Source organism: Peribacillus sp. AS_2 (assembly GCF_026891895.1).
GTDB lineage: Bacteria > Bacillota > Bacilli > Bacillales > DSM-1321 > Peribacillus > Peribacillus frigoritolerans.
Genome location: NZ_JAPTGA010000002.1, coordinates 461372 through 557894, shown reverse-complemented (window position 1 = coordinate 557894; position 96523 = coordinate 461372). Strand labels below are relative to the sequence as shown.

100 protein-coding genes and 1 riboswitch (1 of these 101 only partly in view) are annotated in these 96523 nt (G+C 40.9%); of the genes, 92 read left to right on the top strand and 8 right to left on the bottom strand.

The features are described 5' to 3' along the window. Nucleotides 1-25 precede the first annotated feature (25 nt). On the bottom strand, nt 26-589 hold the full coding sequence (locus OTG27_RS05500) for a GNAT family N-acetyltransferase (RefSeq protein ID WP_268936422.1): 564 nt from the start codon (nt 587-589) through the stop codon (nt 26-28). Nucleotides 590-728: 139 nt separating this feature from the next. On the opposite strand from OTG27_RS05500, the gene spoIIM reads away from it, so the two are divergent. The 17 genes from spoIIM (at nt 729) to lysA (ending at nt 16458) form a co-directional block, all read left to right on the top strand. Beyond that, nucleotides 729-1376 carry a stage II sporulation protein M gene (gene spoIIM / locus OTG27_RS05495; protein WP_057278761.1) on the top strand — a complete coding sequence of 216 codons (648 nt, stop codon included), beginning with the start codon at nt 729-731 and terminating at the stop codon, nt 1374-1376. A 119-nt stretch (nt 1377-1495) separates the two neighbouring features. Then, nucleotides 1496-1945 carry a ferric iron uptake transcriptional regulator gene (gene fur, locus OTG27_RS05490; RefSeq protein ID WP_034311309.1) on the top strand — a complete coding sequence of 150 codons (450 nt, stop codon included), beginning with the start codon at nt 1496-1498 and terminating at the stop codon, nt 1943-1945. A 166-nt stretch (nt 1946-2111) separates the two neighbouring features. Then, nucleotides 2112-2339 (top strand): YqzK family protein, encoded by a 228-nt coding sequence (locus OTG27_RS05485; protein WP_034308153.1) that lies wholly within the window; start codon nt 2112-2114, stop codon nt 2337-2339. Between the two features lie 5 nt (nt 2340-2344). Next, the gene (xerD, locus tag OTG27_RS05480; RefSeq protein ID WP_268936421.1) at nt 2345-3238 is read left to right on the top strand and encodes a site-specific tyrosine recombinase XerD; all 894 of its coding nucleotides are present in this window, start codon (nt 2345-2347) and stop codon (nt 3236-3238) included. A 296-nt stretch (nt 3239-3534) separates the two neighbouring features. Next, entirely contained in the window at nt 3535-4737 is a 1203-nt protein-coding gene (gene deoB, locus OTG27_RS05475; protein ID WP_063575716.1) for a phosphopentomutase, read from the top strand. Then, the gene (locus OTG27_RS05470; RefSeq protein WP_268936420.1) at nt 4738-5550 is read left to right on the top strand and encodes a purine-nucleoside phosphorylase; all 813 of its coding nucleotides are present in this window, start codon (nt 4738-4740) and stop codon (nt 5548-5550) included. 66 nt (nt 5551-5616) lie between these two features. After that, on the top strand, nt 5617-6921 hold the full coding sequence (locus tag OTG27_RS05465) for a pyrimidine-nucleoside phosphorylase (RefSeq protein WP_057278759.1): 1305 nt from the start codon (nt 5617-5619) through the stop codon (nt 6919-6921). A gap of 206 nt (nt 6922-7127) precedes the next feature. Then, nucleotides 7128-8294: a D-alanyl-D-alanine carboxypeptidase family protein gene (locus tag OTG27_RS05460; RefSeq protein ID WP_063575718.1), complete on the top strand. Its 1167-nt coding sequence runs from the start codon at nt 7128-7130 to the stop codon at nt 8292-8294. Nucleotides 8295-8425: 131 nt separating this feature from the next. Then, nucleotides 8426-8776 (top strand): anti-sigma F factor antagonist, encoded by a 351-nt coding sequence (spoIIAA, locus tag OTG27_RS05455; protein WP_034308142.1) that lies wholly within the window; start codon nt 8426-8428, stop codon nt 8774-8776. Nucleotide 8777: 1 nt separating this feature from the next. Further along, nucleotides 8778-9218 carry an anti-sigma F factor gene (gene spoIIAB, locus OTG27_RS05450; RefSeq protein ID WP_098370829.1) on the top strand — a complete coding sequence of 147 codons (441 nt, stop codon included), beginning with the start codon at nt 8778-8780 and terminating at the stop codon, nt 9216-9218. A 13-nt stretch (nt 9219-9231) separates the two neighbouring features. Next, nucleotides 9232-9999: an RNA polymerase sporulation sigma factor SigF gene (gene sigF, locus OTG27_RS05445; protein WP_034308137.1), complete on the top strand. Its 768-nt coding sequence runs from the start codon at nt 9232-9234 to the stop codon at nt 9997-9999. 283 nt (nt 10000-10282) lie between these two features. Further along, nucleotides 10283-11572: an NCS2 family permease gene (locus OTG27_RS05440; protein ID WP_098866121.1), complete on the top strand. Its 1290-nt coding sequence runs from the start codon at nt 10283-10285 to the stop codon at nt 11570-11572. A gap of 158 nt (nt 11573-11730) precedes the next feature. Further along, the gene (locus tag OTG27_RS05435) at nt 11731-12348 is read left to right on the top strand and encodes a stage V sporulation protein AA (RefSeq protein ID WP_063590672.1); all 618 of its coding nucleotides are present in this window, start codon (nt 11731-11733) and stop codon (nt 12346-12348) included. Beyond that, nucleotides 12338-12760, top strand: coding sequence for a stage V sporulation protein AB (locus OTG27_RS05430; protein WP_057278874.1), 423 nt, complete (start codon nt 12338-12340; stop codon nt 12758-12760). The genes OTG27_RS05435 and OTG27_RS05430 overlap by 11 nt, the downstream gene beginning before the upstream one ends. A gap of 43 nt (nt 12761-12803) precedes the next feature. Further along, a complete protein-coding gene (gene spoVAEA, locus OTG27_RS05425; protein WP_063577676.1) occupies nt 12804-13409 on the top strand; it encodes a stage V sporulation protein SpoVABEA in 606 nt (201 codons plus the stop codon). After that, the gene (locus OTG27_RS05420) at nt 13390-14856 is read left to right on the top strand and encodes a spore germination protein (RefSeq protein ID WP_268936439.1); all 1467 of its coding nucleotides are present in this window, start codon (nt 13390-13392) and stop codon (nt 14854-14856) included. The genes spoVAEA and OTG27_RS05420 overlap by 20 nt, the downstream gene beginning before the upstream one ends. Before the next feature lie 273 nt (nt 14857-15129). Beyond that, nucleotides 15130-16458 (top strand): diaminopimelate decarboxylase, encoded by a 1329-nt coding sequence (gene lysA / locus OTG27_RS05415; RefSeq protein ID WP_268936419.1) that lies wholly within the window; start codon nt 15130-15132, stop codon nt 16456-16458. Nucleotides 16459-16807: 349 nt separating this feature from the next. Here the strand turns inward: lysA and OTG27_RS05410 are convergent, their stop codons facing one another. Beyond that, complete coding sequence (locus OTG27_RS05410; protein WP_374941241.1) at nt 16808-17668, bottom strand: DUF1002 domain-containing protein; 861 nt, start codon at nt 17666-17668, stop codon at nt 16808-16810. 586 nt (nt 17669-18254) lie between these two features. Here OTG27_RS05410 and OTG27_RS05405 point away from each other — a divergent pair. Further along, nucleotides 18255-18599: a GNAT family N-acetyltransferase gene (locus OTG27_RS05405; RefSeq protein WP_034308124.1), complete on the top strand. Its 345-nt coding sequence runs from the start codon at nt 18255-18257 to the stop codon at nt 18597-18599. 28 nt (nt 18600-18627) lie between these two features. Here the strand turns inward: OTG27_RS05405 and OTG27_RS05400 are convergent, their stop codons facing one another. Both OTG27_RS05400 and OTG27_RS05395 read right to left on the bottom strand, forming a co-directional pair. Continuing rightward, a complete protein-coding gene (locus tag OTG27_RS05400) occupies nt 18628-19164 on the bottom strand; it encodes a DUF309 domain-containing protein (protein WP_268936417.1) in 537 nt (178 codons plus the stop codon). Nucleotides 19165-19329: 165 nt separating this feature from the next. Then, nucleotides 19330-19422 carry a YjcZ family sporulation protein gene (locus tag OTG27_RS05395; RefSeq protein WP_072273196.1) on the bottom strand — a complete coding sequence of 31 codons (93 nt, stop codon included), beginning with the start codon at nt 19420-19422 and terminating at the stop codon, nt 19330-19332. A 215-nt stretch (nt 19423-19637) separates the two neighbouring features. Here OTG27_RS05395 and OTG27_RS05390 point away from each other — a divergent pair, with 215 nt between their 5' ends. The 18 genes from OTG27_RS05390 (at nt 19638) to OTG27_RS05305 (ending at nt 37616) form a co-directional block, all read left to right on the top strand. After that, the gene (locus OTG27_RS05390) at nt 19638-20405 is read left to right on the top strand and encodes a segregation/condensation protein A (RefSeq protein WP_268936416.1); all 768 of its coding nucleotides are present in this window, start codon (nt 19638-19640) and stop codon (nt 20403-20405) included. Beyond that, complete coding sequence (scpB, locus tag OTG27_RS05385) at nt 20392-20973, top strand: SMC-Scp complex subunit ScpB (RefSeq protein WP_034308120.1); 582 nt, start codon at nt 20392-20394, stop codon at nt 20971-20973. The genes OTG27_RS05390 and scpB overlap by 14 nt, the downstream gene beginning before the upstream one ends. Nucleotides 20974-21028: 55 nt before the next feature. Next, nucleotides 21029-21445 (top strand): hypothetical protein, encoded by a 417-nt coding sequence (locus OTG27_RS05380; RefSeq protein ID WP_034308118.1) that lies wholly within the window; start codon nt 21029-21031, stop codon nt 21443-21445. Between the two features lie 22 nt (nt 21446-21467). After that, the gene (locus OTG27_RS05375; RefSeq protein WP_034308117.1) at nt 21468-21956 is read left to right on the top strand and encodes a YpuI family protein; all 489 of its coding nucleotides are present in this window, start codon (nt 21468-21470) and stop codon (nt 21954-21956) included. 120 nt (nt 21957-22076) lie between these two features. Next, nucleotides 22077-22952: a superoxide dismutase gene (locus OTG27_RS05370; RefSeq protein WP_268936415.1), complete on the top strand. Its 876-nt coding sequence runs from the start codon at nt 22077-22079 to the stop codon at nt 22950-22952. A 433-nt stretch (nt 22953-23385) separates the two neighbouring features. Then, nucleotides 23386-23949, top strand: coding sequence for an alkyl hydroperoxide reductase subunit C (ahpC, locus tag OTG27_RS05365; protein WP_034308115.1), 564 nt, complete (start codon nt 23386-23388; stop codon nt 23947-23949). 178 nt (nt 23950-24127) lie between these two features. Beyond that, nucleotides 24128-25774, top strand: a complete 1647-nt coding sequence (locus OTG27_RS05360) for an FAD-dependent oxidoreductase (protein ID WP_106026853.1) — start codon at nt 24128-24130, stop codon at nt 25772-25774. A 157-nt stretch (nt 25775-25931) separates the two neighbouring features. Next, on the top strand, nt 25932-27092 hold the full coding sequence (locus OTG27_RS05355; RefSeq protein ID WP_268936414.1) for a D-alanyl-D-alanine carboxypeptidase family protein: 1161 nt from the start codon (nt 25932-25934) through the stop codon (nt 27090-27092). Beyond that, nucleotides 27085-27678 (top strand): nucleoside recognition domain-containing protein, encoded by a 594-nt coding sequence (locus OTG27_RS05350; protein WP_063575727.1) that lies wholly within the window; start codon nt 27085-27087, stop codon nt 27676-27678. The genes OTG27_RS05355 and OTG27_RS05350 overlap by 8 nt, the downstream gene beginning before the upstream one ends. A 14-nt stretch (nt 27679-27692) precedes the next feature. Then, complete coding sequence (locus OTG27_RS05345) at nt 27693-28220, top strand: spore maturation protein (protein ID WP_307730013.1); 528 nt, start codon at nt 27693-27695, stop codon at nt 28218-28220. A 302-nt stretch (nt 28221-28522) separates the two neighbouring features. Next, nucleotides 28523-29263, top strand: a complete 741-nt coding sequence (rluB, locus tag OTG27_RS05340; RefSeq protein WP_034308106.1) for a 23S rRNA pseudouridine(2605) synthase RluB — start codon at nt 28523-28525, stop codon at nt 29261-29263. 210 nt (nt 29264-29473) lie between these two features. Then, nucleotides 29474-30004, top strand: a complete 531-nt coding sequence (gene resA / locus OTG27_RS05335; RefSeq protein WP_034308103.1) for a thiol-disulfide oxidoreductase ResA — start codon at nt 29474-29476, stop codon at nt 30002-30004. A gap of 18 nt (nt 30005-30022) precedes the next feature. After that, nucleotides 30023-31672 carry a cytochrome c biogenesis protein ResB gene (gene resB / locus OTG27_RS05330; RefSeq protein ID WP_268936413.1) on the top strand — a complete coding sequence of 550 codons (1650 nt, stop codon included), beginning with the start codon at nt 30023-30025 and terminating at the stop codon, nt 31670-31672. Then, nucleotides 31665-32843: a c-type cytochrome biogenesis protein CcsB gene (gene ccsB, locus OTG27_RS05325; protein ID WP_034308099.1), complete on the top strand. Its 1179-nt coding sequence runs from the start codon at nt 31665-31667 to the stop codon at nt 32841-32843. Before resB ends, ccsB begins: the two co-directional genes overlap by 8 nt. Before the next feature lie 294 nt (nt 32844-33137). Continuing rightward, nucleotides 33138-33854, top strand: a complete 717-nt coding sequence (locus OTG27_RS05320) for a response regulator (protein WP_034308096.1) — start codon at nt 33138-33140, stop codon at nt 33852-33854. Then, the gene (locus OTG27_RS05315; protein ID WP_034308094.1) at nt 33851-35644 is read left to right on the top strand and encodes an ATP-binding protein; all 1794 of its coding nucleotides are present in this window, start codon (nt 33851-33853) and stop codon (nt 35642-35644) included. The genes OTG27_RS05320 and OTG27_RS05315 overlap by 4 nt, the downstream gene beginning before the upstream one ends. Before the next feature lie 216 nt (nt 35645-35860). Continuing rightward, on the top strand, nt 35861-36421 hold the full coding sequence (sigX, locus tag OTG27_RS05310) for an RNA polymerase sigma factor SigX (RefSeq protein ID WP_268936438.1): 561 nt from the start codon (nt 35861-35863) through the stop codon (nt 36419-36421). After that, nucleotides 36387-37616: a hypothetical protein gene (locus OTG27_RS05305; protein WP_268936412.1), complete on the top strand. Its 1230-nt coding sequence runs from the start codon at nt 36387-36389 to the stop codon at nt 37614-37616. The genes sigX and OTG27_RS05305 overlap by 35 nt, the downstream gene beginning before the upstream one ends. 47 nt (nt 37617-37663) lie before the next feature. Here OTG27_RS05305 and serA read toward each other — a convergent pair whose 3' ends face one another. Then, complete coding sequence (gene serA / locus OTG27_RS05300; protein ID WP_063575733.1) at nt 37664-39238, bottom strand: phosphoglycerate dehydrogenase; 1575 nt, start codon at nt 39236-39238, stop codon at nt 37664-37666. Between the two features lie 320 nt (nt 39239-39558). Further along, a riboswitch (FMN riboswitch) is annotated at nt 39559-39695 on the top strand. Nucleotides 39696-39859: 164 nt separating this feature from the next. On the opposite strand from serA, the gene OTG27_RS05295 reads away from it, so the two are divergent. Beyond that, entirely contained in the window at nt 39860-40441 is a 582-nt protein-coding gene (locus tag OTG27_RS05295) for an ECF transporter S component (protein ID WP_034308089.1), read from the top strand. A gap of 114 nt (nt 40442-40555) precedes the next feature. Here OTG27_RS05295 and OTG27_RS05290 read toward each other — a convergent pair whose 3' ends face one another. After that, nucleotides 40556-40804, bottom strand: coding sequence for a ferredoxin (locus OTG27_RS05290; RefSeq protein ID WP_034308087.1), 249 nt, complete (start codon nt 40802-40804; stop codon nt 40556-40558). 290 nt (nt 40805-41094) lie between these two features. Between OTG27_RS05290 and OTG27_RS05285 the strand changes: the two genes are divergently transcribed. The 20 genes from OTG27_RS05285 to fni all read left to right on the top strand — a co-directional run bounded on the left by OTG27_RS05285 (nt 41095) and on the right by fni (nt 60160). Then, nucleotides 41095-42159 carry a YpbB family protein gene (locus OTG27_RS05285; RefSeq protein WP_063575734.1) on the top strand — a complete coding sequence of 355 codons (1065 nt, stop codon included), beginning with the start codon at nt 41095-41097 and terminating at the stop codon, nt 42157-42159. Continuing rightward, nucleotides 42159-43664: a RecQ family ATP-dependent DNA helicase gene (locus OTG27_RS05280; protein WP_268936411.1), complete on the top strand. Its 1506-nt coding sequence runs from the start codon at nt 42159-42161 to the stop codon at nt 43662-43664. The genes OTG27_RS05285 and OTG27_RS05280 overlap by 1 nt, the downstream gene beginning before the upstream one ends. After that, the gene (locus OTG27_RS05275; protein WP_057276274.1) at nt 43654-44280 is read left to right on the top strand and encodes a CPBP family intramembrane glutamic endopeptidase; all 627 of its coding nucleotides are present in this window, start codon (nt 43654-43656) and stop codon (nt 44278-44280) included. Before OTG27_RS05280 ends, OTG27_RS05275 begins: the two co-directional genes overlap by 11 nt. Further along, on the top strand, nt 44258-45022 hold the full coding sequence (locus OTG27_RS05270) for a LysM peptidoglycan-binding domain-containing protein (RefSeq protein WP_268936410.1): 765 nt from the start codon (nt 44258-44260) through the stop codon (nt 45020-45022). The genes OTG27_RS05275 and OTG27_RS05270 overlap by 23 nt, the downstream gene beginning before the upstream one ends. 397 nt (nt 45023-45419) lie before the next feature. Then, entirely contained in the window at nt 45420-45878 is a 459-nt protein-coding gene (locus OTG27_RS05265) for a YpbF family protein (protein WP_268936409.1), read from the top strand. Nucleotides 45879-45972: 94 nt separating this feature from the next. Continuing rightward, entirely contained in the window at nt 45973-46788 is an 816-nt protein-coding gene (locus tag OTG27_RS05260; protein ID WP_268936437.1) for a metallophosphoesterase, read from the top strand. Between the two features lie 98 nt (nt 46789-46886). Continuing rightward, entirely contained in the window at nt 46887-47780 is an 894-nt protein-coding gene (locus OTG27_RS05255; RefSeq protein WP_268936408.1) for a MerR family transcriptional regulator, read from the top strand. Between the two features lie 91 nt (nt 47781-47871). Continuing rightward, nucleotides 47872-48447, top strand: a complete 576-nt coding sequence (locus tag OTG27_RS05250) for a genetic competence negative regulator (RefSeq protein WP_034308068.1) — start codon at nt 47872-47874, stop codon at nt 48445-48447. Nucleotides 48448-48716: 269 nt separating this feature from the next. After that, nucleotides 48717-49994 (top strand): Glu/Leu/Phe/Val family dehydrogenase, encoded by a 1278-nt coding sequence (locus OTG27_RS05245; RefSeq protein WP_034308065.1) that lies wholly within the window; start codon nt 48717-48719, stop codon nt 49992-49994. A 154-nt stretch (nt 49995-50148) separates the two neighbouring features. Next, a complete protein-coding gene (locus OTG27_RS05240; protein WP_057276277.1) occupies nt 50149-51117 on the top strand; it encodes a YpdA family putative bacillithiol disulfide reductase in 969 nt (322 codons plus the stop codon). A gap of 27 nt (nt 51118-51144) precedes the next feature. Then, entirely contained in the window at nt 51145-52110 is a 966-nt protein-coding gene (locus OTG27_RS05235) for an asparaginase (protein WP_106026843.1), read from the top strand. Between the two features lie 97 nt (nt 52111-52207). Then, a complete protein-coding gene (prsW, locus tag OTG27_RS05230; protein WP_268936407.1) occupies nt 52208-52894 on the top strand; it encodes a glutamic-type intramembrane protease PrsW in 687 nt (228 codons plus the stop codon). Between the two features lie 136 nt (nt 52895-53030). Then, a complete protein-coding gene (sleB, locus tag OTG27_RS05225; RefSeq protein ID WP_374941240.1) occupies nt 53031-53855 on the top strand; it encodes a spore cortex-lytic enzyme in 825 nt (274 codons plus the stop codon). Nucleotides 53856-53869: 14 nt separating this feature from the next. After that, nucleotides 53870-55225 (top strand): germination protein YpeB, encoded by a 1356-nt coding sequence (gene ypeB / locus OTG27_RS05220; protein ID WP_034308052.1) that lies wholly within the window; start codon nt 53870-53872, stop codon nt 55223-55225. Between the two features lie 213 nt (nt 55226-55438). Next, nucleotides 55439-55858: a flagellar brake protein gene (locus OTG27_RS05215; RefSeq protein WP_268936406.1), complete on the top strand. Its 420-nt coding sequence runs from the start codon at nt 55439-55441 to the stop codon at nt 55856-55858. A gap of 241 nt (nt 55859-56099) precedes the next feature. Continuing rightward, nucleotides 56100-56285, top strand: a complete 186-nt coding sequence (locus OTG27_RS05210; RefSeq protein ID WP_098865327.1) for a YpfB family protein — start codon at nt 56100-56102, stop codon at nt 56283-56285. Nucleotides 56286-56480: 195 nt separating this feature from the next. Next, nucleotides 56481-57155 carry a (d)CMP kinase gene (gene cmk, locus OTG27_RS05205; RefSeq protein ID WP_057276282.1) on the top strand — a complete coding sequence of 225 codons (675 nt, stop codon included), beginning with the start codon at nt 56481-56483 and terminating at the stop codon, nt 57153-57155. Continuing rightward, on the top strand, nt 57152-57739 hold the full coding sequence (locus OTG27_RS05200; protein WP_268936405.1) for a lysophospholipid acyltransferase family protein: 588 nt from the start codon (nt 57152-57154) through the stop codon (nt 57737-57739). The genes cmk and OTG27_RS05200 overlap by 4 nt, the downstream gene beginning before the upstream one ends. A 215-nt stretch (nt 57740-57954) precedes the next feature. Next, nucleotides 57955-59094, top strand: a complete 1140-nt coding sequence (rpsA, locus tag OTG27_RS05195) for a 30S ribosomal protein S1 (RefSeq protein ID WP_034308045.1) — start codon at nt 57955-57957, stop codon at nt 59092-59094. A gap of 19 nt (nt 59095-59113) precedes the next feature. Further along, entirely contained in the window at nt 59114-60160 is a 1047-nt protein-coding gene (fni, locus tag OTG27_RS05190) for a type 2 isopentenyl-diphosphate Delta-isomerase (protein ID WP_268936404.1), read from the top strand. A gap of 67 nt (nt 60161-60227) precedes the next feature. Here the strand turns inward: fni and OTG27_RS05185 are convergent, their stop codons facing one another. Then, on the bottom strand, nt 60228-60359 hold the full coding sequence (locus OTG27_RS05185) for a YpzI family protein (protein ID WP_065311210.1): 132 nt from the start codon (nt 60357-60359) through the stop codon (nt 60228-60230). Nucleotides 60360-60471: 112 nt separating this feature from the next. Here OTG27_RS05185 and OTG27_RS05180 point away from each other — a divergent pair, with 112 nt between their 5' ends. From OTG27_RS05180 to OTG27_RS05025, 32 genes are all read left to right on the top strand, one after another. Continuing rightward, nucleotides 60472-61092 (top strand): YphA family membrane protein, encoded by a 621-nt coding sequence (locus tag OTG27_RS05180; protein ID WP_063575741.1) that lies wholly within the window; start codon nt 60472-60474, stop codon nt 61090-61092. Nucleotides 61093-61589: 497 nt separating this feature from the next. Continuing rightward, nucleotides 61590-62900 carry a ribosome biogenesis GTPase Der gene (gene der, locus OTG27_RS05175; protein WP_034308039.1) on the top strand — a complete coding sequence of 437 codons (1311 nt, stop codon included), beginning with the start codon at nt 61590-61592 and terminating at the stop codon, nt 62898-62900. Nucleotides 62901-62916: 16 nt separating this feature from the next. Continuing rightward, entirely contained in the window at nt 62917-63969 is a 1053-nt protein-coding gene (locus OTG27_RS05170; protein WP_034308035.1) for an NAD(P)H-dependent glycerol-3-phosphate dehydrogenase, read from the top strand. Nucleotides 63970-64344: 375 nt separating this feature from the next. Next, a complete protein-coding gene (locus OTG27_RS05165; protein ID WP_268936403.1) occupies nt 64345-65682 on the top strand; it encodes an APC family permease in 1338 nt (445 codons plus the stop codon). 851 nt (nt 65683-66533) lie between these two features. Continuing rightward, complete coding sequence (locus OTG27_RS05160) at nt 66534-68639, top strand: sigma 54-interacting transcriptional regulator (protein ID WP_268591104.1); 2106 nt, start codon at nt 66534-66536, stop codon at nt 68637-68639. A 304-nt stretch (nt 68640-68943) separates the two neighbouring features. Further along, entirely contained in the window at nt 68944-70317 is a 1374-nt protein-coding gene (locus OTG27_RS05155) for a putrescine aminotransferase (RefSeq protein WP_048681701.1), read from the top strand. A gap of 698 nt (nt 70318-71015) precedes the next feature. After that, nucleotides 71016-71213, top strand: a complete 198-nt coding sequence (locus OTG27_RS05150; protein WP_048681698.1) for a DUF2768 domain-containing protein — start codon at nt 71016-71018, stop codon at nt 71211-71213. A 13-nt stretch (nt 71214-71226) separates the two neighbouring features. Further along, on the top strand, nt 71227-71952 hold the full coding sequence (locus tag OTG27_RS05145) for a hypothetical protein (protein WP_268936402.1): 726 nt from the start codon (nt 71227-71229) through the stop codon (nt 71950-71952). Nucleotides 71953-72185: 233 nt separating this feature from the next. Next, nucleotides 72186-73664, top strand: coding sequence for a stage IV sporulation protein A (gene spoIVA / locus OTG27_RS05140; RefSeq protein WP_034308024.1), 1479 nt, complete (start codon nt 72186-72188; stop codon nt 73662-73664). Nucleotides 73665-74168: 504 nt separating this feature from the next. Continuing rightward, nucleotides 74169-74441: an HU family DNA-binding protein gene (locus OTG27_RS05135; RefSeq protein ID WP_034308023.1), complete on the top strand. Its 273-nt coding sequence runs from the start codon at nt 74169-74171 to the stop codon at nt 74439-74441. Between the two features lie 305 nt (nt 74442-74746). Continuing rightward, a complete protein-coding gene (folE, locus tag OTG27_RS05130) occupies nt 74747-75313 on the top strand; it encodes a GTP cyclohydrolase I FolE (protein ID WP_034308020.1) in 567 nt (188 codons plus the stop codon). Nucleotides 75314-75333: 20 nt separating this feature from the next. Further along, nucleotides 75334-75582 (top strand): trp RNA-binding attenuation protein MtrB, encoded by a 249-nt coding sequence (gene mtrB, locus OTG27_RS05125; RefSeq protein ID WP_034308017.1) that lies wholly within the window; start codon nt 75334-75336, stop codon nt 75580-75582. A 250-nt stretch (nt 75583-75832) separates the two neighbouring features. Next, nucleotides 75833-76663: a heptaprenyl diphosphate synthase component 1 gene (locus tag OTG27_RS05120; protein WP_268936401.1), complete on the top strand. Its 831-nt coding sequence runs from the start codon at nt 75833-75835 to the stop codon at nt 76661-76663. A 3-nt stretch (nt 76664-76666) separates the two neighbouring features. Beyond that, nucleotides 76667-77377, top strand: coding sequence for a demethylmenaquinone methyltransferase (locus OTG27_RS05115; RefSeq protein ID WP_034308012.1), 711 nt, complete (start codon nt 76667-76669; stop codon nt 77375-77377). Nucleotides 77378-77411: 34 nt separating this feature from the next. Next, entirely contained in the window at nt 77412-78374 is a 963-nt protein-coding gene (gene hepT / locus OTG27_RS05110) for a heptaprenyl diphosphate synthase component II (protein WP_053535594.1), read from the top strand. 96 nt (nt 78375-78470) lie between these two features. Further along, complete coding sequence (ndk, locus tag OTG27_RS05105; RefSeq protein ID WP_034308008.1) at nt 78471-78917, top strand: nucleoside-diphosphate kinase; 447 nt, start codon at nt 78471-78473, stop codon at nt 78915-78917. 189 nt (nt 78918-79106) lie between these two features. Then, the gene (locus OTG27_RS05100; protein ID WP_268936400.1) at nt 79107-79880 is read left to right on the top strand and encodes a CheR family methyltransferase; all 774 of its coding nucleotides are present in this window, start codon (nt 79107-79109) and stop codon (nt 79878-79880) included. A gap of 253 nt (nt 79881-80133) precedes the next feature. After that, complete coding sequence (gene aroC, locus OTG27_RS05095; RefSeq protein WP_034308003.1) at nt 80134-81306, top strand: chorismate synthase; 1173 nt, start codon at nt 80134-80136, stop codon at nt 81304-81306. A 3-nt stretch (nt 81307-81309) separates the two neighbouring features. Next, on the top strand, nt 81310-82389 hold the full coding sequence (aroB, locus tag OTG27_RS05090; RefSeq protein WP_268936399.1) for a 3-dehydroquinate synthase: 1080 nt from the start codon (nt 81310-81312) through the stop codon (nt 82387-82389). Between the two features lie 24 nt (nt 82390-82413). Further along, the gene (aroH, locus tag OTG27_RS05085; protein WP_082609239.1) at nt 82414-82782 is read left to right on the top strand and encodes a chorismate mutase; all 369 of its coding nucleotides are present in this window, start codon (nt 82414-82416) and stop codon (nt 82780-82782) included. Nucleotides 82783-82863: 81 nt separating this feature from the next. Then, nucleotides 82864-83976 (top strand): histidinol-phosphate transaminase, encoded by a 1113-nt coding sequence (gene hisC / locus OTG27_RS05080; protein WP_268936398.1) that lies wholly within the window; start codon nt 82864-82866, stop codon nt 83974-83976. 47 nt (nt 83977-84023) lie between these two features. Next, nucleotides 84024-85127: a prephenate dehydrogenase gene (locus OTG27_RS05075; protein ID WP_268936397.1), complete on the top strand. Its 1104-nt coding sequence runs from the start codon at nt 84024-84026 to the stop codon at nt 85125-85127. 22 nt (nt 85128-85149) lie between these two features. Then, nucleotides 85150-86436 (top strand): 3-phosphoshikimate 1-carboxyvinyltransferase, encoded by a 1287-nt coding sequence (gene aroA / locus OTG27_RS05070; protein WP_057276292.1) that lies wholly within the window; start codon nt 85150-85152, stop codon nt 86434-86436. Nucleotides 86437-86805: 369 nt separating this feature from the next. Further along, nucleotides 86806-88077: a tetratricopeptide repeat protein gene (locus tag OTG27_RS05065; RefSeq protein ID WP_268936396.1), complete on the top strand. Its 1272-nt coding sequence runs from the start codon at nt 86806-86808 to the stop codon at nt 88075-88077. A 41-nt stretch (nt 88078-88118) separates the two neighbouring features. Next, nucleotides 88119-88670 carry a ReoY family proteolytic degradation factor gene (locus tag OTG27_RS05060; protein WP_034307987.1) on the top strand — a complete coding sequence of 184 codons (552 nt, stop codon included), beginning with the start codon at nt 88119-88121 and terminating at the stop codon, nt 88668-88670. Nucleotides 88671-88831: 161 nt separating this feature from the next. Beyond that, nucleotides 88832-89293, top strand: coding sequence for a YpiF family protein (locus tag OTG27_RS05055; protein ID WP_053535588.1), 462 nt, complete (start codon nt 88832-88834; stop codon nt 89291-89293). 160 nt (nt 89294-89453) lie between these two features. Then, nucleotides 89454-89960, top strand: a complete 507-nt coding sequence (locus OTG27_RS05050; RefSeq protein ID WP_034307977.1) for a Rieske (2Fe-2S) protein — start codon at nt 89454-89456, stop codon at nt 89958-89960. 3 nt (nt 89961-89963) lie between these two features. Next, complete coding sequence (gene qcrB, locus OTG27_RS05045; protein ID WP_034307974.1) at nt 89964-90638, top strand: menaquinol-cytochrome c reductase cytochrome b subunit; 675 nt, start codon at nt 89964-89966, stop codon at nt 90636-90638. Nucleotides 90639-90694: 56 nt separating this feature from the next. Then, nucleotides 90695-91462: a menaquinol-cytochrome c reductase cytochrome b/c subunit gene (locus tag OTG27_RS05040; RefSeq protein WP_034307972.1), complete on the top strand. Its 768-nt coding sequence runs from the start codon at nt 90695-90697 to the stop codon at nt 91460-91462. A gap of 177 nt (nt 91463-91639) precedes the next feature. Next, a complete protein-coding gene (gene lhaT / locus OTG27_RS05035) occupies nt 91640-92236 on the top strand; it encodes a lipoprotein heptaprenylglyceryl N-acetyltransferase LhaT (RefSeq protein WP_268936395.1) in 597 nt (198 codons plus the stop codon). Between the two features lie 119 nt (nt 92237-92355). Further along, nucleotides 92356-93141 (top strand): sporulation protein YpjB, encoded by a 786-nt coding sequence (gene ypjB, locus OTG27_RS05030; RefSeq protein ID WP_034307968.1) that lies wholly within the window; start codon nt 92356-92358, stop codon nt 93139-93141. An 85-nt stretch (nt 93142-93226) separates the two neighbouring features. Then, nucleotides 93227-93901, top strand: coding sequence for a zinc metallopeptidase (locus tag OTG27_RS05025; RefSeq protein WP_048681645.1), 675 nt, complete (start codon nt 93227-93229; stop codon nt 93899-93901). A 136-nt stretch (nt 93902-94037) separates the two neighbouring features. Here OTG27_RS05025 and OTG27_RS05020 read toward each other — a convergent pair whose 3' ends face one another. Continuing rightward, nucleotides 94038-94910, bottom strand: coding sequence for a YitT family protein (locus tag OTG27_RS05020; RefSeq protein ID WP_098937403.1), 873 nt, complete (start codon nt 94908-94910; stop codon nt 94038-94040). Between the two features lie 131 nt (nt 94911-95041). Between OTG27_RS05020 and OTG27_RS05015 the strand changes: the two genes are divergently transcribed. The 3 genes in view from OTG27_RS05015 to OTG27_RS05005 are tightly spaced (at most 18 nt apart) and all read left to right on the top strand, a layout consistent with a single transcriptional unit that may run on beyond the window. Continuing rightward, nucleotides 95042-95437 (top strand): nucleotide pyrophosphohydrolase, encoded by a 396-nt coding sequence (locus tag OTG27_RS05015; protein WP_268936394.1) that lies wholly within the window; start codon nt 95042-95044, stop codon nt 95435-95437. Then, nucleotides 95430-96230, top strand: a complete 801-nt coding sequence (dapB, locus tag OTG27_RS05010) for a 4-hydroxy-tetrahydrodipicolinate reductase (protein ID WP_098865338.1) — start codon at nt 95430-95432, stop codon at nt 96228-96230. Before OTG27_RS05015 ends, dapB begins: the two co-directional genes overlap by 8 nt. Nucleotides 96231-96248: 18 nt before the next feature. After that, nucleotides 96249-96523, top strand: the 5' portion of a protein-coding gene (locus tag OTG27_RS05005) for a methylglyoxal synthase (protein WP_048681639.1). Its footprint extends 151 nt past the window's final position; the window shows 275 of its 426 coding nt (coding positions 1-275); the start codon lies at nt 96249-96251; its stop codon lies off the right edge, out of view.

Here is a 96523-nt window from a genome sequence, read left to right as displayed (position 1 = left end):
ACAGATGAGATCTGTCAGGACTTTTTTAATTTGTTGTTTTTGCATAAATGGAGGTGTCCCGCACTTCCATGCCGTCTGCACTAAGGCAGTCATTACGCAAAATTCCTTCAAGGGTGAACCCCAGCTTCTCGGGAATCCGTTTGCTGGCAATATTATTAGGGTCACAGCGGATTTCGACCCGTTTTGCACCGTAATGGTAAAAGGCGAATTTAGTTAACTTTTCCACTGTCTCCGTTATGTAGCCCAGTTTACTGAATCTCGTATCAATCCAATAGCCAATTTCGAATTTAGGAATATCCCAGTTGATTCGGTGCAGACCAGTGGAGCCGATGAATTGATCGTCTTCTTTCCTATAAATATGGAGTCTGATATCCTCTTTTAAAATAAAGTCCGCAAAGGCCTTAAGGACGTTCTGTTCAGAAGTTTCCAAAGAAACATCTTGATGGGCAAACTGCAGCCACTGTTTCAATTCAGGTTTAGAATGGACAATGGCTTCGTAAAGGTCCAGGCCATCGCCAGGCTGACAAGGTCTTAGATATAATCGAGGGGTTTCAATTCTTTCGGGAAAATCCATTAATATAGCTTTCATATCCTGCCTCCATCTCATTAATGTGGAAAATTATAACATAAATTAGGTTCACTGTGTGCGGCTGAAGGGGAAAGTTTTCTTAGCATAAATGAAAGAGTAAAAACATAGATTCTAGTAAGCGGAGTTGGGAGGATGAAAGATGAAAAAAAAATCTGTCGTACAAAATGCCGTAATGAAACATATTAACGAACATTCCTCATTATATGTCTTTATCACTGTGCTTTTTTTGATGGGTGTCATTTTTGGGGCAATATTGGTGAATAGTTTGAGCTTTACCCAAAAGGAAGACTTGTTCTATTATTTATCGCAATTTTTCGGACAAGTATCCAAAGGTGAATTTGCATCTTCGCATGATATGTTCAGCCAAAGTATTATGCATAATATAAAATATATCGGGGTCATCTGGATTCTCGGAATATCGGTCATCGGTTTGCCTGTCATCCTGGTTTTGTTATTTATAAAAGGGATGGTCGTTGGATTCACGGTCGGCTTTTTAGTCAATCAAATGGGATGGAGCGGGTTCTTATTATCGTTTGTCGCCATTCTGCCCCAAAATATATTCATCGTCCCGATATTCATCGTAATAACCGTCCTTGCCGTTTCACTATCCATGAAAATGATCAGCCGGATTTTCCTTAAGCAAATTCGTGAGCCGCTGAAGCCGATAATTTCACGGTATATTTTCTCATTGGTTTTGTCAGGGTTATTCTTGATTACGGCTGCTGCATTTGAAGCGTACCTATCCCCTTCTTTAATGAAAAATGTCGTAAGTTTATTGGGTCATTGATGGAAATATACCGTTCCCGCAAATTTTTTTATCATTAACAAGAAATCTATTTTGACAGTTTTCCCTCTTTTGATATAATGGATAAGATAGCGGCGCGGGAGGGAATATTAGGTATGGAAATAGAAAACAGAATTGATAGGATAAAAAAGCAGTTACACTCGTCCAGCTACAAATTAACGCCTCAGCGAGAAGCGACCGTCCGCGTTTTACTTGAGCATGAAGAGGATCATTTAAGCGCAGAAGACGTTTACCTCCTTGTCAAAGAAAAGTCGCCGGAAATTGGATTGGCAACAGTTTACCGTACGCTAGAGTTGCTGACTGAATTGAAAATAGTAGATAAAATTAACTTTGGAGACGGGGTTTCCCGTTATGATTTAAGACAAGAAGGAGCTGCGCATTTCCATCATCATCTTGTTTGTGTGGAATGTGGTGCGGTAGATGAAATCCAGGAAGACCTACTTGAAGACGTAGAAGACATTGTGGAACGCGACTGGAACTTCAAGATAAAAGACCATAGATTAACCTTTCATGGCATTTGTCATCGATGTCATGACAAAGAAGAAAATTAAGGTGAATGAAGACGGACCTTTTCCATTTAATGGAGAAGGTTTTCTGCATTTTAATAGCTGGTTTTCTCAAGTAAGAGCTGTTTTTGTTTTCTCCTTTCCGAAATACGTATAAAACTTGTCCTGTTGGGCATAGATTGATACAAAGGGTCGAATGGGAGGGGAAAGGATGAAAACATCATTATCGCTTATTTTGCACACGGCTAAAGTGATGATTCTCTTTGTTAGCTTCACTGTTCTTTTTTATATAGGAATGGTATGGTTAAATCAGGAATATCAAAGTTATCATCGTTATGATGAACCGAAAGGCATGGCTGTAAAAGTATCGAAGGCTGTTGATACGGGTGATGATGCATGGCTTGAACGCCTAATGTTGTTTTATTTAAACGGGGAGTAATGAATATGGAGAATCAAATTAGGGATTTCATTCATTTTTTAACCATTGAAAAAGGACTTGCCAAGAATACGCTCGTCTCGTATGAGCGTGACTTAAGATCATATTGGAGCTTTCTGAAAGATGTTGAAACCATTGAAGATTGGAATGATTCGAGGCGGGTGAACATCCTGCATTTTCTCGTGCAGTTAAAGGATCAAGGGAAGTCATCGAAGACGGTGGCGCGTCATATAGCTTCCATTCGGTCTTTTCATCAATTTCTTTTAAGGGAAAGAGTAACAAATCAGGATCCGTCCATACATATAGAAACGCCAAAACCGGAACGAAGCCTTCCAAAGGTATTAAGCATGGAAGAGGTTGAAGCACTATTGGAAGCCCCGAAGAAAATGGATGAATTCGGCTTACGCGATAAGGCAATGCTCGAACTGATGTATGCGACGGGTATGCGTGTCAGTGAGTTGATATCCATGGATGTGAGTGATGTACATGCATCGATGGGTTTTGTCCGTTGTGTAGGGAAAGGAAATAAAGAGAGGATCATTCCGATTGGACAAACTGCATTGAGTGCGATTGAACATTATTTGGAAAGTTCCCGGGGGAAAATGGCCAGCCCCAAACACAGGACAGATTCACTTTTTTTGAATCATCATGGAAACAGGCTGACAAGGCAGGGATTTTGGAAGATTCTAAAAAAACTTGTAAAATCAGCACAAATTGAAAAAGAAATTACACCACATACACTGAGACATTCTTTCGCGACACATCTATTGATGAATGGGGCTGATTTACGTGCCGTCCAAGAAATGCTTGGTCATGCGGATATTTCGACAACTCAAATTTATACACATATTACGAACGTACGGATCAAGGATGTCTATTCAAAATTCCATCCGCGAGCTTAAAGGATTAATAGAATGATAGAAAGGTTGTGAATTTAACTGCAAGGCAGTTGAAGGAGCAGCCTTTTCTGTGTCGGCGAGACGGCTATAAGGGATGCTGATGATTCTGACGCACATCTTATGGCACTTTGTTTCATTCCGAAATATATTATTTGTCTCCATCATGGTAATCGTTTACAATGTAGAGAGGTCAGACTTCTGACGTTCTTGCGATTTCATTTAAATGAAGAGTAACTGAGCAGAATAAGGGTATTATAGAGAGTATAAAAAGTGATTTACTATTTTAGGAGGAATGACTCATGAAAGGGAATTCAGCATTTAAACGAATATTTGTAATAGTTATGGATTCAGTTGGGATTGGCGAAGCACCTGATGCAGATTTATTCGGCGATAAAGGTGCGGATACACTCGGTCATATCGCAGAAAAAATGAACGGATTGAACATGCCGACTCTCGCAAAATTGGGTTTAGGCAATATCCGTGAAATCAAGGGAATTGAAAAAGCTCAGCAACCTCTCGCATACTATACGAAAATGAAGGAAGCCTCTACGGGAAAAGATACGATGACTGGACATTGGGAAATCATGGGATTGAATATATCGACTCCATTCCGTGTATTTCCAGATGGTTTCCCGGAATTATTAGTCAATGAACTCGAGGCGAAAATGGGTCGGGGAATTATTGGGAATGTCCCGGCAAGCGGCACGGAAATCATTGAGAGGCTTGGCGAGGAACATATGAAAACGGGTGCGCTGATTGTATATACATCAGCTGATTCCGTATTACAGATTGCTGCACATGAAGATATCGTCCCGATAGACGAATTATACAAGATTTGTGAAATTGCCCGTGAAGTGACAATGGCTGATGAGTTCAAGGTTGGACGCGTTATTGCCAGACCGTTCACTGGTGAACCAGGCAACTTCAAAAGAACGCCTAACCGTCATGATTATGCATTGAAACCGTTCGATCGGACAGTAATGGATGAATTGAAAGATTCTGGATATGATGTCCTTGCAATAGGGAAGATCTCGGATATCTTTGATGGGGAAGGTGTCACTGAATCATTAAGGACCGTATCCAATATGGATGGAATGGATAAATTAATCCAAACGGTAGAACAGGATTTCAAAGGGTTAAGTTTCCTTAATCTAGTCGACTTCGATGCTTTATACGGTCACCGCCGCGACCCAGAGGGATACGGAAAGGCATTGGAAGAATTCGATGCCCGGATGCCTGAAGTCCTTGATAAACTGAAAGAGGATGATTTATTGATCATCACTGCCGATCACGGGAATGATCCGGTCCATGAAGGAACTGATCACACACGTGAATATGTACCATTGTTAGTCTATTCCAAACGATTTACAGAAGGTGCCGAACTCCCGATAAGAGATACATTTGCAGATATTGGGGCGACGGTCGCTGCTAATTTTGATGTGAAAATGCCTGCCTTCGGAAAAAGTATATTGGGCGATCTAAATTTAGGGGAGAATAAATAGATGTTTAATAAAATAGAGACAGCTGCATCATTCATAAAAAGTAAAATTGAAGGCTCTCCGGAGATAGGACTGATTCTTGGTTCCGGACTTGGAGTATTGGCGGATGAAATTGAAAATCCGATAACGATTCCTTACCACGAAATCCCGGAATTCCCAGTATCGACTGTTGAAGGACACGCTGGACAGCTTGTCATTGGACAATTAAGTGGCAAAAAGGTTGTCGCGATGCAAGGACGTTTCCACTTTTATGAGGGTTACTCCATGGAGAAGGTCACTTTCCCTGTCCGTGTAATGAAACTTCTTGGTGTTGAACAGTTAATCGTAACGAATGCTGCCGGAAGCGTTAATGAAAGCTATCAACCAGGTGACTTGATGCTCATTACGGATCATATTAATTTAATGGGGGTAAACCCATTGATTGGTCCTAATGAAGAGCGTTTCGGCCCTAGATTCCCTGATATGTCGGAAGCTTATACTAAAGACCTTCGGGCGCAAGCAAAAAAAATAGCAGCTTCACTAGGATTGGATATTAAAGAAGGTGTCTATATCGGTAATACAGGACCGACCTATGAGACACCGGCAGAAGTGAAAATGGCAAGGATCCTTGGCGGGGATGCAGTTGGTATGTCGACAGTCCCGGAAGTTATCGTAGCAAGGCATAGCGGAATGAAGGTGCTCGGAATCTCATGCCTTACCAATATGGCCGCGGGCATTCTGGATCAGCCTTTGTCACATGAAGAGGTAATTGAAACGACTGAAAAAGTGAAAAGCAGTTTTCTTGAATTTGTTAAGCAAATCGTTAAAGACATATAAAACAAACCAAAAAAATACAAGTACACCTAAAGAAAATCGGTGTCTTTAAAAAGTGGGGATTCCAATATGAGAATGGTAGACTTAATCGAGAAAAAGCGTGATGGAAAGGCTCTTACTACAGAAGAAATACAGTTCATCATCAATGGGTTTACCGATGGATCGATTCCGGATTACCAAATGAGCGCTTGGTCAATGGCTGTTTATTTTAAAGGCATGAACGAGCAGGAACGTGCTGATCTAACCATGGCAATGGTCGAATCGGGAGATCAAATAGATTTATCGATGATTGAAGGAATTAAGGTCGATAAACATTCAACAGGCGGTGTGGGTGATACCACAACTCTAGTGCTTGGACCATTGGTTGCTGCTGTTGGTGTTCCAGTGGCAAAGATGTCAGGACGCGGTCTTGGCCATACAGGCGGGACGATCGATAAGTTGGAGTCTGTAAAAGGATTTCATGTCGAAATAGAAAATGACGAGTTCATCCGACTTGTCAATAAAAATAAGATAGCTGTCATTGGGCAAAGCGGTAACCTGACTCCGGCCGACAAAAAGTTATATGCATTGCGCGATGTTACGGGTACCGTTAACAGTATCGGTTTGATTGCTGGCTCGATCATGAGTAAGAAAATCGCCGCTGGTGCTGATGCAATCGTACTTGATGTTAAAACGGGAGCGGGCGCTTTCATGAAAACTCTCGAAGATTCCGAAGAATTGGCGCATGCAATGGTAAGCATCGGAAACAATGTGGGACGAAACACGATGGCTGTCATTTCCGATATGAGCCAACCGTTGGGTTACGCAATCGGAAATGCTTTAGAAGTGAAAGAAGCCATCGATACGCTTAAAGGAGAGGGACCAGAAGATTTAACGGAACTTTCTTTAACACTGGGAAGCCATATGGTATACCTTGCCAAAAAGGCAAACTCGCTGGAAGAAGCAAGAACCTTGCTGGAAAATGCGATCAAGGATGGTTCTGCACTTAACTCATTCAAGATTTTCCTGGAAGCGCAGGGAGGCGATGGTTCGGTTGTAGATCAGCCGGAAAAACTACCGCAGGCTGCTCATACTTTCGAGCTGGAAGCGAAAGAGGACGGATATGTATCGGAAATCATCGCTGATGAAGTAGGAACGGCAGCCATGCTGTTAGGCGCCGGGCGGGCGACAAAAGAATCAGAGATTGATTTGGCCGTCGGACTGGTACTTCGTAAAAAAATCGGGGAAACCGTGGCAAAAGGTGAATCACTTGTGACGATTTACAGCAATTTCGAAGATGTTTCAAAGGTGAAAGAAAAATTGTATGAAAGCATTGCGATTTCAAAAGAGAAAATAGAAAAACCTACATTGATCTATAAAGAGATCATGGAATAAACATTTCCCAAAAAAGGCCGCGCTTTTGAGCGGCCTTTTTACGTTTATCCCATTGAATTATTAAAAGAGGATGCCCATGCGCATCCTCTTTTAATTTGGTTCACTTTGTTACCCTATATCCAGTATATGTTCAAAATTCATCTTTATTTGTATAAAAATGGGTTTAATGGAAAAAATAAAAGATATAAAGATTGGAGGGTATGGAGATGAAGCGGATTCTTTCTGTATTTTTAACCGTTTTGGTAGCATTGGGTTTTAACATCCCGCATACAAAAGCAGCTGAAGAAAAAGGAGTCGAATTGGCGGCAAATGCTAAATCCGCTATTTTGATTGAACGGGATACAGGTACTGTTCTCTATGATAAAAATGCAGACGATCGCCTTTCACCGGCAAGCATGACGAAAATCATGACGATGCTGCTGATCATGGAAGCGATCGATAAAGGCGAACTCAGCATGAAGGAGAAAATCAGGACTAGTGAGTATGCAGCGTCGATGGGCGGGTCCCAGATCTTCCTCGAGCCAGGTGAAGAAATGACCACGGAACAAATGCTTAAAGGCATCTCGATTGGTTCGGCGAATGATGCATCGGTGGCGATGGCTGAACGTCTAGCTGGATCGGAAGAAGAGTTTGTCAGGGAAATGAACAAAAAGGCGAAAGACCTCGGGTTGAAAAATACAAAGTTCCAAAACGCAACAGGACTTCCTGTTAAAGATCATTACAGTTCAGCACATGATATGTCGATCATGGCGAAGGAATTATTGAAATACGATACGATTACAAGGTTCACGGGTACATATGAAGATTATCTCCGTGAAAATACCGAAAAGAAATTTTGGCTTGTCAACACAAATAGGTTAGTGAAATTTTATCCTGGGGTCGATGGACTGAAAACAGGATTCACAAATGAAGCGAAATATTGTTTGACAGCGACTGCCAAAAAAGGGAATATGCGTGTCATTGCTGTCGTTTTCGGAGCCGTTTCTCCAAAGGAACGAAACGCTCAGGTTACCAAGATGTTAGATTATGCATTTTCACAATACATCACATACCCTATTTATAAACGCGGTGAGGTGTTAGGTGAAGCCAAGGTAAGTAAAGGGCAAAAGAAAACCGTGGTGGGCGTCACAAGTGAACCTATTTCAGTTTTGACAGCCAAAAACGGAACGGCCAAGGACTTTACAAAAAAAATCACGCTTGATAAAGATTTGGATGCCCCGATTAAAAAAGGTGATGAAATTGGTACGCTTGAATTGAAGAAAAACGGTAAGGTATATGTCGAATCTCCGATTGTTGCGAAGGAAACTGTTGATAATGCCAGCTGGTGGCAATTGTATAAACGGGCTTTCGGCATGTTTACCCATTCGAAATAGAATAAATTGTCGCATTGCCTGTTAATCGTACTAATTTAGGCGAAACTCCACTAGTTTTGCTAGTAAGGAGGAATCGGCAGGTGAAAAAGAGAATTTGACTCTTTATAAGACAGTGAAGGAGGCTGTATATAATGAGTCTTACGATTAATATGGAGGCGAAAAATCGCGTATTGTGCATTCGTCTCAAAGGTGATTTAGATCATCATACAGCAGAAAAATTAAAAAATCAGGCAGAGGCAGCCATTCAAAAGCATAATATCAAGCATATCATCCTCAACATGGAAGAATTGGATTTTATGGACAGTTCAGGGCTCGGGGTTATTTTGGGCCGTTATAAGCAGGTAAACAAAAAGCAAGGTGAAATGGTGGTCTGTGCAATTTCTCCAGCAGTAAAGCGGTTATTTGAGATGTCAGGGTTGTTTAAAATTGTTAAAATGGAACTATCCGAAAAAAACGCTTTGCAAAGACTGGGGGTTGCCTAATATGAAAAATAAAATGGAAACGAAATTTTCTGCACTTAGCCAAAATGAATCTTTTGCCAGGGTAACTGTTGCGGCATTCATTGCCCAATTGGACCCGACGATGGATGAATTGACAGAGATCAAGACTGTCGTGTCAGAAGCCGTTACGAATTCGATCATCCATGGGTATGAGAGTGACCCGGAAGGTTGGGTCTACATTTCAGTGGTCATCGAAGACGATACTGTGGAATTGACCATCCGGGATGAAGGACTGGGCATTGAAGACGTCGAGGAGGCTAAACAGCCGTTATTTACGACAAAACCCGAACTTGAACGTTCCGGTATGGGATTCACAATCATGGAAAACTTCATGGATGAAATCAATATAATTTCCCATAAGGGCGAAGGCACGATCATTCGATTAAAAAAGCACTTAACTACAAGCAGAGCTTTGTGCAATTAAGGGAGACTTGCATATGGATGTGGAGGTTAAAAACGAGAAGAGCAAGAAAGGCCAGCCCCATTTAAAAGATGAGGAATTGCGGAATTTAATCCAACGCAGCCAGAGCGGTGACCAAGATGCAAGGAATCTGATTGTCAATAGCAATCTGAGGCTTGTATGGTCAGTAGTGCAAAGATTCCTCAATCGAGGTTACGAACCGGATGACCTTTATCAAATAGGCTGTATAGGTCTGTTGAAGTCCGTGGATAAATTTGACTTATCGTTTGAAGTGAAATTCTCAACGTATGCTGTGCCTATGATCATTGGTGAAATCCAACGTTTTATCCGTGATGACGGAACGGTTAAAGTAAGCCGGTCATTAAAGGAAATGGCGAATAAAATTCGCAGGGCCAAAGAGGAACTTTCAAAGACGTATGGCCGCGTTCCGACTGTCAATGAATTGGCGGAACATCTAGAGCTTTCGCCAGAGGAAATCATCATGGCCCAAGAAGCTAGCAGGAGCCCTTCATCGATCCATGAAACGGTTTACGAAAATGATGGAGATCCGATTACTCTTCTTGACCAGATTGCCGACCATAATGAAACATCCTGGTTCGATCAAATCGCTTTGAAGGAAGCCATACATGAATTGAATGAACGTGAAAGGCTGATTGTTTTCCTGAGGTATTATAAGGATCAGACGCAATCGGAAGTGGCGGCAAGGCTTGGTATTTCCCAAGTTCAGGTATCAAGGCTGGAGAAGAAGATTCTTCAGCAAATGAAAAACCACATGAATCAGTGATTCATGTGGTTTTTTTATTGAGCTGAAAATAAATACTGATTTTAGGAAAAAGTAAAAGTGATTTAAGATGAAATAACTAGGGATGGGGCCGAATTTTTAGTTGAATTTAGGGATAAAAACGAATATTATAGTAAAGGTCGCGTTTCTCATTCGTTTTTTTATCTTTCTTTCAATGAATAATGAACAGGAAAAACGTCGATGCAGTACAATATTAGGACACCTTGTCTTTTCGTGCAAACGGTTGTCGGTGATTCCTTTAGATCTGGAGGTCTAAAATATGTTTATGGAAAAGTTTTTCTCCCTGAAAGAAAATGGGACGGATGTCCGTACAGAAGTCATGGCGGGTGTTACGACATTTTTGACTATGGTTTATATCCTCATTGTGAATCCGGCTTTATTGTCTTCAATCGGAATTCCATTTGAACAAGTTTTCATGGCAACGGTCATATCAGCGGTGATTGGTACCCTAATCATGGGGCTCGTTGCAAAATACCCGATAGCGATAGCACCAGGGATGGGCTTGAATGCTTATTTTGCCAGCGTGGTGGGGGCACAGGGCCTTTCATACCAGACCGTATTCGGTACGGTTTTCATTGCTGGTTTGCTATTTCTATTAATAAGCGTGACTAGCTTGCGTAAAATGATAATTGATGCGATTCCTGACTCATTAAAATATGGCATTACATCCGGAATTGGTTTATTCATTGCGTTTATCGGATTGAAAAATGCTGGAATCATAGTGCCAAATGAATCAACGATGGTGACGCTTGGCGATTTACATCAGCCAGGAACCGTTTTAGCGTTAGCAGGCTTATTCATTACCTTGATTTTTATGGCCCGTAATATAAAAGGGGCCATTTTCATCGGCATGATCGTTACGGCAATCATTGCCTACTTTATCGGTTTGCTCGACTTCGATGGGGTCTTATCTGTACCTCCGACACCGGTATTTTTCGATATCGATATTGCTGGGGTCTTCACGAATTCTTTATATTCAATTGTCTTCGCCTTTTTACTTGTGACGATCTTCGATACGACAGGCACCTTGATTGGCGTGACAGAACAGGCAGGACTAACGAAGGATGGGAAAATCCCTCGTGCAAAGAAAGCCTTTTTAGGTGATGCGATTGCGACTACAGTCGGCTCGATGTTTGGTACAAGCCCATCGACTGCCTATGTGGAATCGAGTACGGGAGTGGCTGCAGGCGGACGTACGGGATTGACCGCTACTGTCGTGGCCATCTTGTTTGCCGTATCGATTTTCTTTTCTCCATTGATATCGGCAATTTCTTCCGTTCAGGCAATCACAGCACCCGTTTTGATCATCGTGGGATGTTTCATGATGGAAGGTCTGGCTAAAGTCAATTGGAAACTTTTTGATGAGGCATTTCCGGCATTTGCGATCATTTTAACGATGCCGCTTACTTCAAGTATATCTACAGGGATTGCAATTGGGTTCATTACATATCCCCTAATGAAGGTATTCAGCGGAAAAGGAAAATCGGTACATCCGCTCATATATATTTTTGGTTTGATATTTTTGGTTCAGCTGATTTTCTTCCCCACTCATTAATAGTTGAATGTAAACCAAAAAGACATGCTGTCATTGCAGCGTGTCTTTTTTTGGTTTCAAATTAGTAATATTTGGACATGGTTCACTTCCTGCATTTTCAAACTGCTTCCAATCCATACTACTAGCATAAGGAAATAAAAGGTCGGGATGTGATGATAATGGCAGTTGTATATATCAGGATGAGGAACCGTGTACAAGCAAAGGGAAATCAAACGGTGAGGATAAAAGATATTGCAAGGATAATCGGACCTGAAGAAGTGATTACCAAAATTGAAGAAATCATATTATTAACGGTCAAGAAGGAAGATAAGAATATTATTGTCATTGATTTAGCTCAAGTTATCATGGCCATCCGCAAGGTGGATCCGACTATTGAAGTGGAAACATTCGGCCCTTCCCAAACGATCATCGAAGTCATCCTCTCGAAAAAGAAAATGTCATACCTGACATTCGCTTTAGTTTGGTTTTTGTTATTTGTCGGCGGCGGGATGACGATCATGAATTTTCATGTGGATGTCAGCATGGGGGAAGTCCATCAAAAAATCTTTACTATAATAACGGGAAAAGTGGAAGATAAGCCGTTATTGATCCAAATCCCATATAGCTTCGGCCTTGGTATGGGCATGATTCTATTTTTTAATCATTTCTTTAAAAAACGCTTCAATGAGGAACCTAGTCCGCTCGAAGTTGAAATGTTCAACTATCAGCAGGATTTGGACCGTTATGTAATCATGAATGAAAATAAGGAAAACGTGCGCCACCTTGATGACCGGTAAAATCATCTTCGGAATCTTTGTCGGTTTAGCCGGGGGGGTTGCAACAGGTGCCGGTTTTGTAGCGTTTTTAACGGTACTTGGGGTGATTCCAAGACTGACTCAGCTGACAAAAACAATGAAAATGATACATTACTATGAAGGAGCCATCATTGCCGGAGTTGTCGCAGGAACATGGTTAGGATTACAGGAAACGGAACTTTCACTTCCGCATTTTCTTTTAATTCCGATCGGTTTGGCTGACGGGATATTTAATGGGATGCTTGCGGCTGCCTTAACTGAAGTCCTGAATGTATTTCCAGTTCTTTCAAAACGAATCGGAATTCAAGAGAAGATCATTTATTTGTTAATGGCACTCGTATTGGGGAAAATAGCCGGATCATTATTCCAATGGATTTATTTTGTCGACTTATAAGTGTAAGAGGTAACTATTCCTGATGATGAAAGGTAGGCCCAAGATGGTGACCAAACGAAAAGTGATATTGATTACGGATGGAGATGAGTATGCAAAACGGGCTGTCGAGCATGTAGCCAAGGAAATAGGGGGAAGATGTATCTCCATGTCCCAAGGTAATCCATCACGATATACGGGCTTGGAGTTAGTTGAATTAATAAAAAAGGCGAAGTATGATCCTGTATTGGTCATGTTTGATGATAGCGGTTTTATAGGAGAAGGATCAGGCGAACAGGCAATGAAGGTAGTTGCCGGACACCCTGATATTGATGTCCTTGGCGTGATAGCGGTCGCTTCAAAGACTAGAAGGGAAGAGTGGACCAAGGTGGATATCTGTATTGACCGTGATGGTAATTTGACACCGAACGGGGTTGATAAATACGGCGCCGAGGAATTTGAGCTGGGCAAGATAACAGGAGATACGGTGTATTGCATCGATCAATTACATGTTCCCATAGTAGTTGGGATAGGGGATATCGGAAAAATGTCCCATCAGGACGATTTTAAAAGAGGAGCACCGATAACGAAGCTAGCGGTGGAAATCATATTGGAAAGGAGTGGTCATGGTGACTTCAGAAAAACCTCAAAACATGATGCCGATTCCGAGTAGGGTAGCGGAAGTTGACGCATACATGGAAGAGAAAGTAGGTCTAGGCGTCAGCTTTGACTTAGGAGTAAGAAAGATAAAGGTCTTAAGAAAAGATGTACATCTTTACTATATAAACGGGCTGACGGATACGGAGTACATCATTGATATCCTCGATTCTCTCATTCATAACAAAAATGCCGATATCGTGTCTACTAAAGTTTTTGATGTAGTCAAAGACTTGCTCGTACACCAATCCGTTCAGGAAATAAAGACGATGGATGAGCTTGTTGATCAGGTATTATCCGGCTTAATCGTCGTTGTTGTTGATGGTAAACCAATAGGGCTGGTCGTGGATGTCAGGAGTTATCCCGGGAGACAGCCAGTAGAACCCGATACCGAAAAAGTCGTCCGTGGATCAAGGGATGGTTTTGTCGAGAATATCATCATAAACACGGCGATAACCAGAAGAAGAATCCGGGATGAAAGATTACGTTTCGAAATGCTGCATGTGGGGGAACGATCGAAATCGGATATATCCATCGGCTACATTAAAGATATTGCCGATCCGGATTTAATAGAAATCGTTCGTAAGGAATTGAATAATATTGAGGTTGATGGCATAACGATGTCTGATAAAACAATCGAAGAGTTCATCGTAAAGCAAAGGTATAACCCATACCCGCTTGTCAGATATACGGAACGGGCTGATGTGGCGGCAACGCATTTGCTTGAGGGCCATGTCCTTATTTATGTTGATACCTCACCGAGTGTCATCATTACCCCGTCCACCCTTTTCCATCACATGCAACACGCCGAGGAGTATCGGCAGGCGCCTGCCGTCGGGACCTTGGTGCGCTGGGTCCGTTTTCTCGGGATTTTCGTTTCGTTATTCTTGCTGCCGATATGGTTATTGTTCTGTTTAGAACCTTCCCTCCTGCCGGAGAAGCTCGAGTTTATCGGGCCGAATGAAAAAACACATATACCCATTGTGATCCAAATCTTCATTTCCGATATTGGGATAGAATTTTTAAGGATGGCAGCCGTTCATACCCCGACCCCGCTTTCCACGGCAATGGGCTTGGTTGCGGCAGTTTTGATAGGACAGATAGCGATAGATGTTGGCCTATTTGTTCCTGAAGTGGTTCTCTACGCTTCCGTTGCGACAATAGGTACATTTGTCACTCCGAGTTTAGAACTAGGAGTTGCAAATAAAATTACCCGTTTAGCACTGATAGTCTTGGTCGCATTATTTAAAGTACCGGGCTTAGTCATAGGCATCACACTCTATTTGATCATGCTCACTAGTATAAAAACATTAAATACACCTTATTTATGGCCGCTTCTCCCGTTTCAGCCGAAGGCCTTGTCACATATAATATTAAGAAGACCTTATCCTGGTACTATAGAACGGCCGAGCATTGTACATCCCCAAGATCTATATAGACAGCCGAGAAAATCTAAAGGTTGATGTTGTCGAAAAGTTGTGGTAATTTATTTTTATTCGGATAAAGCGATAAAGTTGGGCTTAACAAAGAGATAAAGCTACTATGACTCTTTGGAGTTTAAACCAATCTGTCTTTCCCTTCGAACTACTAAGCAGTCATAGATAACAATATATTTACATGGGATAATTGATTCGGATGAGGCTGGATCATATAGAAGACCCTTTACAGCAGGTTTTCTTTATTTGAGGCTGCCTCATTTCTTATTAATAGTTTTAAGTCAGGAAGGTGAGGCTATCATGCATTTGTACGGAACCGGCGGTGTCAATGAACGTGGACATCTGGAGATTGGCGGAGTGGACACGATTGAATTGATCGAACAATTTGGTACACCATTATATGTTTATGATGTAGAGCTAATTCGCGAACGGGCGAGGGGGTTCAAGAGAACTTTTGAGGAATTGGGGGTTTCAGCACAAGTTGCTTACGCAAGTAAGGCCTTCTCTTCGATTGCCATGATCCAGTTGGCTGAGCAAGAGGGACTGTCTCTCGATGTTGTCTCAGCGGGGGAATTATATACGGCAATTAAGGCAAATTTCCCAACAGAACGGATTCACTTCCATGGAAATAACAAAAGTGAAGAAGAGCTACATATGGCTTTGGATCATGACATTGGCTGTATAGTAGTCGATAATTTTTCAGAGTTGACACTGTTGGAAGAAATTTGTACAAACCGTGAACAAAAGGTGAAAATCCTTCTTCGTGTAACACCGGGTATTGAAGCCCATACGCATGATTATATTTTGACAGGGCAAGAAGATTCGAAATTTGGTTTTGATCTTATTAACGGCCAGGCAGAAGCTGCCCTTCGACAAGCGCTTCATAGTGATTTTCTGGAAGTTCTTGGATTACACTGCCATATCGGTTCCCAAATCTTTCAAACGACCGGTTTCCTTCTGGCAGCCCAAAAAATTATCGGGAAGCTGAGTGATTGGCACGATTCGGTAGGGTTTCAACCACAGGTATTGAATCTCGGCGGGGGATTCGGGATTCGGTATACACAAGAGGACGACCCGCTACCGGCGTCTCAATATGTTGAGGAGATCGTTAGGGAAGTGCAGAACCTGATTGCTGATTCTGATTTAGTGATGCCTGAAATCTGGATCGAACCTGGCCGTTCATTGGTCGGAGACGCCGGTGTGACACTGTACAAGGTGGGTTCTGAAAAGGAAGTTCCTAATGTCCGTAAATATATTGCCGTAGATGGGGGCATGAGTGATAATATACGTCCCGCTCTTTACGAAGCTAAATATGATGCCATTCTTGCAAACCGGCCGCTCGACCCTGTGGAAGAGACAGTGTCCATTGCCGGAAAATGCTGTGAAAGCGGAGATATGTTGATTTGGGATTTACCATTGCCGAAAGCCGGCCGCGGTGATGTCTTGGCTGTATTTTGTACAGGGGCATATGGATATTCCATGTCGAATAATTACAATCGCATTCCGAGACCGGCTGTCGTGTTTGCCGAAAAGGGAGAAGCCCGGTTGGTCATCAAACGCGAAACTTACGAAGATCTTATCCATTTGGACTTGGCCCTACATGAAGCGGCAGTCGTCAATAAAGATTAGAAAAAAGGATGGCATTGGCCATCCTTTCAGTTTGTAAATAAGGACTTTGGAAAACGTAACTTTGCTCAAATGATGTTCCCGAACCAATTAACCAATAGCAATACCTTCAAGACCTCAGGAATTAATTAGAACGGAAGGGGACGAGACTCCTGCGGGAAAAGCGCGTCAAAGGGAGACCCCGCAGGCGCAATAGCGCCGAGGAGGCTTCCCAGACCGCCCGCGGAAAGCGAGTGCCTGCAGTGGAACTCAACGCTCAAATTGTACAGGCATAAAAATAGACAAACTCGATTTTCATCGAGTTTGTCTACGTCTGAAAGGATGGCATTGGCCATCCTTTTTTTATTTGAAATCAGCTGAAAAGTGATTTGATTGCGTCTATTAAACTACTGAACACTTCTTTCAATTTATCCAGAAATGATTGACCCTCTTCGGATTCAAGAAAATTGGAAAGTTTATCTTTAGCTGCATTCAGCTGATCACCGACAGCGTTCCAATCAATATTCAATTCTTTTAGCTTATTGAATAAATCAATTAAACTTTGCACTTGATCTTCATTTAAGGCGATTCCAAGGTCTTTTGCTGAAGACTCGACAACCTCGCGGACCTCTTCAGTATTGGCTGGTGGATTTGCAGCCATTTCCTCTTTGATTTTCGTAACAAGTGCAGAGGCTTCTTCCGTACCGATTTCGTCACCCAATTTTGCTGTTTTCACCATTTCTTCATTCGCTGCCTGTTTCACATCTTCAGGAATCTTCTTGTCGGCAGATATTTCATAGGCTTTAATGACTCCTGTCAAAGCCGCTGTACCGGAAACGGGTATAGGTGCGGTGACATAAACGGTAGCATCTTTTACTCCTGCAGTAGCCAGTGCATTGATATACATTTCATCGGAAACCCAGTTAATGTTTTTCGACTCAAGTTTAAGACCGGTACCTTTTTCCTCCAAAGTAATCGCAGAGGATGAAATCGCTTTTGTACCGATTAGACGGCTAGCGATATAGTCTCCTAAGTATTCATGTTCCTCCGCATTTGTAACGGTTAAAACCTCAACATCATTTGGTGCTTTCATTTCTGATAAAATCATACTTTTTTGTTCATTTGTCAAATTCTCACCAAGTGTGACGATCATTTCACCAACAGCTGCATCTGCAAAAGCCTTATATGGCAATAATAGACATAATAAAATGGTTACAATGACCCATTTATTCATTTTTTTCATGATAATCCTCCTTAACTTTCCTGCTGAATTGGGAATCTTTCAATAAAAGGGCGGCACTTTAAATCAGATTCATAGTATTTGACGAAACAAAGGCTAAAAAAGATACATATATTCCTGAAAAAAATTTATAGCCAAATAGCTACGTTCATTTTAACGAAGAAGTTGGGTGTATCTTTGTCTTTTATACCAAAGATGGCACTCTATGAACCTAGATCACTTTACCAATGTAGTAAAATTGAAGCAAGATTGCAAGGATATTTGTCAGATTGTGTTAAGTTATAGTAGAATGAATTCGTTATTTAAATATTTGGACCATTCATAAAGGGAGTATGGGATGAGGAAAAGTAATAAGACTCTTTTACTTATGATGCTTATTATCGCTTTGATATGGGGAATCATATACTGGCTGTTTATCGCTTAGCACATAGCCCATTGATAAATCAAGTGCTGAAAGTGATGTTGAAACGAACGGGATTTTTATGTATGATGTAAATGTTATATGTGAGGATTATTATTCAAAGCAAATTAATTGGAAACAGGAAGATAATAAAAACGTTATTTAGTAACGAGGGATATTATGTTGATTAAGTATAAGAAAAGTTATGAGAAGTTTGCCATGGGATTATTATCTTTCATGCCAAATGAAAAAGAGATAAAAACGCTTCGGAATACGATGAAGAATTATGAAACGGATGAAAACTTACAGCTGTTCTTATGGAAAGATGAAGAGATTACGGGCCTGATCGGTATAGAAGTCTCTCCAACCCACATTGAGATACAACATATATCTGTAAATCCATCCTTCCGGAAGCAAGGTATCGGTAAAACGATGGTCAGGGCCATCAAGGAGCAATATCCTGACAAAGAATTAAAAGCAAATGAGTTTACGGAAAGCTTTCTTGACAGGTGTGAAGATTTCTGAATATGAAAGCTTGAATGGAGGATCGCCTTTAAGGGCGGTCCTCCATTCTTGTTTTTCGAAGGGATAGCTGTCGAGCCCTTTCTGAAATGACATCCGAACGGTCACGCATTAGGTGCTTATCAACTATCGATGTATTGGTCATGTCGCTATCCGCACCCCATATGGATCCTTCTTGCAAACACATGGATTGGCATTTTTCGATCAGTCTTTGATCCGATATTGGCAGATTGATGCTTTTATATGGCTTTTGTGATAACATTCGCTCATGTGTATCCTCGAGCAATTTGAACAGTCGTTCTGGATCGAGTCCCAACTTCAGGAGCTCGGCCTTTTTTAGGTGGAGATTTGCCAAGGCTTTAGACAGGGTCCTTGCAGCCCCTTTTTTGTTTCCCCTTCGATCATGATACAGGGCAACCGCAATCTGAATGAGCCCGACCCAATGAGAGTCACGCTCTTTTGGTGCGGTTTCCTTCCAATATTCTTCAAGGATTTCATGACATTCGAAGTAATCCCTCGTTCCATGGAAATGGACAAGGAAAGAAAGGTAGTCTTCCGCGTAAGTCAATAGGAGCACCCCTTTTGTTTGATGGAATCAACTAAGTATGGCAAAAAGCCATTTTCTTATAGCTTAACATCCGCTATGTATACTCACTAAGTTTAGCATAGAATTTTTTCCTGGAAAATAAAGAAAGCTGATTGCAAGGCAATCAGCTGATTCATCAGTCTCCCATTAACACCAAGAAGCACCGACGATAACTAATAAAATGAACAATACTACAATAAACGCGAATCCGCCGCCGTTTCCAAAACCACCTGCACCCATAATGAGTACCTCCTTTGTTCTGCTATTCTTACATTTCTAGGTTATGTTGGATTTCAGAATGTGATTGGGCACCGACCCATTTGACGGTAATCCAAAATAAAAACTTTTCTATGGACAGTAAATTATTATTTGGATAAAGGGCGGCAATCCACTATACTTGATTAGTAAAAGAAATAGGTCTATATCGGCCAATTAGATTTAAATGAGGTAATTTAATGGGTTATAACATAAAAATTGACGCTTTCGAAGGTCCGATGGATTTACTCCTGCATTTGATCAATCGCCTGGAAATAGACATCTACGATATTCCGATGGCTGATATTACAGATCAATACCTAGGTTACATCCATACGATGCAGCATCTGGAATTGGATGTGGCCAGCGAATATCTGGTGATGGCTGCAACACTGCTTGCCATCAAGAGTAAAATGCTGCTTCCAAAGCATGAAGATGAGCAAATGATTGATGAAGATGGGGAAATATTTGAGGAAGATCCGCGGGATGAGCTTGTGGAAAAACTATTAGAATATAAAAAGTATAAAAATGCAGCCGAAGAATTTAAAGGGATGGAAGAAGAAAGAAGCTTGATGTTCACCAAACCCCCAAGTGATCTATCTGTTTATGCTAAAGAAGCGGAAAGTGATAAACAAGAGTTGAATATAAGTCTATATGATATGTTGGGGGCTCTGCAAAAATTGCTGAGAAGGCAAAAAATTCAAAAGCCGCTTTACACGAAAGTAACGAAACAAGAGATATCGATAGAGAAACGAATGGATGAAATCAAGATGGAGTTACAGTACATTAAAGGGAAGAAAAGTTTTTTTGAACTGTTTTCGATCCCGGTCAAGGAGCATATCGTCATCACTTTCATGGCGGTGCTGGAACTGATGAAACTTAATGAAATCATCGTTGAACAAGAAGGTAATTTTTCTGAAATCATGATTGCTGCTAAGGAAGGTGTAGAACCAGTTGGAAGTTATTAATTGGAAAGGGATTCTTGAGGCATTATTGTTTGCTGCAGGAGATGAAGGGCTCTCTGTCAAACAAATTGCCTCGGTCCTGGAAATTACGGAATATCAAGCAACGGACATCGTTGAAAGTTTAAAGGAAGAATATGTATCGGATGTACGCGGGATTCAAGTGATCGAAATAGCCGGCGTTTATCAAATGACGACAAAAAAAGAGCACTCGGATTACTTGAAAAGACTAGTCGAAACATCAAGCACTCAAGGCTTATCACAGGCGGCATTGGAAACACTCGCAATCATTGCTTATAAGCAGCCGATTACTAGAGCTGAAATTGATGAAATACGCGGTGTGAAAACGGAACGCCCCATTCATACACTTGTCACCAAAGTCTTAATTAAAGAGGTCGGACGTGCTGAAGGCTCGGGCCGGGCTTATTTATATGGGACAACAAAAGAGTTTTTGGATTACTTCGGCCTGAATTCCATAGATGAATTACCGCCTCTCGCCGATAATTCGGATGATAGCTTTGAAAGTGGTGAAGCCGATTTGTTTTTTGAAAAATTTCAGCAAACAATCGAATAACATTTTTCTTTGAATTGTGATAATATAGAAAAAAATGAATGCGGGGGGATTGCGGGTGCGAATTGTAGCATGCAATGGATTTGGGCTTGAAAAGGAAAAGTCAAATTCACCTGAGGACTTCTTTAATCGATCCGTTATACAATACATAAAGGATGGAGAAGAAAAGACGCTGAATGTACTGTATCTTCGCTATTTTGATGAGATGGTCACTCTTTGGACCCCATATCCCGCCAACCCCCTATTCAAAAGCCCTAACAGAGATATTTATATGGCTGACATCATCGCCATGGTCTGTCTACTCAAAGACCCGGGCCTGGTTAACCGAAAACGAATATATATAAATGCAGAAAAAGAGCTGGCTGGTTATTTCGAAAATATAGATTTTGAAAAATTGGAGAAAGTGTTTATATCTATTGACCAAGCTAAACCATATGATATAGAATCACATGTTGACTATTATATTCAATCTTGATCAATTTGAGGAGGGTTCACGGTTGGGGAATACATTGGTAAAATCTCAGCTTGAGGATGTAAAGGGCTTTTTGGAAACGACAGTGGCTCAACTGGAAGAATTTATAAATGAGACGACCTATTCTAAGCTGCAAGAAGAAAAAAGCGGGGATGAAACCTATTATAAAGGAATCCTTTCAAGTTTAAGAAGAATGCTTGTAAGTTGTGAAGAGGGCTTGGAGGCTTGCCAAATCGTTCTGAAAAATGATGTTTTCAATAAAGCTGCAGCTGAAAAGACGCTTTATAGAGTTTATCATCAATGTATCGAAGAATACTTTTCCCCAAAATCAGATCGGTGGTTTGAGGACAGCAGATCTGCCTATACAGGAAAAAACTCGATTAAATTTCACCAAAGTGTACCTGACAGCATAATATCCATTCTGAAGGCCGTGGAAAGTGGATTCCAGACCATGCGTGAAGAATTGGAGTTTTATGAAACGGATTACCGGACGAAAATGTTGCAGTCAAGATAATGAAACAGCTAGGCTCAATAAGCCTAGCTGTTTTTTTTAGCTATAAATGGAATCTCCGCTTAATCGATACATAAAATACTTTGATGATTTATGTGTATGGGAATAGGGGGAGGTTGCAAGATGTCAGAGGTAAAAGATTATGCTAAAGAGGTAAGTGATTGGGTTGATGGAGTGATGGAATATCTTGAGAAGATCGATATCACCGATTCGCCGTTGCTGTCAAATATTGAACGGCTTTCCGGGTTGGCAAAGAATATGGATGAGGAAGAAATGGATTATGAGGATATGGTCCTGATTGAAGAAGAGATGGGTCGGGTCTACGAGGAAATTGAAGAACTCGCTAGAGAATTAAATATACAGGAAAGGCAACCAGTGCCGATTGGTAAGCATACGTTACCGCCGTTACCTTATGCCTATGAAGCGTTGGAACCGACGATCTCAAGGGAAATCATGTATCTGCACCATGATAAGCATCATCAAGCATATGTCGATGGTCTGAATAAAGCGGAATTGATGATGAAAAAAGCGAGAGAAACGAATGATTTTTCCTTGTTGAAACATTGGGAAAAGGAAGCAGCCTTTCATGGATCGGGCCATTATCTCCATACGCTGTTCTGGGAAGTGATGATTCCGGGAGGGGGCGGACAGCCAAGGGGGGATTTACTTAAACAGATTGAGAAGGATTTTGGAAGCTTTGCAGCTTTTAAAAGTCATTTTAGTGAGGCTGCCAAACAAGTAGAAGGTGTTGGCTGGGCGATATTAGTCTGGTCTCCGCGTGCGCGGCGGCTAGAAATACTTCAATCGGAATTGCACATGGTTTTGACCCAGTGGGATACGATCCCAATCCTTGTTCTTGATGTATGGGAACATGCTTATTACCTGCAATATAAAAATAATCGGGCAGGCTATGTGGACAAATGGTGGGACGTTGTAAACTGGCCGAAAATAGCCGTAAGGTTCACCGAAGCGAAAAAGCTTATTTGGAAAAAGCAATAACTGATAAAATATAGAAATGTCTTTGGAGAACAAATTACAACTGAACGGGCCGTCAAGGTTCGTTTTTTTTGATTGAAACAAGAATTTTTTAGGGGAAATATGGGAAAGATATGTAGGAGACCTGAAAATTTTATTAGAAAGCGACTTATGATTCTCATTTGGATATTATAATTAGATTGAAAAGGAGAGGAAATCATCTCACGAAATAATAAGCATGTGTCTTATTTGAAACCTAGAAATAATATTGGAAATGTGTTGAAAAAGCTAATTTGAAGTGCTATGGGATTTTAAAAATAATTAATTTATATTAATATAAAAACTGTGACCAATTTGTGAACTTAAAAATTATTAAGGTATATTTATTGACTAGTTTCTATTTAATAATTATTATAAACAGGAGCAGATAAAAAAATAGCTATTGGAGGAATTTATTATGTCATTGATCAATAAACAAGTTGAAGATTTTAAAGTACAAGCTTACCATGCAGGAGAATTCAAAGAAGTTACACTTGAAGATGTTAAAGGGAAATGGGCAGTATTCTTTTTCTACCCAGCTGACTTCTCTTTCGTATGTCCAACTGAATTAGCCGATCTTCAAGATAACTATGAAACATTCAAGGAAATTGGTTGTGAAGTTTACTCAGTTTCAACAGATACTCATTTCAGCCACAAAGGATGGGCTGATGCTACTGATACAATCGGTAAAATCCAATATCCAATGTTAGCTGACCCAGCAAACGTTTTATCCCGTCAATTCGGTGTATTGATTGAAGAAGATGGATTGGCTCTACGTGGAACTTTCATTGTAAATCCAGAAGGACAAATTAAAGCATACGAAGTCAATGATTTAGGAATTGGCCGTAATGCAGAAGAACTTGTAAGAAAAGTTCAAGCTGCACAATTCGTAGCGGAACATGGAGATAAAGTTTGCCCTGCAAAATGGACTCCAGGTGAAGATACTCTTGAACCAAGCCTAGACCTTGTAGGTAAACTTTAATTTTTAATGGGAGGGTCCATTTCTACAGGTAATGGACATACCCAGCATTGATTACGATTACTGGACAAATCGTCCGACATGATACAATGACAAAAGGCACTTACCTAAAATAAGTGCCTTTTGTTTTTCAAAATAATCAGTTTAGCACGTTATAATCATTCAGCAAGGAGCACAAAAGATGAAAAAAATATATGATTTATTAATTATTGGCGGCGGTCCTGCAGGCCTCTCAGCCGGTGTTTATGCAGGAAGAGCGAAGCTAAAGACGATAATTCTTGAAAAAGGCACTGGCGGCGGTCAAGCTGCAACTACATCGGAAATAGCCAATTATCCTGGTATCCGTCATATATCGGGTCCTAGGTTAGTTGAAGAAATGAAGCTTCAAAACGAAGACTTTGGCGTTGAGTTCGCCAAAGCTGATGTAACGGGTGTGGATTTCTCCGGTGAGGTGAAAGTCGTTAAAACCCTTGGCGGGGACTACCATGCACGCGCCGTCATCATTGCAACGGGTGCTTCTCCAAGAACACTAGGATTTCCAGGTGAAGAGGAATTCACTGGCCGCGGTGTAGCTTATTGTTCAACATGTGATGGTGAATTCTTTGAAGGGTTGGAAGTTTTCGTTATCGGGGCAGGATATGCAGCCGCTGAAGAAGCGATATTCCTGACACGTTTTGCTACAAAAGTCACAATCATCGCCCGTGAATCAAGCTTCTCGTGTGCCCCGTCCATTGTTGATAAAGTAATGGCAAATGATAAGATTGAAGTGAAATTCAATACGGAAATCCTTGGGGTTCATGGAGACGGGATGATTCAAAGTGCACGTTTCATCAATAACGTTACCAAAGAAGAATTTGAATATAAGGCGAAGGAAGAAGACAATACATTTGGCGTATTCGTTTTCATAGGTTACGAGCCGAAAACAGAGATATTCAAGGGCCATATCGAAATGGATGATGCTGGTTACATTTTAACCGATGATGATATGAAGACTAATGTGAATGGTGTCTATGCGGCGGGCGACCTAAGGCCAAAATCCTTGCGCCAGATTATCACAGCTGTATCCGATGGAGCGATTGCAGCAACGGATGCCGGCAAATATATTGAGGAAGAAAAAGATCGCCTGGGAATCAAGGATGAACCTGAAGTTGAAAAACCGGCGAAAAAAGAACAGGCAGCTGTCCCAGCAGGCAAGAGCGCTTTATTAAGTGATGCGTTACGTGGCCAATTAAAGGGAATCTTCGGTAAGATGGAGAGCGACGTTACTATGGTGTCCATTGTCGATGAAAGTTTGCCAAAATCAATAGAATTGCGAGACTTCCTGTTAGATGTTGCGGAATTAGGAGATAAGCTTCATCTTGAATTATACAACAAAGGGGAAAATGCGGAAATCGAAGAAAAAATCAATGCGGATAAGTTCCCTGTCGTTGCCCTCTTAAATTCAAATGGTGTATACAGTGGCGTCAAATTCCACGGTGTACCAGGCGGCCATGAGTTGAATTCCTTCATTTTGGCCATCTATAACCTGGCAGGACCTGGTCAAGCATTGGATTCAGCCGTATTGAATTCAATCAAGGGAATCAGTAAAAAAGCGAACATTAAGGTCATGGTTTCATTGTCATGTCACTACTGTCCAGATGTTGTTGTGGGTGCACAGCGCATAGCGATTGAAAACCCTAACGTTGAAGCTGAAATGGTCGATATAAGCAATTTCCAGGAAATCAAGAAGAAATATAAAGTCATGAGCGTGCCGGCCATGATCATCAATGATGAACAAGTGGTATTCGGAGCTAAGAAAATTGATGAAATCGCTGCACTATTAGTATAATAGAACACTAAATCGATAGGAGTCCCTATCGATTTTTTTTTTGGAAAACTTCCCTTGAAAACAGTGGATAACATCAAGGTTTAGATTCTTTTATTCATAACCCTTGTCCCTTTGCATAAACTTGTACAAAAACAAGTAAAGAGACGAGGGGGCACTCATGCGTTTTCTATATAAAGGGTTATCGAGTTTGTGTATCGTCATTCTCCTGTTGTCTTTTATGGCACCTGTACAAAGCGCCTATGCAAATGTATCCGTAAGTGCCCATAGCGCGATTTTAATGGATGAGGATAGCGGAAGGGTCATTTATGAAGTGAATGCTCATGAAAAGAATCGCATAGCAAGCATTACGAAAATAATGACGGCCATCCTGGCTATTGAATCGGGACAGATGGATGAGACAGTGAGGGTGAGCAGCAATGCCTTCGGGACGGAGGGATCTTCCCTTTACTTAAAAGTAGGAGAAAAAATTAAGCTCGAAGATTTGGTATATGGCTTGATGCTTCGTTCAGGTAATGATGCAGCAGTGGCAATCAGCGAAAAGGTTGGCGGAAGCCTGGATGGATTCGTCTGGATGATGAATCAAAAGGCGGAAGAAATAGGGATGAAGGATACCCATTTTTCAAATCCACATGGTTTGGATGATACGAAGAACCATTATTCAACCGCCTATGATATGGCCATTCTCACTCGTTATGCCATGCAAAATGAAACGTATGCGAAGATTGCCGGCACAAAGGAACACAGGGCACCTAATTCCACAGAACAATGGGATTATGTATGGAAGAACAAAAATCGCCTACTTACACAATTATATGAGTATTGCACAGGGGGGAAAACAGGGTATACGAAACTAGCAAAACGTACCTTGGTCACGACGGCAACAAAAAACGAGCATGACCTGATTGCTGTGACATTGAATGGTCCGGATGATTGGAATGATCATATTCATATGTACGAATCGGCCTTTAAGGAATATAAGCCAACAGAAATTTTACCCGCAGGCATGGTGGAAAACATGGAAAATAAAATATATAAAGGACATGTCTATATTAAAAATGATTTTTCATACCCACTGACAAACGAAGAGAGAGAATTGGTCAAAGTGAAAATGAAATTGTTGAAGCCCCAGAAGGCTTGGGATGATAAAAGGAAAATCCCGGAAGTTGTCGGCAGAGCATCCATCTATCTTGATGGGAAGAAAATAGGAACTCGGTCAATTTTTTATGGGGAAGCAAAAGAAAGCTTCAAGCAACAATCATTCCAATCTTCATGGGCTGAAGTATTTGAAGCGGTATTGGGAATCGGACGCAATGGTTAATTACATTTGGGTCGGGATGTTCGTGATCGGTATCGTCTTTGGCATGGTTAATGGAACGATGGATCAGGTGAATGAAGCTCTATTTGTCAGCGCAAAGGAAGCGGTCACCCTTTGCCTGGGACTGATGAGCATACTTGTCTTTTGGCTGGGTTTGATGAAAATTGCGGAGGAATCGGGGCTGTTAGATAAACTATCCAACTTGTTCAAGCCGTTCATGAGATGGCTATTCCCTGAAGTGCCTCCTAATCATCCCGCTATGGGGTATATACTTTCCAATATGATGGCAAACACATTCGGGTTGGGGAATGCAGCTACGCCTCTTGGTATAAAAGCCATGGAACAGCTAAAGAAACTAAATGGAGGAAAAGCAACGGTCAGCCGCTCGATGGTCACTTTTTTAGCAATCAATACCTCAAGCGTAACGTTGATTCCAACCACTGTCATTGCGATCCGCATGAACTACGATGCCCACTCCCCGACGGACATCGTATTTCCGACCATAATAGCAACGGCCATTTCTGCCGTTGGAGGAATCGCGATAGATCGATATTTTTATTACAGGAGAAAGAGGAACGGGAGGGAATAAGGATGTTGCACTGGATGACCACCATTTCAATTTGGATGATACCGGTTTTGATCCTCGGAATATTACTGTATGGCACATTGAAAAGAGTTCCCACCTATGAGACCTTCGTTGAGGGGGGGAAAGAAGGAATCAACATGTCCTTTTCCCTTATTCCTTTCCTGGTAGGGATGCTTGTGGCGATTTCAGTATTTAGGGCATCAGGGGCCTTGGATTTCATTGTACAATCACTAAACCCCTTGCTTTCCTTTCTTCATTTTCCGTCTGAGGTTTTACCCCTTGCGATTATTAGACCAATATCCGGAACAGCGGCTTTAGGAATCACCAGCGACCTGATATCGGTTTATGGACCGGATTCCTTTGTTGGCCGCTTGGCTGCCACGATTCAGGGAAGTACGGATACCACGTTCTATGTATTGACCGTTTATTTTGGAGCCGTCGGAATCAAAAAAATGGGTGATGCCCTTAAGGTCGGCCTTTTGGCAGACTTGATCGGAATCATAGCTGCCGTTATTGTCGTCACACTGGTTTTCGGCATGAATTAAAAGGTAGGGAAATGGACGATTCCATTTCTTTTTTTTGTCTTTTTTCTTAAAAGCAGCCATCCATTATTAAGGTGTATTCAAACTTTCATCAAAAGAAACATTTTTTTGTATGGAAAAATAAGCTATGTTACACTCATTATGGAAACCAACCCATTTAACCGTCCCATTATTGGTGTAATAATAAAAGAAAAGCTCTTAATCGCGAAAAACCTTTTGTTTTTGCCTCTCAATATGTAATAATTGTATGATTGTGTATGTATAGACAATAACAAACGAATGATTATACTATGGGGTGAAGATAGATGGAACGATTACAAAAGGTGATAGCACATGCTGGACTGGCTTCCCGCCGTAAAGCAGAAGAGTTGATTTTAGAAGGTAAGGTTAAAGTGAACGGTAAAGTAGTGAAGGAATTAGGTGTGAAAGTGGGGCCTAATGATAAGGTTGAGGTTAATGAAGTCCCGCTTGAAAAAGAAGCTCCGGTTTATTTCCTATTCTATAAACCGCGCGGCGTCATTTCGGCCGTTTCTGATGATAAGAACAGAAAAGTCGTAACTGACTTTTTCCCTTACATCAATGAACGGATTTATCCAGTTGGCCGCTTGGATTACGATACTTCGGGCTTGTTGATTTTAACCAATGACGGGGAATTTGCAAACACGTTAATGCATCCGAAGCATGAAGTGGATAAAGTGTATGTGGCAAAAGTGAAAGGGATGCCTTTGCGTGAAAGCTTGAAAAAGCTGGATAAGGGAATCAAGTTGGAGGATGGCAAGACTGCTCCGGCCAAGACAAGGGTATTGTCTACCGACAAGAAAAAGGAAACGGCCATAGTTGAAATCACAATACATGAAGGCAGGAATAGGCAAGTCCGCCGGATGTTCGAAGCAATTGGCCATCCCGTCATTAAATTGAAGAGGGAACAATATGGTTTCTTGACCTTGGATGGTTTAACTGCAGGGGATTCCCGGGAGCTGACTCCACATGAAGTTAAATTAATGCGGACTTTAGCAACGACCGAGCCTAAACAGCGGAGAATGTAAGCTAGTATTTTTCCCGTATTGATAGGTTGAAACCACTACCCCTACTCTTCCCCTGGAAGAAATGGGTGGTGGAAAACAACCTGTAAATACCTTTTCCTTCATGAATCGGGAAAGAATGTCACAAAACCTTCAGAAATGTAAATATAAAGGACATGGCGTTAAATGGTATAATGGTATGGTTAAATTTAGTGTGGCCTTAGGAGGATCTCTATGGATAAAAAGAAGCGACGCCTCATTAGCAGAACCATCATTCTCCTGCTTTTAGGTGCAGCTTTAGTGTTTGCCCTTTATACGAACTTCACTAAAGATAAGAATGAAAGCCTGAGAAAAGGATCCGATGCACCCAATTTCGTCTTGACTGATATGGAAGGTAAAGAGCATAAACTTTCAGATTACAAGGGAAAAGGCGTCTTCCTGAACTTTTGGGGTACATATTGCAAGCCGTGTGAATATGAAATGCCTTATATGGAAAATCAATATAAAAACTTTAAAGACCAGGGCGTTGAGATATTGGCCGTTAACGTCGGGGAATCTGACTATGCTGTCAATAATTTCATTACAAAGCATGACCTTACCTTTCCTGTCATGATCGATAAAGGTAGGGAAGTGGAAAATGCTTACCGCGTGGATATATTGCCTGTCTCCTTTTTGGTTGATAAAGAGGGGAAAGTGATAGATATCATCACCGGAGCTTTGACAGAAGAGAGCATCCAAAAGCATATGGAGAGAATTAAACCATAATATTGGGGAGTTTTTGACATGAAAGAAGTAAAATGCGATTGTGGTCATGTAAATCCGTTTGGCACAAAGATATGCGGGAAATGCGGAATGGTGCTTGGTAACGAAAAAGAGAATCAGCTTATTGATATGAGATATGAAGGAAGTGCCAGGCGTTCACAAACATATAAAAAAACGATCATCGATAAAATATGGAATTTCTTTTCTTCCGTTAAGGTCGGGGTGACGCTCATAGTCATTGCTTTGATCGCTTCAGCTATCGGGACGATTTTACCCCAGGAAATGTACATCCCTTCAACCGCGACGCCTGCAGAGCATTATGAACTGGAATATGGCTGGTTCGGAAGGGTGTATTATGAACTCGGGTTTCATAACTTGTATAGTTCATGGTGGTATTTGATTATCATAGGCATGCTGGGCATATCACTATTGATTGCCAGTATCGACCGGTTCTTTCCGTTATATCGATCGTTAAAAAAGCAAGGGGTCACACGTCATGACGGTTTCATGAAACGTCAGCGGATTTATGGGGTGACAAAGCTTGAAGACCACGATATAAAACTTGAAGAAGTAAAGGATAGACTAAAAAGGCAGCGTTATCATATACGAGAGGAAAACGGTCATATACTTGCCGAAAAAGGTCGTTTTTCACGTTGGGGACCCTATGTCAATCATATTGGACTTATCATTTTCTTAATTGGAGCATTATTGCGTTCCGTCCCTGGGATGTATATCGACAAAGTACTTTGGCTGCGTGAAGGCGAGAGGAAAGAAATCCCCGGTACAAATGGTGAATACTATCTTCAGAATAATGAATTTACCTTAGAGGTGTATGACAAAGAGAGTGAAGAAGATAAGCAGTACAGTGCTGCAATTGATAAAACCGGTACGATCGCTAAAACATATCAATCCGATGTTACGCTCTATGAGCGCAAGGGAGAAACCTTACCAGGGGAAAAAGTGGACCTTGATAAGCTTAAAGATTATAAAATCAAAGTCAATGAACCTCTGAAACATGATCATTATGCCCTCTACCAAGTAGACTATAAATTGGATGAGCTCAGTACGATGGCTTTTAATTTGATAAATAAAAAAACCGAAGAGAAATATGGAAGCTTAAAGGTTGATTTGAACAACCCGCAAAAGAAATACGAGTTGAAAGAAGGATATTCCGTTGACTTGATCAGTTACTTCCCTGATTTCGAGTTCGATGAAAAAGGCGAACCTAGAACGATATCGAAGATTCCGAATAATCCAGCATTTATCTTTAAGATGCATACTCCGGATAAGCCAGAGGGTGAAGTCAGTTTCGTAGCGATTAAGGAGACTGTGGAGCCTTTAGGGGAAAACACTTATAAAATGGCTTTTAATGGTGTGGAAACCCAAGATGTCACGGCTTTGACCGTCAGGAAGGATTTAACCCTTTGGATCTTATTCATGGGTGGAATCATCTTCATGATCGGCGTTGTCCAAGGGTCTTATTGGAATCATCGGCGTATATGGATCAAGAGGAAAGATGATGAGATACTTTTGGCCGGCCATACAAACAAAAACTGGCACGGCATTAAAAGAGATATAAAACAAGCGATAGAATCAACATCACTTTCCGAACCAATGGATCAACTTGAAGAGGAGAAATCTTCTAGTAAGGGGGAAGTTTTAAATGGCTGAATTAAGCAGTAACCTTTTATATGCAGCTTTCATTTTATATCTGATCGCTACCTTTTTATTCGGGGGATCGATCAAGGATAAACGCGGTGCGGAGGAAAAGAAACAAAACAAATGGGCAAAACTGGGCATTTTCGTCACCATTATCGGGTTTGCTGCGCAAATTGGGTATTTCATCACTAGATGGATTGCTGCCGGGCATGCCCCGGTAAGTAACTTGTTTGAATTTACGACCTTTTTCGGAATGATGCTGGTCGGTGCTTTCATATTAATTTATTTTCTTTATAAAACACCTGCCCTTGGGCTATTCGCTTTACCGATAGCATTATTGATAATCGCTTATGCAAGTATGTTCCCTACAGAAATTTCGCCGCTCATCCCTGCTTTGCAGAGTGATTGGCTCCATATTCATGTAACGACTGCAGCGGCAGGACAGTCAATCCTTGCCATAAGTTTCGTTACTGCCATCATTTATTTAATCAAGTTCGTTGATCAGACACAATCAAGCAAAAGAACGTTCTGGCTTGAAGTCATCATGTTCACATTAGTCTGCACCATCGGTTTCGTCATCATCACTTCTTCTTTTGCTGCCATGGATTATAAGGCGAATTTTGATTGGGTCGATAAAAAAGGTGCCGAAGTCAAACAGGAATTCAACCTGCCGGCATTGGTAGGTCCCAATGAAGGGAAACTCATCGAGACGGATCGATTTGAACCGCTGGTGGACATGCCTGCACTGATCAATGCCAAGAAACTGAATACTGTTCTTTGGTCATTCGGCATGGGACTCGTCCTGTATGGTTTAATAAGGTTGATTGCTCGCAAAAGAGTGGCAGCTTTGATTAAACCGATCGTTAAAAATGTGAATTTGAATTTATTGGACGAGATTAGTTATCGTTCGGTCCTTATCGGTTTTCCGATCTTTACACTCGGTGCCCTCATTTTTGCAATGATCTGGGCCCAAGTGGCCTGGACACGATTCTGGGGCTGGGATCCGAAAGAGGTCTGGGCATTGGTTACTTGGTTGTTTTATGCGGCTTTCTTGCATCTGCGGATGTCAAAGGGGTGGCAAGGGGAAAAATCGGCTTGGCTTGCCGTCATCGGTTTTGCCATCATCATGTTTAACCTGATTTTCGTCAATCTTGTTATTGCTGGTTTGCATTCATATGCTTGATTCTGTATTGTAATGTTTAGTTGAAGGGGGTCTTTTGATAGAAACGTCGAGAGTTGGCTTATCGACTTTTCTGGAAAATGATCCCTTTTTCTATCAATCCTATTCAATGGGAATATTTCGGTGAAATAGCAATTATCCATTCTTGATGGGCGGTCGGAGTCTTTTTTGTGACAAAATGGTGAAAGGTTCATGGAAGCCTTGTGAAATCGGCTCTTTATCGTACGATGTAAGGAAAAAGTATTAGTCATGGAAGTATTCATTTTGTAGAATATATGATAGGAGGCTGATTACATAATGTATAACGCTATTAAAATTCTCGTGGTGGATGATGAGGAAAGAATCCGCCGGCTGCTAAAGATGTATTTGGAAAGGGAAGAATACATAATCGATGAAGCTGAAAATGGAGATATGGCTTTAACAAAAGCCCTTGAAAATGATTATGATTTAATTTTATTGGATATTATGATGCCTGGGAAAGATGGAATCGAAGTTTGCCGTGAATTAAGGGAAAAGAAAACGACTCCAATTATCATGCTGACGGCTAAAGGGGAAGAAGTGAACCGTGTTCAAGGATTCGAAGTGGGGACCGATGATTATATCGTAAAGCCGTTCAGTCCCCGTGAAGTCGTGTTAAGGGTTAAAGCTTTATTGCGTCGCTCTTCAAGCACAGGTTACATGCAGACGGAAACGACGGCAAAAGATGTGATCGTCTTCTCGCATCTAACAATAGATAATGATGCCCACCGTGTACTTGCTGATAACAAAGAGGTTTCATTAACACCGAAAGAATATGAATTGTTATATTTCTTGGCGAAATCCCCAGATAAGGTTTTTGACCGGGAGCAATTGTTAAAAGAAGTATGGCACTATGAATTCTTTGGAGATCTTCGAACTGTAGACACGCATGTTAAACGCTTGCGTGAAAAATTAAACCGCATATCCGAAAACGCAGCCAAGATGATTGTGACCGTTTGGGGTGTAGGTTACAAGTTCGAAGTCATTAATGACTGATGCTATGGGGCAGTGTTGTAGGGAAGCTATGGGCAACGATCCTATTGCTCGTGTCGTTTGTATTAATTGTTTTAACCGTTCTGCTGGTCGAATTCTTTGAGAATTTCCAAATTGAAAATATTGAAAATGATTTAACCAAAACGGCTGAACAAATCATTAAGGTGACCAATGAACATCAGGGATCCAGCAATGAGGTATTACAAATAGCTTCGGAATTAATAGGCAATGAAACGAAAATGATCATTCTTAATGATGACAAAATGGTATTCTCATCCATCGGTGGAGATAATGAGTTTGAAATCACGCCGGAACTCATTAAAAATGACCCCGAATTGCTCAAGGTTTTTACGGAAAGAAAGACTGTAAAAAAGGAAATGGCGCTATCGGATGATGCGGGAAACGAGGGCTTATCTGCAATCGTGGTAGGCATTCCGCTTGAATTGAATGGGGAACAGGATGAAGTGTTCCTATTTCAATCGTTGGAGTCCATGGAAGAAACCACAAAATCCACTACACAGTTCATTTTATTGGCAGCAGGCATCGCCATTATTTTGACAACGATTTTTGCTTTCTTTTTATCTACAAGAATCAATGCTCCATTGGTGAAGATGAGGGAAGCCGCCCTAGCGATTGCCCGGGGGAAATTTGATACAAAGGTTCCAATACTGACTCAAGATGAAATCGGTGAGCTGGCCATAGCGTTTAATCAGATGAGAAAGCAACTGAAATTCAACATGAATGCACTTAGTCAGGAAAAGGAACATCTCTCCAGCATTCTTAGCAGTATGGCAGATGGGGTCATCACCTTCAATAAAGACGGCACAATTCTTGAAACGAATCCGCCAGCGGAAAGGTTTCTGCAATCCTGGTATTTTGAAAAGGGCTATAACCGGGAAGATAATGTGAATGTCCCTTTGGTTTTGATGAATCTTTTTGATGAATCTGAGTCCTTCGATAAGGAACAAGTCGGTGAAATTACCTTGCAGGGCCGTAATTGGGGATTGATTGTCAGTCCGCTATATACAAATGGCGACAATATTCGGGGAGCGGTGGCCATCATAAGGGATATGAGTGATGAAAGGCGTATGGACAAACTCAGGACTGATTTCATAGCGAATGTCTCCCATGAGTTAAGGACCCCGATTTCAATGTTGCAAGGATATAGTGAAGCGATTGTAGATGACATTGCGGGCAGTGAAGAGGAAAAGGTGGAAATGGCCCGGATCATCTATGATGAATCTTTAAGAATGGGACGTTTAGTCAATGATCTACTCGATCTAGCTAAATTGGAATCGGGTAAAATGAATCTTAGCTATGAATGTGTACCCGTTTCTCCATATTTAAAGAGGATTACAAGTAAGTTTTCTGGGCTGGCTAAAGAAAAAGGGATAACAATATCAGCCAGCCTGCAAGACAATCAGATTCAATGGCATTTCGATCCGGACCGTATTGAACAGGTTTTGACCAATTTAATTGATAATGCGATTCGTCATACTCCCCCAGGCGGTAACATTGATGTCATTCAGAGGACAAGTGATCGAAGGGGACTGATCATTGATGTGAGGGACTCTGGATCTGGAATTCCCGAAGAGGATCTGCCTTTTGTATTCGAGAGGTTTTATAAAGCGGATAAAGCAAGGACCCGCGGCCGTTCGGGTACCGGATTGGGTTTGGCAATCGTAAAAAATATAATCAATGCCCATGATGGCTACATTTCGGTAAACAGTTTACCTAATAAAGGGACGACATTCAGTATCATTTTGCCTCGAATTATGGAAAACGCTGAATGAATGACAGGTGGATCGCCAGATAATCTTGTTTCATAAAGAACTGCGAAGACAAAGGCAATTGGATTTCTTTCCAACTTGTCTTTGTTTTTTTAGGACACAAAATAAGAAGTACCTGATATGTGGAAATTAACGGAATTTTATAATAAGATTAAAGCCGAAGTATGTAACTTTTGTTTAGGATCGACGACTATATTTATGAACGGATGTGGGGAAATGATGGATTCCGTTTTCCACGATCTTTATGAAAAATATCATCAGGAAATATATCAATTCATTTTTTATATGACTAAAAATCGAGAAACCGCCGAAGACCTTGTTCAGGAGGTCTATATCCGGGTGATGAAGGCCTATGAACGCTTCGAAGGAAAAAGCAGTGAAAAAACGTGGATGTATTCGATTGCCAGAAATGTGACGATTGATCACTTTCGGAAACAAAAAGGTTGGAAAGACAAAATCTTTCCTAATTTTGATTGGGATAGGCAATTGCTGAAAGATGAAGAGCCCATTCCCGAGGAAGTGGCTATCAAGAACGATGAAATCCAAGATATTTACCAATGCTTAAACCGGTGTACCACGAATCAAAGATCCGTGATCATTTTACGATATATTCAGGGATTGTCCATTACGGAAACTTCTGACGTATTGAATTGGAGTGAAAGTAAGGTAAAAACGACCCAGCACCGAGCTTTGAAGGCCATTAAAAAGTTGATGGAAGATTTATCAGGAAAGGAGGGCCACCGCATTGAGGAGATCCCGTTGGAAAGAAAGCGAAATTGAAGACATGCTGCGCGAGCTTCCGACATTAAAAGATGACCGGACCAAGGCAGAGGTGTATGCGAGAATACATGATAAAAAGAAAAAGAAGAAGAAACACTGGATACCTCTGTTCGCGGGTGTTGCCTCCTTATTCTTAATGGTTGTTTTGGCATCATCGTTCATTATTGAAAAAAAAGGAACGACAAGTCGAGAAGACAGCGGCAGCAGTGGGAAATTATCTCTATCTGAAAGTAAGGAAATGGCAGATCTTGAACGGAAGGATTCAAGTAACCAAGAAAAGTCCTCAGAAGATAAACAGGAAGCTCAAGAGTTTTCGAGTAACCAAGCGAAAATCGAATCCAAAGACAAGTTTTCAGAAATGGAACCGCGAAAAGGGGAAAAGGAAAAAACATTTGAACAAGCGATCTACCACGATGACCTTAAAAATGCCTCGATCATTACGATGGGTGTCCCGGATGATCAAATGAATTTCATCGTTCCCATTTCAATTAAACTCAAACATCATGATGAAAGTGATACACTGAATCAGTTAGTTAATCAAATGTCCGATATTGATGAAGCGCAATATGGGCTATCTGACTATTTTCCGCTTGATATAAAGATTAGCCAAGGAAACGATATAAACACTGCCCATATCGATTTTCCAGAAAAAAGCCGACTGTTGGCTGAAGATACACTTTTTCTCCATTCGATGGAAGAAACGCTTTCCTATAACAATATAGAGAAAATGACATTTTCCACAGAAGGTAAGCAAGGTGCCAGGTTTGCGCATGCGGGATATTTAAAGGAGGTGGATATACCTCATCAAAAAAAACGCACATACCTTCTTTATCAAAGGGATGAGTCCTCTCCAAGTTTCCTTGTTCCAAGCAATATGGGTTATCGGGACTTTGAGGAGGCGCTTCAAGCCGGAAAAGGGGAGGCGGACATCGAGGGAATTTCACCTGCAATCCCCCATGACCTGAAATGGGAAAGGATAAGCACTAATGGAGATCTTGTGACCATTCACCTATCAGATCAAGCCGTTATTGAAAATAGTGAGGAAACCCTTCAAGCTTTAGAAGCCATACTCTTCATAGCTAAGGATTTTGGTTTTGAAAAAGTGAAGTTTGAAAATGCTCCTATTGAAGAGGTGGGAAAGCTGAATTTAACTGAAGACATAATGGTGCCCGAAGCACCGAACCAAGTGAATTGAATGCATTAAAAGAAAAAAGTGCCCGCGCTGCGGGCACTTTTTTCTTCTTATAATGAAATACGGGCCAAGAACGTAATTTCTTCTGTTTCCATTAAAAACTGTTTCATGTTGTCTTCTAATGGTAAATCGAAGCTCAAAACCATGATGGCTTCACCGCCAGCTTCTTTTCGGCCAACCTGCATGGTGGCGATATTCACTCCGTGATCACCCAGGACCTTGCCTACGTTACCGATTACACCGGGTTTATCGGTATGCTGGATATAAAGTAAATTCGATTCTGGGTGAAAGTCGATTTTGAAACCATTCAAACTTACAATTCGAGAACCGTAATTTTCGATATAGGTCCCACTTATTGTTAATTCTCGGTTGTCACCTTTTACTTTAAGGCTGATCAAATTCGAGTAACCTAAAGAGTCCGTAGAGATTTTTTCACCAATGGTTATGCCACGCTCTTTTGCGATCAACAAGGCATTCACTTCATTGACTGATGCATCGACTCTTGATCTTAAAAAGCCGGAGATTAAACTTTTTGTAAGAATCGCGGTATCGAAATCCAAAGATTCTCCTGCATATGTAACGGAGATTTCCTGAATTCCTTCATTCATGCACTGGGAAGCAATCGATCCCATTTGCTGAACAAGTTGATGGAATGGCTGTACCTTTTCAAACACTTCTTTAGATATGGCTGGAAGGTTGATTGAGCTTGAGACTGGATTTCCTTCGAAATAGGTCAAAACTTCTTGGGCAACCTGTACGGCGACATTCAATTGGGCTTCTTTCGTGGAAGCGCCTAGATGCGGTGTAGCAATGACGCTGTCCAGTTCCAGCAGTTTATGGCCAAGTGGAGGTTCTTCGACGAAAACGTCCAGTGCCGCCCCTGCAACATGCCCTTGAACTAACATTTCATATAAATCATCTTCGTCTAGAATTCCACCACGGGCGCAGTTCAGTACATAAACCCCTTTTTTACAGGTAAGCAGTTTTTCTTTATTAATTAATCCTCTAGTTTCATTCGTTAGTGGTGTATGAACAGTAATGATGTCTGCTTTAGGAAGCAATTCATCCAATGGCAGGGCCGTTACGGACATTTTCTTTGCACGATCTACAGTCAGGAACGGGTCATAGACAATGACATCCATGCCAAAAACTTTAGCACGTTTGGCAATTTCCCCTCCGATGCGTCCAAAGCCAACTATGCCTAATGTTTTTCCACGAAGTTCAGTTCCCGTATAGGAGGAACGTTTCCACTCCCCATTTTTCAATGAAGCATAAGCTTGCGGAATGTGGCGCATTAATGAAGCCATCATCGCGAATGTATGTTCAGCTGTTGAAATGGTGTTGCCGTCAGGTGCATTAACCACGACAATCCCGCGTTTTGTCGCTGCGGGGATGTCTATGTTATCAACACCGACACCAGCGCGTGCTATAATTTTCAACTGCGGCATACGGTTCATTAAATCTTCCGAAACCTTTGTTGCACTTCTAACAAGAATTGCATCGATCTGATCAAGTTCGTTTGCAGCTTCCTCTACGGTCTTCTGAATGAGCTGAATATTGGATGCCTCTGAAAGCGGTCCAAGTCCTTCTGGTTTAATGGCGTCTGCTACTAAAATCCGATACACGTCTAAACACCTTCCTAAGGAAAAAGTTATCTTAAATTTCAGTTAATTTTACAATTGAAATGCTGATAATGTCAATTTGGCATATCTGAATGAAAGCGCTTAAACAAATGATTTCCAACTGATCATCCGTTTAAGGTGGCGATATAAATAGCTTCGCTCCTTTTGCGAAAAATTTTCGAATTGCCATATTGTAAATCCGCTGTTTGTTTTAAGCCGTTCACTGCGACAATCGATATTCATCCTACATGCATCAAATGAGAAAAAATGCTATCAAAAAAAAGGCATTTCAGATATAATGGGAAGTATAAAAAATTTTATAGGTCTATCTTCGGGGCGGGGCGCAATTCCCCACCGGCGGTGATGAAGGAATTTCTACTTCTAAGCCCGCGAGCCTTACAAGGCAGGATTTGGTGTGATTCCAAAGCCGACAGTATAGTCTGGATGGGAGAAGATGGAGGTTCCTTAGTGCGTTTCAACAGTTATTTGCTGAACGTTTGTTTGATGTAACCTTTAATTTATCCCTTTAATTCCATTGGAATTAAAGGGTTTTTATTGAACATCAACATATTTTGGAATCCTAACCTCTTTTTCAGGTAGATCGGAAAAGAAGGAGAGAGAACTATGAAAAAGAACAAAGTGAAAAAAATGGTCTCACTTGCCATGATGGGAAGCATTTCATATTTATTGATGCTTTTAAATTTCCCGTTTCCAGGATTCCCGCCTTTTCTCAATGTTGATTTTAGCGACATACCAGCACTGATGGCGGCATTGATTTTCGGTCCGATGGCTGGAATTCTAGTCGAGTTCATTAAAAACCTATTGGATTTAGTCATGACAGGGACCTTGACTGCTGTGCCTGTGGGGCATATCGCTAACTTTATAGCCGGAATACTGTTTGTCTTGCCGACTTATTATGTATTTCAGAAAATCAATTCAAAAAAAGGAATGACGTTCGCCTTACTTGCGGGAACAGTTTCCATGGCAGTATTCATGAGCGTATTAAACTATTTTGTCTTTTTACCGGCTTATACCTTCTTTATGGGATGGGATGCCATGTCGGCGCCCGAGTCGAGAAAGTTCGTTACGACGGCAATCTTGCCTTTCAACGTGATTAAAGGCGTGCTCATCACATCTGTATTCATGTTGCTGTTCATTAAATTACAGACATGGATCAATAAGCAAACATTATATAAAAATGCTTAACGGCATTGACGATAGATATGAAAAAACAACCGGATATCCATATCCGGTTGTTTTTTTATGCCTGTTTTTTGGCCAAAAGAAAAAGCCATTCTCGATTGAAAATGGCTTGTACCTTTATTCGAATTTTAGTGCATCTCCGTCAAATGCCTCGTCAGCAACTTTGATGGAATCCGTTGGGCATCCTTCAAATGCATCCATCATGTCGTCTATAAGTACATCTGGAATTTCAACGATACCCTCGTTATCGTCAAGGGTAACAAATGCAATCCCTTCGTCATCATAATCATATATATCTGGTGCAGCTGCTCCGCAAGCTCCACAAGCTATGCATGTTTCTTTATCCACAATAGTAAATTTAGCCATGAATATAACCCCTCCTAAGTTGATTAACAACTGATAATCTTTTTATTTCAGATTATTATCTCTTTCCTATTGTAAGACCGAATGCCAAACTTTTCAATAGAAATTGTATTGATAATAACTATCATGTAGTTGAATGTCAACGAAAAGCATCGAAAAAATTAACTTGGTCCTTTCCATGTTTCGTCATTTAGTCACATAATTTCCGTTGTATTCATCAATAATAACGGCGGTTTTTGCAGATTTTTGTTACAATGGGTTTATTGGTTAAATGAAACAAGGATGTGAGTCCCATGAATAATTATCTACAGGCCATCATTCTATATGCGATAAAAAAATTTCAAGGTGAGCGCTCCATTTATGCTATATACCATATGCTGCAGGGGAAGAAATCGTCACAAACCATCCAAGATGCCCATTTATTCGGGTTAACGGATATTTTTGGGACAATACCTCGATTTACCCGTCAGCAATTAAATCAAAACATTGAACATTCACTTAAGCATGACTTAATTAATTTAACGGATAAACCGGATGCATATGAAATTAGTTTGCAAGGTGAACGAATGTTGGACGATTACTTTAAAAATAATCCTTTTCCGGAGTATTTAAATGGTTGGAAGTATCATAATATCACCCCTGTTTTCTGGGGAAGGTTAAATTTACTCATTCAAACCATATCCCATATTGTCCACAATGAAAGACGTTTTTATCCGATACAACGAAATCCCAAAATTCAATTCTTCGTAAAGGAATTTTTACATGCCAATCGTCAGGATCGAGCGTTGATTGCCCAACATTTATATGATGAACTGGTATCCCTTTTAGAAAATCAAAGTGATATGAAACGAGACATTTTCATTTTGAAATTGACCGGGATAAACAGGATTGGTCTAACGTTTGAACAGATTGCCAAAAGGAAAAATACGGAAGAAGATTATGTTCGCTATACATTCCTTGACTCATTGCATCAAATGCTTGCAGAAATGGAAACGGGTGGTGATTACCCTCTCTTATCCTCATTAACCAATGATTGGAAAAGAAGTGGTAATCCTCATTTGACACAATCTACAAAGACTACTTTACGATACATCCAGGAAGGGAAAAACCTCGGTGAAATAGCTGAAATCCGCAGATTGAAAGTCAACACCATCGAAGATCACCTCGTAGAAATTGTTTTATCGGAAAAGGATTTTCCGATTTCCGATTATGTGACAATCGAGGATGAGAGGGAAATTGCTGAAGCGATTAAGGAACTTGGTACAAAAAAGCTTAAAGCTATCAAGCAGATGGTCGATAATAAACAAATAAGCTTTTTCCAAATAAGACTTGTACTTGCGAAAATAGGTGAGAGATGATGAACATAGAACGAGTCCTCAAAGAAAAATTCGGTTTTGATGAATTCCGTCCTGGACAGAAGGAAGTGGTTGAATCATTGATGTCCGGCCGTCATACATTAGCGATGCTGCCAACCGGGTCAGGTAAATCATTATGTTATCAGCTGCCGGCTTATCTGGTGAATAAGACTGTCATAATTGTCTCTCCGTTATTATCTTTAATGCAGGATCAAGCGGATCAGCTGAAGATGAGCGGCGAAAAAAGTGTATTGACCCTCAACTCTTTTTTGACGCTTAATCAAAAAAGGAAAGCCTTCGATCGGTTACATAGTTATCGATTTATCTTTTTATCTCCTGAAATGCTGAGCATTGATGGTGTGATAAAATCCTTGAAATCCATAGAAATAGGTTTGTTCGTCATAGACGAAGCACACTGCATTTCACAATGGGGGTACGATTTCCGTCCGGATTATTTGAATTTAGGAGAAGTGAGGCGTGAGCTGAATAATCCGTTGACGCTTGCCCTGACGGCAACTGCAACCGATGAGGTCCGGAGGGACATCATTGTTAAACTTAACATTGGGCAGGCCGAGGAAATGGTTTCCTCGGTTGATCGTGAAAATATTGCCATTATTATCGAGCGAATGTTCAGCTACGATGAGAAGCTAGCCCGTGTGCTGGAGCTTGTCAGGAAATTTACCGGAAGCGGAATTATTTATTTTTCCTCTAAAAAAGTGGCGGAATCAGTCGCTGGTTTTTTACAGGATAACGGGATCGATAGTGTCAATTATTATCACGGTGGAATGGAGCAGGAACAAAGGATGCTCATTCAGCAGCAATTCATTTCCGGCCAGCTGAAAATCATATGCGCAACAAGTGCCTTTGGAATGGGTGTGAATAAATCGGATGTCAGATATGTTATCCATTATCATATCCCGTCCACGATGGAAGCATATCTTCAGGAGATTGGCAGGGCGGGGCGAGACCGGAAACAAAGTGTGGCTGTCTTATTATATAGCGAAGGGGATGAAGGGCTTCCCCTTCATTTGATGGAGCAACAGTTGCCTACGGATTCGCAAATCGATGGTGTATGTTCTTTCCTTAATGAGTCTCATAAGAATTTGGCGAATTTGACCCCCTCAGAAAAAGAGCAGCTGTCGCAATCCTTTTCGTTAAACGAAATCCAGCTCCGTTTTTTTACCCAGTTTATTATGGGCAATAACCAGGATCAAGTGGCAGAGATGAAAGAGTATTGTAAGAAGAGGAAAACCAGGAATCAAGAAAAGCTGCATAAATTCCTTCACTGGATATATGCACAGGAATGTCGCCGTTCAGGGATACTGGACTATTTTGGAGAAAAGCATCGGGAAGCGAACCCCATCTGCTGTGATATCTGTGGGATGGATGCCGAAAAAATGGCTGATGTATGGCCGGAAGTAAAGGTGGATCCGGCCAATTCCTTTTCCACTTGGAAAAAGGAATTGGCTTATATCTTACTAAAGAAGGAAAATGGCAATGAAAAATAAGCAAGCGGAATTAATTAAACAACTTACAGATAAACAGTTGCTATATAATTTGTTTCTTACACAAATTATTCTCTTAACGTTAGCCACTTTTTTAGGTATTATTTTATTTAAAGACCGTTCTGCTTTTTTCGACTTATTTATCTTTGATGACCTGAACATTTTGCTGATTGGTGTTCCTGCGGGAGTCATTGTCGTGTTAATTGACATATTGCTTATGAAAGTGACACCATCTTCCTATCAGGATGATGGCGGCATAAATGAACGCATTTTCAGTAATTTGTCATACCCGATGATATTTGTCGTAGCTTTGGTTGTAGCGGTAAGTGAAGAAGTATTATTCCGAGGAGTGTTGCAAACACATTTTGGGTTGCTACTTACGAGCCTCATTTTTGCAGCTGTTCATTATCGTTACCTTTTTAATTGGTTTTTATTTTTAAATGTATTGGTTTTGAGCTTCTTTATCGGGTTTCTATTTGAAATGACTAATAATATCATCGTGACGATAACGGCCCACTTTTTGATTGACTTTATCCTTGGTATTTTAATCAGGAACAAAAAGCAAAGAGGGTTTAGCAAGAAAGGGGGTGACTTGAATGAGCCGGGTGCAAAAGAATGAAAGAGAAAATGATCAGGCTGGTGAACTTCGTTCGCGAATTGAACGCCAGAAGGCTAAGTCATCATTGCCCAAACGGAGCAAAGTCCACCAGAATAAAAAGAAAAAAAGTAAAGTGAAGATTAAACTTCCAATGATACAATTATTAGCATTATTTTTCATTTTGCTTCCAATTGGATTTTACAGCCTTTATACATATTTTCAGGATAGGCCTTTACCTGTTACTAAAAGTGACCAAGTCGTCTTAAAAGAGGAAGATAAAGAATCGATTCCAACTACAGCAACGGCAGAGGACTTAAAGGAAAAGGAGTCGGCAAAGGCTGAAGCGGAGAAAGAAAAAGAAGAAGCTGAGGCTAAAGCCAAAGCCAAAGCCAAAGCGCAGCAGGAAGCTAAGGAAAAAGCCAAGGCACAGCAAGAAGCTGAAGAAAAGGCTAAAGTGCAGCGAGAAGCTGAGGCTAAAGCCAAGGCACAGCAAGAAGCTGAGGCTAAAGCCAAAGCGCAGCAAGAAGCAGAGGAAAAGGCAAAGAAAGCAGCAGCAGAAAAGAAAAATGTACAAGCCGCTAAATCGGATAAAGAGGAATACAAAGTTGTTTTACATACTGTTCAAGGTGAAGAAACATTATTTCGGATTTCAATGAATTACTACAAATCACAGGAAGGGATTGCTCTGATCAGGGAGTGGAATGGGCTGAATGGCAATGAAATTTCCAGGGGTCAGGTTTTGAAAATTCCGATCAAGAAATAATGATGGCACCTTAAGGAAAAATTAAGTTTTTAAATCCTTCTATTTCAAACCAAAAAAGACTTTAGGCATAAGGAGTTCTACCTTAATGTTAAAACAAAGTTGATTGGAGCGGGTGTTCGAGACTCCTGCGGGGAAAACGTGTCCAAGGGAGAACCCCGCAGGCGCAATGGCGCCGAGGGCGGGCCGCCTCGGAAAGCGAGTGCCTGAAGTGAAAATCAACATTCAAATTTTAAAAACCTAAAACGAGTTTGTCTCCAGTCTGACCCTGTCTTTATAGGCAGGGTATTTTTAATATTGTTCAACTTAGTTAAGTATGAAGGCCATCGTGACAGGTACATTATCATTTTTTCCTCTACTCTTTCATATCATGATTTGAAAGAGCAGAGGAGGAAATGCGATGGAATCGACAATCATTTTACTGGATGAGAAAACGGATCAAGCAACAAAACAAATGCTGCAAAATGTCGTGGATCGGAAGAAAAAATTCGAGGCACTTAAAAGGAAGCACCTTCAAAGCTTATGGGCAACCATGATTGTTGCTGTCCTTTTTATGATTTATCTTTATTTTTATATCGTTGTACCTTATTCGTATTCATTTTTCAGTATGTTTAGTGTTTTCGTCGACCATTTTAGCCATTTCCTTTTTTTGGCGGCAGCGATTGGTCTATATGGATATATGGTTTTAATTAAAAAAAAGCTAGATAAAGCTGAAAAGGAGTTTCAACTGCTACGCTGTGAAATCATTAATAAAAGTAAGCAATTGTGGGAAAAAGAGGAAGAATGGAAAAATCGCCATAAGGTTTTTGAAATGATGAAGAAGAATTATGATATTAATCTATATCATGAAAATAAATGATGATCGCGTTAAATCATATTTAATTGCGGGTAATACCGTTTTATGGTTATATGAAAGTACGTTTGGATAAGGATGGAAAGAAGGTTTAACGATGATGTTATGGTTATCTGGATTATTTTTAATCATCATCCTGCTGTCATTTGCCATGATCTTTTACATGTGGCGTACGGCTATGCAAGATAGGGTGATTTCTCAAGACCTATATTTCAAAGACTTTCCTGAAGGCTTTGGCGATGTGCGGATTTTTTTTATATCCGATCTTCATCGGCGTATCGTTGCGGATAAATTGATTGAGGAAACACGTGACAAGGCAGATTTGGTGATAATCGGCGGTGACATTAGGGAAAGCGGGGTTCCCTTAGAACGTGTGGAAAAAAATATATTGAAGTTAAAAGAACTTGGTCCCCTTTATTTTGTTTGGGGTAATAATGATTATGAAGGAGACTTCCATGAATTGGATGCGACTCTTTTGAAACATGGGGTGAAGATCCTTGATAATACAGCTGTTTCTTTTGAGTCTCAGAATGGAAGCAAAATCGCTCTTCTGGGCATTGATGATATATCGGAAGAACGTGATAGGCTTGACCTTGCCCTGTCGGATTGCGGGAATGAAGATTTCCGGATTTTGGTGAGCCATAATCCATTGGTCAAGAAACAATTGAATCCGGAACACCATATTAGTCTTGTCCTGTCAGGTCACACCCATGGCGGTCAGATTCGCTTATTCGGATTCGGGCCCTATCAGATCGGAAGCGTTAAAAAAGAGGGGGACTGTATATATATGACGAGTAATGGCTATGGGACAAGCGCAGTGCCTTTAAGGCTTGAAGCTAAGCCTGAAACGCACCTCTTCACCCTGAAAAGGGGGACAGACACCGAAATAGGCGAAGCTGTGGAAAAAACCTATTAGGATGCTTTTAAGCGAGTATACCGGGATTTTACAGACCTTGAAAAATCCACTATAATTTCATCAAATGATCGTACAGTTATTGGAGGCCTTGTAAAACCATGCAAGAAGGTAAATATAATATAAAGGCAGTTTCAAAGCTGCTGGACATTCAGTCGGGAACCCTTAGGGCTTGGGAAAGGCGCTATAAATTTATCGAACCTGTAAGGAATGAATCGGGGCACCGGCTGTATACTGAAAAACATCTGCAAATCCTTAAGTGGCTCATTACTAAAACAAAGCAAGGTTTTACAATAAGCCAAGCCGTTTCACTTCTCGAAAGTACAGGCACCCTAGCGCCTGGAGTTCCTGAAACGAACCGTAAGGATGAACAAGCGATTAAGTTATCGGATGAATTAATCGAAGCTCTATTGAATTTCAATGAAAATAAAGCCCATATGCTGATAAGCCGGGCATTCAGTATGTATACAATCGAACAAACCATAGTGGATGTACTCGGTTCAATAATGGTTCAGGTTGGGGATAAGTGGGAAAGGGGAGAAATTACTTCCGCTCATGAACACTTTGCGTCGAACATAATAAAATCCAGGATCAGTTCGGTTATGCATACAATTCCGACTAATGGTTTTCTTCCGAAAGCCCTTACCGTCTGCGCTCCCGGTGAAAAACATGAATTTGGACTATTAATCTTCACCATTTTTTTGAAGCGGAAAGGGTTTGAAACCATTTATTTAGGAGAATCCATTGCTGATAAGGACCTTTTCACCGTTCTAAACATCATTAAGCCCTCTTACCTATTCATGTCATGTTCACTGAAAGAGAATCTTGATGGAACATTTAAGCTGGTTGAAGCGTTAATAAAGGATTTTCCGGATTTGAAGGTGGGTCTTGGCGGTGCGGCTTTGAGCCTTATTTCTGAAGAAGACCGAACTGCCTTCAGCGGAGTCTTAATGGGGGACACGCAATCGAAATGGGAGGAGTGGCTGAAAGGTTAGCGACGGCCGTATTAGGAGAAATAATGGATATGCACTCTAAGACCAAGGCTTCATATGATGTATGAAGATGGTAACCAGGGGGCATTTTTTTATGAAGCTGGAGCGATTAACTAATAATAAAATCAAGATTTTTTTGACCCTTGATGATTTAATTGATAGAGGCATAACGAAAGAAGATATTTTAGGGAATTCCTTAAAGGTCCACAAGCTATTTCAGGATATGGTCGAAGAAGCGTGCGAAGAACTCAGCTTTAAAATGAGTGGCTCCATTGCAATCGAAATTTTCTCCTTGCCTGCACAAGGGTTGATAATCATTGTGACAAAGGAAGAAGAGGAACTATTGGCAGACGAAGAGGAATTTTTGGATTTACAGGTGAAAATTGATGATTTCCCCCATATTCTTTATGTTTTCGATGACTTTGAAGATATCGTCCAATTATCTCATAGATTATCTTTTCAAGGTTTGCTTAAAAGTACCCTTTATCATTTTGAGGGTAGATACTATTTACTTATCGAAAATGTTAAAGACACGACATATGACACGGTCATATCTCTAGCGGCGGAGTATGGCCATGCATCTACATTGACACTCAGCCGCATCAATGAATATGGAACATGTATCATCGAAAATGAAGCGATACATGTTTTGCTCAAACATTTTAGCTGATGTAAAACAAAGAAGACAAGGCAGCCGCATTACGGTAAAAAATGTGGTTTGCCTTTTTTTATGTCAACTTTCGGCCGAACAAGATATACGGTAAAAGAGTAAGAAAGCAGTTGATATGATAACGTTTTCATTTTTAGAATATTTCCAACTTTTAATTTCCCGTTTTTACTCTTGCATAAATGTAACGAAGGTGTATACTAGCACATGAAGAGGACTATTTGTACATTATAATATTATATATGGATGAGATATTCTAGGAGGTACTTTTAATGGAATCGGCAAAAGGCAATAGCCATGTAAATGAAGAAGAAAAACACGACGTACTGAGGTCAACCCAAACTGTAATACATAAAGCTTTGGATAAGCTGGGTTACCCGGAAGAAGTTTTTGAGCTGTTGAAGGAACCTTTGCGTTTATTGACGGTGAAGATACCGGTACGCATGGATGATGGATCGGTTAAAATTTTCACGGGTTACCGTGCGCAGCATAACGATGCTGTTGGGCCTACAAAAGGCGGTATCCGTTTTCACCCTAATGTAACGGAACGTGAAGTGAAGGCATTATCCATTTGGATGAGTTTGAAATGCGGCATCGTAGATTTGCCATACGGCGGGGGTAAAGGCGGTATCGTTTGTGATCCTCGTAATATGTCATTCCGTGAGCTTGAAAGACTGAGCCGGGGCTACGTTCGTGCAATTAGCCAAATCGTGGGGCCGACTAAGGATATCCCGGCACCTGATGTATTTACAAATTCCCAAATCATGGCTTGGATGATGGATGAATACAGCCGTATGGATGAATTCAACTCGCCAGGATTCATTACGGGTAAGCCGCTAGTGCTTGGTGGTTCTCATGGCCGTGAATCAGCCACTGCTAAAGGTGTAACGATCTGTATCAATGAAGCTGCCAAAAAACGCGGCATCGATATTAAAGGGGCACGGGTCGTCATTCAAGGTTTTGGTAACGCAGGTAGTTTCTTAGCTAAGTTCATGCATGACGCAGGTGCTAAAGTCATTGGTATTTCAGATGCATATGGTGCACTCCATGATCCGGAGGGATTGGATATTGATTATCTTCTCGATCGGAGAGATAGTTTCGGAACCGTAACGAAATTGTTTAAAAGCACAATTTCAAATAAAGAACTGCTTGAATTGGAATGTGATATTTTAGTTCCGGCTGCAATCGAAAACCAAATCACTGAAGAAAATGCTGCGGATATCAAAGCATCGATCGTTGTCGAGGCAGCTAACGGACCTACAACAATTGAAGCGACACAAATCCTGACGGATCGCGGAATCCTTCTTGTTCCTGATGTGCTTGCTTCTGCTGGCGGTGTAACGGTTTCTTACTTCGAATGGGTACAAAATAATCAAGGGTATTACTGGTCTGAAGAAGAAGTGGACGAAAAGCTGGAAAAAATCCTTATAAAATCTTTTAATAACATTTATGAACTTGCTCAATCAAGACGCGTTGATATGCGCCTAGCGGCTTATATGATCGGCGTAAGAAAAATGGCTGAAGCTTCTCGCTTCCGTGGTTGGATCTAAAAGGATTCAAATCGGTTTTAATATATAGTTAACATCATGTTCATTGCTTTATCATTGAAATGAATTGTAAAAACTCCTATCATGTATTGATAGGAGTTTTTATTTTTTAGACGAACGTATCACATAGTGGATGGAAAGGCAGTGGAGAATAAAGATGAATGTTGAAGAAGTCATTATCATAGGTGGGGGCCCGTGTGGATTGGCTGCTGCGATCGCTCTTAAAGAAGTGGGAATACAGTCCCTGATCATTGAAAAAGGAAATGTGGTTGATTCCATTTACCGTTATCCGACACATCAAACATTTTTCAGTTCGAGTGAAAAACTGGAAATTGGTGATGTCGCTTTTATAATCGAAAACCGTAAACCGGTCCGCAATCAGGCGCTAGCCTATTATAGGGAGGTAGTCAAAAGGAAAGAATTGCGGGTCAATACATTCGAAAAAGTGGAAAAAGTGGAAAAAAGAGAAGATGGCAAGTTTTTAGTCAAGACATCGAAAGGGGACTATACAGCTCTGCATGTGATCATATCGACCGGATACTACGACCATCCTAACTATATGTGCATACCGGGCGAACAGCTCCCTAAAGTATTTCATTACTTTAAGGAGGGCCATCCCTACTTTAATTGTGATGTTGCAGTCATCGGTGGCAAAAACTCAAGTGTGGATGCAGCTTTGGAATTGGTCAAATCAGGAGCAAGGGTATCAGTCCTTTATAGAGGATCGGATTACTCTCCAAGTATCAAACCTTGGATTCTTCCGGAATTCGAATCATTAGTCCGCAATGGAACGATCAAGATGGAATTTAATGCGAATGTCGACAGGATAACGGAAGACAGCGTGATTTATCATGTAGGTGATGAGGAAAAAGTCATTAAAAATGATTTTGTATTTGCAATGACTGGTTACCATCCTGACCATTCCTTTTTAGCTGCAATGGGCATAACTATTGATAAGGAGACTGGAAGGCCTGCATATAACGAGGAAACGATGGAAACGAACGTTAAAGGTCTTTATATTGCAGGAGTTCTGGCAGCCGGAAATAATGCGAACGAAATCTTCATCGAGAACGGCAGGTTTCATGGTGGATTGATTGCCTATCATTTGGCCGTTAAAGAAAAGTGAATGATATAAATGAGGAGCAGTGACCGTATGGAAAAAATATCGCTAATAACGACTGGTGGGACTATTGCCAGTAAAGAAACTGTGAATGGTATGCTGGCCTCTGGTGCATTGACTGGCCATGAGTTGGCATCACTTTGCGAATTGCCCAACGATATCGAGGTTAAGGTGGTTAATCTTTTCCAGATTTCAAGCATGTCCATGTCCTTTGAGAAAATGCAACAGCTTAATTTAGCCATTCAAAAGGAATTGGAGGATCCGGAAGTTACGGGAATCGTCGTGACCCACGGTACGGATACACTTGAGGAAACGGCTTATTTCCTTGATGTCACAAGTAAGGATCAACGACCTATCGTATTAACCGGCTCCCAACGTTCTCCTCAAGAAGTGGGCACCGATGTATATTCCAATCTAAGGAATTCGATATTATGCGCTGCAAGTGATCTTATTAGGGATGTTGGGGTAGTGGTCGTTTTTAATGAGCGGATCTATTCAGCAAAGTATGTCAAAAAAGTTCATGCTTCCAATTTACAGGGATTCGAATCTTTTGGCTATGGATATTTGGGGATAATTGATAATGATGTCGTGAGCATCTATCAAAAACCTTTACATAGGGAGTGTTTTGATATTCAGAATCCCATCCCAAGGGTCGATATCATCAAGTGCCATACAGGAGCTGACGGCCTCTTTATTGATGCTGCGGTTGCAAACGGTGCGAAAGGCATCGTGCTCGAGGGTGTAGGAAGGGGACAAGTCACCCCTGTAATGGTAACCTCCATACAAGCTGCAATCGATAAAGGAATCACGATCATCATGACTACAAGTGCAGAAGAAGGAAAAGTCTACCCAGCTTATGATTATGAAGGCAGCGCATTTGATCTAAAACAACGCGGTGTGATTTTAGGCGCTGATTATGACAGCAAGAAGGCACGAATCAAGTTAGCTGTCATGCTGGCAAGCGAAAACCCTATAGATGAGACCTTCTTTAAGTACTGAAGGATTAAATAAAAAATGGAAGAGTTGATTCTTGGATTCAGTTTTTCTTCATTCCATGGTACGATTAAGGAAACGAAGATGAAAAGAGGGTCAGCTAATGCTGGTCATGTTGTCAGCGGCTATTGCGCCAGGATTGGCGCTACTGAGCTATTTCTATTTGAAAGATCAATATGAGACCGAACCGATATCGGTTGTGGTCAAAACATTTATATTCGGTGTTTTTCTTGTATTGCCGATTATGTTCATACAGTATGTGCTCGAAACCGAACAAGTCTTGAATACGGATTTAGCAAATGCTTTTTTATGGGCTGCACTGCTTGAGGAATTCTTCAAGTGGTTCATACTCATTTACGTTATTTATCAGCATGTGGCATTCGATGAGCCATATGATGGAATTGTTTACGGAGCTGCAGTCTCCCTTGGATTCGCCACAATGGAGAATATTTTATACCTGCTGGCCAACGGGGTGGAACACGCTTTTCTCAGGGCCGTTCTCCCTGTATCCAGTCACGCTTTGTTCGGTGTGATCATGGGATATTATTTGGGCAAGGCGAAATTTTCGGCTTCGAATAATAGGGTCTATTTATTATTGGCATTGATCATACCAATTTCGTTACATGGGGTTTACGATTATATTTTGGTTTCCCAAAAATTTTGGGTGTACTTTATTATGCCATTCATGATTTATCTATGGTGGTTAGGCATGAAAAAAGTAAAGAAAGCACGTTTGTTGTCCGACTTTCACGCAGAAAAACTTTCACAGAATCACTACCTTAGCAAATGACGAATACTATCAAAAAATGGAGTGCTGGCATATTTTGCCCGCTCCGTTTTTTTTATGTTTGGAATAAAAAAGCCAGTAAAGAAGAAAATAGAATTACATTAATTCAAGAAAAAGAGGAGTGTTTTTGATGAAAGGAATTTCGTCAAAATGGAAATGGCTTTTGCTGTTTTCGTGTATAACTATATGTTTCGGAATTTACCCGGAAACAAGAACAAATGCCTTTTCGAGCCAAATCATTCAAAAAGGTGCGGTTGGAGATGATGTAATTGAACTGCAGGCACGCCTGCAAAACATCGGTTACTATAACGGAAAGATTGATGGAGCCTATGGATGGGGCACTTATTGGGCACTTCGAAACTTTCAACAAGATTTCGGGCTGCCAATCGATGGTTTAGCAGGGACTACAACAAAACAGAAGTTAGCGAATGCGTCTAATTTCAATAAAGCATGGGTTCATGAGCAAATCAATAAAGGAAACGAGTTTACCTATTTTGGGGGGGTCCCCATTGAGAAACAGGTAAAAGCGAAAGGAAATGGAACTGGAGGGACCGCTACCGGAAAAGCCCCCTCCAAACCAACGACATCTGCCAATCTTCCAGGGGGTTATTCTCAAAACGATATACAGCTGATGGCCAATGCCGTTTATGGAGAGGCGCGAGGGGAGCCATATACAGGTCAGGTTGCCGTTGCAGCTGTAATCCTGAATAGGGTGGAAAGTGCCGCATTTCCTAATACCATTTCGGGAGTGATTTTTGAGCCTGGGGCGTTTACGGCTGTTGCGGATGGACAGATTTGGCTTACACCGAACGAAAGGGCGAAAGAAGCCGTGGTGGATGCTATCAATGGGTGGGATCCAAGCGGTAATGCAGAATATTACTTTAATCCCGATACGGCAACAAGTAAATGGATCTGGTCAAGGGAACAAATTAAAAGAATCGGAAAACATATCTTTTGTAAGTAAAGAGGTGAAGGAAAATGATCAGGAATATAGTGATTGCCCTGCTTGTTGTAGTTGTTGCGGGAACTGCATTCTGGGGTTATCAAGAACATAAGGAAAAAAATGCTGTATTAATCAACGCGGAAAATACGTATCAGCGTGCCTTTCATGATTTAAGCTATCAAGTGGATTTATTGCACGATAAGGTCGGCAGTACTTTGGCCATGAATTCACGTTATTCATTAAGTCCGGCGTTAACAGATGTTTGGCGTATCACTTCCGAAGCCCAGAGTGATGTCGGGCAGTTGCCATTGACCTTGCTTCCTTTTAACAAGACAGAGGAATTTTTATCGAAAATTGCGGACTTCAGTTATAAAACAGCGGTAAGGGACCTTGAAAAAGAACCATTGGATGATAAGGAATATGCGACACTGCAATCCTTGTACACACAGGCAGGAGACATCCAGGGCGAGTTAAGGAAAGTGCAGTATCTAGTCCTTAAAAACAATTTAAGATGGATGGATGTCGAGATGGCTCTTGCATCAGGGAAAGAAAATTCGGATAACACTATCATTGACGGATTAAAGACGGTAGAGAAAAAAGTATCTGGTTACGGGGAAACAAATGAGATGAACCCGACTTTTACTTCTGCACAACAGAGGGATGAAAACTTCAAAAATTTGCAAGGTGAAACCATTACGAAAGAAGAAGCAATCGCGACAGCAAAAAACTATGCACACTCAAAAAGCAAAAATTTGAAGGTGAATGTGGAGGAAAATGGAAAAGGTTCCGATTATGGATTTTATAGTGTGAGCATCCTCGATAAAGATTCAGATACTGAATTGAATATGGATTTGACAAAAAAAGGCGGTTACCCTATTTGGTATATCAATAATAGAGACGTGAACAAAACAAATATTGATTTGAATCAAGCCCATACAAAAGCCGAAGCTTTTTTAAAGGAACATGATTTCAGTTCACTTGAATTATTTGAAAGTGCTCAATACGATAATATCGCATTATTGAATTTCGTAACATCAGAAAATGGAGTCAAGATTTACCCAGATTCAGTCAAGGTCAAAATCGCATTGGATGATGGATCCGTTATAGGTTTTTCAGCTGATGAGTATTTAAAATCACATAAAACCAGGGAAGTAGGGAATCCGAACATATCCGAGAAAGAAGCAAAGGACAAAATCAACAGCAACGTAAAAATAATGGAAGAAGGAAAGGCGTTAATCACCAATGATATTGGTGAAGAAGTTCTTTGTTATGAATTTCTCGGTACGATTAAAGACGATACCTACCGTATTTTCATTAATGCAGATACCGGTCAAGAAGAAAAGGTGGAAAAATTAAAGAATTCCGAACCGGTATATGAGAATTTAATTTAAAACAATCGCCAATTATAAGTTGTAGGGAAATGTGCTTAGTCACTTTCCCTTTTTCTTATGACATAATAACTTCAGGATTATTGGATTATATGGGCCGTAGAGGTATTATGTGGTTTCCTCCTATCGAATAGGACGTGGACGACGATGTTTAAAATTGGTGATATATCAATACTCGAACCGAAATACATACCACAGAAGGAAAAGTTCAAATGAATGTTTGTAGAAATGGGAACGGGTTGTTTCTATACGGACTTTCCCATCGATGTAGAGACTGGAAAAATTGCATTCCTTATGGATGGGACACAATTCAATGTTACATTTTCCAATGAAGAGCATGCTGTTTATGTATTCGAGTCTGAAGTGCCTGGAAAAGTGAAAGGTAGAATACCTATGATGCAACTATTGCTGCCCGAAGCAGAAACGTTTGTTAAAATCCAGTGGAGGCAAATTCGTACTCCTGGATGTAACCTTGGATACGGCCATTCATCCAGAACATTCCGAGTCTACCCCTTTTCGCACATTAACGGAGGATATCAGCGCTGGCGGAGTTTCCATAAGGCTTTTAAGAGGCACTGCAATTCAATCGGTTTCGCAATTATACCCGTGGGTGCCGCTTACGATGAAATCAGGTGAGTTTCATTATTTAAGGTTAAAAGCAAAGTCATTCGCGTAACGGAAAAGAGCATGGAAATATGCTGCTGCACGTCCAATTTCGTGAACCTTCAAAAAATGATATACAGACATTAATGAGGTTTATATTTGAAAAGCAGGTGGATTTAAAGAAAAAAGGTTTGCATGTTTAACTTGATTGAATGAAAAACAGCGATTCCATCCATACTGCTAATATAAACGGATGGAGGGTGCGGCGGCTTATATGAAAACATTTGAAAGACTATTAATTAAAGTGATCATCATCCAATTGGCCTGCTTATTTTTTTTCCAATTCCTTTTGAGCAGGGAGGAGCAAATCTTTGATTTGACCAAGCTCTCGAGGTATGAAGGTGTCACCAGCAATAATTATACGAAAATCATTGAAACATTCAATGGGCCCCATAAGTAAAAGCGGTGATACCCGCTTTTTTTTGTAAGAAGATTTTTAGTAAAAGGATAACGTTTGATGGCTGTTGGGATCAAAAAAAGAACAAAGGTGATTTTGATCGTACACATCCCTTTTATTAATGATTTTCCCGCTAGTTGTGATAAAATGAAAAGGTACTAAATAATCAGCATGATTGTAGGATTCTTGGGAGGATTTATGAAAAAAAAATTATCAGTCGCAATCGATGGACCAGCTGCTGCTGGAAAAAGCACGGTTGCTAAAATTGTTGCAGAAAAGTTCAATTACATATATGTGGATACAGGGGCAATGTATAGGGCCATTACCTATAAGGCCCTTAATCAAAAGATTCTCCTTAATGATGAACAAGCATTATCAGAAGTTCTCATCAATACGGAAATCGAATTAAGACCTAGTGAAAATGGGCAGTTGGTTTTCTTGGATAACGAGGACGTGACAGCCCAAATCAGGAACAATGAAGTGACTGGTTCCGTTTCGGAAGTGGCCAAGCACCGGAGCATCCGGGAGGAATTGGTTCGCAGGCAGCAAATCTTAGGTGAAAATGGCGGTGTCGTCATGGATGGCAGGGACATCGGTACGCATGTGTTACCAAACGCCGAAGTAAAGGTATTTCTAATCGCTTCTGTGGATGAAAGGGCACAGCGGAGGCATCAGGAAAATATATTGAAAGGTTTTCCTTCAGATATCGAAAAATTAAGGGAAGAAATCGCAACAAGGGACAAGCTGGACTCCGAACGCGAGGTATCGCCATTGAAAAAGGCAGCGGATGCTATCGAAATCGATACGACCTCATTATCGATTCAGGAAGTTGCAGAAAGTATCATGTCTTTAATAGAAGAGAGGAAAAGATGACATTGGATTTTTACACATTTGCCAAGAACATCGTAAAAGGCGTTTTAACGCCTTCGTTTAGGGTTAAAACACTCGGAAAGGAACATATCCCTAAAGAGGGCGGAGTATTGATCTGTGCCAATCACATTGATAATTTGGATCCGCCCGTAGTTGGCATGACATCTCCAAGAGATATTCATTTCATGGCGAAAGAAGAGTTGTTTCATGCACCTGTTTTAAAGGGTATATTACCAAGAGTAAATGCATTTCCCGTGAAACGTGGCAATAGCGATCGGGAATCCCTTAGGAAAGGCTTAAAGCTTTTGAAGGAGGGCAAGGCGATTGGTCTGTTTCCCGAGGGAACCAGAAGCAAGACTGGTCAATTGGGAGAAGGTTTGGCGGGGGCAGGATTTTTTGCGTTGCGGTCTGATGCCATTATCATACCGTGTGCAATCATCGGCCCATATAAATTTTTACGTCCATTGAAGGTCGTTTACGGTCCTCCAATAAATTTTACCGAATATCGTGAACAGAAAATATCAGCCGATGAAGCCACCAAGATCATCATGGAGCATATTGGGAAATTGATTTCCGAGCATAAATAGTCCTTCATACTTGACAATTTTCTGATTTTGTTAGAATTTATAAAATAAGGGTATTGTTCCTTATTGCCGATGAAAAGGAATATAACTTTATTACTCTAAAAAAAACTGTTTTTATCTTTATTAGGAAAGTGTTTTTATTGAACCACTTTAAATAAAATATGTGGCCGATGAAGAGGAAATTTGCTGATCAGTCATGGGTTAAGGAGGAGTTAGTAATGACAGAAGATATGAACCAAGTAGAAGTGAACAATTACAAAGTTGGGGATCAAGTTAAAGCAACCGTTTCAAAGGTAGAAGAAAAACAGGTCATTGTCGATGTGGAAAACAGCAAGACTGATGGAATCATACCTATCAGTGAGCTTTCAAGCCTGCATGTCGAAAAGGCGTCAGATGCCGTTTCGGAAGGTGATGCATTGGAGCTGGAAGTCATTAAAGTCGAAGAAGAAGCTCTCATTCTATCAAAACGTAAAATTGACGCTCTTAAGGCATGGGATGACCTGGAATTGAAATTTGAAAATGGAGACGTATTTGAGGCTGAAGTTAAAGATGTCGTCAAAGGCGGGCTTGTCGTAGATCTAGGCGTACGTGGTTTTGTTCCAGCTTCTCTAGTAGAAGACTATTTCGTTGAAGACTTTTCTGATTACAAAAACAAAACTTTAACATTCAAGATCGTTGAACTTGAGAAAGACAAAAATCGCTTAATCCTCTCACATCGGGCAGTGGTCCAGGACCAAAAGGAAAAGCAAAAAGCAAACGTCTTGGATAAGATTGAAAGCGGGCAAGTGCTTGAGGGTGTGGTCCAAAGGATTACCGATTTTGGTGCGTTCGTGGATATTGGTGGCGTAGACGGCCTTGTCCACATTTCCCAGCTTTCCCATCAGCATGTCGACAAGGCATCCGATGTCGTGTCCGAAGGGGATAAGGTGCAGGTGAAAGTGCTATCCATCGATCGTGATAATGAAAGGATTTCACTTTCCATCAAGGATACCCTTCCTGGACCTTGGGCAGGAATTGCAGAAAAAGCTGCCAAAGGCTCTAAACTGGAAGGTATCGTCAAACGCCTTGTTTCTTTTGGTGCATTCGTGGAAATTTTTCCAGGCGTAGAAGGGCTTGTCCATATATCACAAATTTCACACAAGCATATTGCCACACCGCAAGAAGTACTTAAAGAAGGCCAGTCTGTCGAAGTGAAAGTGCTGGAAGTCAATGAAACGGATCAGCGTTTATCATTGAGCATCAAGGAACTTGAAGAACCTCAATCCAATTACAACACATCAGATTATGAGATGCCTGAAGAATCGAAGGGTTTTCAGTTAGGTGAAATGATCGGTGATCAATTGAAAAAACTAAAATAAGATAATAATGGTGATGGCCTTGGAGAGAAAACAACGAAAATTAGATCATATAGAATTTGCGCTTAAGACAGGACAGCAGCATCAAACCGGACTAGAAGATATTTCGTTTATTCACCAAAGCTTACCAGGTATTTCCTTGAATAATGTGAACCTCACAGCAGAAGTTGGCGAACTTGAATTAAGTTCGCCAATTTTTATAAATGCCATGACCGGAGGCGGAGGCCCTGAAACGGAAAAATTGAATGGTGACCTCGCCATTGCTGCAAGGGAAACGGGAATCGCCATGGCGGTAGGATCGCAAATGGCAGCCATCAAGGATCCTAGCCAGCAAGCTTCTTTCAGAGTTGTAAGGAAGGAAAATCCTGATGGTGTGTTGATTGGTAATCTCGGTGGTGAAGCAACAGTCGATCAGGCTAAGCGGGCAAGCGAAATGATCGGGGCCGATGCCCTTCAAATACATATTAACGTCATCCAAGAATTGACGATGCCTGAAGGGGACAGGGATTTTGCGGGTACCCTTTCGAGAATAGAAAAAATCAATGAAACGATCGGAATTCCTGTCATCGTAAAAGAAGTTGGATTTGGGATGAGTATGGAAACGGTACGGCAATTACATTCCGTAGGTGTTTCAATCATTGATGTAGGCGGGTTTGGCGGAACGAATTTTGCTAAAATCGAGAATGAAAGACGAGCAAAAATACTCGGATATTTTAATGAATGGGGCATACCGACAGCCGCTTCGATTGTCGAAGCAGTGAATGTTTCACCACAGCTTTCAGTCATTGGGTCGGGTGGCATTCAAAGCCCTTTGGAAATTACAAAAAGCCTGGCGCTAGGAGCGAAAGGTGTCGGATTGGCTGGACATTTCCTCAAGATCTATAAAGAGTTGGGCTTGGAGCATTTGATTAAAGAAATACATTACATACATGAAGATTTAAAGGTCATCATGACTGCACTTGGATGCGGTAATATCTCAGAGCTAAGAAAATCGAAATTAGTCATCAAAGGAAATACCTATCATTGGTTATCTCAAAGAGGCATTGATTGTTCCGCGTATGCTAAATGAATGACCACAAAAAGGAAGCATCTCATTGGATCGAATGGAGATGCTTCCTTTTTGTTCATGGATAGACTTAACTATTCCTTTTTCGTGCCTCTTCAGGGCTTTCCATTCTTGTTGCCCCTTTATGACCCAGTGATTGGTCCCTGTCGGACTCCACCCGTTTACTTTCTCTTAATTTCTTCTCTTGTCGATCTTTTCCCATGTTCACACCTCCTTTTTAAATGAATGGGGTAAGGTTTCCTCATTAAATGCCGTGCTTAACGTTTATACTTTGAATAAACAACCCATAATGTTCCTAAAAGGGGGGACGCTGCATGGATGGAATTATATTTTATTGGATTTCATGGATAGTTTGGGTCATTGTCATGTATTTTATTCCGAAAACGGTTCCCTTTCGTTTTGATTTTCTTTTTCATCTATTAGCCGTAATGGTATTAGCGGGCTATAAACTGGAGTCCCCGTTGGTTTCCGTGCATTTGAGCGGACCGTATCTTTTCTTTATTCTGTGTGTATATATTAGGAAGAAATCAATCATCAAGATGATGGAACTGATCAGCGGAAGTCTTATTATCACTCTCGCCTATGCGAGTTTTCAACTTTTTTCTTTACTTGATCCGATATGGCTCATAATGAAACCTTCTTATCTATTGTGTATTTTCCTGAATTATCTTATATTATTACTTTTTAAAAATTGGAAACATCGATTGTTCGTCCTTTTAATTGGGATGCTGCTGGGAGATATCATATATTCCGGATTACTTGCTTACCACTCTTTACCTTATGTGGCCCTTGCTTACGCATGGCATGATAATGCCGTGCTGGTATTGGGAGCAAACATACTGTGGAGAATGTTGGAACTGGTTGGCCAATACATTTATACAATTTCCCATTCGAGATTTTTATCAAAACAAGGAAAAGAGAATTTTAATCAATGAGTATGGAGAAAATTAGTATGGGGTATTAGCTGTTTTATCAAAAGGCAGAAATATAAATGGAACCAATTGGAATTGGAAGGCTTTTATTCATACAATCATTGTTGATTGGCGAGAAATTTGTTACTATAGGATAGTTAGAGGTCTGTAGATAAATCGTAAAATGCTCTAAACAATTAAAAAGGAAGCCGTATGCCGAAGCTTTCTTCATTTTTTTGGGCTGTTTAGAATCAAGTTTTAGCATGCAGAGGGTTCGGCTTCATGTCACCTAAGGAACCGGGGCGTCAAGTGGACAAACCGCCCGTGAATACCTGATGAGTTTAACTGAACATCAGTTGGGATTATCCTTACTGATGAAAGATTCCTTTAAATGATGATGAATACAACCTTTTCCTTTAAAAGGAAATTATGAAAATCAATAATGCAAAGCAACCGTAATAAATGCATTCATGAATTTCGTGACTTTGACAGAGATATAGTAGCAGAAAGGGTGAATAGCAATGCCAAAACCGGTAATTGCGATAGTCGGTCGTCCGAACGTGGGAAAATCGACAATCTTTAATAGAATAGTTGGAGAACGGGTTTCGATTGTTGAAGACGTTCCAGGAGTGACCCGGGACAGGATTTATAGTTCGGGTGAATGGTTGACACATGATTTCAACATTATTGATACAGGTGGAATTGATATCGGTGACGAGCCGTTCCTAGAACAAATTCGCCAGCAGGCTGAAATTGCCATTGACGAAGCTGATGTGATAATTTTTATGACGAATGGTCGTGAAGGTGTAACGGCTGCTGATGAAGAGGTCGCAAAGATACTCTATAAATCAAGAAAGCCGGTTGTCCTTGCAGTAAATAAAGTCGATAACCCAGAAATGAAAGATCAAATTTATGATTTCTATGCGTTAGGTTTTGGCGATCCATTCCCGATCTCCGGGTCTCATGGACTTGGTCTTGGTGACCTTCTGGATGAAGCGGCTAAACATTTCCCTAAATTTGACGGCCCGGATTATGCTGATGATGTCATTAAATTCAGTTTGATTGGAAGACCGAACGTAGGTAAATCTTCTCTGGTCAATGCATTGTTAGGTGAAGAACGCGTCATTGTCAGTGATATTGAAGGTACGACTCGTGACGCAATTGACTCTCCGTATAAGTATAATGGCAAAGAGTATGTCATTATTGATACAGCAGGGATGCGGAAAAAAGGCAAGGTGTATGAAAGTACGGAAAAATATAGCGTACTTCGTGCATTAAGGGCAATTGAACGTTCAGACGTTGTTCTTGTAGTCCTGAACGCTGAAGAAGGAATTCGTGAGCAGGATAAGAAAATTGCGGGATATGCCCATGAAGCGGGTAGGGCGGTCATCATCGTCGTCAATAAGTGGGATGCCATCGAGAAAGATGAAAAAACGATGAAGGATTTTGAAGAAAAGATCCGTGCTCATTTCCTGTTCTTGGATTATGCGCCAATCATTTATCTTTCTGCCTTAACGAAAAAACGGACACATACCTTAATACCGGTCATTGATCAGGCTAGTGAGAACCATGCTATCCGGGTTCAGACAAATGTATTGAATGAAGTGGTAATGGATGCCGTGGCAATGAATCCGACACCGACTCATAATGGAAACCGTTTGAAAATTTACTATACGACACAGGTAGCCATCAAGCCGCCAACTTTCGTCGTATTCGTTAACGATCCGGAGTTATTGCATTTCTCATATGAGAGATTTTTAGAAAATCGAATTAGGGATGCCTTTGGTTTTGAAGGAACACCAATACGAATTTTTGGACGCCAGAGAAAATAGTAAAGGTGGTTATACCGTGGTAAAAGAAAAAGAAAGTATCGCAGTGATTGGAGCTGGGAGCTGGGGGACTGCCTTAGCGCTTGTAATCGCTGATAACCAGCATGAAGTGAGATTATGGGGACATAACCAAAAACAAATCGATGAAATCAATCAAAATCATACGAATGAAAAATACTTGCCTGGGATTGAATTGCCTTTGGGGATTAAAGGTTATTCTTCCATTAAGGAAGCATTGGCCGGGATTGAAATAATAATCTTGGCTGTTCCGACAAAAGCCTACCGGGAAGTGCTTGGCCAGATTGAAGAGGCTCATGATAAACCGTTGACAATCGTTCATGTGAGTAAGGGAATTGAACCTGATTCCCTGCTTCGTATATCGGAAATGATTGAAGAAGTCTCTTCGTCAGAATGGCTTAAGGATATAGTGGTTCTTTCAGGACCGAGCCATGCAGAAGAAGTCAGTTTACGTCACCCGACAACAGTTGCCGTTTCTTCAAAGAATATGAAAGCTGCCGAAAGGGTTCAGGACATCTTTATCAATAATAATTTCCGTGTATATACGAATCCGGACTTGATTGGTGTTGAAATCGGAGGGGCTTTAAAGAACATCATCGCTTTAGCTGCCGGCATCACGGATGGTTTAGGCTATGGGGATAATGCCAAGGCTGCATTAATGACTCGAGGGTTGGCTGAAATATCCCGTCTAGGGGTGGCCATGGGGGCTAACCCACTAACGTTTTCAGGTTTAGCTGGAATTGGCGACTTGATCGTCACTTGTACAAGCGTTCATTCCCGTAATTGGAGAGCTGGGAATATGCTTGGTAAAGGGCAAAAGCTTGAAGAAGTTTTGGAAAACATGGGTATGGTCGTTGAAGGTGTCAGAACCACTAAAGCAGCCTATCAACTAGCCCAAAAGTACGAAGTGAATATGCCGATCACCGAAGCCCTGTACGATGTTTTATTCAATGGGGAAGAAGTGAAAAAGGCAGTTGACCTTTTGATGAATCGTTCAAAAACGAATGAGATGGAAGAACTTTTTAACATATTGGATAGCAGGCAGCAGGATTAATCTCCAATCTGTTGATTTTCATAAAAGAATTTCATTAAATTAGGCATTTGATGATGCGCCTTGCCGTGTATCAGCATACAATGCAACGAAAGTAAACTAGTAATTTGACCTCGGCACGGGGGATTTAGTCAAATGAGCAGAAGATATTTAAATATCTTCTGCTTTTTTTATTGGCAAAAAATCTTCTGTTTATGAATAATTGAATAGATTATTCAAATTTGCATAGAACATTCTACATATTTCCTTGTTTTTTGTTAAAAATCGACCCTTTTTTTTGGTATGAAAATTGCGAAGTGTAATAAGACCAACAATTTATAAGGGAGGCTAGGAAAGTTTGTCTTAACTTTTCTCGCATAAAAGGAAGGGGAATGATACATGCAAACAGGTAATCTGAAAAGGTCATTAAACTTGTGGCATATCGTATTGCTCGGTGTTGGATATATGACGCCGATGGTTGTTTTTGATACATTCGGGATAGTTTCCGAAAAAACCGGGGGGCATGTGCCGACCGCTTATATCATTGCTCTTTTGGCAATGTTGTTTACAGCAGCCAGTTATGGAAAAATGGTTAAAATATATCCGCAGGCAGGTTCATCCTATACGTACACACAAAAAACGATCAGTTCGCATTTAGGCTTCCTCGTCGGGTGGTCTTCGTTACTTGACTATTTATTTTTACCGATGGTGAACGGCATTTTGACAAAAATATACTTAACTGCTCTTTTTCCGGAAGTATACCCGTGGATATGGGTGGTGGCATTTGTCCTTTTAATGACAGTCATTAACTTATTCAATGTTAATTTTGCGGCCAACTTTAATAGCTTCCTGGTTTTTTTTCAAATGTTGGTCATCATCATTTTTGGGGCACTTGTCGTTAAAGGAGTCATGGGTGGAGAAGGGACTGGAGAGGTCTTGTCGGTTCATCCATTCATCGGGCCCCATATGGAAATCTCGTCGCTCATAACTGGTGCTACAATCCTTTGTTTTTCTTTTTTGGGATTTGACGCAGTCACTACTTTATCGGAAGAAACACCGAATCCATCCAAAACGGTCCCCCGGGCCATCTTTTTGACTGCCCTGATTGGAGGGGTTTTATTCGTGACGGCATCAGTCTTTACACAGTTATTTTTCCCGGATGTTTCCCGTTTTAGCGATCCTGAAGCAGCTTCTCCGGAAATTGCCCTTTTCGTGGGCGGGAAGTTATTTCAGGCATTCTTTCTTGCAGGAACCTTATGCGGTACGCTTGCCTCCGGTCTTGCATCTCACGCTAGTGTTTCTAGGTTGCTATATGTCATGGGGCGTGACCAAATGATTCCGAAAAAACTATTTGGGTTTGTCCACCCCAAGTACAACACGCCATTTTTTAATGTCATTTTTGTCGGGTCGATATCACTGGTTGCCTTATTCCTTGATTTGGTTACGGCCACTTCCCTCATAAACTTTGGGGCATTAATCGCTTTTACCTTCGTGAATATTTGTGTAATCGTCCATTCGATAAGAAACAAAAGCTTCAGAACGATTAAAGGTTTTCTTTCAACTATTCTGTCCCCGGTTTTAGGCGCGGCTTCGGTCTTCATCCTTTGGCTTAATCTCGAGATGAGTTCCTTGATTTTAGGAATAGTCTGGGCGGTAATTGGGATTGTTTATCTTCTATATCGGACAAAATGGTTTACGGAATCCCCTCCGTTATTCCAATTTGAAAAAGCACAGTGAATTTATTCTACTGTTTCATTACACGAGGGAGGGTGTTATATGCCTGATGAGAAATGAAGAGGTCATTAATGCTATTGCTTGTTGTCTATTTCCGTTCATGGCGTTAGCAACATGTATTCAGCGCTTAGGGCAAGAATATGTCGCTTAGTATGGTGCCCGGGAGCTTTCATGGTAATGCTTTTCCCGGCGTACGGTTATGTAATGTTGGCAAAGTCATTCCTTCTGCAGGTTCGGTATAGGTTTATATGTCCATTTATACATACGCCTGTTTTTGCAGGTTAGTCGACACTGATGGATTAATTATTCATTTCAATTATATTGCTTTTAATAAATTTCCTTCTGTACTGACCTTTCCATAAGCTTTGAATTTACTGATTATTGTGACGGATCCCTTGTCATGGTTGGGAAAGTGGGTGTTATTTATCTGGGAAATTATGTAGGGGGATGAATAAGGAATAGTGACGGGGGCAGAAGCATGGAAGCATATATGTTACCCTTGGTTCCTTATAGTGTTGAAAACAGGGTATGAAGCCGTAATGACGGTATGGAGGGAGCTGTCCTATCTGTATAAAAACCCCTGGCAGAGGACGGCCATCCATGAATCATAACAAACAGGAATAAGCAAAATTCAAACATGATTGGAATGTATAAGATAAGGTGGACGGTCCTTTATAAAATAAGTCTAAGCTGCATATCAGGTTTTTAGGTCAAAAGGGTCCGTTTAAGGACCCTTTTGTCGTGGGATGAGTAAAGGTAAATGCTGGATATGAGTAATGGTACCTCTTATTTTTTATCTTGCAATTCGGAATTGTGATAAAATATAGGTTAGGTTACAAAAGGAGAGTGAAACTGTGTTATCTATTCCGGATGATAAAATTAGACCATTCATAACTATAACAATTGATCAGCCTACATTTTCAGACCAAAATATTCATGAGATACAGGAACCTTTCTTCTTTCTTATGAAGGAAAATCAAGTGTTTGCGTATATCCGCATGGATGACCTCCCGTTAAATGAAAAAATAACGACAGTCGATCAGCTTTTACAGTATGCTTTTTCGATTGATAATGTCTGTAAATTGCACCCTAACATTTCCTTGCCGCATTTGTTTCAAATTATCGGTGAGCCTATCGTACTGATAAAAACGGATGATGGCCTGCTAACCGGTTATGTAAAAAGGGAAGATGTATTAGCTGAATTATTCAAGCAGGATAGCAAACAAAATTTAGACCTGTTAAATGTTATATTAACCTCCATTCCTATGGGGATATTTGTGGCTGATAAAGAAAAGAATATCGTGAACTTCAATGAATCAGGCTTGAAGATGATAAAAAAGCCTTCTGAACAAGTCCTTAATGAACCTGCTGCGAGCATCTTCAATAAGCAGCATATACATAGCGTGTTTGCCAGCGGGAGCAGTATTCTGAATCAGTTGGAGATTACTGATGTCATGAGTGTGCTTGTCGACTATAGCCCGATTCTGAACCATGAAAAAGAAGTCGAAGGTCTGATCATCATTGTTCAGGATTTACCGATGGTTGAGGAAATGGCCATGGAAATAGAATTGATAAAAAGCTCGAATAAAGATTTGAATGCCATTTTAGCGAATATCTATGATGAAATACTTGTAGTCAATCAAAAAGGAGAGCTGCTGCGCTATAGTGACAGCATCATCTCGGGATTCTGGGGGAAGGACTTAAAAGATTATATCGGGAAGAATCTCTTGCAATTAGAGGATGAAGGGATTTTTAATCCTTCGGTAACCCGGTTAGTCCTTGAACAAAAAAAGAAAGTATCGATTGTCCAAGATACGAAAATGAATAAGAAAGTCCTTTCCGTCGGCACTCCTGTGTTCAATGAAAAAGGGGAAATAGATCGAATAGTCATTGCATCAAGGGATATAACGGAAACGACACAATTGAAATCGGAATTAAATGAAATGAGGAAAGAACTGGACTCTTTCAAAAAACAGGATCAATTTTATAAAGAGTTGGTTTTTGCAAGTCCTAAAATGGAGCAGATAATCAGCCAAGTCAAGAAAATCGCCCATTTTTCATCTACTGTATTAATTAATGGGGAGTCGGGAGTAGGTAAAGAAGTGATAGCTGAAGCCATTCATAAAATGGGCAGGCGATCTAAAATGCCTTTCCTGAAGATAAATTGCGGGGCGATTCCGGAAAACCTTCTCGAAAGTGAATTGTTTGGTTATACGAAGGGTTCCTTTACAGGAGCGGATAAAAATGGGAAGGTAGGATACTTTCAGCAGGCTAATAAAGGTGTTTTATTCCTGGATGAAGTTGGTGACATGCCCATACATCTGCAAGTCAAGCTGCTGCGGGTGCTCCAGGAACAGGAAGTGATTCCGATTGGCAGCACTACACCCATTTCCATTGATGTTCAAATTGTTGCGGCCACGAATAAGAGTCTGGAAAAAATGGTCGAGATGGGCACGTTCCGGGAAGATTTATTCTATCGGTTGAACGTCATACCCATACATGTGCCCCCATTAAGGGAAAGGCCGGAAGATATACCGCCGCTAGCCTTTCATTTCCTGCAAAAACTGAATGAAAGGTATCAGCGGAATTATCACTTTTCCCCTGATGCATTAAATATACTTGAAGTCTATACTTGGCCGGGAAACATTCGTGAGTTGCAGAACATGATTGAAAGATTGGTTGTTTCTGCAGATGAAGAGATGATCGATGCTGACTTCATTCAAAGGTTCATACCTGTGGGTAGTGACTTTAAACAAACGAAACCCATCATTACGAGAATCCTTCCGCTGCAGGAAGCGCAGGATCATGTGGAAGAACAATTGATCATGCTTGCCATGAAACAGTATAAAACCACGACCAAAGCGGCTAAAGCGCTCGGGATAAGTCAATCGTCAGTGAGCAGGAAGTATCAAAAAGTGTTAGCTGAACAAAGTAAGAAAATCGAAAATGATGCATTTTGATCAAAAGCCGTTGCCGAGTGATGCAAATCACTTTTCAACGGCTTTTATTTTTATGAAGGCATTTTCGAAGCTTTTCAATGATTTCCCAAACTTGATTATGCAAAGTGAAATAACGATATGCATATTTGCATAGTTTTAGAGTGGTTTTTTTAAAAAAATGCGATTTTATTGGTTAATTAACTTGGCATGCTTCTTGCTTGATTAGTAAGTATAAGAAAAAAGGGAGGTAAGCATCAAAGTTTCATAAAACAAGCAAACTTAATTAACCCATCAACTAAAGCTATAAAAAAAAGGAGATTATAAAATGTCAATTAACGTAGAAAGTAAAAACACTCAAGCTAACCAATCAGCAACTCAAGATTATATTAAAAAGGTGCTTCAACTAATCGAGCAGAAAGAAATTTCAAAAGAAGATGCACAGTGGGTAACAAGAGAAACGGTCGAGAATTTCCGTAACCATGTAAACCCTGGGTTTTTGGAATACCGGAAGACGGTCACTAAAGACACACAGTTCGCTTCGGTGGAGTGGTCTGATCAAGATTCCTGTTTTACGGATGTAAATGGAAAAAAATATATTGATTGTTTAGGTGGCTTTGGTATTTATAATGTTGGCCATCGTAACCCTAAAGTAGTAAAGGCAGTAACCGATCAATTGCAAAGACAAGCCCTTCATAGCCAGGACTTACTTGATCCATTACGTGCAATGCTTGCCAAGATCCTTGCCGAAATCACACCGGGAGATCTAAAATACTCATTCTTTACGAACAGCGGTACCGAGAGCGTGGAAGCTGCACTTAAGTTGGCTAAAATGTACAGTGACAAATACACGATCATTTCCACGACAAAATCATTTCATGGGAAAAGCCTTGGTTCCCTATCGGCAACGGCAAAGGGCATGTTCAGAAAACCGTTCATCCCGTTGGTTCCAGGTGTGCGCCATGTACCGTTCGGTGATGTGGATATGATGAGAAAAACGTTTGAAAGTTGTGCATTGGTCGGTGAAGATGTTGCTGCTGTGCTGTTAGAGCCTATTCAAGGTGAAGGAGGGGTCATTCTGCCTCCGCAGGATTATTTAAAGCAGGTTCGGGCATTATGTGACGAATATGATGCGTTATTGATCTTGGATGAAGTGCAAACAGGAATGGGACGGACAGGTAAAATGTTCGCTTCTGAGCTATATGATGTTGTTCCGGACATTATTTGTTTAGCGAAAGCATTTGGTGGCGGTGTAATGCCTGCAGGCGCTGTTGTAGCCAATGAGAAAGTATTTAAAAGCTGGTTCGACAATCCATTCATGCATACTACGACATTTGGTGGAAATCCATTAGCTTGTGCTGCGGCCATCGCTACGATCGACGTACTTTTGGAAGAAAACTTACCGCAGCGTGCTGCGGAAGTTGGAGAATACTTCTTAAATGGGTTAAGGGAAGTGGCTGCTGAGCACAAAGATAAGGTGCTGGAAATCCGTGGCCAAGGATTAATGATCGGTATTGAGTTCCATAAAGATGAAGTGGGTTATGAATTCTCAAAAGCCCTTTTTGATAAAGGCATCTTGGTGGCAGGTACGCTTATTAATTCCAAAACAATCAGGATCGAGCCATCATTGACTATTAAGCTGGATGAAGTCGATACAGTAATTAAAGCGTTTAAAGAAGTCTTGCCAACTCTTCAATCTTAATTAAAAAAAGCGGAAAAACAGCCTTTGGCTGATTCAGACTGTAGATAAAAAGGTTTCGGAATGGTATCATTCCGAAACCTTTTTGAATTTGTAGCAGTTTTAGATAATGATGAACTCTCCAAGGTCATTATTTCCACCATTTCTCCCCTTCGTCAAGTCCAGGTGGCCATCTTCTTTACATGAATGGGAACCTCCATTCTACTAATCTGCAAGAGGTATTCTAAGTAAACATTTCAAGCTGATCAAAGGTATCCTCACCACCTCGAGTATTCATCCTTAAATAAGGAGCTTATCTTCCTGTTAACACAAGGTTGACTGGAACGGAACGTACGAGACTCCTGCGGGAAAGCGGGGCCAAGGGAGACCCCACAGGCGCTAATAGAGCCGAGGGCGGACCTTCCGGTAAAGCGAGTGCCCTACGTTCCAATCAACGATCAAATTTTAAACACCTTAAAAAACTGTCGACAAACTCAATTATTATCGAGTTTGTTTATAAACTGAAACAGTCATTGCGCTGTTTTTTTGTTGCTTGGAGGAGGGAATAATTACATATTTCTCGTTTTATAACTGGATCTCAGAATTTTTTTTCACGAGAACGAGTAATGAAAACGGGAATTACACAGATTGGACAAGGATTTAATTCCTTTAACGTAATTTGGTATGTTATAATAATTTCTGGAAAAAGGAGTGATGAAGATATGACACCTGCCCTGCAAAAAATGTGGATATCCTTTATAGCTATGGGCTTTATGGTTATCTCTATATTTCTAATCTACTTAAGCCGCTATAAATTAAAAGGTTTTTGGAGAGTCTTGACAGCAATTATCGCATACATACTTATGATTCTGGCCGGCTTGATCATCCTTATCGTTGTTCTTAGCGGGCCAACCACTTGATAGGTGAGGAGAAATGATGAGAAATTTTTTCAAAATATTATGTTTATTATGCATCTCTGTATCATTATCCGGCTGCTTATATCCGGAGAAGCAAAAAATGCAAAACCAACTGCCTTATAAAGAACAAATACAATCCGTCCAAAGTGCAGTGGATCAATTTCAGAAGGATGAAGGCGGCATACTGCCGATAGTTACTAAAGATGCAGGGACACCGATTTATCAAAAATATGTCATAAAATTTTCTAAGATTTCGCCGAGGTATATGGCTGAGCCGCCTGACAATGCCTTTGAATCAGGGGGTGTCTTTCAATACATCCTCGTTAATGTTGAAAAAGATCCGACTGTAAAGCTGTTGGATGTCAGGATGGCGCAGAAGATTCAGGATGTTTCCTTGAGGTTGACTGCCTATCAGCAAAGCAACGGATACCCGCCGTTTAAGGAAAGGTTATCCGATAATGTCTTCACGCTTGATTATGAAAAGATGGGCCTGAAGGAAGCTCCGACGGTCACGAGTCCATTTTCACAAAAAGATTTATACCTTGTAGTCGATGGTCAAGGCAGCGTTTTTGTTGATTATACCCCGGATTTACTTGAGGCATTGAAGAAGAATGAGGGGAAAATCAAGCAAGGTGAAGATATCCGGGAACTGCTGGTGCGGAGTTCGGAGTTCGTCCCTGCCTATTCGTTACCATATACAATTGATGAAAAAACAAATACTCCAATATTTCTTACAAAATAGGCATAACCCTTCTTCTGCAAAATATATTGTAGGGGAAGGGTTATTTCTTTTATCTTTATTTCATCTTACTTTTAAAATAACAACCCTTATATAAAAATTTCTGGTGGAGGAAGGGATTGAACCAGGGAAATAAATGGAATAAATTTTTAGGACAACATCATAGATATATATTGTCCTAAATAAATGCAAATGGATAAACGAAATCCCAAAACTCTAATTCGGGAGGGGATACCTTGGAAAAGGTAGATATTTTTAAAGATATAGCTGAACGGACCGGTGGCGATATATACTTGGGGGTGGTCGGTGCCGTCAGGACTGGAAAATCCACATTTATTAAAAAATTCATGGAGCTAGTCGTCATTCCGAATATACCGTCTGAGGCGGACCGCGCCAGGGCACAGGATGAATTGCCACAAAGTGCTGCCGGAAAGACGATCATGACGACGGAACCCAAATTCGTACCGAACCAGGCAGCATCGATTCAAGTAGCTGAAGGTCTCGACGTGAACATCCGTTTAGTCGATTGTGTCGGTTATACAATACCCGGGGCAAAAGGGTATGAGGATGAAAATGGTCCCCGCATGATTCACACGCCTTGGTATGAAGAGCCGATTCCGTTCAATGAAGCTGCCGAGATCGGTACTCGTAAAGTAATTCAGGATCATTCCACATTAGGCGTGGTCGTTACGACGGATGGTTCGATAGGAGAAATCCCGCGAAGTGATTATTTAGAGGCCGAGGAAAGGGTCGTCGAAGAATTGAAGGAGGTTGGCAAGCCATTTATCATGATTGTCAATTCCGTTCAGCCTCACCACCCGAATACGGTAGCACTGAGGGAATCCTTGCAGGAAAAGTATGATATCCCCGTATTGGCCATGAGTGTCGAAGGAATGCGGGAATCGGATGTTTACAGTGTACTGCGCGAGGCCTTGTACGAATTTCCTGTTCTCGAGGTCAATGTTAATCTCCCTAGCTGGGTAATGGTTCTGCGCGAGGATCATTGGTTAAGGGAAAGTTACCAGGAAGCGGTTAAAGAGACAGTCAAGGACATTAAGCGCCTGAGGGATGTTGATCGTGTAGTCGGTCATTTCAATGAATTCGAGTTCATTGACCGTGCAGCGCTTGCAGGCATTGAGATGGGGCAGGGGGTTGCAGAAATAGACCTATACGCCCCGGATGAACTATATGATGATATTCTGAAGGAAATTGTCGGTGTGGAGATTCGGGGCAAGGATCATCTGTTATCATTGATGCAGGACTTTGCGTATGCGAAAGCAGAATATGATCAGGTGGCCGATGCGTTGAGAATGGTTAAACAAACTGGATATGGTGTCGCAGCCCCATCCCTTAACGATATGAGTCTTGATGAACCGGAAATCATCCGCCAGGGAGCCAGGTTCGGTGTCAGGCTAAAAGCTGTAGCTCCTTCCATCCATATGATCAAGGTCGATGTCGAATCCGAATTCTCGCCAATCATCGGTACGGAAAAGCAAAGTGAGGAATTAGTACGGTATCTGATGCAGGATTTCGAAGACAATCCACTTTCCATTTGGAACTCCGATATTTTTGGAAGAAGCCTAAGTTCCTACGTAAGGGAAGGCATACAGGTGAAATTAGCGATGATGCCAGACAATGCACGCTATAAATTAAAAGAAACACTTGAGAGGATTATTAATGAGGGCAGTGGCGGTTTGATTGCCATCATCTTATAGAAAACGTTTAAGACCGGACCAACTCCATTTATGGATTGGTCTTTTTACGTGGAAGAAACGGCAGGATCGAAAGAAAAATATCATTTATGAACGCTAATATTTGAATTAATCTGCTGTTCTTTAGTATAATCTTGAAAAAACCTTGTGGTTAAGCGATTTTCAGCAATATAATAAGTTTAATTTCTATAAAAAAGGGAAATGATGAATAGCGAAAGACAAAATTTATAATATATACAATTATTGATGAAAAGATTCCCATTATTTTTTGAATTCCCTTGCTAAGCTTATAGGATTTGTGATAATCTACATACAGAAAACGCGTTATAACAGCGATTTCAACCTATTTATAAATTTCTGAATGAATTATTTGGAAATTAAATCGGCTTGGTAATCCCTGATTGTCAGGGAATGAAAATTTTTTGACCGAAGCTAATATCAAATCACTATTATAGTGTTGTAATAATGATTTTTTATAAAGATTCCTTTTGGGAGGAGGTGAATGGCATGAACAAAACAGAATTAATTAATGAAGTTGTTACAGCAACTGAAATTTCTAAGAAAGACGCTACAAAAGCTGTTGATGCTGTTTTTGATACAATCTTAGAAGCTCTAAAAAACGGTGATAAAGTCCAATTGATCGGTTTTGGTAACTTTGAAGTTCGTGAACGTGCGGCTCGTAAAGGGCGTAACCCACAAACTGGTGACGAAATCGAAATTGCAGCTAGCAAAGTGCCAGCTTTCAAACCCGGTAAAGCGCTGAAAGATGCAGTGAAGTAATTCTACCATTACATACGGGTGCTTAACCGAAAAGGGCCGCGTGAAAACGCGGTCCTTTTTTTGCTTCTTAATTTCCATCTGTGATAATATAAAAGACAGTGAATATTTTAGATACGCTCCAGATGGTAAATCTGTCACAAGAAAATACCCATCCGAAACCGCTTCTGGCGAAACCGCCTTTAAAGGGCTTCAATCTTTGGGTAATCGGTCGCTTTATAATTGCAATTATGGATTTCCGGGTGCAACGCGCTTTGGTTTTTTTATCTGAATACATAATATTATTGATTTTTTAGGAGGTACAAAAAATGGCTAATGTTGATCATGCCAAATTAGAAGAAGCGGTTAAAATGCTTCTCGAGGCTGTAGGGGAAGACCCAACGAGGGAAGGACTGCTGGATACTCCTGCTCGTGTAGCCAGAATGTATGAAGAAATTTTTTCTGGACTTAATCAGGATCCAAAGGAATATTTCGATACTGTTTTTGGGGAGGACCATGAAGAACTCGTACTTGTAAAGGATATTCCGTTTTACTCGGTATGTGAACATCATTTAGTCCCTTTTTACGGGAAAGCCCATGTAGCATATATTCCGAAAAACGGAAAAGTGACTGGTTTAAGCAAATTGGCACGGGCGGTTGAGGCTGTATCGAAGCGTCCGCAGCTTCAAGAGCGCATCACTTCAACAGTTGCAGACTCGATAATGGAAAAGCTCGAGCCTCATGGTGTAATGGTTGTAGTAGAGGCTGAACATATGTGCATGACCATGCGAGGCGTGAAAAAACCCGGATCTAAAACAGTGACTTCAGCTGTAAGGGGAACGTTTGCGAAGGATCACCGTACTAGAGCTGAAGTACTGGCATTCATTAAAGACTAAGGATATGGGGGCAGGAAAAAATGAATGATAAAAAGATTCTGAATGATTTTGTCGTAATCAAAGCCATTGAGGATAGTGTGAATGTCATCGGGTTGACAAGGGGAACGGACACCAAGTTTCACCACTCCGAAAAACTGGACTCAGGAGAGGTGATGATCGCACAATTCACGGAGCATACCTCGGCAATTAAAATCAGGGGCCATGCAAAGGTCTATACTCCATTCGGAGAGATAGAAAGTGATTCCAAAAAGAATTCACCTGACAAATGATCGTTTCTCAATGCTTGGTTCATTATAAATCAATCACCTGATATCGCGTTTAACAAGCTGTAAATTTCCCGCATCCATTTTTTGAAGAGCAAAAGTCGATGATTTCCTTGTTTTTGGAAGTTTCATTTTATAAACGTTGACCATTTCATCTGATTGTTTTTATGGTATAATAATGTGTATTTTACACAGACAGAAACCAATATGTATGTATGAAAAAAATTATCTTTCGGGGATGCAAGGGTGATCTCAATTGTTAAACATAACGGACGACATAAGGCAATTAAAACGATTAATAGAAACGAAAGCTCAACATCCATATTTGTTGAAGTATATACAAAAGCCAAGCTTGGACGAAGATAAACTGATGTTGCTTTGGGGATTGTTTAACGATTTGGACGTTACAAGCGAAAAACGGAATCAATACATCATTTCAACCATGTTAGTGCAAATAGCTTTGGATACCCATGAAATCGTCTCGAATTCGGGTGAAGGAATCGAGTCGCCGGAGGTATTGAAAAATCGCCAATTACAAGTGCTTGCCGGTGATTACTATAGTGGCTTATATTATCAAGGGCTTGCCAGTATAGGTAATGTTGATATGATCCGTATCCTTTCAAGCGCGATAAAAAAAATAAATGATAATAAAATCATTCTATACCAACAAGGGTCGATTCAAGATGTACCAACGCTTTTAATGACGATAAAAGCGATCGAGGCTTCGCTGATTCAGAAACTTGCGGATTACTATAATGAGCCTGCCTGGATAGAGATATCGGAAGATCTGCTGCTTGTAAAACGGTTGCATGCCGAGAAGAGAAGTTATATGAAGTCGGGGGAATCAATAGTTTTTGATGTCCTTAGGGAAATGCCTTTTGATGACTCGATCGGTGGGGATGTTCCCATTTCGGAAAAGGAAGAACAGGTACGCACCCAATTCGACAAGTGCCTGAGGGATGCCAGGCAATCCGTAGAGCGCTCGATGCGGAAGCTGGCAAAGTTGGATGATGAACTACTGGAAAGAGTGAAGGCCATCTTGGAACAAACAGAGAGTATGGCAAATTCATATGTGAAAGAAGGGTGAATCATGGAGCAGTCTAAAGAGCAAAAAGTTCATCATGTCTTTGAAAAGATTTACGGAAATTATGACAAGATGAATTCCCTCATAAGCTTTAAACAGCATCTTAAATGGCGGAAGGCTACAATGGCCATCATGAATGTCCCAAAAGGCGCCCATGCACTGGATGTATGCTGTGGAACAGCGGACTGGACCATTGCCCTTGCTAATGAAGTAGGACCAGAAGGAAAGGTTGTTGGTCTGGATTTTAGTAAAAACATGCTGAAAATCGGCGAACAAAAGGTGAAGGAACTCAATCTGGATCAAGTTTCCCTAATGCATGGGAATGCAATGGAACTTCCTTTTGAGGATAATAGCTTTGACTATGTCACGATCGGTTTCGGGCTGCGGAATGTCCCTGATTACATGAAAGTGCTTAAAGAATTAAACCGTGTAGCGAAGCCAGGTGGTATGGTCGTTTGCCTGGATACGTCACAGCCAACGATGCTAGGCTTTAAACAGGGATATTATTTTTATTTCCGTTTCATCATGCCCATGTTCGGCAAATTATTCGCAAAAAGCTATAGTGAATACTCATGGCTGCAGGAATCGGCTCGAGATTTCCCAGGCATGAAAAAGCTTGAAAACATGTTTAAGCAGGCAGGAATGGAAAATGTCAGTTATAAAGCCCATTTCGGTGGGGTAGCAGCAACGCATTTCGGGTACAAGCCTTCAAAATAAGCAGAATAGCAATGGACAAAGCTGGGTGGAATGTATGAAATTTAAAATGATGTATTCATTTTTGAATGCAGATTTGCAATTAATAGAAAAAGAACTGGAAGCCGCAATTGAAGCGGATTCCACGGTTTTAAGGGAAGCTTCCCTGCATTTACTGCAATCCGGTGGAAAACGGATCCGTCCGGTATTCGTCCTATTGGGTGCGAAGTTTGGCAACTATGATATTCATGTCGTAAAGCATGTCGCAGCGACTCTGGAACTGATTCATACGGCCTCCCTTGTACATGATGATGTTGTGGATGATGCGGATTTACGCAGGGGGTCGGCTACCATCAAGTCGAAATGGGATAATCGTGTCGCCATGTACACAGGCGACTTCATTTTTGCTCGTGCACTGGAAATGATGGCGGTCATCGAGTCTCCGCTTGCGCATCAAATTCTCGCTGATACCATGGTTGAACTATGTCTTGGGGAAATTGAACAAATTAAAGATAAGTATAATTTCGAACAGAATTGGCGGATATATTTTAGACGGATCAAACGGAAAACGGCATTGCTCATTGCATCCAGCTGCCAGTTGGGAGCCATTTCAGCAGGTGTTGAAGAGGGAATTCACGAAAAGCTATTTAAATTCGGATATTATGTCGGTATGTCCTATCAAATCACCGATGATATATTGGATTTTACGGCGTCGGAAGAAGAGCTTGGTAAACCGGCCGGGAGTGATTTGATTCAAGGTAATATCACTTTACCCGTTTTGATCGCTATGGAGGATCCAAAGTTAAAAAAGCTTATCGAAACTGTTCGGGAAGATACGCCAAAAGATGAAATGTCCCATATAATCAATGCGATAAAAACTTCCGGTGCCATTGAACAGGCAGCTAGGATCAGTGATATGTATTTAGAAAAAGCTTTTACTGAGTTGAAGGGTCTTCCTGCCATTAAAGCTAGAAAAACTTTATCGGATATCGCGAAAAATATCGGAAAAAGAAAGTTTTGATAATGGGAGTTGCGAAACTCATCAAACAATGGTAATATTCTAAAAGTATTGCCTTATATAGGCAAATAACAATGATACATATTAGGAGTGACATTCATGGAAAGAACTTTTTTAATGGTAAAGCCTGACGGCGTTCAACGCAATTTAATCGGTGAAATCGTTTCCCGTTTCGAAAAGAAAGGCTTCCTTCTTGCAGGAGCAAAATTAATGGTCATTTCTCAAGAATTGGCTGAGCAACATTATGGCGAGCACAAAGAACGTCCTTTCTTTGGCGAATTAGTGGACTTCATTACTTCAGGTCCTGTCTTCGCAATGGTTTGGGAAGGTGAAAATGTAATCGCTACAGCACGTCAAATGATGGGTGCTACTAACCCTAAAGATGCAGCAGCAGCAACAATTCGTGGCGATTTTGCGGTAACTGTCGGCAAAAACATCATTCACGGATCTGATTCAGCTGAAAGCGCTGTACGTGAAATCGGTTTATTCTTCAAAGAAGAAGAACTTGTTGAGTATTCTAAACTTGTAAACGAGTGGGTTTATTAATTAGTACTCATCACTATATAGGAAGCGGGTTCCATCGTCATTATGCGATGGAACCCGTTTTTTTTTGCATTGCTTTTTTAGCTTCCCGGCACGGTAAGGAATTATTGTAGTTTAAAGAAAATATGGCACTCTCCGATATATATATAGGGAAGGACCACTTAAATAATTATGTGCAGGGGAGTCGTAGGAATGCCTCAAGAATATGAAGAGTTTATTCGCAATATCAAAACGCTGACAGGCATTGATTTGGCATTATATAAGGAAGGGCAAATGAAAAGGCGATTGACATCTCTATATGAAAAAAGAGGATATCATTCATTTCGTGAATACCATAAAGACATTCAAACCAATCCCGAAGTTTTAAATGAGTTTCTGGATAGAATGACAATCAATGTTTCCGAATTTTATCGAAATGCGAAAAGATGGAAGGTGTTGGAGCAGAAAATCCTTCCAGGTTTATTAGCAAGCAAAAAAAAGTTAAAGATTTGGAGTGCGGCCTGTTCAACTGGAGAGGAACCATACACACTTGCCATGATTTTATCCAATCTAGTTCCACTTAGCCAGATAGAGATATTGGCGACGGATCTGGATGAAAATGTGTTGGCGCGAGCGGAATTGGGGATGTATCCTGAACGTTCCTTAAATGAAGTGCCTGAAGCAATCAAAAGGAAATACTTTGAAAAAAAAGCAGAATTTTATCGCGTTGATGAAGAAATCAAGAGAAGGGTGACATTTAAAAAGCAAAATCTTCTCGCTGATCGTTTTGAACAGGGGTTCGATTTAATCATTTGCCGCAATGTGCTAATTTATTTCACGGAAGAAGCCAAAAATTTGTTATATGAAAAATTCAGTGCATCACTAAGAAGCGGCGGGGTTTTTTTTGTAGGAAGTACAGAGCAAATATTCACCCCTGGAAAATATCAATTTGAAACGATCGACACATTTTTTTATAAGAAAAAGTAAATACTTTTTAAAAAAGGGACTGATTCTGCTCATGGGCGTTCAGTCCTTTTCGTTTGTCGAGTAATAGCAAATCCCTGTAGAACTCTGATTTGATAGAAAAACTATATCGAAAATGTTTAAGTACTTGTAAAATAGAGTGAAAAGTGATTAAATTCAAACAATATGGTTTTTACGTTTTACATATACCCACATTTCATAAAATTGTGGTATATTGATACATATACACTTTAAAGTGCTAAAAGGGGGCTGGAAGATGAGATATTTAACAGCGGGAGAATCACATGGTCCGCAACTGACTACTATCATTGAAGGATTACCGGCAGGAATGCCGATTTCGAATGAGGATATCAATCAAGAATTGGGACGCCGGCAAAAAGGGCATGGACGTGGAAGAAGGATGCAGATCGAGAAAGATCAGGCTTTTATTTCTTCAGGAATCAGACATGGCTACACACTCGGTTCACCGGTTGCTTTGGTGGTCGAGAACGATGATTGGAAACATTGGACAAAGATTATGGGAAGTGAAGGGCTTTCAGAAGAGGAAGCTGAAGAAATTAAACGTAAAATCACCCGGCCTCGCCCTGGTCATGCCGACTTGAACGGCGGGATTAAATATGGGCACCGCGATTTGAGAAATGTTCTGGAACGATCTTCAGCCCGTGAAACGACAGTAAGGGTGGCTGCAGGTTCTGTCGCAAAAAAACTATTGTCTTTATTGGGGATAGAAGTGGCATCGCATGTTTTGGAAATTGGCGGAGTGAAGGCAGAACCGCCAAAATACGAAACGATCCAGCAATTGCAACAGGTAACAGAAGAATCTTCCGTTAGATGTTTCGACAAAAACGTAGAGCAGCAGATGAAGGATGCAATAGATGAAGCGAAACAAAAAGGAGATTCCATCGGCGGAATCGTCGAAGTCATTGTAGAAGGAATGCCGGTAGGAGTGGGAAGTTATGTGCATTATGACCGTAAGCTTGATGCAAAACTAGCCGCAGCGATAATGAGCATCAATGCATTTAAAGGGGTGGAAATAGGTCTAGGATTTGAAGCGGCCCATCTATTCGGCAGTGATGTCCATGATGAAATCGCATGGGATGAAGAACAGGGTTATTACCGGAAAACCAATCGCCTTGGAGGTTTTGAAGGCGGTATGACAACTGGAATGCCGATAGTTGTACGCGGTGTGATGAAGCCGATCCCCACTTTATATAAACCTTTGAAAAGTGTTGATATTGATACGAAGGAAGTGTTTGAAGCAAGTGTCGAGCGTTCCGATAGTTGTGCCGTTCCTGCAGCAGCAGTAGTTGCTGAGGCGGTAGTGGCATGGGAACTGGCGGCTGCCATCGTTGATCAATTCCCTTCAGATCGTTATGAGCAATTAGCAGAGTACATAAGATCATATCGGGAAGAAGTAAAGGGGTTTTAAATCATGGAATCCATCCAAATAAAAACGGCTTCCAAGCAATATCCGGTTTTAATTGGCAAGAAGGCAATCAATGAATTGCCCGAATTAATAACACAAGAGCTGAATCATCTAAACAAGATTCTGATCATAACTGATGAGAAAGTGGCGGCACTTCATTTGCAGACTGTGAAGGACGCCCTGATCAAGACGGGAAAACCGGTCTTGCATCATGTAGTGCCAGAAGGGGAGCATGCTAAAACATTCGATGTGTTTTATGAATGCCAAAGCTTCTGCTTAACACAACAGATTAATCGCAAGTCATTGATTATTGCCCTTGGCGGCGGTGCAGTCGGTGACTTGGCTGGATTCGTTGCAGCTACATTTATGAGAGGGATTCCATTTATACAGGTTCCGACGACTTTGCTTGCCCACGACAGTGCAGTGGGCGGCAAGGTTGCCATCAATCACCCGCTAGGGAAAAATATGATTGGGGCCTTTCATCAGCCTGAAGCGGTCATTTATGATCTGGAATTTTTAAAGACTCTGCCACTTAAAGAATTAAGGTCAGGTTTTGCAGAAGTCATTAAACATTCCTTGATAGCAGATAATGAGCTTTATCTATGGTTAAAGTCGAATATTGTTGATTTGAATGATATAACGGATGAGCAATTCCTTACCATGATTACAAAAGGGATTGGCATTAAAGCTAAAATTGTCGAAGAGGATGAGAAGGAAAACGGCATTCGTGCCTTTTTGAATTTTGGTCATACGCTTGGACATGCAGTGGAAGGTTCAATGGGATACGGAAACTTTACGCATGGGGAATCGATTTTAATCGGGATGGTATATGCTCTTAAACTAAGCAGAAAGAAAGTGGATCTTGATTTTAAACTAGATGAGTTTATTGCCTGGGTTTCTTCTTTAGGTTATGAAATAACCATTCCAACCCGACTTGAACATGAAATGCTGCTAGAATTAATGAAAACAGACAAAAAATCGGTCAATGATGCAGCTACCTTTGTCCTGCTAAACGAAGTGGGGTCACCGCTATTAATGGATATAGCCGACTCTGAGCTGATAGAGGAAATGGCGGAGATGATTTAGAGTTCAGTAGAAGGGGGACTATGTGTGATAAGAGGAATAAGGGGTGCCACTACAGTAGAAAGTGACACAGAAATGGAAGTGATTTCTGCTGTCGAAAAGTTGATGGCCGAGATCATTCAGGTCAACGAAGTTGATCCCGATATGGTAGCTTCTGTATTTTTTTCTGCTACGGAAGAGATTCGTTCTGTCTTCCCTGCCAAAGCCTTGAGGAAATTCGAAGGCTGGACTTATGTACCGGTTACATGCATGAAAGAAATACCGGTGAGCAATTCCTTGCCATTTTGCATCCGGGTCATGATCCACGTAAATACGACAAAATCTCAAAAAGAGATACAGCATGTATACCAGGCAGGGGCTACGGTATTACGGCCAGATTTGACAAAGCAGATATAAGATGATTATAAATCTATTAATATGATATACTATTCTCACACTTTCTTACTTTAAAGTGATAAATATATAGAGGTGATTGACATGAAATGGAATGAAGCGGTCCTTTCCTTGAAGTCTTATCAACCGGGAAAATCCACTGATGAAGTGAAAAAATTATACGGGCTGGAAAAAATCACGAAATTAGCTTCAAACGAAAATCCTTTTGGCTGTTCGGAAAAGGTCAAGGAATCCGTTAGGAATTCAACCCATTCGTTTGCCATCTATCCAGATGGATATGCAACGATGCTAAGGGAAGCTGTTGCGAAACATACAGGTGTGAAAGAAACTCAGCTTATTTTTGGAAATGGATCTGATGAGAACATTCAAATCATCTCCAGGAGTCTATTGGGAGCTGGAAAGAATACGGTCATGGCAACAGGCACTTTTTCGCAGTATCGCCATAATGCCACACTAGAAGGAGCGGAAATAAGGGAAGTTCCTCATATTGACGGTGCTCATAATCTAGAAGGAATGCTTAAAGTAATAGATGATGACACATCGGTTGTATGGCTTTGTACACCAAATAATCCAACAGGTAAATACATTTCGGAACAGGACTTATTATCGTTCATCGAAAAAGTGCCGGAAGATGTTCTTATCGTTTTGGATGAAGCTTATTGTGAATATGCAACGGCTGAGGATTACCCTAGAACGAATCAATGGATCAATAAATATAAAAATTTGATCATACTCCGGACTTTCTCAAAAATTTATGGACTTGCCAGTTTTAGGGTAGGGTACGGTTTGGCGGATGAGGATATCATCCAGAAACTAGATCCATCCCGGGAACCATTCAATGTGAACACATTTGCACAGAATATTGCTATCGTCGCTTTGGAAGATCAGGCCTTCATTGAAAAATGCAAGGAAGAAAATCAAAAAGGGCTAAAGCAGTACTATGAATTTTGCAATAAGGAAAATCTGGCTTATTACCCGTCACAAGGTAATTTCATCTTTATCCATTTTAAACAGGATGCCGATGTGGTATTTCAATATTTGCTTGAGCGCGGCTTCATCGCAAGGTCGGGGAAATCTTTCGGTTTTCCTAACAGTCTAAGGGTAACGATTGGTTCCACGGAAGAAAATGAAGGAATGATCCATGCTATTAAAGCTTTTTTGAATGAAGTTGAGGCACCTTCTGATTCGCTGCTTTAACGTTTCATCAAACCTAGAGGAGCATAAAAGATGCGGGGGAGAGAAGAGTGAAGGGTAAGGTTTTTGTAATAGGTTTAGGTCTAATAGGCGGATCACTGGCCATGGCTGTACGCCATGCACATCCTGAAGCCGTGATTGTTGGTATGGACCTAAGTGAAAAGAATATTCAACTATCGATGCTATTGGGGATCATTGATGATTCTGTATCATCTTTGGAAGCGGGAGCATGTGAAGCTGATTTGATTCTACTTGCTGTGCCTGTCAATGAAACCGTGAAGATTTTAGCTCAATTGGCTGATATGGATTTGAAAAGTGATGTCCTCATATCTGATGCTGGAAGTACGAAGGATACAGTCGTTAAGGCAGCGAAACCATTGATAGATAAAGGGGTGGCCTTCATCGGGGGGCACCCTATGGCTGGTTCCCATAAGAGCGGCGCTGCGGCAGCCAAATTACATTTATTCGAACATGCATTTTATTTGCTTACTCCCGGGGACACCATTAAAGAAGAAAAAGTTGAGCAGCTGAAAGGGTGGCTGCAGGGGACAAGAGCTAACTTTCTTATTGTTAGTCCTGCCACACACGATAAGCTGACTGGGGTCATTAGTCATTTTCCGCATATTGTCGCATCAGGGCTCGTTAAGCAGGCAGAAAATTACAGTAAGGAAAACAAGTTGATTTCAAGGCTCGCAGCAGGTGGGTTCCGGGATATTACCAGAATCGCCTCAAGCAGTCCGGAAATGTGGCGTGACATTTTGTTACATAACCGTGATGTGCTGCTTGAATTAATGAATGATTGGCTGAATGAAATGGAGCATATAAAAGGTCTGGTTGCGAATGAAGAAAGTGACGAAATCCTTCGATTCTTTACCGATGCCAAGATTTTCAGGGATGATTTGCCGACACATGCGAAAGGCGCCATACCAGCGTTTTATGATTTATATATCGATATACCGGATTATGCCGGAATAATTTCTGAGATTACCGGATATTTGGCACAAGAAGGTATCAGCATTACAAACATAAGGATCATTGAAACCAGGGAAGAGATATACGGTGTGCTGGTCATCAGTTTCCAAACGGATGTTGATCGCATAAAAGCTGCGGAGTGTATTTCAAGACATACAGATTATGAAACGATCCTGGCATAATAATATAGGGAAGGATGGTTTTATGAATACTAAAAAATTACAAACAAAAATCCAAACATTGCGTGGTTCGATTGCCATACCTGGAGATAAGTCGATCTCCCATCGTTCGATAATGTTTGGAGCCCTTGCCGAAGGGGAAACGACAGTAACTAATTTTCTTCCAGGAGCTGATTGTTTAAGTACGATTTCCTGTTTTAAGCAGCTTGGAGTCCATATTGAACAAGATGGCCAGCACGTCAAAATTGAAGGCAAAGGTTTTAATGGATTAAAGGAACCTGAATCAGTACTGGATGTCGGAAATTCTGGTACCACGATCAGGTTAATGATGGGCATATTGGCAGGACAGGATTTTTCAGCCGTTTTGGCAGGTGACGAATCGATAGCCAAACGTCCAATGACCCGGGTAGTCAACCCTCTGCGTCAGATGGGAGCAACCATTGATGGCCGAAAAGGAGCCGAATATACCCCCCTCGCCATAAGAGGAGGCAAATTACAAGGGTTTCGCTACGAATTGCCTGTAGCGAGTGCACAGGTGAAATCTGCGATAATCTTGGCTGGTTTACAGGCAGAAGGTGAAACGATCATTATCGAACCGGAAGAGACCCGTGATCATACAGAACGAATGATCCAGGAGTTTGGCGGTAAAATCGAAAAGGACGGCCATACGATTAAAGTAAGCGGAAATCAAGTCTTCAAAGGGACGGCCATCCATGTGCCGGGTGATATTTCTTCGGCAGCTTTCTTCATGGTGGCTGCAGCGATTACGGAAAATAGTGAAGTGGTATTAAAGAATGTGGGCCTTAATTCGACAAGGACTGGAATCATCGAAGTCATGAAATCGATGGGGGCTGATATCACGATAGAGAAGAAGACGAGCGAGGGAGAACCTGCAGGTGACATCACGGTCAGAAGCTCCCGATTAAAAGGAACGACCATCAGCGGTGATTTAATTCCCCGTCTCATCGATGAAATACCGGTTATTGCACTTCTGGCGACACAGGCAGAAGGGATAACGACGATCAAGGATGCAGCAGAATTAAAAGTGAAAGAGACGAATCGAATTGATACTGTTGCAAATGAGCTTTCCATCCTGGGGGCAGATATAACCCCGACAGCAGACGGATTGATCATCAAAGGCCGTAAAGCCTTGAATGGAGGTATGGTTACAAGCCATGGGGATCATCGTATCGGGATGATGCTTGCTGTAGCGGCTTTGATAACGGATGGGGAAGTGGAACTTGCCGACCCTGATGCCATCGATGTATCATATCCACAATTTTTTGGGCATTTGACGCAATTGATAAAGTAAATATAAAAAAAGTTTACATACCTTATTTGGTCTGTAAACTTTTTTTAAATGCTTAAAAGTGTTGAAAGCGCTAACATCAGGGGTGTTTTGTACCTGAATTGATCATGAAAATAATGAAAAAGGGGTTCAAGATCAAAAAGGAGATTTACCGTAGCATGGAGAATTAACTAGTAACCTTTTTTTAATGAGAATGGGAGGGGACTTCATCGATGGAATACAAGGCTGCAGTATGGTAAACTAATGAATACTGTTTACTATGCATCTCGCGATTACATGGTATTTTGTTCTTAATGGCAGAGTATATTACATTAGGGCGTGAGTGTGTATGACTAGGGACCAAGTCTATCATGCAAAAGGAAGGATTCAACAATGAACACAGTGGAACAAGTTATACAGCATTTAAAAAAAGGGGAATTAACAGAAGCTCTTAAACATATAAATCGAATTAAATCATCAGAGTCAGCAGAGGACATTTTATTGCTGGCCGAAGAAATGCTCCAGCTTGGCTTTGCGGAAGAGGCAAAGGATCTTTTTGAACATCTGCTGCAACTCTATCCCGATGAAGGAGAATTGATTGTTTCGTTGGCGGAAATCCTAATTGATATGGACGAGGAAGATGAAGCGATGCTGATGCTTGAAAAAGTAAGTGCAGATGATGAAGTATATCCAAGTGCTTTGCTTTTGGAAGCGGACCTTTATCAATTGCAGGGGATGGATGAGGTCAGCGAACGGAAATTACTGCAGGCTAAGGAAATGCTTCCAGATGAGATCATCATTGATTTTGCACTAGCTGAACTGTTCTTTCATCAAGGCAGGGATCAGGAAGCCATTGCAAATTACATAAAGGTTTTGGAACAGGAACAAGAAATCGCTGGTGTTAATGTCAATCAGAGGCTTGCTGAAGCATTAAGCAGCTCGGGCAAGTTCGAGGAGGCCCTTCCGCACTTTGAGAAGGCCTTGAAGGATGGACTTGAAATCAATACTCTATTTGAATATGCATTTACAGCTTTTCAGGCAGGTCTTTATGAGACAGCCGTACGAAAGTTTATTGAACTGAAAGAATTAGATCATGAATATCATTCATTATATTTGTACCTGGCAAAGAGTTATGAACATCTTGAAGATCTCGAAAATGCCTTGAAAACGGTCAAAGAAGGAATCAAGGCTGATGAATTCAATAAGGAACTTTACTTCTTCGGTGGTAAAATAGCCTTGAAAAGCGGGCTTGACGAAGATGCTGAAAATCTATTTAAAGAAGCACTTGCCATTGATCCGGGATATCTGGAAGCTGCACTCACCCTTTTGAAATTGTATATGCACCAAGAAAGGTATGAAGATGTATTGGAGTGTATAGGTGAAGTAAGGCGATATGGAGAGGATGATCCTCAGTTTGATTGGATTGCTGCTGTATCTTATCAGCATACCGAACAATTTAAAGAGTCATTAACCAGCTATCATAAAGCATATAATTCATTCAAGAGCAATCAAGATTTCCTTGAAGATTATGGTTTCTTTTTAATTGAAGAAGGAGACAGAGCCACATCTAGAGAAGTATTTAATAAGCTTCTTGAGATGAATCCGGCGAATGATGAGTATTCAATGATCTTGGAGCGGCTAGGTGAAAGCACAGAGGAAATGTAGATAAGTGAAATAAAACTAAATCAAGACAGAGGAGGGAATTCATGGTGGCTGCCCCTGTTTCTGTGAATGAGAAGAAGGATTTTATTCGGTGGTTCTTAAATCATTATCAACTGAAACGAAGAGAATGCGTGTGGATATTGAATTACTTAATGAGTCATGATCAACTGATGAAAAAGGTTCATTTTGTAGAAAATGCACAATATTGCCCGCGTGGACTGATCATGTCGACACATTGTGTGGATGAGGTCCCTTTCAGGTTCTATAAGTCCAATATCATGACGACCGATGCAGAGAAATCTTTTCATGATATCCGTTTAAATCGGGACGAAGACATTTACATCCAGCTTAATTTTAAATCGTCTTACTCTTCCTATCAATATGCAGCGGTACTCGAGCACAATCCCTTCATGCCGAAATCGACGGCATCGAATGAAAAAGATCAGCTGCTAGCTGAGCAATTTTTAGAAAGAAGCATGTTGTATTTTCAAAGGGACCGTCTTCTTAAGGAAATCGATGAAGCACTTGATAAGCATGATGAACAAGCATTTAAGGATTTAACCGAACAATTGAATCAATTGAAAGTACTTGGATGAAATAAATTGACCTTTCCGTAAACAGGAAAGGTTTTTATTTTTTATAAAATATTGATAAAATCCACATTTTTGTAAAGACTATGGGTATATGGTAAAGATGTTATAAAAATAATGGTAAAATGATAAGGAGTTGATTCAAAAATCGGGAGTGAAGAAAAAATATGAAGTGGACAGCAAAAGATCTTGACATGTATATGCAATCAAAAGAGTATGTGGATACCGTTTTAATTCCTTTGGTTCCCCTATCTTTTAAAGGGCAAATGAAGCAAACGGGCTCAATGAATGAATTTCTTACCATTTTAAGCTTGGAAATTGAAAAGCAGATGAAAGGTAGAATTCTTTTATTGCCGACATTTCATTATTTAAGTGATGAAATGGATAAGGTTGAACGGTTAAAGCGTTGGGCCAATGAAGTGAAAGAAAATAATTTCGAGCATGTTTTCTTTCTTACATCGGATTTCGAGTGGAAAAAAGAAGAGCGGGAATTAGAAAATAATTTAGTATGGATTCCTGCCATTCCCTTGGAGGGGCTTGAAATTGAACAAGCAAGGGAAATGATTAACCAGCAAGTTCTCCAAATCCTTGATATTTTCTCTTATAATTGGAAAAATGAAAAAAAGTAGGATTTTTCGCATTATTTGACACATAGTTGCCACCTTTTGGGTTTTACAAATATTGACCTTGGTAAATTATTGAGATATCATGGAAATGTCCTAGTTTTATAGTGTCGCTATTTATTGGTCCTTTGGGCTCTCAGTATAGTAATAGAGGGGGGGAAAACGCATGAGCAAGCATAATGTTTCACGACGTCAATTCCTTAATTACACACTTACTGGCGTTGGTGGATTTATGGCGGCCGGTATGTTGATGCCTATGGTTAGGTTTGCAATTGATCCTGTATTATCAGCTGATAAAGGCGGGGATTACGTTGCAACTAAGCAAAAGGTAGGTGAACTCACTACCGAACCAACCCGTGTCGACTTTAGTTTTAAACAGGTCGATGGGTGGTATGAGTCTGAAGAAACAAATACAGCTTGGGTTTACAAAACGGATGATGGTAAGATCGTTGCTTTATCTCCAATCTGTAAACATTTAGGCTGTACGGTAGGGTGGAATACGGATAAGACTAATCCAAATCAATTTTTCTGTCCTTGCCATTACGGCAGGTATACGAAAGATGGGATGAATGTGAAAGGGACACCGCCAGTTTCACCATTGGATGTCTTTGACACGAAAGAAAAAGATGGAATACTTTATTTGGGTCAACTAAAACCGCACGGGGAGGCGTAAACATTGCTAACAAAGTTATATGACTGGGTGGACGAGCGTTTAGATATTACGCCGTTATGGCGGGATATTGCTGACCATGAGGTTCCTGAACATGTTAACCCCGCACATCATTTTTCTGCATTCGTATATTGTTTTGGTGGGTTAACTTTCTTTATTACGGTCATCCAAATCTTGTCAGGCATGTTCTTGACGATGTACTATGTACCGGACATTAAAAACGCTTGGGAATCTGTTTATTATTTGCAAAATGAAGTTGCCTTCGGTCAAATTGTCCGTGGTATGCATCACTGGGGAGCAAGTCTAGTTATCGTTATGATGTTTTTACATACTCTTCGTGTCTTCTTCCAGGGAGCTTACAAAAAACCGCGTGAATTGAACTGGATGGTCGGCGTATTGATTTTCTTCATCATGCTGGCATTAGGCTTGACTGGTTATTTATTGCCATGGGATATGAAAGCGCTATTCGCAACGAAAGTTACGTTGACAATTGTCGAATCGGTACCGTTGATGGGACCGGCACTCAAGACATTGATAGCAGGAGATCCAACCATCGTTGGAGCACAGACATTGACACGATTCTTTGCAATTCATGTATTCTTCCTGCCAGCAGCATTATTTGCTTTACTAGCGGCTCATTTCCTGATGATCCGAAAACAAGGTATTTCAGGTCCGCTATAAAAGAATGGTGAACCAAAAACCAAAAAAACCTTTTCATAAAGGAGGGGAATTGTTCAATGCATCGTGGGAAAGGTATGAAATTCGTAGGTGACTCGCGTATCTCCGCGGACCGTAAACCGAATATTCCGAAAGATTATTCAGAATATCCTGGGAAAACTGAAGCATTTTGGCCTAATTTCCTTTTAAAAGAATGGATGGTAGGAGCTGTATTTCTTGTAGGCTACCTTTGCCTGACAATCGCACATCCGTCACCATTGGAAAGGATAGCAGATCCAACAGATACAGGGTATATTCCGCTGCCGGACTGGTATTTCCTATTCCTTTACCAATTACTTAAGTATACCTATGCTTCAGGTCCTTATAATGCTATCGGGTCCATGGTAATACCCGGCTTGGCTTTCGGAGCGTTGCTCTTGGCACCTTTTCTAGATCGTGGTCCAGAGCGGAGCCCGGCGAAACGTCCTTTTGCTGTAGGCTTCATGCTATTGGCAATGGCCGGCGTTTTCTATCTAACATGGGAGTCCGCAGCCCATCACGATTGGGAAGCTTCCAAGAAGCAAGGAGCCATCGTGGAAGGTGCAGACATTGATAAAGAGAGCGATGGGTATAAACTGATGGATTCTAATGGCTGTATTAGCTGTCACGGAGCAGAATTAACTGGTGGAGCAGGAGCGCCAAGCTTAATTGACACTGGATTGAAGCCAGAAGAAATTTCTAAAATCGCAGTCAAAGGCCAGGGTGCCATGCCAGCTGGCATGTTCAAAGGTACAGATGAAGAACTGAAAACATTAGCTGAATTTGTATCTGGTTTATCGACAAAGTAATATAGCCATAAAATTCAATTTCTTTCATAGGCTGCAAATAAAGCTGACGACTACGGTTGTCGGCTTTTTTATTGGTAAATTGAAGCGTATATGAGAGGGATTTGAAATGAATACTTGGTTTTCTGGTTGATGGCCTGTAAAATGAATATACTTGAGAATGTAAGTGAGGGTAAAAGAATGAATGTTATTTACAGTTTGCTTGCAAACCGGCAAATGCTCGCTTTGTTATTATTAATAAATATATTCGGCACTGCCTATGGATATTATTGGTATGGTAGTCAATTGGAAAACACTCCGGCGATTTTTTTGGCATTTGTACCGGACAGCCCTACAGCTAGCCTGTTCTTTGTATTTGTTTTATTGGGGTTCCTGTTAAGAAGGAATTTCGGACTTATGGAAGCGTTGGCGATCATAACACTATTCAAATATGGAATATGGGCAGTTGCAATGAATTTGATGACCTTCTTGACAACCGGTTCATTGCCATGGGAAGGTTATATGTTAATGGCTTCTCATTTGGGGATGGCGATACAAGGGGTATTATATGCACCATTTTATCGAATAAAACCTTGGCATTTGATAGTGGCAGGGATTTGGACCATACATAATGACATAATCGATTATGTTTTCGAAATGATGCCAATTTATCGTGATTTATTGGTATATATGAATTCGATAGGTTATTTCACTTTTTGGCTCAGTATACTATCCATTTTTGTCGGCTGGTACTTTGGATATAGAAAAAAGCGGACCACCCTATCCTTCATCCATTAAAAAGTTAACTCTAAATACAGCTTTGTAAAAGCTGGGTTAACTTTTTTATGATGAACGAGGTCTACTCATGTTTTTTCTTTCATATCGTTTTAGTAGAGATATGAGGAGGGACGAGTAGCATGTTGAAAAAATTCATATTAACCATTGCTGTTTTATTTGTCGTCTTACATTTCCCTGTCTATGCAGAATCCTCTTCAAGTTTGGAGCAATTAGATAACATTTCCGATAGAGCCTTGGAAATGACCAAGTTGAAGCGATATGGAGATTCGGAAAAGATGCTGACGTTTTTTTCTGACCGGTTTTTAAAAGAGACAGCGAAAGAGCAGATCCTTGACATGGACGAACTTCGAATTATCACTGTAGCTCATAATGAGGCGTTGATGACAATAAAGGATATGAACAAGGGAGATTCCGAAAAGGTTAATTCTGTTACAAAGTTCCGGCTTGTTGTTGATGCGGTCAAGTCTACCCATCAGCCTCTTTGGACAGAGATGGAGGATCAAATGATGAATTCTTTCCAGCAGACAAAGAATGCCGCGATCAATCAAGACACAATTACCTTCAATAGCCAATTGAACTTATTCCTATCACAATATGAAATGATATATCCAAGCTTGAAAGTCGACCTTTCTAAAGAAACGATGCAGCAACTGGACACGAGGATTCAATACATCAACCAATACCGTCCGGAGGTAATCAGTGATGGAGAAAGTCAGAAGGAACTGGATGCGTTGCAAAACGAACTAACTTCCATTTTTGATGATATGGGTGAAGATGATGCAGATCCTTCCCTTTGGTGGGTCATCATATCGACAGGCTCAATCATTATCATGACGCTTTCTTATGTAGGCTGGAGAAAATATAAAGGTGATAGGGAAAAACCAAGGAAAGAACATAATGATTAAATAGACAGGGGAAGAGAACACTATATTTGACACGGTTGCCTTCAATCCATAGAATTAAGAGTAATAATAGTTATAGGAGGATACCATGTATTTCATTTATTTGGCGATTATCATTTTAATCCCGATTTATGCACAAATGAAAGTGAAAAGCACATATAAAAAATATTCAAAGGTATCGGCCTCTTCCGGTATGAGCGGTGCTGAGACGGCGCGGGCCATTTTAGATCAAAATGGACTGTTCAATGTCAGGGTCGAAGAGACACCTGGAATGCTTTCGGACCATTATGACCCAAGGGATAAAACGGTGCGTTTATCATCGGATAACTATCACGGCCATTCAGTTGCCGGTGTAGCGGTAGCAGCCCATGAAGTTGGACATGCGATTCAAGATAAAGAAGCCTATGCATTCTTGCGTTTCCGTCATGCATTAGTACCGGTAGCTAATTTTGGCTCTAACATATCTTGGATTTTGATTTTAATCGGGATGTTAGCTTCAATTCCTGGGTTGCTATTGGCGGGTATCGTATTTATGGCAGCCGCTGTATTGTTCCAAGTGATTACCCTGCCTGTTGAATTCAATGCCTCTTCCAGGGCGATGGATCAACTCGTTTCCGCCGGGGTCATCCGGAACGATGAAGAACGGGAAACGAAAAAAGTATTAAGTGCCGCTGCGATGACTTATGTTGCTGCCGCTCTTGTAGCCGTACTGGAATTAGTTCGTCTTCTGCTTATGTATACAGGAATGAGGGAAGAAGATTAATGAGAAAAGGACACCATCTTGGGATGGGGTCCTTTTTTCATTTTTAAGAGTATTTGCTGCACATTGCTAATAAAATTCAGTTGGACAGGGCAACATTCATAAGGGTTGCATTCAATCGGTATGTACAGTCAATGGATCACCTTTCAATGGGATTCTTGTTCTCATCAAGGGTAAAGCCCTCACCCAATACGTCATGAACTTCACTGACTGATACAAATGCATGAGGGTCCACAGAAGTTATGGCATTTTTTAAGCGGACTAACTCATTTTTCCCAACAACACAATAGAGGACTTCCCGGTCATTGCGTGTAAAGGACCCATAGCCCCTTAATACAGTTACGCCCCGCTCCATATCATTCATGATTTTTTCGGCAATTTCCTTGTTTTTATCACTAATGATCATTGCACCTCTAGCAGCATAGGCTCCTTCTTGCATAAAGTCGATTACTCGGGCACCTATGAAAACGGCAACGAGGGTATACATCGCTTGCCGGTAATCCAGGTAGGTAAGGATCGATAGGCCAATGACGACGGCATCAAAGATGAACATGGTCCGACCCATGCCAATCCCTAAGTAACGATGGGCAAAACGGGCAATGATATCCACTCCGCCTGTTGTACCGCCGTAACGAAAAATGATGCCCAGCCCGACACCGACCGAGACCCCGGCAAACAATGCCACAAGCATCAAATCATTACCGAGATTGATTTCAAATTCGTATCTTTCGAAAACCCATAGCCAAACGGAGAGGCCAACCGTTCCGATAATCGTATAAAAGAAAGATGTGCGACCTAAATATTTCCACCCGATTAAAAATAAGGGAATATTCAAAATCAAATTAGAATAAGAAGGATTTATCCCGATAAGTTGATATATAATCAAGGTGAGGCCGGTGAATCCGCCCTCGGCCAAGTTGTTCTGCATGTTAAAATGCACAAGGCCAAAAGCGAATATTCCAGCCCCAAAAAGGATAAATATGATGTTTTTCAATTTTAAGCCCAAAAGCATGTCCCATACCTCCAAAGGTTTGCATAGCATCAATTTACTTATTATAACTAATTAACCAACTATGGGCAATTTTGATTCCAAACGTATCTGTTGTCATCTGTTTCACTTTTAGCTAACATGGAGAAGGTATGATGTTTGAAAACGAAAATCAAGAATGGGTGACTCATATGGAAAAGCAAAAGACGATCCAACAAATGCAAGCGGAAGTCGACCGATACATAGGACAATTTAAAGAAGGATATTTCAGCCCTCTGGCCATGCTCGCCCGCATGTCTGAAGAACTTGGGGAATTGGCTAGGGAAGTCAATCATTACCATGGTGAAAAACCAAAGAAGGCGACAGAGGAAGAGAATACCATTGAAGCGGAATTGGGGGACATGCTTTTTGTGTTGATTTGTTTTGCCAATTCTTTAGGGATTGATCTTCAAAACTCGCATGATTTGGTCATGGAAAAATTCACAACCCGCGATAAAGATAGATGGACAAGAAAAGAAGAGGAATTGGAGGAGGAAGGTAAAGATGAGTAAAGTGAAAGTGATTGTAGCAGGTCCACGAGGCAGAATGGGAAATGAAGCGGTGAAGCTTGTACATAGGACAGAAGGGTTTGAATTGGCAGCTGTCATAGATCGCAAGCATAACGGGGAAAGCCTTTCCGCAATAGAAGGTTTTCACGGGATTGAAGCACCGGTTTTTTCTGATATAAATGAATGCTTTTCTTCTGTAGAGGCAGACGTATTGATCGATTTGACCACACCGGAAGTGGGCATGTTCCATACCGAAACGGCACTTAATCATGGCATCCGCCCTGTAGTGGGAACGACTGGTTTTACAAAAGAAGATTTAGCAAAGCTGGATTCATTGACAAAAGAAAAAGGCATTGGTTGCATCATCGCGCCAAACTTTGCAATTGGCGCCATTTTGATGATGAAGTTTTCCCAAATGGCCGCAAAGTATTTCCCGGATGTGGAAATCATAGAAATGCACCATGATCAAAAACTGGATGCACCTTCTGGAACTGCTTCAAAAACGGCAGACATGATTGCAGCGGTACGTGAAACAAAACAACAGGGGCACCCTAATGAAAAAGAAACCATCCAGGGGGCAAGAGGTGCAAATGTAGATGGCATGCATATCCACAGTGTCCGTTTACCGGGACTCGTTGCCCATCAACAGGTGCTTTTCGGAAGTGATGGAGAGCTATTGACGGTTAGGCATGATTCCTTTAATCGAGCTTCCTTCATGTCAGGAGTCAAACTTGCTGTCGATGCGGTCATGAAATTGGATGTTCTTGTATACGGCTTGGAAAATATTATTGAATAGGGATCAGGAGGATTTACGATGAAAATTGCCTTAATTGCCCATGATATGAAAAAGGAAGATATCATTCAATTTGTGACAGCCTATAAAGATGTATTTGAGCAGCATGAATTATTTGCAACAGGTACGACTGGGAAACGAATCATGGAAGAAGTATCACTGCCTGTCCATCGTTTTCATTCAGGACCTCTTGGCGGAGATCAGGAAATAGGTGCAATGATTGCTCGCGGAGAAATGGACATGGTCCTGTTTTTCCGCGATCCTTTGACATCACAGCCGCATGAACCTGATGTATC

Excerpts from the sequence above, each read along its gene's own strand:
- OTG27_RS05500 (WP_268936422.1), bottom strand. The coding sequence starts at position 589 with ATGAAAGCTATATTAATGGATTTTCCCGAAAGAATTGAAACCCCTCGA.
- spoIIM (WP_057278761.1), top strand. The coding sequence starts at position 729 with ATGAAAAAAAAATCTGTCGTACAAAATGCCGTAATGAAACATATTAAC.
- OTG27_RS05485 (WP_034308153.1), top strand. The coding sequence starts at position 2,112 with ATGAAAACATCATTATCGCTTATTTTGCACACGGCTAAAGTGATGATT.
- xerD (WP_268936421.1), top strand. The coding sequence starts at position 2,345 with ATGGAGAATCAAATTAGGGATTTCATTCATTTTTTAACCATTGAAAAA.
- deoB (WP_063575716.1), top strand. The coding sequence starts at position 3,535 with ATGAAAGGGAATTCAGCATTTAAACGAATATTTGTAATAGTTATGGAT.
- OTG27_RS05470 (WP_268936420.1), top strand. The coding sequence starts at position 4,738 with ATGTTTAATAAAATAGAGACAGCTGCATCATTCATAAAAAGTAAAATT.
- OTG27_RS05465 (WP_057278759.1), top strand. The coding sequence starts at position 5,617 with ATGAGAATGGTAGACTTAATCGAGAAAAAGCGTGATGGAAAGGCTCTT.
- OTG27_RS05460 (WP_063575718.1), top strand. The coding sequence starts at position 7,128 with ATGAAGCGGATTCTTTCTGTATTTTTAACCGTTTTGGTAGCATTGGGT.
- spoIIAA (WP_034308142.1), top strand. The coding sequence starts at position 8,426 with ATGAGTCTTACGATTAATATGGAGGCGAAAAATCGCGTATTGTGCATT.
- spoIIAB (WP_098370829.1), top strand. The coding sequence starts at position 8,778 with ATGAAAAATAAAATGGAAACGAAATTTTCTGCACTTAGCCAAAATGAA.
- sigF (WP_034308137.1), top strand. The coding sequence starts at position 9,232 with ATGGATGTGGAGGTTAAAAACGAGAAGAGCAAGAAAGGCCAGCCCCAT.
- OTG27_RS05440 (WP_098866121.1), top strand. The coding sequence starts at position 10,283 with ATGGAAAAGTTTTTCTCCCTGAAAGAAAATGGGACGGATGTCCGTACA.
- OTG27_RS05435 (WP_063590672.1), top strand. The coding sequence starts at position 11,731 with ATGGCAGTTGTATATATCAGGATGAGGAACCGTGTACAAGCAAAGGGA.
- OTG27_RS05430 (WP_057278874.1), top strand. The coding sequence starts at position 12,338 with ATGACCGGTAAAATCATCTTCGGAATCTTTGTCGGTTTAGCCGGGGGG.
- spoVAEA (WP_063577676.1), top strand. The coding sequence starts at position 12,804 with ATGGTGACCAAACGAAAAGTGATATTGATTACGGATGGAGATGAGTAT.
- OTG27_RS05420 (WP_268936439.1), top strand. The coding sequence starts at position 13,390 with ATGATGCCGATTCCGAGTAGGGTAGCGGAAGTTGACGCATACATGGAA.
- lysA (WP_268936419.1), top strand. The coding sequence starts at position 15,130 with ATGCATTTGTACGGAACCGGCGGTGTCAATGAACGTGGACATCTGGAG.
- OTG27_RS05410 (WP_374941241.1), bottom strand. The coding sequence starts at position 17,668 with ATGAATAAATGGGTCATTGTAACCATTTTATTATGTCTATTATTGCCA.
- OTG27_RS05405 (WP_034308124.1), top strand. The coding sequence starts at position 18,255 with ATGTTGATTAAGTATAAGAAAAGTTATGAGAAGTTTGCCATGGGATTA.
- OTG27_RS05395 (WP_072273196.1), bottom strand. The coding sequence starts at position 19,422 with ATGGGTGCAGGTGGTTTTGGAAACGGCGGCGGATTCGCGTTTATTGTA.
- OTG27_RS05390 (WP_268936416.1), top strand. The coding sequence starts at position 19,638 with ATGGGTTATAACATAAAAATTGACGCTTTCGAAGGTCCGATGGATTTA.
- OTG27_RS05370 (WP_268936415.1), top strand. The coding sequence starts at position 22,077 with ATGTCAGAGGTAAAAGATTATGCTAAAGAGGTAAGTGATTGGGTTGAT.
- ahpC (WP_034308115.1), top strand. The coding sequence starts at position 23,386 with ATGTCATTGATCAATAAACAAGTTGAAGATTTTAAAGTACAAGCTTAC.
- OTG27_RS05360 (WP_106026853.1), top strand. The coding sequence starts at position 24,128 with ATGAAAAAAATATATGATTTATTAATTATTGGCGGCGGTCCTGCAGGC.
- OTG27_RS05355 (WP_268936414.1), top strand. The coding sequence starts at position 25,932 with ATGCGTTTTCTATATAAAGGGTTATCGAGTTTGTGTATCGTCATTCTC.
- OTG27_RS05350 (WP_063575727.1), top strand. The coding sequence starts at position 27,085 with ATGGTTAATTACATTTGGGTCGGGATGTTCGTGATCGGTATCGTCTTT.
- OTG27_RS05345 (WP_307730013.1), top strand. The coding sequence starts at position 27,693 with ATGACCACCATTTCAATTTGGATGATACCGGTTTTGATCCTCGGAATA.
- rluB (WP_034308106.1), top strand. The coding sequence starts at position 28,523 with ATGGAACGATTACAAAAGGTGATAGCACATGCTGGACTGGCTTCCCGC.
- resA (WP_034308103.1), top strand. The coding sequence starts at position 29,474 with ATGGATAAAAAGAAGCGACGCCTCATTAGCAGAACCATCATTCTCCTG.
- resB (WP_268936413.1), top strand. The coding sequence starts at position 30,023 with ATGAAAGAAGTAAAATGCGATTGTGGTCATGTAAATCCGTTTGGCACA.
- ccsB (WP_034308099.1), top strand. The coding sequence starts at position 31,665 with ATGGCTGAATTAAGCAGTAACCTTTTATATGCAGCTTTCATTTTATAT.
- OTG27_RS05320 (WP_034308096.1), top strand. The coding sequence starts at position 33,138 with ATGTATAACGCTATTAAAATTCTCGTGGTGGATGATGAGGAAAGAATC.
- sigX (WP_268936438.1), top strand. The coding sequence starts at position 35,861 with ATGGATTCCGTTTTCCACGATCTTTATGAAAAATATCATCAGGAAATA.
- OTG27_RS05295 (WP_034308089.1), top strand. The coding sequence starts at position 39,860 with ATGAAAAAGAACAAAGTGAAAAAAATGGTCTCACTTGCCATGATGGGA.
- OTG27_RS05290 (WP_034308087.1), bottom strand. The coding sequence starts at position 40,804 with ATGGCTAAATTTACTATTGTGGATAAAGAAACATGCATAGCTTGTGGA.
- OTG27_RS05285 (WP_063575734.1), top strand. The coding sequence starts at position 41,095 with ATGAATAATTATCTACAGGCCATCATTCTATATGCGATAAAAAAATTT.
- OTG27_RS05280 (WP_268936411.1), top strand. The coding sequence starts at position 42,159 with ATGAACATAGAACGAGTCCTCAAAGAAAAATTCGGTTTTGATGAATTC.
- OTG27_RS05275 (WP_057276274.1), top strand. The coding sequence starts at position 43,654 with ATGAAAAATAAGCAAGCGGAATTAATTAAACAACTTACAGATAAACAG.
- OTG27_RS05270 (WP_268936410.1), top strand. The coding sequence starts at position 44,258 with ATGAGCCGGGTGCAAAAGAATGAAAGAGAAAATGATCAGGCTGGTGAA.
- OTG27_RS05265 (WP_268936409.1), top strand. The coding sequence starts at position 45,420 with ATGGAATCGACAATCATTTTACTGGATGAGAAAACGGATCAAGCAACA.
- OTG27_RS05260 (WP_268936437.1), top strand. The coding sequence starts at position 45,973 with ATGTTATGGTTATCTGGATTATTTTTAATCATCATCCTGCTGTCATTT.
- OTG27_RS05255 (WP_268936408.1), top strand. The coding sequence starts at position 46,887 with ATGCAAGAAGGTAAATATAATATAAAGGCAGTTTCAAAGCTGCTGGAC.
- OTG27_RS05250 (WP_034308068.1), top strand. The coding sequence starts at position 47,872 with ATGAAGCTGGAGCGATTAACTAATAATAAAATCAAGATTTTTTTGACC.
- OTG27_RS05245 (WP_034308065.1), top strand. The coding sequence starts at position 48,717 with ATGGAATCGGCAAAAGGCAATAGCCATGTAAATGAAGAAGAAAAACAC.
- OTG27_RS05240 (WP_057276277.1), top strand. The coding sequence starts at position 50,149 with ATGAATGTTGAAGAAGTCATTATCATAGGTGGGGGCCCGTGTGGATTG.
- OTG27_RS05235 (WP_106026843.1), top strand. The coding sequence starts at position 51,145 with ATGGAAAAAATATCGCTAATAACGACTGGTGGGACTATTGCCAGTAAA.
- prsW (WP_268936407.1), top strand. The coding sequence starts at position 52,208 with ATGCTGGTCATGTTGTCAGCGGCTATTGCGCCAGGATTGGCGCTACTG.
- ypeB (WP_034308052.1), top strand. The coding sequence starts at position 53,870 with ATGATCAGGAATATAGTGATTGCCCTGCTTGTTGTAGTTGTTGCGGGA.
- OTG27_RS05215 (WP_268936406.1), top strand. The coding sequence starts at position 55,439 with ATGTTTGTAGAAATGGGAACGGGTTGTTTCTATACGGACTTTCCCATC.
- OTG27_RS05210 (WP_098865327.1), top strand. The coding sequence starts at position 56,100 with ATGAAAACATTTGAAAGACTATTAATTAAAGTGATCATCATCCAATTG.
- cmk (WP_057276282.1), top strand. The coding sequence starts at position 56,481 with ATGAAAAAAAAATTATCAGTCGCAATCGATGGACCAGCTGCTGCTGGA.
- OTG27_RS05200 (WP_268936405.1), top strand. The coding sequence starts at position 57,152 with ATGACATTGGATTTTTACACATTTGCCAAGAACATCGTAAAAGGCGTT.
- rpsA (WP_034308045.1), top strand. The coding sequence starts at position 57,955 with ATGACAGAAGATATGAACCAAGTAGAAGTGAACAATTACAAAGTTGGG.
- OTG27_RS05185 (WP_065311210.1), bottom strand. The coding sequence starts at position 60,359 with ATGGGAAAAGATCGACAAGAGAAGAAATTAAGAGAAAGTAAACGGGTG.
- OTG27_RS05180 (WP_063575741.1), top strand. The coding sequence starts at position 60,472 with ATGGATGGAATTATATTTTATTGGATTTCATGGATAGTTTGGGTCATT.
- der (WP_034308039.1), top strand. The coding sequence starts at position 61,590 with ATGCCAAAACCGGTAATTGCGATAGTCGGTCGTCCGAACGTGGGAAAA.
- OTG27_RS05165 (WP_268936403.1), top strand. The coding sequence starts at position 64,345 with ATGCAAACAGGTAATCTGAAAAGGTCATTAAACTTGTGGCATATCGTA.
- OTG27_RS05155 (WP_048681701.1), top strand. The coding sequence starts at position 68,944 with ATGTCAATTAACGTAGAAAGTAAAAACACTCAAGCTAACCAATCAGCA.
- OTG27_RS05150 (WP_048681698.1), top strand. The coding sequence starts at position 71,016 with ATGACACCTGCCCTGCAAAAAATGTGGATATCCTTTATAGCTATGGGC.
- OTG27_RS05145 (WP_268936402.1), top strand. The coding sequence starts at position 71,227 with ATGATGAGAAATTTTTTCAAAATATTATGTTTATTATGCATCTCTGTA.
- OTG27_RS05135 (WP_034308023.1), top strand. The coding sequence starts at position 74,169 with ATGAACAAAACAGAATTAATTAATGAAGTTGTTACAGCAACTGAAATT.
- folE (WP_034308020.1), top strand. The coding sequence starts at position 74,747 with ATGGCTAATGTTGATCATGCCAAATTAGAAGAAGCGGTTAAAATGCTT.
- mtrB (WP_034308017.1), top strand. The coding sequence starts at position 75,334 with ATGAATGATAAAAAGATTCTGAATGATTTTGTCGTAATCAAAGCCATT.
- OTG27_RS05115 (WP_034308012.1), top strand. The coding sequence starts at position 76,667 with ATGGAGCAGTCTAAAGAGCAAAAAGTTCATCATGTCTTTGAAAAGATT.
- hepT (WP_053535594.1), top strand. The coding sequence starts at position 77,412 with ATGAAATTTAAAATGATGTATTCATTTTTGAATGCAGATTTGCAATTA.
- ndk (WP_034308008.1), top strand. The coding sequence starts at position 78,471 with ATGGAAAGAACTTTTTTAATGGTAAAGCCTGACGGCGTTCAACGCAAT.
- OTG27_RS05100 (WP_268936400.1), top strand. The coding sequence starts at position 79,107 with ATGCCTCAAGAATATGAAGAGTTTATTCGCAATATCAAAACGCTGACA.
- aroC (WP_034308003.1), top strand. The coding sequence starts at position 80,134 with ATGAGATATTTAACAGCGGGAGAATCACATGGTCCGCAACTGACTACT.
- aroB (WP_268936399.1), top strand. The coding sequence starts at position 81,310 with ATGGAATCCATCCAAATAAAAACGGCTTCCAAGCAATATCCGGTTTTA.
- hisC (WP_268936398.1), top strand. The coding sequence starts at position 82,864 with ATGAAATGGAATGAAGCGGTCCTTTCCTTGAAGTCTTATCAACCGGGA.
- aroA (WP_057276292.1), top strand. The coding sequence starts at position 85,150 with ATGAATACTAAAAAATTACAAACAAAAATCCAAACATTGCGTGGTTCG.
- OTG27_RS05065 (WP_268936396.1), top strand. The coding sequence starts at position 86,806 with ATGAACACAGTGGAACAAGTTATACAGCATTTAAAAAAAGGGGAATTA.
- OTG27_RS05060 (WP_034307987.1), top strand. The coding sequence starts at position 88,119 with ATGGTGGCTGCCCCTGTTTCTGTGAATGAGAAGAAGGATTTTATTCGG.
- OTG27_RS05055 (WP_053535588.1), top strand. The coding sequence starts at position 88,832 with ATGAAGTGGACAGCAAAAGATCTTGACATGTATATGCAATCAAAAGAG.
- OTG27_RS05050 (WP_034307977.1), top strand. The coding sequence starts at position 89,454 with ATGAGCAAGCATAATGTTTCACGACGTCAATTCCTTAATTACACACTT.
- OTG27_RS05040 (WP_034307972.1), top strand. The coding sequence starts at position 90,695 with ATGCATCGTGGGAAAGGTATGAAATTCGTAGGTGACTCGCGTATCTCC.
- lhaT (WP_268936395.1), top strand. The coding sequence starts at position 91,640 with ATGAATGTTATTTACAGTTTGCTTGCAAACCGGCAAATGCTCGCTTTG.
- ypjB (WP_034307968.1), top strand. The coding sequence starts at position 92,356 with ATGTTGAAAAAATTCATATTAACCATTGCTGTTTTATTTGTCGTCTTA.
- OTG27_RS05025 (WP_048681645.1), top strand. The coding sequence starts at position 93,227 with ATGTATTTCATTTATTTGGCGATTATCATTTTAATCCCGATTTATGCA.
- OTG27_RS05020 (WP_098937403.1), bottom strand. The coding sequence starts at position 94,910 with ATGCTTTTGGGCTTAAAATTGAAAAACATCATATTTATCCTTTTTGGG.
- OTG27_RS05015 (WP_268936394.1), top strand. The coding sequence starts at position 95,042 with ATGTTTGAAAACGAAAATCAAGAATGGGTGACTCATATGGAAAAGCAA.
- dapB (WP_098865338.1), top strand. The coding sequence starts at position 95,430 with ATGAGTAAAGTGAAAGTGATTGTAGCAGGTCCACGAGGCAGAATGGGA.